Genomic DNA, 115343 nt, shown 5'->3' with positions numbered 1-115343 from the left:
ACGCAAGCTGCCTAAGCTAGGCGACGCGACGCGCAAGGGCGGCTACGGCATCTACTACCACTTCGACTACGTGGGCGGACCTAGGAACTACAAGTGGCTGAACACTAACCCGCTGCCGCGCATCTGGGAGCAGATGCATCTGGCGCACGAGTACGGTGCCAACCAGATTTGGGTGGTGAACGTGGGCGACCTCAAGCCGGTGGAGCTGCCCATCAGCTTTTTCCTCAACTACGCCTGGAACCCCGACGCCCTGCCCGCCGATGGCGTGGCCGCCTACACCCAGCGCTGGGCCGAGCAGCAGTTTGGCCCGAAGCACGCGGCCGATATTGCCGACATTCTGGCTAAGTATGCCAAGTACAACAGCCGCCGCAAGCCCGAGCTGCTCGATGCTAACACCTACAGCTTGGCCACCGGCGAGTGGGCTACGGTGGTAGCCGAGTATAACCAATTGCTAAACCGCGCCGAGGCTATCGGCCAAAAGCTGCCCGCCGCCGACCGCGATGCTTACTTCGAGCTGGTGCTGCACCCGGTGCTGGCCTGCGCCAACCTCAACGAGCTGTACTACACCGTGGCCCAAAACCGCGCGGCCGCCAAAACCAACCAGCCCAGCACCAACGCGCTGGCCGAGAAAGCGAAAGCTCTGTATGCCAAAGACGCAGAACTCAAGAAGCGCTACCACGCCCTGGCCGGCGGCAAGTGGAACCACATGATGGATCAAACGCACATCGGCTACACCTACTGGCAGCAGCCGGAAGTGGATAAGATGCCCGAGGTAATGACGCTGCCAGCTGGCGCAACGGCCTCGGTAGCTGCAACCCAGGCCGTTGTGACTGAAAGTGCTACTTACGTCTCGCTCGAGGCTGAACGCTACACCCAGGCCGTAAACGCTGGTGCCATCACCTGGCAGCGGTTGCCCGACCTAGGGCGTACGGCGGGGGCAGTTACAGCCTTCCCGGTTACGGCGGCGCCCACAACTGCGCCGGGCGGCAATAGTCCGCACTTGGAGTACCGCATCAACTTGCCCCAAGCCGGCCCCGTGACGGTGAGCACCTACCTCGCGCCCACGCTAGACTTTACCAACACCACCGGCCTGCGCTATGCCGTGTCTATCGACGATGAGGCCCCGCAGATTATCAACCTGCACACGGGCCTCAACCCCGATAATGGCAACAGACCCTGGGAAAGGGCGGTGGCTGAAAATATCATCCTGAAAACCTCGCAGCACAACGTGGCCGCGGCCGGCGCGCACGTGCTCAAGTTTTGGCGCGTAGACCCCGGCGTGGTGCTCGAAAAGCTGGTGGTGAGCCCCAGCCCGCTGCCCGCTACCTACCTAGGGCCACCGGCTGGCGAGGCGGGCAAAGGCAAAGCGCAGGCCGTGCCCGGCAGCCTAGGTAAGCGCTAGCCTAGCGAATATCCAGCAAGCCGACACTGCTTGCATCGCTCGTGTCAATTTGAAGCTAGCTAATTAAACAAAAGCCCCTTGGCATACTTGCCAAGGGGCTTTTGTTTGTGGTAAGGACCCTAGGTCCTCTATTAAGCAGATTACCGCAGGCGGCGCAGCTTGCGCAAACCCAGCCCGAGCCCAGCTGCCACTAATAGCGAGGCGCCGCCATCGAGGGGCACGGCGGTGGGGTCTGGGGCTTGCGGTGCGGGGCCACCGGTGGTCGGCGTTTGGGCATGCGTGGTGGCTAAGGTGCCGGTAATCAGCCAGAGCCCGGCTGTGGCTAGTGCCAAGCGCATAGAGAAATGCTTTTTCATGGAAACGAATAGCTAAAAGCTGCCCCGAGGCTTCGGGAGAAACCCCGGGGTAGGCATTAGTCGATGGTAAGGCGCTTGGTGATAGTGCCTGCGTTGGTTTGGAGGCGCACAGTGTAGATGCCCGGCGCCAGCACTGGCAGTGTGAGCGGCCGGGTAGCATTGGCACTAGGCGCTAGGGTCTGGTGGAACACCGGTTGGCCCAGCGCATTGAGGACGTCGGCCTCGATAGCGTGCTGACCCATTGCAGTGGGCAGGCCTAGCGACAGGCGGCCGCCATGCGCGGGGTTGGGGTAGAGGCTTACTTGCTCGCTCAGCGCGGCCGAGGCAGTAGCCAGCGGGCTGCTGGGGCGCAGCACCAGCGCAAAGCGCCCGGCAGCAGCGGCGCCGGCTCCTAGGCTCACGGTGTAGCCGGTAGGCTGGCTCAGGTCGAAGAGCGTGCCGGTCTGGGTATCGCGCAGCAGGGCTTGCACGCCAGTGGGGAGGTTCAACAGCTCGGTGGCGCGCAGCGTGTAGTTGCCGGCTAGCGGGGCCTGCACGCGGAGGGGCACAGTCACGGTGGCGGTACCTAGGGCCGGTAGCGCGTTGATAGCCAGTAGGCCCGTGGCATTCAGCTCGCTGGCTAGCAGCGGCGTGCCGCTCGCGGGCAGTTTGTAGGCGTCAGCGGTGGGGTCAAAGCCGGTGGTGGCATCGCCGGGGAAGTACACCACAGCCTCGTCGGCGGGGCCGGTAGCGGCACCTAGGGCCAGGCGCACCAAGGGGGCGGGGCCGGTAGTGCGCTGGAACGTGGGGCTGGCGTAGGTAGTGAGGCGCGCTGCATTAGTGAAGTTGACGCTGCCTGGCGTGCTGGCCGAGGTGGTGCGCACAAAAAAGCCCTGCATAGCCGCCAACTGGTTGGTGCCGCCGTTAATGCTAGGGCCGTTGGGCACGTAGGTCGAGTAGGTGCCCGCATACGGGCCAGTAGAGCGGAACACGTACACGGCCGCATCGAGGCCGGTGGTGGTCACGGCGTTCCAATCGAGCACCGAGGGGTAGGGGTTGCCCAGCAGCTGCCAGCCAGCATCGGCCTGCGGCCCGCGCCCTAGGTTGGTGCGGCTGATAGAGCCGTTGTTGAGCGTACCTACAAAGTCAACGGTTTCGGTGCCCGGAATATTCACCGAGTACCCTAGGCCGGGCGTCAGCACGTCGGTCAGCGCCGTCGGCGATTCCCAGCCGTAATCAAAGGCACTGGTCAGGGCCGAAGTTGAAGTCAGCCGCGCGCTATTGTAGCCAAATACCGTGGGGAAGGGCATTACGGCGTAGGGGTTGGCGGCCTGGTTATAAGCTGGGGTCACTACTGGCGAGAAGTTGCTCGTGGCTAGGTCAGCCACCGTAGCCGCCGCCACCGGCGAGGCATAGTGGCGGTAGCCATTGTTGGCGTTCGCAGTCGGGTCGATGTAGCGTTGCACTGTCGCATTGCCTACTACAGTACCGTTGGCATTCACCACCATAGACGTGCCCGTAGCATCAGAAAGCAGTGTGAAGGCCCGGCCGTTGGTGGTCAGGTTGCCGTTGAGCGTTAATAATTGGCGTACGCTGGCGGGGGCACCTAGGCTGGCGGTGGCGCTGCCCACTGTGAGGCTAGGAAAGGTGGTGGCGGTGGTGCCGCCGATGATTTGGGCGCTGCTGCCACCTAGGGCCACGGTGCCGGTGCCGGCCACTGCACCGCCGTTATTGGTTAGGTTGCCGGTTAGGGTCAACACGGCGTTGGTGGTCAGGGTCGAGCCGGTGCCGAGCGTCACATTGCGAGCGCTTTGTGCGCTACTCACGGTGGGCTGGTTGGCGGCGTAACCCGGGAAAACGACGTCGTCGGTGGCCGCGGGCAGGGTGTAGGTGCTGGCCGACGACACGAGGGCGTTGGCTGGCGCACCGTTGTTGGTAATCCAGTTGCTAGCTGTAGCCCAGGCAGCGCTGGTGTTGCCGGTCCACATGGGGCCGGTGTAGGTGCTGGCCACGTAGGTGCGCAGCCACGTCAAGGCTGGGCGCTCGCTGTTGTCGGCATTGGCAATGTACGCGCCCTGGTTGGTGCGCCAGTGGCCGGGGCGGTAGCCCCACAGCGTGATGCCGCGCACGGCCGGATTTTCCCAGAACAGCGGAAAAATGCGCTGGTAGTCGGCCAGTTGTTGGGCATCGGTTGCGCCATCCAGGTCAAACTCCGTGATGTAGAGCGGCAGGTTGGCCGAGGCCAGCGTGGCCATATTGGCCTGAATGGACGCCGTAGAAGTAGGCGCCAGCGAAAATGAGTGCCCCTGAATACCAATGGCGTCGATGAGGCCGCGGTCCTTCAAAAGCTTTGCAATGCCCACGTAGGTAGCGGCCCGGTTGGGCTCGTTCTCTACGCTGTACTCATTGAGCATCAGCTTAGAATTGGGGAAGTACTGGCGCGCCATCTGAAAGGCCGTGATAACCCAGTCCCAGCCCGTAGCGCCGTTGCCGCCCAGCGCGTTGAGGTAAGCCCCGCCATCGGGCCCCGCGGCCCCGGTGGGCGGCTGGTGGGTGGGCTCGTTCACCACGTCGATGAAGTCGATGCGCTTGCCCTGAAAGTGGGTCGCTACCGCTTGGTACCAGTCCTTGATGGCCGCCAGCTTGTCGGCGTCGCTCAGGCCGCTGGTGGTGAGCCAGGTAGGCTGCTGCGCGCCCCAGATGAGCGTGTGAAAGCGAAATGGCCCGCCTGTAGCCACTGCCTGGGCGTAGGCCGCATCGGCTTCGGCCCAGTTGTAGCTGCCGCGGGTGCCTTCGGCCACGCCCCACTTGCCGCCGTTTTCGGGCGTGGTGCCATCCCAATACACCCCGAAGTAGGGCGACTGGGCCGTGCTATACGCCGAGCTTAGGTACTTGGGCTTGCCCATAGCAATGGGCGAACCCGTGGGGGCCGGCCCGGGCGTTACCACGACGGCCGAGCCCTGCGTGCCCGCATCGAGGTTAGCCACCGTGAAGTTGAGACCCGTCTGCCCAAACACGAACTTGTCGAAGTACAAGCCATCCTCCCGCGCCCCAATCTGCAAGGTTTGCGTGAGGCTGCCCGCCGGCACTGTAAACGAGGCGCCGCTGCCAAATTTTGACAGATTTACCCATTTCCAAAGCGGCGTAGTAGCATTGGCGCTGAAGCCGGCGGTACCTAGGCCATCTACGGGCTGGGTCGAGCCCACCACGTAGCCGGCTGAGGCCAAGCCGTTTTGCAGCCGCCAGTCGCCGCTGGTGGTAGGGCTTTTCACGCCAAAGCTGGTGGCGTTGTAATAGCTATCATCATTGAAGCCACCCGGCCCCACCCAAATGCGGGCGTAGAGGTCGTAGCTGCCCGCCCCCGGAAACGTGATGCTGTACGTGAGTACGCGGGCCGCCGTAGCAGGAGCCGCGTTGCCGCCAGCATAGGCCGTCTGGTCGGTTTTGGTAGTGATGTAGGTGGCCGCGGGCACCGTGCTGCTGGCCGGAGTAGTGCCGATAACCCAGTCGCCGATGGTGGCCCCGGCTACGGGCGGCGTGGTTGAGGTGCCAGATTCCGCTTCAAACGGCACGGGCGCATTTTGGGCAAAGAGCGAAAAGTGACTGCCAAGCGCAGCCACCAGCGCCAGTCCTAGGCGTTGAGGTTTCTTCATACAGGAAGAGGATTGGGTGGGAAAAGGAAAAGCAAGAAATTCACGGAATAATCCGCTGCTTGCCACACTAAAGTAGAAGTCTTGCGCGTTGATTAGATAGCTGTTCCTTAACGCTATAGCGATTATTTTTCAGCAAACGTTTGTGATAGACCGGGCAAACGTTTGTGATAGCTAGCAATGCCCGAATCTTATAAAAGCAGTAAGCTGAGCACTGGGCAATAGGCAAGAAAAAGGGGGACCTCAGCTACAGCTGAGGTCCCCCTTTTTTAGTTGTTTTGAAAGCGATGTTGCGTACGTTTTGTAGTCAGCGTTCGCAAGTAGGCAGCTACTGCTAGGCGGCTTGCAAAGCCCGCGCAACAGTGGCCTTTACCAAATAACAGCCCGGTCGGCCGCCGTGCGGGTCATCTTATCGCCCTCCTTGCAGCCGAAGGCAGCCTGAAACTGTGGCATGTTCATAATCGGCCCGATGGTGCGGTACTGGCCCGGCGAGTGCGGGTCGGTTTGGATTTGCTGACGCAAAGCCTCGGGCCGAATATTTTGGCGGCGCAGCTGGGCCCAGCTCAAGAAGAAGCGCTGCTCGGGCGTGAAGCCGTCGAACTTGGGCCGCGGCCCATTGCCGTAGCGCTGAGCCAATTGCTTTTCGAGGGCCGCGTGCACGATGGTGAGGCCTGCAAAATCGGCCAGGTTCTCACCTAGGGTCAGCTTGCCGTTCACGTGCACCGAGTCGAGGGGCGAAAAGGCGTCGTACTGGCGGGCCACGATGGCGGCGCGCTTCGTGAACTCGGCCGCGTCCTGAGGCGTCCACCAGTCGCGCAGGTTGCCGGCAGCATCGTATTGTCGGCCCTGGTCGTCAAAGCCGTGGGTCATTTCGTGACCCATCACCCCGCCAATGGCGCCGTAGTTCACCGCATCATCGGCATTGGGGTCAAAGAAGGGCGGCTGCAAGTAGCCAGCCGGGAACACAATCTCGTTGAGCGGCGGGTTGTAGTAAGCGTTGATGGTGGGCGGTGTCATGCCCCACTCGGTGTGGTCGACGGGTCCGCCAAAGCGTGCGGCTTCGCGGCGGCTTTCCCAGTGGCGGGCGGCCAGCACATTTTTGGCATACGACTCGCGGCTGATAGGCAGCGCCGAATAGTCTTTCCACTTATCGGGGTAGCCGATTTTCACGCGCAGCGCATTCAGCTTTTTCAGCGCCTCGGCCTTGGTAGGCGCACTCATCCAGGTGTTGGTTTGGATGTGCTCGGCCATGCTGGCCTTGATGTTAGCGAGCATTTCCAACGCTTTTTGCTTGGCCGCGGGCGGAAAGGCTTTCTCGACGTAGAGTTGGCCAAATGCCTCCCCTAGGGTAGCATCGGTGGCGGCTTGCGCCCGCTTCCAGCGGGTAGTTTGCTGGCGGGCACCGGTCAACACTTGGTTGTAGCGGAAGCTAGCATCGACGAACGCGGCGGGTAGCGTGGCCGCCAGCGAGCGCACCAGGTGCCAGCGCATGTAGGTCTGCAAATCGGCCAGCGGCTCAGTTTTGAGCAGCGCATTCACCTCATCAAAAAAGGCCGGCTGGCCCACGATAATCTCCTGCGCTTTGCTGAGCTGCATATCGGCCAGCAGCTTGGGTAGCTGCACGGCGGGGTAGCGCTGCGCGGCGGCCGCTAGGGCCATCTGGTTGTAGTTGGCTTGCGGGTCGCGCAGCTCCACGCGGCTGCGCGAGGCCTGGGCTAGCCGCTTCTCGAGGCGCTCGACGGTGGCCGCGTTGCGCTGGGCCGCGGCCGGGCTGTCGCCCAGCAGCCCGAATAGCTGCTGCATGTAGGCTTGGTAGGCGGCCCGCACTTTCTGGGTGCGCGCGTCGTCCTTGAGGTAGTAGTCGCGGTCGCCCATCGTGAGGCCTCCCTGGTCGAACTGCACCACGTAGCGCGTCGTGTTCTTCTCATCGACCTGCACTCCGCTGCGGAAGAAGGCGCCGGTCCCTAGGTCCTGCTCATAGGCCAGGAGAGCCGGCAGCTGGGCGCGGGTTTTGAGTGCCGCAATGCGAGCCAGCTCGGGTTTCAGCGGCGCGATGCCCGCCTTTTCGATGGCCGCGGTATCCATGGCAGCGGCATAGAAATCGCCCACCTTCTGGAGATTGGAGCCGGGTGCGGCATTACGGTTGGCCGCGGCTTCCTCTAAAATCTGCTTTAGTGTGGCCTGGGTGCGCAGGCCTAGCAGGTTGCGCGGCCCCCAGCTGGTGGCGTAGCTCGGAATCTGGTTGGTCTTGAGCCAATTGCCGCCCGAAAACTCATAGAAATCGTCGCACGGTGACACCGAGCGGTCGAGGTCGGCTACATCGAGGCCCACACCTTTGGGGTCGGGGGTAGCGGCGGCCGTGGGGGTAGTAGTGGTAGCGGCGGTAGTAGGGGCGGCCGGGCCGCTACTAGCGCAGCCGGCCAAGCCAGTGCCGAGCAGCAGACTCGCCGCAACAAGGCGGAAATGAGACATATACGTGAGGTAAAAAGAGCGAAGCAGCGCCCAAGCGCTAGCCTACAAACTTACCCCATTATGAACTGATTTCTGACTGCGTGGCATAAACTTAGTGCAGTGCAATAGCGGCATTGTCCTAGGCCAGCAGCTTGTAGCCCACGCCACGCACGTTTACTATTTGTACCTGTGGGTCGTGGCGCAGGTAGCGGCGCAGGCGCGTGATGAACACATCGAGCGAGCGACCGTTGAAAAAGCTGTCGTCGCCCCACAATTGGCGCAGCACCTCGGTGCGGGTGAGAACTTGGTTGCGCTGGTCGAGCAGACACTTGAGCAACTCGGCCTCGCGATGGGTGAGGGTGATTTCGGGTTGGCTGCCATCGGCCAGGCGCAGGCGCTGCTGGGGGTGGTCGAAGTGGTAGCGGCCAATGGCCAGTGGGCCGGGCACGGGCGGCGGGGCTGCCACCAGCGGGCGGCCCAGTAGCGCCCGCACCCGCACCACCAATTCATCCATGCTAAAGGGCTTTTTGAGGTAGTCGTTGCCGCCCAGCTCGAAGCCGCGCACCACATCGGCCGGCTGCGAGCGGGCGGTGAGGAAGATAATGGGCACCGCTGCGCTAGCGCGCCGAATCTGGGCGGCCAGGTCAAAGCCGTCACGCACGGGCATCATCACATCGGCTACCACTACATCGGGCCCTAGGTCCTGAAACAGCTGCCAGCCCTGTGCCCCATCGGCCGCGTGATGCACTGTGAAGCCGCGGGTTTCGAGGCTGTCCTGCACAATGCGAGCTAGCGAAAGCTCGTCTTCGACAAGGAGGAGAGTAGGCATTTCTTTCAATTAGTAATTGACAATGAGTGATGGCAATACGCTTGTCATGCTGAGCTTGCGAAGCATCTTATCAGGTCAGAACCTTGCATGAGAAGATGCTTCGCAAGCTCAGCATGACAGACGCTTGATATGACGTCTCTATCATTCTAACATAGGTGCTACTATCCAATAGCTGAACAGGGCAGCCAGATGATAAACTCGCTGCCGCGGCCCGGCGTGCTGCGCACGCTGACGCGGCCGCCGTGTCCCGCCACTACTTGGCGCACGTAGTACAGCCCTAGGCCAAAGCCCTTGACGGGGTGCAGGTTGCCGGTGGGCACGCGGAAGAATTGCTCAAAAATGGCTTCTTGGTAGCCGGGCGCGATGCCGGGGCCATCATCGGCCACCGAGAGCTGGTAGCCACCCGCCGCCGGCCGGCCCCCGATGCGAATGGTGACGCGCTCGCCCGAGTATTTGATGGCATTGTCGAGTAGGTTGTGCAGGGCGCCGGCCAGGTGCAGGCGGTCGAGCAGCAGTGTGTCGGCGGGGGCAATAGCCACCTCAAACTGCACTGGCTTGGAAGCTTGTAGCTCGTGGCGACTCGTTAGCTCAGCCACTAGCTCGGCGGGGCGCAGGGGCTCGGGGCGCAAGGCCAGGGCATGGTTGGGGCGGTCTTCTACCGCAATGTGCAGCACCTTTTCGACTAGGTCGGAGAGGCGGCGTATTTCCTGCCGTGCCATGGTGAGGTAGGTATCCGTCTTGCGCGCATCACCTAGGGCTCCAAAATCCTGCAAGGCCTCCATGGCTGCCGACACCGTGGCGAGGGGCGTTTTCAGCTCGTGCGTCATGTTATTGATGAAGTCGTTTTTGACTTCGGCCAGTTTCTTCTGCCGCAGTATTGTGCTCAACATGAGTGCAAAGCAGCCTGTGGTGAGGCCCAGCAGCAGCGCCGAGCCTGCCAAGCTACCCGTCATTTGGCGCAGTACATATGCCCTAGGTGCTGGAAAAGAAGCTCCCACGGCCAGCCCCCGCACGGGGTTGAGAGGCACTGGATAAGTACTCAGTGGGTAGCCAGCGTGGGTGGGTAGTAGGCGCACAGGCACCGGGCCTTTTACGTCGGGCAACTGTAATTTAAAAGCCGGTTTACTAGTGCTGCTAATAGTATCGAGCTTGAAGGCTGCATCTATCCCGCGCTGGCGCAACTCGGCGCGGTAAGCCCGGGCCAGCTGCCCCAAATCGACGGGTTGCTGGCGGTACCAGTTGCTGATAACAAAGCTGGAAAGCTGCCGGGCCAGCGAATCGGTGCGCACTGCGCGCGCCCGCTCGACCTGGGCGCTGGGGGGCAGTGGGCGCTTGCCTGCGGCTGATGAGCGCAACACCAGCACCCTAGGTGGCTGCGCCGGCTGGGGCCAGGGCTGGGCCGCTTGCGGCGCGGTGAGGCCGGTATCCAATTTTTCTATTTGCCAGCGCGCGGCTTGGCCGGGGGGCGAGTTGGCGTCGGCGTAGTTGTTGAATTTGATGTTGAACATCTTGTTGGTGCGCCTGACCTGCTGGCGCTGCACCACCGCTTCGAGCGCCTCGCTAGTCGAGCGGCCAAACTGCGTGGTGGCCAGCTGGTAGCTGCCATAAAGCCAATAGGCCTGAAAGCCATAGATGCCGAGCAGGCAGCTAGCTAGCAAACTGAAAATAAAGCGCAGGCGACTTTTCATGCGGCAGAGTAGCGTAGGTCGAAAGTACGGCCGCCTAAGGTCTCAAAAAGCCGCATTAACACTCATTAACAAAGAATAACAGTGCTTTACACGGGGGGCTTCGTCCTTTGCAGCGTTCCATTTAACCCCCTTTGTGATGACTACTTTCTTCTGCATGACCCTAGCTGGCGTGCTTGCCGGCAGCCTGACTAGCCACCTCGCTACTGCCCAATCTACTGCGCCGGCAACTGGCCGCCTGCGCTATGAGTTTGCGCAGCGAGTAGACAAAGACAAGATAAAAATTAAGATGTTCGACCCCAACGGTCAAGAAATTAACCTAGATGGGCCAGGCTCAACCATCGAGCTGCCAACTTCGATGAGCGCGCAGAAAAGCCTGGTATATAGCAGCCGCTACGCCAAGGAAGAACAGCCACAAGGCTTGCAAATGGTGGGCGGTAATATCAACATGGTACCTAGTAAGACTCCTGTTGCCACTCGCAGCCTTCCGGCATCCATCAGCAGCGCGCAGTACTTCGACCTAGGTGCCCGCACCGCCACCACCGTTACCACCATCGGCGGCACAGACTACGTGGTGGCGCCTGCACCCGTGCCCGCGCCGCCCGCCGGCTGGCAAGACTTGCCCCAGACCAAGCGCATAGCCGGCTACCTCTGCCACAAGGTGACGGTGCCGTTTAAGAAAGAAACCTACACGCTGTGGGTGACTACCGAACTACCCTTTGCCTACTCGCCGGTGCGCGAGCTCACGCCCGCCCAGGGCGTAGTGCTGGCCCTGAGCAGCGACCAGGAAGAATACACGGCTACCAAGCTCACGGCCGAGCCGGTGGCTGAGGCCGACGTGCGCCCCAGTCCCCAGGCTCGGCCCGTGACGGAAATCGAGCTCAAGGAGCTGCGCGCCAAGGCCACCGCCGACCAGCATCAGCGCGCGCTAGAGCAAATGGCCAGCCAACCGCGGCCCTAGCATATGCGGCAGCTACTTATAGCGTTCCTACTCCTGCTGGCAGGGGTGGGGCGGGCCAGCTATGCCCAGCCCGCGCCGCGCCCCGGCCTGGGGCTGGTGCAGGGCGTGGTGCTCGACTCGGCGGGCGGCCAGCCGCTGCGTGAGGTGTCGGTGACCCTGCTGCACGCCCGCGATTCGAGCTACGTCACGTTTTCGCTCACCGATGGCAGCGGTCGCTACGCGCTGCGGGGCGTGCGGCCGGGGCAGTACTTGGTATTAGTGAATGCCCTAGGGTATAAAACCTTGCAGCGGTCGGTGGCCGTGACCGCGGCTCAGCTCACCGTGGAGCTGCCGCCACTGCGCCCGCGCGCTGAGGCCCGGCAGTTGGGCGAAGTAGTCGTAACGCACGAGCAAGCGCCCGTGAGTGTAAGCGGCGACACGGTAGCCTTCAGTGCCAAAGCTTTCAAAACCCAGCCTAATGCGGCCGTGGAGCAATTGCTCAAAAAGCTGCCTGGAGTGGAAGTAGACCGCGACGGCACTATTCGCTCGCAAGGCCAGGAGGTGAATAGGGTACTGGTTGATGGCAAGCCATTCTTTGGCGATGACCCCAAGATGGCAACCCGCAACCTGCCGGCTGATATCATTGACCGGGTGCAGCTCTACGACCAGCAAAATGACCAGGCTAATTTTTCGGGTATCGATAGCGGCGAGCGGCAGCGCACCATCAACCTCGTGACGCGCCGCGACAAGCGCAAGGGCTACTTCGGCACCGAGCAAGCCGCCCTAGGTACCGCTGGCCGCTACCAAACCAAGCTAGGTCTCAACCGCTTCGACAATGGCCGCCAGCTTTCGGCCTTGGCTCAGGCCGACAATGTGAACCGCCAGGGATTCACGGATAGCGGACCGACTACCAGTCTGGCCGATGGGGGAGGGGGCGCCGGCAGCCTAGGTGGCAGCAGTGGCGGCCTGGTGCTGGAAGCGCCGGGCGGTGCGCGCAATGCGGGCAGCACCGCGGGCAGTGGCGGCCAAGTGGGCGTGACGGAGGCCGCATCGGGCGGGCTCAACTACCGCGATGCCTGGGGGCCGCGCCTCGAAGTGGCTGGCAGCTACCTGGCCGCCCGTGCCACCACCCTAAACGACCAGCAGGCCCAGCGCCAGAACCTGACCGGTGCGCCCACCTCCGATGCCGTGCCCCTCACCGACCGCTACGCCGCCAGCCGCACCCGCACCACCAGCCAGCGCGCCAACTTACGCCTCGACTACCGCCTCGACTCACTCACCAGCTTGCGCTTCACGCCCACCCTTAGCTGGCAAACCACCGACCAGCGACGCACCACCAACCAACAAACTAGCCAAGGCAGCAACTTGCTAAACCAGAGTGCCAGCCGCTACGATGCCACGGCCCATAGCCTCACGGGCGGCGCCAATGCGCTGCTCATGCGCAAATTCAAGCGGGCCGGGCGCACCTTTTCGGCTAATCTCAACCTAGGGCTCGACCGGCAAAATGGGCTGGCGCTGAACCAGGCCACCAATACTTTTTTTGCGGCGGGAGCTGGTGCGCCGCAGGTGCTCAACCAGCAAATCGACCAAGCTACGCCGCGCCAGCAGGCGGCCGTCAACTTCTCGTACACCGAGCCGCTGACGCTGCGGTACCAGCTAGAGGCGCACTACAACTACACCACGGCGCCCAGCCAGGCCCGCCGTCTTGTTGCCGATTTTGATGCCACTACTGGCGAATACGACCAGCTGAATACCTTGCTCAGCAATGATTTTAAGAGCCGCTACGCCGCTCAGCGCGCCGGCCTTACCTGGCAAACACGCCGCTTGCGCTACACCTACAACCTAGGGCTCGACGCCCAGCAGGCCACGCTCAGCCTCGACAACCAAACGGCCGAAACCAGCTTGCGCCGCGCTTATCCTACGCTGCTGCCGCAGGCCAACTTCAGCTACAGTGGGGCCCGCAGCCGCTCGCTGCGTCTCAACTACCGCACCGCTCTCACGGCGCCCGCGGCCAGCCAGCTCCAGCCGGTGCCCGATAATAGCAATCCGCTCAGCATCAGACTTGGCAACCCAGACCTGCGCCCCGAGTACAGCCACAGTCTTACGGCGACCTACAGCCAGTCGGACCTAGCGCGGGGGCGCAGCCTCATGGGGCTGCTGGCCGGGCAGGCGGTGCAGCACCGCATTGTGTCGGCCACTACGTTTGATGCGGCTGGCGTGCGCACCACCCAGCCGGTCAATGCCGATGGTTACGTGGCCCTGAATGGGTACCTGTCGCTAGGCCAACGGCTGCCCAGCCACCAGCTCAACCTAAACGCCAGCACCAGCGCCAACCTCAGCCGCAGCCAAAGCTTCATCAACGGCCAGCCCAACGTGGCCCGCACCTGGCTGCTGGGCCAAACGCTTAGCGTGAACTCGGCTTATACTGAGCACCTAGAGCTTGGGCTGAACGCCAACTTCACGTACCAGCAGGCCGACTACTCGCTGTCGCGTGCGGCCAACACGGCGTACTTCACCCAAACCGTGAGCGGCGATGTGTACTGGCGCCTGCCTGGCCGCTGGGTGCTCACTTCCGACGCGTACTTCACTAACAACAGCGGCTTAGCCGCTGGCTACAACCAGCGCGTGCTGCTCTGGAACGCGGGCTTGGCTTATCAACTATTTGCTAACCGACAAGGCGAACTCAAGCTCTACGCTTTCGACCTATTGGGCCAAAACCGCAGCGTGCTGCGCAATGCTACTGACACCTACGTGGAGGACGTGCGTAGCCGTGTGCTCACGCGCTATCTGCTCTTGAGTTTCACCTACCAGATGCGAAGCTTTGGCCGGTGAGAATAGCGAGTGATTCTTGCAACTCATTTAAAACGAAAGAGGTGGCGCAGTATCCTACGCCACCTCTTTCGTTTTAAGTTGACTTTTCCTACCTAGAAAGGATAGCCGATAGCAATGTTCAGACGGCCCGACTGGTCGCCGCTGTCGGGTGTGCCGTAGTTGGCGCGCAGCGGCACGGCGTAGTCGAAGCGAAGGACGAAGAACTGCACATCGACGCGCAAGCCCGCGCCCGCACCCACGGCCAGCTGGTTGAGGAAGGTGCTGGCGTTGAACTGCCCGCCCGGCCGCTGGGGGTCGTTGTTGACGAGCCAGATATTGCCCGCATCCACAAACACGGCGCCCTTTACGTAGGGAAACAAATCCTGGCGGTACTCTAGGTTGCCTTCGAGGCGCAGGTCACCCACTTGGTCGTAGTAATTATTGATAAAGTCGCCAGCCACCGGGCGGTACGAGCCGGGCCCGATTTGGCGCGCTGCGTAGGCCCGAATGGAGTTGGGACCCCCAATACCGTACTGGCGCAGGTAGGGCAGCGAGCCGCCCGACGAGTTGCCATAGGGCAGGCCCGCCCCGATTTGCAAGCGGCCCACAATGCGGTTGCCCGAGGCAGGATTGGCGCTGATGCGGTAGTACTCGCGCAGCTCTAGGTCAAACTTGGCGTATTGTGCAAAGCGCTGACCCGCAATACTATAATATTGGTCGCCGGTGGTGCGGCCGGCTGTGAGGCGGCTGAGCGCGTTGGCTGCGTTACCAGCTACTTCCACCTGGCCCTGGAAGAAAATCTGCTGGCGGCGTTTCTCCAGCACCTGCTGGTTGTAGGTGTAGCGGTACGAGCTGGCTAGGATGAACTGCGAGGTGTAAGCCTGGCGCAGGAAGGGACGCGCATCCAAGACCTTGTTGAAAGCCGTATCAGTCGAAACCGAGTTGTAAGAGGCATCAATCAGCTTGATTTCCTGCTCGTTGGTAATCTTAGTTTTCCAGCTGTAGCCGTAGCTAGCGTTGTAGGTGGTAGTGCTGAAATAATTGGTGCGGTTAACGTAGCGCAAGCCTAGGCCAAAGTTGGTGCGCGGCTGGAAATTGGAATTGACCAGGCGTGGGTTCAGAAATGGCAGCTTAGGTGCAATAAGGCGCGGCACAACTAACTGCGCGTTTAAGCCAAACTCGGTCGAAAGCAGGCCCGAGGTGCCGCGCGTCGACTCCACGCCGGAGGGGGCCCCGGTTTGCGCCTCGTAGGAGGCCACGGCGTTTACTAGTAGCTGCTCGGCCCCACGAAACGCCGAGCGATTGCGGAACTGCGCCGTGAGGCCGGGCCCAACAAAGCCATTACTCTTGCTCACCAGCTGGAGCTCGGTGCGCAGACTTTTCTTCTTGAGTTGCGTCATCAGCACGTCGGCATCGAGGCGAGCGCGGCCGGCCGAGTCCCCGGCGGTCGAGGGCTTAAACTTGATTTCGACGTAGCGGAAGGTGTTCAGGCTCATGAGGCGCGAAAGCGTTTGGTCGCGCCGAAACTGCCGAAATAGGCTGTCGGGATACAAGAATACAGCCCGCGTAATGGCCTTCGCCTTAAACACGTCCTCGTCTGGGTAGTACAAATACTTATTGTAGCGAATGGGCTCGCGGGTAGTCGTGTCGGTAAGTACGTAGTTGGTATTTAGGCTGATAGTCTTGAGCCAGTAGGGGCGCGTGGCCTTGGCGGGCGCCTCAGCCTTCAGCTTATAATACACATTCACCTTGCCATTGAGCGTGCTGTCAACCTGAAACAGAATGTAGTTGGGGTTGAAGTAGTAGTAGCCCCGGTTCTTGAGAGCTTGGTCGATGCGGGTGCGCTCGCTCGTAAACACGTCGAGGTCATAGGGGTCGCCTACTTTCAGCAGCGTGTTGGGTTGGGTGCTCCGAATGGCCGCGTCGATGAGCGTGTCGCGGTCTGGGAAGTGAATCTCCTGGATGGTGTACTGCTGGCCCGGGCGCACCGTGTAGTTTATCTGGGCGGTGTTCTCCTTTACCTGTACCTCGCTGGCGGCGGCACCGTGGAAGTAGCCGCGGTTTTGAAGGCGGTTCACCATCAAGCTGCGGGTGTTGGCGGGCTGGGCCTGGCTAAGCAGCACCGGCGGCTCGCCGAGCTTGTCGGCCAGGAAGTGTTTCAGCCCTTTAGATTTACCCAGTCCTAGGTGCCAAAAATAGAGCTTGGGCCGCTGCCCCAGAATCGAGGAGTTGGGCTGGGGCCGAATGAGGTCGGTGAGCTCGGTCTGCAGGGCCGACTGGTTGCGCAGCTTGGTGGGCGACTCTAGGGTGACTTTGCTGCCGGTGTACAGCTTCTCGCCTTCGGGCACGTATTTCAGCCCCGAGCACGAGGCAAAAAACAGTAAGCCCAACACAGCGGCCCAGCGCTGGGCCGCCGTTGGTAGCAACTTAGAAGAGGCAAACAAGGAGATTTTCTTCATACTATACTCTTTTTGCAGGGCGGGGCGCTGGCCGCAGGGCGGAGTGGCACACCAACTCCCCCCTAGGTGGGTTATTCGAACAGAAGCAAAGAGCTACCGTGCTTTGCTACAGCCGCTTATTGGCTGGTGGTGAAGCGGCGCGTAGTGTCGCGGCGGCTGGTGGTGGCAGTAGTCACGGCCGCGGCTGAGTCGGCTTGCTGCTGCTCGCGGCGTTTCCGCTCTTCCTTATCCAGTTTGTCTTGCTTGCGGATGTCGCGGTTGCGCTGCTTGTCGGCCTTGCTTACTTTCTCAAACAGGTCCTTGAAATTGTTGTAGTCGCGCTGGAACACTAAGGCGGCGCCCGTGCGCACAATGTTGCCGTCGATGTCCTCGTAGGCATTCTGGCGGAAGGCCCGCAGGCGCAGGCGGCCGTCGGCCAAGACGGTGTATTCGAGGCTTACGTCGCCGGCCAGGTTGCTAGCCGAGTTGGGGTTGCCACCTACCGCCGTATTGCCACTACCGCCGGCCAGAGCAATGTCGCTGCCCACGCGCACCGTGAGGCGGTTGTTGAAAAGCTGGCGGCGCACGGCCACGTTCAGGTCGGTGCGCGAGCCCGAGCTGCTGGTGTAGTCGGCCTGGTTGGTCACGCCTAGGTCGAGGCCTAGGCCCGAGAGGTATTTGCCCGTCAGGTTCTGGAGCTGGTCGGTGAGTACTTGACTAACCGAGCCGCGCAGCTGGCTGGCCACCAGGCTTTCGCCACCGGCCGACTGGAAGGGGTTCTGCTGAATAAAGCGCCCCAACACCAGCAGCGAGAACACTTGCTTGCTCTGCTCCGACGTCTGGCTGGGCTGGCGCAAGTTGGCCAGAATGGCATCGACCTGGGGAGCTGCCGGATTATTAAGAGCCGACTGCGGTATCGTGATATCGAACCCAATGGTAGGCTTGCTGAGCTGGTCAGTTACCTTAATGAGTACGTTAAAATCCATGGCATTGCGCGCCACGGCATTCGTAGCCGCGTCGTTGGTGCCTTGCGCGGCCAGCAGGTCGGCGGGGGGCGCTTTCACCTTGTACACGGCCGTGAGGTTTAGGTCGGCATTGTAGGGGTCGCCGCTCCACACCAAGGACGAACCTTTGGCGATAATGAACTCGCGCGTAACCAGCCCATACAACGAGAGCCGGTACTTGCCGCGGCGCACATCGAGGCGCCCGCTGAGGGTGATGTTGCCGCTGGGGTCGATGTTAGTCGTGAGCGTGCCAGCAGCCCGCACACGCAGGTTGTCGCCGCTCACGGGGTCTACCACGAAGGTGAAGGGCGTGTCGTCGTTAATCGTAATCTGGGCCGTGATGTCGTAGCCAATAGTCCCGGTCTGGGCTATCGAGTCGGCCACTGCTAGCCTGCGGGCCAGCATGGGGTTAATCTTCACGCTCTTGTCCACAAACTGCACGATGCCTTCGCGGGCTACCACGCTGGGGTCCACGGCGGGGTTTTCCACCGTTAGGTCCGAGCCCTTGGCCACCGTCGCGCGGGTGTCAATCTTGATGAGCGAGAGCGGCCCGGTGAGGCGCGTGTCTGAGTCTACTACTAGGCGGCCGTAGTAGAGCGTGTTGTCCTTGGTGCGCTTGCTGCGCACGGCCAAGAACTTATCGGTGGTCACGCGCAGGTCAAAGGAGTAGTCAATTAGGTTAGGCGTGAGCAGGTAGCCATTGGCCACGGCCTTATTGCCGGCCGAGTCGAGCACCGTGAAGTTGTTAAAGGCAATACCCTTCTCATCAAACGTAATGGGTTGGTTTACCAACCGGAACGGTGAGCCGAGCTGCGGTACCACAAAGCTGGCATCGGGCGAAGTCGTGAGCTGGCCGCGTACCTGCGGCGCGCTGGTGGTGCCGGCTAGGGTCAGGCGGCCATTCAAGAAGCCAGTGGCCTGGCTTACCTGCCCAGCCGAGAAAGGCTCGGCGGTTTTCACGTTGAGGCGGGCCACGTCTACCACGAAGTCGAGCGGCGTATTGCCCACCGTGCGGTAGGCGCCGGTCACCTTCACGTCGTTGCCGCCGCCCCCAGTGAGGCGGGCGTTTACATCGTAGCGGTCAGGCACGGGGTTGCTGGCTTGCAGGGCCAGGTCGCCAATGATGGTCTTGTTAAAAAGCACATCCTTGATAGTGAGGTCGGCCGTGAAGGCTTGCTTTTTGGTGCCTAGGTTGCGCGCCACGGCCTCCCCGTTGAGGGTGCCCCCTAGGGTCGAATCGGGCTGCCCAATGGCCTTGCTCAAGATGCTGAGCTGGAACTGCTCGAAGCGCACTGCCAGCGGTGAGGTGTTCACGGCTGGGTTCTGGCTCTGCACCACCAGTGCCGACGAGCCATTGCTCAGGCGTAGCGCGTTGGCTACCACCGTGCCATCGGCATTGTAGCGCACGTAGTTGCCCGCGCCGGCCGTCCAGGTATCGTAGTTAATAATCTGGTCGTCGGTGAAGGCAAACTGGTAGGCGTCGCCCGCACGCTGGTCTACCACCGAAAGTGCGCCCGTCAGGGCCAGCCGCTCCTTATTGGTCGAGTCACCCAGGATGGCCACGCGGGTATTTACTTTATTGTCGGCCACGTTGCCCACCAGGCTGGGTTGGCGCAGCTGGAAGGTGGTGTCCACCAGCGTTTGCTGGGCGGCCCGGGCTAGGCGCACCGCGTAGTCGAGCTTCTGCGGGTCCGAATCCACATTCAGCGTCAACGAATCGAGGCGGTAGCTCTGGTAGCGAATTACAGGAATATTGGTTTTGGCCGTGAGGCGAGCGGCGGCGCGATTATAGTCGCCGGCCAGTGTGAAGGGCGACAAGCGCCACAGGCCCGGCACCAGCCGGCGCAGCAGCCGCGTGTTTTTCACCCGCAACGAGTACGTAAACTGCTGTTTGCCCGGATTATCAGTAAAAGGCTTCACGCCCGCCAAGCGGAAGTAGCGGTTGATGTGCCGCTGCAACTCCGTAGCTAGGTCGCCTAGGTGCACGTTACCATCGAGGTTGACGTCGGCAATGTTCGAGTTGAAATTGACCGCCGTGCGGTTGGCCGTTTGCACGATGCGCCCGCTCACCGAGTCTAGCGCGATGGGCTGGTTGTTATTGACAATAACGATATTATTGCCGCTGAACGTACCATTAATCGTGTTGGCGCTAGCCCCGCTTAGGTTGGCGTTCAGGTTGCCCTGAATGCGCAAGTCGCCGCCGGTATAGAAGCCTAGCTTGGTAAGGTTGGCGCCGCGCAAATTCAGCTTGGTTACCTCGTAGCTGGGGTTGTTGGCGTCGCGCAGGTTCACCACAGCATTCAGGTCGAGGTCGAGGTTGGGGTCGCTCTTGCTACTGGCCGCAATGGTGTATTTGTTGCGGTCGATATCCACGGCGGCCGTCACGCCGCGGTAGGTGTAGCCGTTGTAGCGTGCGCTCTGGATGTTGGCCGTCACTTTGCCCACTAGCGTAGCGGGGTCCTGTAAGTTGCCAGTGGCGTTGATGCGTCCGCTACCCGTGATGGTGCCGATGGTTGGGTCTTTCAGCAGCTTGCCCGCATCAAAGTTTTGCACCGCAAACGTGCCCATCAGCGGTTGCCGGCCATTGGCCTGCGCCGCGCCCAGCTTGCCCGAAAAGGCCACGTTGCCATAGGTCGAGCGCAGCTTGAGGTTGGTATCAAACGCCAGCGTTACCGGCCGCCCTCTGAAAGTGCCGCTCAGCGAAAGGGTAGGGGGGATACTGATATTGCTAGGTATCGTGCTCTTGGGTACGAGGCTTAGCAGGTCGGCCCGCGTGGTGCTGAAGCGCTGCAAGTCGATGTCCGTGTACAGCCGCCCATCCACGTTGGGTAAGCCCACGATGTGCGCACGCCGCGCCTGCACCACTGTGTTGCGGAAGCCCACAAAGTCGAGGTTACGGATATTCAGGTCACCTAGGCGGCCGCTCACCAGCCCGCTTAGTAAGATGCTTTGGTTGGGGCCAGTGGTGAAGGGCGGCGTGTCGGCTAGGCTCGGCACCAGGTACAGCACGTCGCGGAAGCCTAGGCGCGTGTCGCGCAGGTCGCCGCTCAGCCCTAGGTTGGGCAGGTCGTCGGCAATGCCGCCTAGGCTCTTAAAGCGCATGCCGAGGCTGCGCTTAATGCGCGAGTGCGGCGTAACCAAGTCGAGGCTGTCGAGCTGAATCTGCGCCGTGTCGTAAACCGCATTGGCCCGCGCCGACGTGATGGCGAAGCCGCTCTGGTCCTTGCCCGCTAGGTTATCAATCTTCACCGTAGTGCGCGCCTCCGTAAAGGTCAAATCCCGCGTGTTCAGCACTAAGTCCGTGAAGTGCAGGTGGCTATAGTCGAGCGCCGGGTAGCGGCTTTTCAGCTTGGGGTCGTTGAAGTTATCAAAGTTCACGGCCACACCACTAATGTCCGACTGGCCCAGCGTCACGCGCCAGTTCATGGGCGAGGCGTTAGCCTTATCGGCGGCTTCGTCTACTTTGCGCACCGCCTCGGCGGGGTTGATGACCCGCTGCTCAGTAGGCACATTCTCATTTTGCGAGTAGGCGAAGGTGGTGTTTTTAAGCGTCAGTTTATCAAGGTCGATGCGCTCTTTTACTAGGTCGATGTTTTTGGCCGTGACATCGGCCAACCCAATCTGCGTGTTGATATACTGCGCCGAGGGGTCGTTTTTGTACACAAAGCCCACGTCTTCGAGCGTCGCCTTATTCAGCCCGAAGGTCAGACTTAGCGGCTCCTCGGGTTTATTATCATCGAGTTCAGGCGCGGTTTTAGTTTGCACCATCCGGATGGCAGCGTGGCGCAGGGCCGCGTTATCCACTTTATACACCGAGTTATCCACATCTACCTCGTCCATGTTCACCAGCAGCTCGCCGAGCTTGGCGCGCAGGTCGGAGCCCGCTATCTGGTCGTTTTGGGTGAACAGGATATTCGTGAGGCGCACCCGCCCAATGTTGTACTTCAGCCCCGAGCTAGTCGTATCGACCGGCGCCGTAGGGTCGCTGAAGGCCTTGACAATAAAATCATAGTTGTTGACGCTGTCGGGCTCGGTGCGCGTCAGGCGCACGCGGCCGTCATTTAGCTCCACATCTTTGACGTTAATCTGCTTCTTAAGCAGCGCAAAAATATCGATGCTCACGCCTAGGTGCCCCACACTCAGTAGCGTGTCACGCTGCTGGTCGGCGAGGTATACGTCGTCGAAGTTGATGGCGTGCCGAAAGTCGGTGCGAAACTTACCTAGGCGTACCTCCGTTTTTAGTTTATCACGCAAGTAGCCCTCGGCCCGACGGGCCACAAAATCTTGGCCGCTAGGAAATTGTAGGAACACGACCACCCCTACTACCAGCAGGAGCACTAAGGCAATCAGCCCAAATACAGCGTATAAAAAACGTCGTAGGTAGACGGACATAGGCAGAAAAAAGACGGGACGCTGGCAGGGCAAACGCCGGTTTGAACAGAATTATGTTCTTCCCAAACGGAATATTCAGGGCTGGGGTTGGAATAATTTGTGATAGCCTGAACAGTAGCGCACTAGAAGTAGCTTGAGCTTTGCAGTCCGAGCACCCGCGTGGTGCACAACGGGTACCTAGGGCTGCTGCGCTTAATTAAGGCGCGGCCCTAGCCCTACTGCAAGTTGCGGCTGCGTGCCGACGCGCAGAGTCCACGCTACATGCCGTTATTTTGCTGCATGCAGCCGACATCCGCCCCCGACTACCGCCCCCTCATTCGCCAGGCCTTTGCCGAAATGGAAAAAGTGGTGGTGGGCCAGCGGGCACTGGTGAGCCGCCTGCTCATTGGCGTATTCACGGGCGGCCACATCTTGCTCGAAGGTGTGCCGGGGCTTGCCAAAACGCTCACGGTGAGTACGCTGGCGCAGGTACTGCACCTGCACTTTCAGCGCGTGCAGTTCACGCCCGACCTACTGCCCTCCGACTTGGTGGGCACCATGATTTATAATCAGAATCAGTCGGTGTTCGAGGTCAAGAAAGGCCCTATCTTCGCCAACCTCGTGCTGGCCGACGAGATAAACCGCTCGCCGGCCAAGGTACAGAGCGCCTTGCTCGAGGCCATGCAGGAAGGCCAGGTGACCATTGGCGAAACTACTTACATCCTCGACCGGCCCTTCTTGGTGCTAGCCACTCAAAATCCTGTTGAGCAAGAAGGTACCTACCCGCTGCCCGAGGCGCAGGTCGACCGCTTTATGCTAAAGGTGCACGTCGACTACCTCAAAAAAGCCGACGAGCTAGAGGTGATGCGCCGGATGGCCAACTTAGGGTTTAAAGGCGATGTGCAGGCAGTGCTCACAAAAGAGGATATTTTCGGTATCCGCGACCAGATAAACCAAGTCACGATTTCGGATACCCTAGAGAAGTATCTCATCGAGCTGGTATTTGCCACCCGCCGCCCGGCCGACTACGACCTGCCCGAGTTTGCGCAGGCCGTGCAGTTTGGCGCCAGCCCGCGGGCCAGCATTGCGCTGCACCGCGCTGCCCGCGCCGTGGCCTACCTCGATGGCCGCGACTACGTGCTGCCCGAGGACATCAAAGACGTAGCCCAGGACGTGCTTAACCACCGCATTCTGATGACCTACGAGGCCGAGGCTGATGGCGTAAAAACGCAAGATTTGATAGAAGGAATTTTGCGCAAGGTGCCTATTTCCTAGGTTAATGGCGCTGCTAGTGAAGAGGATAAGCCAAGCGAGATTTTAACCTTTGCTGTTGAGCTGCCGTTTAAGACCCCGCGACGATTCGTCTGGGCTAGCTAGTTGCTGGCTTTGTATATCCTTAATCTCAGACCCTCTTTTATGAAAACGCTGTTCATTCTGGCCGCTATGCTCACCGCTGGGGCTTACTCGGCTAACGCTCAAACTGGCACCACTACTACCACGACGCGTCAAACTACGACTGCGCCGGCTACCATGACCCCGGACCAGGGAGCGACGCCGTCGACCACTACCACTACGGAGTCGACCACGACGACCAACGACGCGAGCACGATGACGGCCGATACCAAAGGCAAGGGTAAGACGGTCATTCAGCCCGCTCCCGGTACCAAGGTGAAGGGCAACGGCAAGCGTATTAAAATCAAGTAGCACCTAGCTGCTCTTCAATGGCTTAAAGCCCCAGCTGCAATACATGCAGCTGGGACTTTTCTTTTTTGCTGCCTAGGCCGCTGCCAGTAACCCAGGGCAGCAAGGCAATGACTTTCAGTAGTTATAAAGAGCTAAATCCGTACTTCACGCACCCCTAGGCTCCGTATAGTAAGATTAGCTTGGGTCGCCCCTGTAGGCTGGCTCGGTTATTTTCTTTTTATGCGTGCCACGATTTTTCTGATTTATAGCTTACTAGCCAGCAGTGCCGGAGCCTGGGCCCAAACTGTGACTGGCCCGCAGGGCGAAGTATTTGGGCGGCGCGTGCTGGCGCGGCAGCTCAGCGACCCTTGGGAGCTTACCTATGGCCCCGATAACCATCTCTGGATAACCGAAGCCAAGGGCTACCGCGTGAGCCGGCTCGACCCCGCTACTGGCACCAAGACCGTGCTGCTCGACCTGAGCCGCGAGCGCCAGTTTCCGCGCTACGACAAGCTTTCTGACTCGCTAGATGGCGGCAAACCCTGGCCCCAGGGCGGCCTCATGGGCATGGCCCTGCACCCGCAGCTACTACAGGGGCAGCCATATGTATACCTGGCCTACCTCTATCGCTTTGCGGGGGCGGACCAGCCGGGCAAGGGCGGCGCGCCCAACTACGGCGGCTACTTCTTCACCACGCGCATCGTGCGCTACGAGTACCAGCCGGCCGCCCAAACCCTGACGCGCCCCGTGGTGCTCTGCGATACGCTGCCCGGCAGCAGCGACCACAACGGTGGCCGGCTGCTCATTGCGCCGGTGGAGGGGAAGGACTATCTGTTTTATAGCATTGGTGACCTAGGGGCCGGGCAGTTTGACAATGGGGGCCGGCCCAACCACGCGCAGCAGCCCACCCACTACAAAGGCAAAGTCTTACGCTTCAACCTCGCGCCCGATGCTGATGCTGCCCCCGCCGACCAGTGGCTGCCCAACGACAATCCCTACGGTGGTGCCAGCCGCCAAAGCGCCGTGTGGAGCATCGGCCACCGCAACCCGCAGGGCCTAGCCTACGCGGTGGTAGGCGGCACTGGGCACCTCTACGAAAGCGAGCACGGCCCTTATTCCGACGATGAAATCAACATCGTGGAGCCGGGCAAAAATTACGGTCACCCGCTCATTATTGGCTACAACGATGGTAACTACGACGGGCTGGCGGCCAGCGTATCGGACCGAGCCACGCTGCCCGGCCCCTGGCACACCACCTACCCGCTCATCGGCAGCGAAAGCACTAACGCCAGGGCCCTAGGGGCCACCTACCGCGACCCCATCAAAACGCTGTACCCTAACTCTAACGCGTTTTTAAAAGACTTTTTCGCCAAGACCAAGCGCCACGCTGAGGCGCCCGAGTGGCCCTCGGAGGCACCTAGCAGCCTGGCGGTGTACACAGCAGCGGCCATTCCGGGCTGGCAAAACTCGCTGTTGGTGCCCACTCTCAAGCACGGCAAGCTGCTGCGCCTGCGCCTAGATGCGGCCGGTACCCGCGTGGTGGGCGACACGCTCACCTACTTCAAGGCGCCCGTGCGCTACCGCGATGTGGCCCTGTCGCCCGATGGCCGCCGCCTCTACTTAGCCACCGACAGCGCCTCCGTCACGTCGGGCCCATCGAAGGAAGACCCCAAGGGCACTAGCTGCAAGGGCTGCATTTTGGAGTTTACTTACCAGCGAGGCGGTGGCTTGGCGCCAGGCCGCCCCGCGCCTGCTGCGGCACCTAGGGCGGCAGGCAGCGCCGATACTCGCCGCCCGGCTCGGGCCGCCCGCCAAGCGGGTAAGTGAGCCTAGGGCAGGTAGTAGCTGAAACCTACAGTAGTTGCACGCCAATCTGCAAAATGGTTAGGTGTCAAAAAGCCAAGGTGATACCTATTGGAATAGACTGGCGGTATGGTGAAAATACGTAGGTTGCTACGCGACTTACGCAGTTAAAAATCAGGGTTTATCGAATAGCTCTAGCTTGGAAATGGGCCGTTTAGAAGCTTAGAAACTCACCTTTTCCCACCTACGCCATGAGCCCTGTTTCCTTACCCAAGGTGGCTGGTGCGCCGCCTTCGTCTGTAGTTTCTTTCGAAGTATCGCGCTCCCAAACCAGCCCGCACTACCACCAACTGTCGCTCGAAGATGCCTACGGGTGCCTAGCACACTGGGTCATACCGCTGCCCCTTAAGCAGCTAGCCAAACGCCCGGTGCTACTGTGGCAGTTGCCCACGGCTACACCTAGCGACCCGCTCACGCGCCTCGATACGGGAGCACTGCAGCTGGCCCCGGCCCACCCGGGCCTACTACCCAACCTGCGTGCCGACCTAGTAGAGGGCGTGCTGCGCCTCTGTTTTGAAGGCCATCTATTGCGTGGCTATTTCCGCTTGCAGTGCCTGCCCCAGGGTGGGGGGCAGTTGTGGCAGCTTATTCCCATTGGTACCGTATGAGTCTATATGCGATTGTAGTGCACGGCGGCGCCGTGACCATGAAGCCCGGTGAGCTATCGGAAGAAGAAGCCGCCTTCCAGCGCGTGGGCCTCGGCGAAGCCCTGCAGGCGGGTTGGATTATCTTGAACCAGGGCGGCTCGGCGCTCGATGCCGTGGAAGCGGCCGTGCGCTGCTTCGAAGACAACCCCCACTTCAATGCTGGGCGCGGGGCCAGCCTCACCCGCCAGGGCGAAGCAGAGCTTGATGCCGCCATCATGGACGGCCGCACTCTGCAAGCAGGCGCCGTGAGCGGCGTCAAGTACGTGAAGCATCCTATCAGTTTGGCCCGGGCGGTGCTCGACCACAGCCCCCACGTGTACCTGGCCGGCGAAGGCGCCCTGGAGTTTGCCCTGCAGCGGGGCTTACCAGTGGCGGGCCCCGACTACTTCCAAACTGCCAAAACGCGTGCGCAGTGGCTCGAGCTGGCGCAGCAAGAGCCCGCTCCCTCGGGGCACGACACAGTGGGCGCCGTGGCCCTCGACCTGGCCGGCAACCTAGCCGTGGCTACTAGCACTGGCGGCATCGAAGGCCAAGCTAAGGGCCGCGTGGGCGATAGCCCCGTGCTGGGCGGCGGCACCTACGCCACCAACGACGCCTGCGCCGTATCGTGCACCGGCGATGGTGAAATCATCATGCGCGGGGCCCTGGCCCACGAGGTCTGCGCCTTGGTCAAGTACAAAGGCTTGCCCCTTGTGGAAGCGTGCCGGGAGGCCCTAGGGCTGCACGACGAAGCCCTGCGCGGCGACAAGGGCGTGATAGCGCTCGACCCCGAGGGCCGCGTGGCTATTGAGTTTAATACCAACGTAATGCGCCGTGCCTATCGCGTAGGCGAGGCCGACCCTTACGTGGCCATCTTCCGCGAAGAGTAGCTTTCGTAGCGAGCCTAGGGCTCGAATACGCGTTATCCGAAGAAAAAAATCCGTATTTATAGCGTCGCCGGAGAGCAGTAGTAACTGTTTAGAACGAGAGCGCTCATTACGGTCACCTCTACCTTTAAAAGTAGCCACGGGCTGGGAAGCTGACCGATAAACTGCGGCAGTTGCCTGCTGCCAGGGGTACTCCCGCCCCGCGCTGACCTGCGGCTAGCTTACGCGGGCCGGTCCATTTTCTGTTTTTATGCCTACTAAACCATCTATTCCCAAAGGCAGCCTCCTAGCTATTGGTGGCCACGAGCAGCGCGAAGCCGCTAACGAGGCTAGCACTGCCCACGAAAAATCAGCTGATTTTATTCTCCAGCGCTTCGTCGATGAGCTGGGTGGCAAGCGCACCGTCGTCATCATCCCAACTGCTTCGGAAGAAGCCGACGAAGCTGCCCAAGACTACATTGAGGCGTTTACGGCGCTTGGCGTCGAGCACCTCGAAGTGCTCAACATCCAGAGCCGGGCGCAGGCCAATAGCGCCGAGGCGGTCGATACCATCAACCGTGCCGATGGGGTACTTTTTACGGGCGGCGACCAGCTGCGCCTCACGGCCTTGCTCGGCGGCACCGCAGTGCTGGCACGCCTAGGCGAGCGCTACCTACACGAGCCCATCATCATTGCGGGCACCAGCGCGGGGGCCGCGGCCATGAGCACGCCCATGATATACCAAGGGCGCAACGACGCAGGCTTTCTCAAAGATGAAATTCATATTACTACCGGCTTGCAGCTGCTGCGCGATGTAGCCATCGATACGCACTTTGTCAAACGCGGGCGCATCGTGCGCATGGCCCAAATTATTGCCACCAATCCCGGCTGCATCGGCCTAGGGCTCGAAGAAGACACTGCCGTGCTCATCACCAAAGGCCGCGAGGTAGAGGTGCTCGGCAACGGCATTGTGGTACTGCTCGACGGCCACGACTGCACCGGCAATACCATCTACGATATCGCCCCCGGCGAGGTCTTCTCCATCCGAGACCTGCGCCTGCACCTGCTGGCCAAGGGCCAACACTTTACGCTGCCCGGGTGGGGCTTCTGAGCAATGAGCTATAAACGGCCGATAGCTGCAGCAACGATACGCGGCCTAGGTGTACTATTTCAGGCCGCCGCATCAGATAGCGGCAGCTGAATAGTGAACGTGGTATAGGCATCCGGCTCGGAATCTACCGAGATAGTCCCTTTATGAGTTTTGACGATATCCTGACTGAGGAAAAGGCCTAAGCCTGTGCCCTTAGAAGTAGGCTTGGTAGTGAAGAAAGGAGAAAACAATTGCTGTTGCTCTACTTCAGAAATGCCGGTGCCGTTGTCTTTGATAAGTATCGCAGCATACTTGCCGTCGTTTCGGGTTTCTACTATGAGCTTAGGGTTGAAAGATGAGTCTCTTAAAGCCTTCTCATGTAAGGCATACATCGCATTATTCAGTAAGTTGCTTAGTGCTAAAGCCATTTCAGTAGGTAAAATCCTTACCATGGCACAAATCAAAGCAGAGTCTTGAATCAATTCTAAGGATATATCGCGATAATTCTTATCCATATTTATTCTATAATTACTTAATTGTGTTTCTACAAAATTATTAATATCACTCTCAATAAAGATTTCCGATTTATTTTGTAATAGCTTATCCATGCTGCGAACTATCCTAGTCAAGCTAGAGCCGTGCTCTTGTATCTTTTCTATATTGCCTTCGGTTAAGGAAAGTAAGGCCAATGCTTCGCGGTGCGAATGCTCAGATGTAGTATAACTGTCGGTAGTTAATAATTCTTGGCTTTCTTGTAACAGCTCAATTGACACTGCTGCAAAATTGCTAACATAGCTTAGAGGATTAAGTAGCCTGTCTACTAATCCCTTAGTCAATTGCCCTACCGACGCTAGTTTTTCCTGCCTGATTAATTGTTCTTGCGTTGCTTTTAGGTCGGCAAGAGTTTGCTTGAGGCCATCAAGTAAATCATCTGATTTTCTTTTCTCAGTAATTAACTCACTTGTGCGGCTTTCTAATTCTTGGCGGGCTGTTGCTAAGTCAGTAACCATTTTATTGAAAACCAGCCCTAGCTCGCCAATTTCATCGTGCGACTTATTTACTACCTGTTGCGTCAGGTCGCCGCGGCCTACTTTAGTTGCAGCATCGCGTAGCTTCAGAATAGGAACGGAAATATTGCGAGCTAAAACAAAGCCGATTAGAATACCAATGCTGAATACTAAAAAGCTAAAAAAAAGTGAGGTGGCTCGAATCTGTTTTCGGCTTTGAATAATTTCCTTTGTAGAAAAAGCTAAAACGATTTCACCCTGCATCGTTGGTGTGTTAATACTTGCGTGCTTAACTACCACCGAATCGTTGGATGCTACATTAACATCAACTTTCTTCTTGTCAGGATACGTTTTGAAAATATTCTTAACTTGTTTGTACGAAGTGTGGTTTGTATTCCAAATTGTATCAATCTGAATTAAACTTACGAACCGTAATAGAGGGTCTTGCTTCACAAAATCCATAGCAGTTTGAACTCCTTGGAAGTTTTGTTCAGTCATAGCAATTTTCACCCCTAGCGCAACGGTATTAGCATGGTTCTGAACGTCTTTATTAAAATTATTTAATAAAGTTCTTTCTTGAATGGCGGGTAGATAGAATAAGACAAAAAAGGAAAATAGTAAGACAATTGTGGTTACCGTCATCCAAATTTTAGTCTTAACCGTCAGACGAAGGTGCCGTAGAAGGGAAAGAGGCAAGGATGCCGGGGTAGTGGCTAGCATGCAAAAGATTGATTAGAGGCGAAGGAAAGAAGGCGCTTATAAAAACCTTTTCCCATCAATAAGAATAACTTTATTGCTGGCAGTTGGACGAGAAACTACGCCAATCGCTCCATTAGTTTGGGAAACAAATTCTTCTAGTTCGCTTTCCGAGTTGAAGAAATTAGGGGCATCAGCTTTTCCTTGAAATACCAAAGCGAGCCAATATTTATTTAGCTCGTTTGCACTCATGTTATAAATCTTCTTGCTAGTAGTAACGCCAATAGGTGTGCTGCTCTTAAGTAGCGCGATAATAACCTTGCTACCATCGGGCCACCGTAGTTTTTCGCCCCGCATGGTTGATTGCAATTGAGGTAATTTCATTTCAGACGGTATTCCTTTTCCGTTGGCAATGACTACCAAATTCAATTCTTGCGCACTCGCCGATAAGTGACAAAGTAGGCTGATTATAAAAACGCTAATAGAAAATCGCCAAATCCAAGCCATAAGTAATAGTAAGCTAAAACCCAACTGCAACCTGGAAAATGAGGTTGTCTGAATTAGTATACATGTGGCTCTCTACGTGCTGGTATTCAAGTTTAAATACAGCTAGGTAACTCAGTTCGTACCGCACGCCTCCTACAAAGGAGCGCGTATTGTTGTCCATGAAGTAGACTTCTCTATGGTTATACCGGATGTCATCGACTCTGACATAAGGAATGATTTTATCTGTAATCCGAAGGCCAGCATAAGCGTAGGTAGCCAGCGCTTTTTGCTCACCTAGGCTATCCGACTTGTTGACAGCCATGCTGCTCTCGACCAGCAACTCGAATTTCTTGGAAAAAATAGAGTCGTTGTATGCCACCGAAGCCGTCATGATATTCTGGCTTATTCTGCTGAGCGCTAGAGTGGTGCCGCCAGTTGAGTGGTTGTGGATGGTACTTCCCTTCGAGATAACATCGTGGTAAAGGGAAGCCCCTAGGCGCATGCCATTGGTCGGCTTTATGTGCACTGCTAGCGTAAGCGACTTAAACCTATTGTTATCCTCCACATCTCCTGACCCTAGGCCGTTGCCTAGCATGGCATCGTAGCCGAAGCGGAGTCGCCCTAGGTTCTGTCCTTGTAAGCTGATGCCAGTGGTGTGAAGCGGAATAAAATTCTGCGCAAACAAGAGCGGCCGGTCAACCGTCGGAAAAAAGACCCTACCATGGTGGTAAGTATCATTCCAATAGTTGATGGGCGTGTGGTGCTTGCCAAGCAGCACGCTGTGGTTGCCGAAGTAATTGTATTTTAAAATAATGCGCTCGATACTAATATCAAAATCAGTAGGCGAATCTGGCGAATACTTAAAAACTGTTTCTCCTAAGAAAGATAACCGCTGCGTTATTTCGGAAGTAATAAATAAGTCTTGTTCACCAAGGCTAAAGTTTAATTTCCCTCTCTGGTAATACGTAGAAGCATCTACAAACCCTCTGATTTGCGTTCGCTGCGCCACAGAGCGTTGCACAGAAGTTAGAAACAGAATGCTAAGTAAAAGGAATATCAATGCGTAACGCTTGGATTTCATAGCGGGTCCTTTCCTTTTAACAATAGCTTATTCGAGGGAGAAAGATTAGCAAAGAAGTATGTACCATTGCTAATAGTAAGAAGAGTTATTCGTCGGTGATGACCTATGCGCCTTTTATGCAAAGGCTAAGGGTTCAGCTGCTCAATAAGCTACTGCTATAGGCTCAGCGGGCCCTCACAAGAAAGGGGTAAGCAAAAGACTTAGTCCTCTTGAGGGCGCTTTATCCTAGGATATAGGCAAGCGAATGTGCTCACCTAGCGAGCACCACCGGTAGCTGCTAATGCCACAGTTGCTGGGAACCCAATGCTAGTGTTTGGTAGAGTAGGCCCACCAACGAGAGCCAGGTACCTGCGCACGCTAAGACAGCTGGCGAATGCACAAGCAGCTGTTGCCACCTAGCCCCAATGTGGTAAGCTAGTGTCCGGTGGGCCCGTTGGTGTGTGTGGCTGGCCATGCACCATTGCAATGGGTGAGTAGCTGGCCAGCAAAGGCCAGGTTGCAAAGTAGAGAGTTTTCATAGAGAGCGAGCGCAGCCAATAGGAGAGGAGCTAAGAAGCGCAAATCAACTCGTAATGGCTGCCGTAAGTAAATGATAATGAAAGCTACAAATAGCCTCGCTCCAAAGATAGGGAAAATGATAGGTCAATGATACTATCTAGCTATACTAAGTAATATTCTGTTATGACTTTCTATAATGCTATAGGTCTGCCAATAGGTTGTTTCTAAAATTTAGGCGTGGGAAGGCGCTAAAAACTTAGCTTCTCCGGGCTCGCCTCACTGCTTATCTAATCTTGCCTTGGTTGTCCCAGTGGCTGGATTTTACTTCTAAACTGCCCGGCTGCCGCTTGATGGTGCGTGTGAAGCGCTCGCCAGCAATGAGGCCGTCGGGCCGGCGCTTGCCAAAGAACAGCAGTACTGGCTCGCCATTTTCGTTGGTTACGAAGGTGATATCATAGCCCTTGAATACGTCGTCGATGGTCGTGCGGGGCTCGTAGATTTTGCTTAGCTTTTTGTCTAGTTCGGGGTGGAGAGGCATCGCGCGAAAGTGATTTTGAGTGAACCTAGGTGGTAGTTTGGGACTGCTGGCAATTGCTATTCATCTTTATCGCCTTTGGCCAGTTCTTTCAGTTCTTTCATAGTACCGCTGCTATTGAAGTGCATGGTAGCATCGCGGGCGCTGGCCGGGCCAGCGGCAATGGTAGCCGTGCCCGTGAGCTTATAATCCGTTTTCTTAGGTTTGAAAATGGTCTTGAACAGTACCTTAGGCATCTTCTTGGGCTGAAACTTTACGTGGATGGGCATCAGCTCAGTGCCTTTCTTTTTGAAAGTAACATCCTTGGTTTCCTGACCTTTCACGTCGAGGTCGTCCTCCACCTGAAAGCGGTAATTCACTTGTTTCACGGTGAAGGGAATGGATTCGTAGTTGGTCACGCGCAGGTTCACCGTGGCCTCCTCTTTATTTAGCCCGAGCTTGGTGATGTCCACGTCGGCCACTTCTATCTTAGGCAGCTTCGGGATGTAGACGCGCTTGCGCACATCCACCGGTATTTCCTTGGGGCCCACGCCGGGCAAGTCGGCGTAAAGTACGGTGTGCAGCTGCACGGTCACGCAGTCGCGCTGCGCGGTTTTGGCCTCATGCGCCACCTGCGGCAGGTTGAGGGTGAGGGGCAGCTCTAGGCTGCCAAGGGCATTGCCCTTGACCACAAGCGGGCGGGCTTTGTGGCCGTGCGCCAACTGTTTGCCTTCCATGCGTGCTTTGTAGCGCAGACTATCAATCTTAAGGTCAATGGGCGCATGGTTGCGCAGCTTCACCATAAACTGCCCTTTTAGGCGCTCGCGGGTAATCTGACTGATGTTGAGCATAGGCTGCTCTAGGGTGGGCAGCAAGGCTTTGCCGTGGTCGGTGGCGAAGTAGGTAATGCCGCCGCCTACCACCAAAAGCCCAAGCAATACGAGTAGCGTCGTGCGCACCGGGTGACGCTCGTTTGAAGAAGTAGCCATAAAGAAGTAGGAGCAATGAGCGGTGAATAGTTAATAGCAGTTTAATAGGCGTAATAATCTATAAGTAATGATAATAATTGATTTATAATGAGTTATATCTGCTCATTGCTCCTTGTCCAATTACTCATTTTCGCTTACCCTTCGACCCAGTCGTAGCGGCGTGCCTTCCACTCGATATTGCCAGGCCACACGGTGTAAGCCAGTACTGCCAGCGACATCAGCAGCAAATAGCCATCGTAGAGTAGGAGCACACCTAGGCGCTCGCGGTGCCCCGCCTGCCGCAGGGTGATGGTTAGAAAGAGGCTTTGGCATAATACCTTACCTGCATACAGCATCCCGATGGTGCTCAGCGGAAGCAGGTTGGGCCAGCCCAGTACCGTGTAAAACATCCCGTAAAAGCTAAAGAGTGCGCCTAGCTGCCAAGGCAAGCGGCTCGCGCCCTTCATCCAGCGCTTGCGCTGGCGCAGCAGGTGGCCAAGAGTAGGCTGCGGCGCCGAAATGCCCAGTACGCGTGGGTCGATAATGTTTTGGCAGCGCCAGCCCTGGGCTACTACTTGCTGAAAAAGTTGGAGGTCCTCGGTGATGCTAAACGCCAGCGCCTCGTAGCCACCGCTAGACTCATAGGCTGCCCGCGTCACGAGCATATTGTTGCCCACTGCCGTAATAGGCAGTCCGCAATCAGTAAGCAGCCGGATAAGATTGAGGCCAAAGAGCCAGTCGAGCCCCTGTAGCCGCCCAAACAGCGACCCATCGGCCGTAGTGATGCCCGTGACGATACCCACCCCCGCCGGCGCGGCTGCTACCATGGTCTGCACCCAGTCGGGGCTAAGTGCCATGTCGGCATCGGTCAGCAAGAAGTAGTCGGTGGTAGCGGCGCGGCACAAATGTGCCAGCACATTGCCTTTGCCACGAGCCGTACCTAGGCGGTGCCGAATGGGCAGGAGTTGAAAGTGCGGTTGGTCTTTAATAAAGCGCTGCACCACGGCACTGGTCTCGTCGGTCGAGGCATCGTCACCAATCAGGATTTCGAGCTTGTCGACCGGATAATTTAGCTCTGCCAAAGAGGCTAAGCAGCGCTCGATGGTAGCAGCCTCGTTGCGTGCCGCTACTAAAATGCTCACGCGTGGGTAACTCGTAAGCGGTGGAAGCGCCGGCCGGGGCCATCCCGCACGTAGGAGTATAAGGGCGAAGAGTCCAAAAAAACCGCCAAAGAATATTGTCAACCAAACCATAGATGCCGCTCTACCAATGCGAGTGGCTACCCAAAAGGCAGGTGTAGCTAGCCCCTAGGTGGCTCCTTTTCTACGGCGGCGTGTATCATGGCCGTTGCTGAGCAAACTACTGATTTTTTGATAGTTGAATGAGGTAAATACGGATAGTACTTTTCTCTTATTAAATAAGCAGGTATTAAGAAAAGTGTACCGAACGTCCTACATATAGCTTAATGCGCTGGTGCGTTTAGGCTAAGTTATTATTGAAGAGAAGACTGATTGCCAATAGAATAAACGCTTTAGTGGCGTTCTTTTATTCAGCTTGAAGTTGGCTGAGAACGACACATCCTAGGTGTTCAGCAAAAGGTATCACTGCATCACTCCGCCCACGGTGTTTGACACGCTAGAGTACTTTGCTAATAGCGATATTCATCAAGTCCGTTGCTCTACCTAGGGCTAACGGTGGGGCATTTCGGCAGCAGTTGCCAAAATAGCGAGCATCTGGGTGGCTAGCTGACGGCGGTCGAAAGCCCGTAGTGCTAGCTGCTGGCCACGTGCGCCGGCCTCGGCCAGCGCGGCGGGCGTAGCCAGCACTGTCTGCAGCTGCGCGGCCAGAGCCGTAGCGTCGCCGGCCGGGGCATACCAGCCGCAGCCGTACTGTTCCACCAAGGTTTTGGTCCAGCCTTGGTTGGTGACAACAACGGGCGTACCCACAGCCAGCGCATCATAAAGCTTAGCTGGGGAGTTGGTATCGAGCACGGGCAGATTTAAAAAGGACACTACTGCCACATCGGCCAGCGCAAACCAGCTAAATACCGCGTGTCGCGGCTGCCCACCTATGAGCCGGATGCGCCCCGGCCAGCGGGCTGCCGCCACTGCCACCAGCGGTGCATAGTGCCCGTGGCCTAAAAACAACCAAGTCACGGTAGGGTCGGCTGCCATCATAGCTTCGGCCGCGGCTACCACGGTGGGCATGTCATTGGCCCGGCCAAATGTGCCGGCGTAGAGTATCACCCGCTGGCCACCTAGGCCCTGAGCGTGGCGCAGTGCAGCCACAGCTTCGGGAGTGGCCCGAGCTGCCAAGTCGAGGTCGGTGCCATTGAGCAGCGTGGTGATTTTGGCGGGAGGCACACCTAGGTCAGTCACGTAGGTACTCATGTCAGGCGAAAGGGGCACAATATGCGCGGCACTGTCATACAGCCGTTTTTCCAGCGCAAATAGCTGCCGCCGAGCCAATGCTGTAGGCACCGCACCCATAGCTACCGGAAACGAGGGCCACAAGTCCTGCACCTCAAACACCCACGGCACTTGCCAGTGCTGCGCCACTCGTGCGGCCGCCCACGCCGCCGTTAGTGGCGTGCTGATGCCCCACACTACATCGGGGCGACCTAGGCGGCGGCCCGCCCGCACGGCCCACGCCGCGTACTGCGCAAACGCCAGCGCCCGGCGTGCCGGCCCCATCTTATTGTCATAGGGGATATTAGCCTCGTACAGCTCTACGCCGGGCGGCACCCATGCAAATTCCTGCGTTAGCTGCTGGCTCCGCCAGGCCGGCGTAGTCAGCAGCGACACACGATGGTGTTTCACCAGCTCAGCCAGCAGCGTGTAGTGCCGGCTGGTAGCCGGGCAGTCGGGGCTGGTATGGTACTGGCTAAAAACGGCGACGTGCAAGAGAGCTACAAGCTAAAAATAGATAGTTAATTGATTATCATTTCCTAGCTCTTCTTCGGGCGATAGTGCGACTCAGTTAAAATGCGCTGAGCGTCGGTTTGGGCCATAAGCTGCGGCAAGGTTACACCGGGGTGCTCGGCCATGTACTTACGAATGATTTGTAAGCCCACCCACTGGCCCACGCGGCCGGGGCAGGTGGCGTCGATTTCGGGCACGTTGGGCCGCTCGGCTACGTACTTCTGAATCAGAAAGGGCGTACTCGAATACAGCAGGTTATTCTCCAGAAAATGCCCCCATACCTTGGCTTCATTAAATTGAAGACCACTTAGCTCTTTGCCAGTGTAGCCCATGAGCAGCGTATCGGGCGCGCAGGGCAGCACCTGCCCTGCGAAGTACAGGCGCTTGCCCTGGCTTATCATTTCGTCGAGCACCGACGGGGCTGTAAGCTTACGCGGCACGTACTTGCCCGCTACTGCCGTGGCCAGCGTGGGTAGTAAGTTGGCCGGGCGATAGCGCCGCAGCATATAGCCCGGCAGGTCGGGCCGGTAGCTGGCTTTGGGCCCGATGTACCAGTCGAGGCTGAGTACCAACAGGCTGTCATTCACAAAAATATCCTTGCCTAGCAGTCCACTCACGTAGGTGGCCGCTACGGGTGGCGTCTTGAAATCGGGGAAGTAATAATGTACCTTCCCAAACATCGTCCCTAAGTCACGCCGCAGGCTCGCCGAATCGGGAAAGGCCGCCGCCGTCTCGCGCCCTAGCTTCTCCAAAGCTGGGTTAGTAGCGAGCTGAGCTAGGCTGGTAGCCAGCGCATTAGGCGAAGGCGCTTGTCCTACTTGCAAATAATAGCGCGCAAAGGCCGGGTTGGCTTGCATAAACTGCAACCCTTGAGCAGGATTTTTAATCTGGAAAAAAGCGCGCTCCAAGTGCTTCAGCTGCAGCGATGCAACTGGCGCATTAGCCGCTGGGTCGGGGCGGCAGCCAGCTTCTTCGCCTTGCTTGCAGCCGGCCAGCAGGGCCACGCCCGCCAAAAGGAGGGCCTTCGGATAGAGAGATATTTTCAAGGCTAGGTTAATTTCGCGTAAAATTACACTTTTCCAACGTCGTGCTATACTGTCAAGTGCCTGATAGCCGTTCCATTTTCACTTTATGAAAAAAATACTCCTCACCGTAGCCGCCTTGGCCCTGGCCCCTGCTGCCTTCGCGCAGGTTGAAATTGGCTTGAAGGTATCGCCTTCTATCGCGTATTTGCGTCCCGATTCGCCGTCGGGCACTTCATTTAGCTCCGAAAGCTCTAAATTCAGCTTCGGCGGCGGGGTTTTCATGGATTACTTCTTTGGGGAGAACTACGCCTTCAATACGGGCTTGTTCCTGACCGGGAAAGGGGGCACAATCAGCTACAACGAGCAAACCTCTGCTCGCCCAGGAGTGGCCCGGGTAGAGCAGAAAATAGCCATGCAGTACCTCGAGCTGCCCCTCACTATTAAGCTCTTTACTAATGAGGTAGCGCCTGATACCCGCGTTTACTTTCAAGTAGGCGGCTCGTTGGCGGTGCCCGTGCAGGTGCGTATCAATGGCGATAAATACTACACTGACCTCTACGACAATAACAACCAAACCAAAGCTGGTAAACACGTTTTTGACATCGATGCCAACATCATTGGCGGGGCCGGTGTCGAGTATCAACTCGGCCAAAGTACCAAGCTGCTCGCTGGCCTCAGCTACCACCACGGCCTAATTGATTTTGACCGCTATTTCGAGCGTACCCGCGGCTTCAGCGATGTAAACATCAAGAACAGTGTCTTTGCGCTCGACCTAGGCCTCAAGTTCTAACTGCAGAGTAGAACGGATTTGTCGGATTTCGCAGATATTCTCGCCTCCTACAGGTTGAATAGCTTAACAGATAAGAGCTAAAATTTCAGAAGATTGATAAAGAAAAAGCCGCCTGAGAGGGCGGCTTTTTCTTTATCAATCTTCTACGTAATCAGCTCGGCGTAGCCAAGTATATTCGCGACAGTTATTAAATGCGTTTTACTCGGTGGTCTCGATATGTGGCATTTCGCGGTCTTGGGCGCGAGCCATGGCGGCGGCTGCCGAGTGCAGTTCTATCTGCTCGCCATGCTCGTCCTCGATGCGGAAGTCGGTGAGACCTAGGGAAGTGTCCTTCATCACCTTCACCCATTTGTAGTATTTCAGGTACCACTTCATCTGCCGCGATACCAAGCCTTTGGTGTAGAACGCGTGCAGGAAAGGATGCACGTAGAGTGTAATACCGGTTTGGTTTTGGTTGAGCAACAGGTCGTCGATACTGTTGTCAATCTCGTCCGTGACCTGAATAGAAGCCGAAATCTTGCCGGTGCCGCCGCAAGTAGGGCATACCTCGCCAGTCACAATGGTTTCGGCCGGGCGCACCCGCTGGCGGGTTATCTGCATCAACCCAAACTTGGTGATAGGCAAGATGGTAAACTTGGCCTTATCCTGCTTCATGATGTGGTACACCGCATCCTCCACCTTCTTGCGGCTCTCAGCGGCGCGCATATCAATGAAGTCAACCACGATGATGCCGCCCATGTCGCGCAGGCGTAATTGCCGAGCTACTTCTTTAGCAGCCAGTAGATTAATCATAAGGGCCGTAGCCTCTTGGTCGTTCTCCTGGTTGCTCTTCGAGCCCGAGTTGACGTCTACTACGTGTAGCGCCTCGGTGTGCTCTATCACGAGGTAGCCGCCGCCCGGCACACTCACCGTCTTGCCAAACAGCGTTTTGAGCTGCTTTTCAATCCCTAGGTGCTCAAAAACCTTGGCTTTGTTATTATGCAGCTTCACCAAGCCCGCACGGTCGGGGGCGATTTTCTGCACGTAATCGCGCATTTCCTCAAACCGCGCCGGCGTGTCTACCACAATCGAGTCAAACGACTCGTTGAGCATATCGCGCAGCATCGACGAGGTGCGGCCGAGCTCACCCAATACCTTGTCGCGAGGCTGACCCTTGCGCAGGTTAGCATATAGGGTCTCCCAGTTCTCGACCATGCTCTGCATGTCTTTGTCGAGCTCGGCGACTTCGCGGCCTTCGGCCACGGTACGGATAATAACGCCGAAGCCATCGGGCTTAATGCTGGCAATGAGCCGCTTAAGCCGGTCGCGTTCTGCTTTGCTAACTATTTTCTTGGAAACGCTGATGGTATTGGTAAAAGGCATCAATACCAAGTAGCGGCCCGCCATCGAAATATCGGTACTTACCCGTGGCCCCTTGGTCGAAATGGGCTCCTTTATAACCTGCACCAAGATGGCTTGGCCTTTCTTGAACACGCTATCGGCCTTGCCTACTTTTTCGAGGGGCGGCTCTAGGGTAAATTTTTCTAGGCCAGCGGTTTGAGCCTGATGCTTCATTACGCTGGTTACCCACTTATTGAGGGAGGGGTACTGCTCACCTAGGTCGCCATAGTGCAGAAAGGCATCCTTCTCGGAGCCAATATCCACAAAAGCCGCGTTGAGGCCCGGCATCACCTTTCGCACGGTGCCCAGGAAAATGTCACCTACTGCATAGTTGGTGTCGTTGCGGTCGAAATGATACTCAATCAGCCGCTTATCCTGGAGCAAGGCAATCCGCTCACCCTCGGGGGTCGAATTGATTATTAATTCATTGCTCAACGTATTAGGTTGGTTAAAATAGCCCTAGGCCGGCTTCGCCGACATGGGTTGCCCCGAAACTGGCAAAAGGGAAGCCAGGACCAAGAGTGTCCCAGCTTCCCCTCGCGAGCCACGGCCCCAACTTCGCTCAGCGAAGCCGGCTGGCACACCACGTTAGTCGTCCGCGTGGCGGAGGCTACGTGAGAGATAGGCGGGCGGCTAGCATTGCTGCCAGTCGCCCCGCCCCCTACACCGCACGAAGTCAGAAGATTACTTCTTCTTGTGGCGGTTCTTGCGCAGGCGCTTCTTGCGCTTGTGGGTGGCGATTTTATGGCGTTTACGTTTTTTACCGCAGGGCATCTTCGGATGAGTTAAAAGTTAGAAATGAGGTATCTAGAAGTAGGGTAAGCCAAATTAGCCCGGCAAGTTACGCATAATAACTGGCTGGCTGGTAGGCGCCCTACTGAAGCTTGGCAAGTTCTTCCTCCACCGACGCGGCTAGGGCCGGGTCTTGGCTGAGGCTTTTCGCCTTGAGAAAGGCCGCCTTGGCACCCGCGGCTCGGTTGGTCCGAGCTAGCGTCACACCCAGGTAAAACTGGCCTTCTACGTTATTGGGGTTGACTTGGACGAGCTGTGCAAAGCGCTCAGCAGCTTTGTCGTACTGGTTGCTTTGAATCGCCAAAACGCCTAGGTTATACAGTACCTTTTCGTTTTTGGGGTCCTGCTCCAGTACCTCACGCAGCAGCGTAATTCCCTTCACAGGGTTGTCGCTGCTCATGTAAGCCATGCCTAGGTTGGTCTTAGCATCTAGGTTGTTAGGGTTGGCGGTAAGTACGTTGTCGTACAGTTCCCGCGCCCTTTCGCCTAGCATTTTCTTTCTGGCTTCTGACGAGGCGAAGCTATAAGCTTGGAAGTAGGCATCGGCGGCCTTTTGCCACGCCTTTTCGGCGGGCTGTGCCAGTGCCACTTCCGCGTAGTAATACCCCGCACTGTCGAAGCGTTGCACGGCTTCGTAGCGGCTGCCTAGGTCCAGAGATACTTGGCGGCGGGTGGCCGCGTCGGTAGTCGCCTTGTATTTAGCCAGCAGCCCATTGAGCTCGCGGCGCTGCGTAGCATTGGCCTGCGTGTGCGGTGCGGCAGCCGTGCCTCCAGCTTCATTTGGCCCAACGGTAGCTGTTTCAGCTGGGCGTGGGCCCGAGGAAGCCTCGGTTTTTGAGCCGTTGGTGGCCATGCCGCCACCGTCGCGATTGGCAGTGCGGGCAGCGTCCTGAGTTAACTCGGCTTTACTTTCCTTGGGCTTCACAATACCCTTAGGCAAAGCGTAGAGCCCTCCGGCTAGCGCTAAAGCGCCAACCAGCAGCAAAGCTTGATGCGTACCAGTGCGGGAAAGAGACATAGAGAAAGAAAAGCAGTAAGAAAGCGATGGGGTGAGAAGGCCGGAGACAATAGCTAAAACCCAACGGGCTGGCTATCACCACGCTAACCTTCTCACCCCATCACTTTTCACTTCAACTCAAACTAGGATTTAGCCTTTTTAGCCTTGGGAGCTTTGGCTTTGGGAGCGGCATCTTCGCCAACTACTTTTTTGCTGCCTTTGATTTTGGCTACGAACGTCTTGCTGGGCTTGAAGCTCGGAATGTAGTGCTCGTCGATGATGAGCGACGTGTTTTTAGAGATGTTGCGGGCTACTTTGCGGGCACGCTTCTTGTTCACAAACGAGCCGAAGCCACGCACGTAAATATTATGGCCCTCAGTCATAGAGTCCTTCACTACTTTGAAGAAGGCTTCTACGGTCGTCAGCACATCGGCTTTCTCGATGCCGGTTTTCTGCGAAATTTCGGAAATTACCTCAGCTTTGGTCACGTTGGTAAGGGGTACTGGAAGTGAAAAAAATGATTTTGTCGGACGCTTAATCCTCCGTTTTCCGGCGTAAGCCCTTGCCCGGTAAGGGGTTGCCATTGGAAATCGGACCACAAAGGTACTCCTTTTTTTTCGTTTGGCCAATGGTTGACCTCAAAATTGACCTTTGTCAAAATATTCTGCCTCATTCTCTTGCTTGTTCCTACCGCTCCGGCGGCGGCTTCGCCAGCCCCGTCGTTCCTAGCTTCGGCTTTGCTAAATTGGTATCCGCGCCACCGCCGCGACTTGCCTTGGCGCCATACCCGCAATCCCTATGCTATATGGCTATCTGAAGTTATTCTACAGCAGACGCGCGTCGCGCAAGGCCTGCCGTATTATCTTGATTTTCTGACTTCTTACCCTACTGTGCAAGACTTGGCTGCTGCCCCCGAGCAGGAAGTGCTGCGCCACTGGCAAGGCCTGGGCTACTACTCCCGCGCTCGCAACATGCACCACACGGCCCAGCAGGTGGTGCGCGAGTTTGACGGGCAGTTTCCGAGTACCTATGCTGGGCTGCGCCAGCTTAAAGGAGTAGGGCCTTACACAGCAGCGGCTATCGCATCTTTTGCGTTCGACGAGGCTGTGGCCGTGCTCGATGGCAACGTTTTTCGCGTATTGGCTCGCATTTTCGGGCTGCATTCTGATATTGCAGCGCCTGCTTCGCGCAAGGAGTTTCAGGCTGTGGCCGACCAGCACTTGCCCCCGGCCCACGCTGCTGAGTTCAACCAAGCCATTATGGAGTTTGGGGCTTTGCAGTGCACGCCACTCAAGCCCGATTGTCTATTTTGCCCCTTACAAAGCCAGTGCTGGGCATTTCAGCACGGGCAGGTAACGTTGCTACCGGTCAAGGCCAAGGCCAAAGCGGTGCGCACGCGGTACTTCCACTATTTCGTGCTGCGCCATGGTGAGAGGCTTTATTTAAAAGAGCGGCCGGGCGGCGACATCTGGCAAGGGCTATATGACTTTGCGCTGGCCGAAACCGATGCGGCCACCATGTCCGCGGCCGAAGTTGTGCGCCATGTTGAAGCCCTAGGAGGAACGCTGGTCACTAGCCACGTAGCTGAGGACCGGCCAGCCCCCACCTTGCGCCACGTGCTGAGTCACCAGAAGCTCGAGGCTCGCTTCCATGCAGTGGAGCTAGCCGCTGCCCTGCCCGAGACCGCCGCGCGCGACCTAGGCTTGCGGTCCTACTCCGCTAGCGAAATAGAAGCCCTGCCTAAGCCTGTTCTCATTAGCAATTACTTGGCTAAGGCTAAGTGAGGAGCCGTATTGCTTGCTATTATTTTTGGTAAAAAATTGCCAATTATATTTGCAAATGCCGGTCGCTATTCGTAATTTTAAACTGTCGAACACCCTAGGTGGCGACAGCTTGCATTTCACTTTTTAAACTAGCAAAGACTAGCAACAACATGGCCGGAGTAAACAAAGTAATTCTGGTAGGCAACCTCGGTAAAGACCCCGAAATACGCCACCTTGAGAGCGGGAATAGTGTGGCGCACTTTACCTTGGCTACCAACGAATATTATAAAGACAAGCAGGGTACCCGTGTCGAGCGTACCGAGTGGCACAACATCTCGGCGTGGCGCGGCTTGGCAGAGCTGGCTGAGAAGTACCTTAAAAAGGGCACCCAGGTATATATAGAAGGCAAACTGCGCACTCGCCAGTACCAAGATAAAGACCAGCAAACGCGCTATATCACCGAGATTATCGCCGATGAGATTTCGCTCCTAGGTGGGCGGGCCGGCGGCAATAATGCCAGTGCTCCTAGTACCAGTGCTGAGGAAAACGTGAGCCTGCGCCAAGAGCCCGAGCTTGATAAACTTCCATTCTAGCGGTTGAGTCAGTCTCCGTTATGAACCTAGACTCCGCGCCCCGGCACCAAGCCGGGGCGTTTTGGTGTTGGGCCGGATAGCAGCTTGCTACCTTTGGGTTGATTCTGGCTTTTGCATCTCATGACTTTCTCCCGATTCTGGGGGTTGCCGCTGCTGGCGGTGGCCAGCCTGGTAGCCGCTTGCTCGTCGGCGCCCGACTACACGCCCAAGCCCAAGGGCTACAACCGCATCGACTTGCCGCCCCATCGCTACCGGGTGCTCGGGCCGGGGCACCCCTACGAGTTTGAATATTCGACGGCCGCCAAGGTGCTGCGCGATTCATCGTACCTAGCGCAGCCCGACTGGCTCAATATCTATTACCCGCGGTTGCACGCCAATGTGCAGATTACTTATACCGATGTAGTGCGCGACCGCAAGCTCTATAATAAGATGATGGAAGATGCGCGCAAGCTCACGGGTAAGCACCAAATTAAAGCCACTTCAATAGAAGAGAAAATACTGCGCACTCCCAACGGCATGCGCGCTTCGGTATTTGAGCTAGAGGGCGAGGTGCCGAGTCAGTTCCAGTTTTATACCACCGACAGCACCAAGCACTTCTTCCGGGCAGCGCTCTACTTCCGCACCGCTACGGCCAATGATTCGCTGGCGCCGGTGATAGAGTACGTGAAATACGATATGATTAAGCTACTTAATTCGCTTAAGTACAAGAAGTAAAGAAATGAGTTTTGTAGTTGCTACGGCATTGCCAAGCGTCAGCTGCCAATAATTGAAAACTATTTAAGAAAAGCTAGCAGCTAACAGCCAAAAGCTAACAGCTGGATACATGAGCAATTTTTTTAATACCAAGCTTGAATACCTGCGAGGAGTAGGAGTGCAGCGAGCACAGCTGCTGGGCAAGGAGCTAGGGTTGTTTACCTACGGCGACCTTATTCAGCGCTACCCGTTTCGCTACCTCGACCGCACGCAGTTTTATAATATAGTAGACCTGCACGACGACATGTCGTTTGTGCAGGTAAAGGGCATTTTGCGCGGCCGCGAAGTGATAGGGGAGGGCCCTAAGAAGCGCCTCGTAGCCAAGGTGGGCGATGCCAGCGGCGAACTAGAGGTGGTGTGGTTTAAGGGGGTGAACTATTTGGAGAAGGTCATCAAAAACCACCAAGAGTACATTGTATTTGGCAAGCCCACTATGTTCAATGGCCGCCCCCAGATGGCCCACCCCGAGCTGGAAGAAGTAACTGAGCAGAAGGCAGGCCAGAGCTTTTTGCAGCCAGTGTACAACACCAGTGAAAAGTTGAAAAACTACCACCGCATCGATAGCAAGGCTATCATGCGCATGGTGAGCGACCTGCTGAAAATCGCGCTGCCGCAGGTTACTGAAACACTGTCGCCGGCCCTGATTCAACAATATGGGTTGATGGATAAGGCGGCGGCCTTACAGCAAATCCACTTCCCGCAGAATCAAGACTTACTGGATAGAGCGCGGTTTCGGCTCAAGTTTGAGGAGCTGTTTTATGTGCAGCTCAAGCTATTGCGCCAGAAAGACCAGCGCAAAGTGACCCTAGCTGGACAAGTCTTTAATGAAGTGCCCACGCTGGTGCACTTCTACAAGGATATCATGCCCTTCGACCTAACGGGCGCGCAAAAGCGGGTTATCCACGAGATTTACAAGGACTTCTTGGCCGGAAAGCAGATGAACCGGCTGCTGCAGGGCGACGTGGGTTCGGGCAAGACCATCGTAGCCTTTATCTCGATGCTGATGGCCGCCGACAACGGCGCTCAGAGCTGCCTGATGGCGCCCACCGAAATATTGGCCGACCAGCACTACCAGGGCCTCAAGGTGTATGCCAACCAACTCGGCATCAACCTAGGTAAGCTCACGGGCAGCACGCCCACCCGTGTGCGGCGCGAACTGCACGAGCAGTTGCGCGAAGGCACTATGCAAATGCTGGTGGGCACCCACGCGCTGCTCGAAGACGTGGTGCAGTTTCGCAACCTAGGGCTGACCATCATGGACGAGCAGCACCGTTTTGGGGTGGCGCAGCGCTCGAAGCTGTGGCAGAAAAACCCCTACGTGATTCCGCACGTGCTCGTGATGACGGCGACGCCCATTCCGCGTACGCTTGCCATGACGCTCTACGGTGACCTCGACGTAAGCGTAATTGACGAGCTGCCTGCCGGCCGCAAGCCCATCGTGACGGTGCACCGCTACGATGCCAACCGCCTGAAAGTATTTCAGTTTGTGCGCGACCAGGTGGCCCTAGGTCGGCAGGTATACATTGTATATCCGCTTATTGAAGAAAGCGAAACACTCGATTATAAGGACCTAACTGACGGCTACGAAAGCGTAAGCCGCGCTTTTCCGGAGATGCAAATCAGCATCGTGCACGGGCGCATGTCGGCCGAGCAGAAAGACTTCGAGATGGCGCGCTTCGTGAATAAGGAAACGCAGATAATGGTGGCAACCACCGTAATCGAGGTAGGGGTGAATGTGCCTAACGCCTCGGTGATGATAATTGAGAGCGCCGAGCGCTTCGGCCTCTCGCAGCTGCACCAGTTGCGGGGGCGCGTGGGCCGCGGCGCCGACCAGAGCTACTGCGTCCTGATGACAGGCTATAAGCTGAGCAAAGACAGCCGCACGCGCCTCGAAACTATGGTACGCACCAACAACGGCTTCGAGATAGCCGACATTGACCTGAAGCTGCGTGGCCCTGGCGACCTAATGGGTACGCAGCAGAGCGGCGTGCTCGACCTGCTCATTGCTGACCTAGCCAAGGATGGACGCATCTTAACCGAAAGCCGAGCCGCCGCGCAAGCTATCCTAAACGACGACCCCGACTTGGCACGCCCCGAGCACGGCAATATTCGGCGCCATATCGAAAGCCTACCCGCTACGGCCGTGAATTGGAGTCGGATAAGCTAAGTTTTTGGCCAGTAAGTGCAACAAAAAAGCGGCTTCTTGAGAAGCCGCTTGCCGAATTACAAAAAATAACCCTGTGATGCCTGCGTTCGAGCCGCCTGAGGTTGCCCGGTGGATGGCTGCGATTTGAGAAGCGGGGTAGACGTATAGCGTGCTAGTGCCAAGGGCAATGCTTGTGCAGTGGAAGTAGGACGAGTCGTCGCTAGGGGGGCGATAGCCGCTGGCTGCAAATAGCGTCCAATGATGATGAGCGCGAAGAGCGAGCTGATTTTAGCGAAAGATTTCATGGATGAAACGCTGCTAGCAAAGAAGCGCAGAGCAGCGAGGTTAAGGTGATTTTTCTAAAGTATCGAGCGCTAAAGGATGGGTGGGAGAGAAGAAAGGTAGAGTGTGTACTGTGCTGCTTACGCAGCGCGGCAGTTAAACGACTGCCAAGTGATAAGGTTGCGTAGCGCGGTGTATTATGTTACAAAAGTAACTGATACAAAGCAAAAAATATTGCCGCAAGATTATCCTTTCCCCTCAGCGGTTGATGCTTGCCCGCAGCGAGCGGCGCGGTACAAGAGGCTAGGCGGTACTTTTGGCCGCTAGATTTGCCCTAGGTCCAAGCTTTTTAATATTAAGTTATGATGCGTCGTTTTGCAGTAGCCCTTGCATTGGTAATGGGTGGGCTGATAGGTACCAGTTATTCAGCCCAAGCGCAGAAAGTAAAATCGGCGCCATTCAGCTACCTGCCCGAGCAAGGCGAGGACCGTTACAACCAGCGCGTGCCTCGCAAAACACTGGCCCTGGCCGATGGCAGTGGCTTCGTTATTCTGGCGCACCAAAGTGGCAGTGCCTACGCCGTCGAGCGCTATAGCGCCGACCTCAAAAAGCAATGGAGCACCACGCTGCCAATTGCACCCGGCGAAACGGTGGAGGCATTTGGCCGCAGTGCCGAGCAAGTCTGGGTGGTGCTGCACCACGCCGACGAAAACGGCCAGGACCTAGCCGTGCAGCCCGTGGCTCTAGCTAGCGGCCAGAAGGGAGCGCCAGTGGTGCTCGTGACGGCCGCTGCCAGTGAGCGTCGCCCCAGCGTGCGCCTCTCGCCCGATGGTACGCGGCTGCTCGCTTATCGCTACGCCACTCGCGATGAGCAGGTACGCAGTCTAGTGGGTACGCTCTACGACCAGAAGCTGACCAAAATTCTGGACCGTACTTATGATTTTCGGGACCAGGGTGACTTTTTCTCTCCCAACATCATCTTGGCTAATGATGGTACGCAATACGTGACTATGCTCGGCGATGCCATGCGCAAACTCACGGTGCGACGCTATCCTGCAACGCCCGACCGCATTGGCGTGCCAACTCCAATACCAGTCCTAGGGGTGCCGGTGGGCGGTGTGTTTGAGGGCAAGCCCATTACAATTCGGGATGCCAAATTCAGCTTGCTGCCCGACGGGCAGCTGTACGCGGCTGCGCTGTGTGCCAACTATGACAGTGGCGAGCTAACCAGCCTGAAAGTCGTGCGCTTCGACTTTGAAAACAAGAGCCTCAAGCTGGCACCTGAGCTACCATTTGCCCCCGCCTACCTTGCTGAGGTAGGAAAAGCCACGGGAACTGAGCCGAAGCGACTAGAAGATATTTATTTGGCCGATATGCTGCTATCGGAAAACACAAACCTGGTCATCATTGCCGAGCGACACTTTGAGGAAGGCGGCCCTGACCAGCCGGTGCACGCCCGCGAGTTGCACGTATTCGGCTATAGCGCGTTCGTGACACCTACTTGGCACCTAGTAGTGCCTAAAGACCAGGTAGCGCCCGCTATCGACAGTTATACCGGCATCGGTTTCCGGGCCGCCGTGTTTGGCGAAGATGTGCAGCTATTGACGCTGGAAAACATTGGCGGCAAGTCGGACCTCTACCTGCGCCACATTCAGGCACGTAATGGCATCCTAGGTGCCCAGCAGCGCCTTAAACTCAACGTAGCCAACGACCAGCAGCTAGCCTACGTCAAAGACTTTACCACTTGGCTCGGCCCTAAAGAAATCATCGGCGTTAGCCGCCCCAGCAAAAAATCGGCAGCCTTGCAGTTGAATGAAGTGAAGCTGAAGTAGACCAGTGATTATAGGAATTGCATAGATACGCCGCTGGTGTAGCTAACTTTTTGGATTGCTAGGTTTAGGTACTCAGTGATAAGGTGGTAAAACAGAAAAGGCTGCTCGTGAGAGCAGCCTTTTCTGTTTGTCATAGAAGAGCGTAATCAGCCGCGCACCTGCGATTAATAGATGTACTCGTTGGCTTCAATCAGCCCCGCAGCTACACGGCGGCGGGCATCTTTTACGTTGAAGAGGTCAGGCTTGGTGAAGCGCTTAAGGCCCATGCTCATCAGACGCTGCTCATCGCCCTCGGTCATGCTGGCGATGGCTTCGCGACCCGATTTCTCAACCAGGTCGATAGCGTCGGAGAGGTACACACGAGCCATGTCGAGCTGGCGGCTCAGGGCTTCTTCACCTTTGGCGGCAATTTCTTTTTCGACGCGCAACAGCGTGCTTTCGGCCACGTAGGTTTTGATGGCCATGTCGGCAATGTTCATCAGCACTTCCTGCTCTTTGGCGAGCGAGTTCATATACTTCTGCACGGCCGTGCCGGCTACCATTAGCACCGCTTTCTTCATGTTGGCGATGGCTTTCTTCTCAGCAGCAAAGGCCGAATCGTCGCTCTCGCCCATGCTTGGGATGCTCATCAACTCCTGCTGCACGGCTTGGGCCGGGCCCATAAGGTCGAGCTCGCCTTTCAGACCCTTCTTCAAAATCATATCCACGGCCAGCATCCGGTTGATTTCGTTGGTACCCTCAAAAATCCGGTTGATGCGCGAGTCGCGGTAGTTGCGGTCCATAGGGTAGTCGGCCGAGAAGCCGTAGCCACCATAAATCTGCACACCCTCGTCGGTCACATAATCAAGCACTTCTGAGCCTTCTACTTTCAGCATGGCGCACTCCACGGCAAACTCGCGGGCGGCACCCAGTAGGGCCTCGTTGGTACCCATGCCGCTGGCCATCAGCTCCTGCTCTTTGCGGTAGATGTCCTCGCCAGCGCGGTAAATGGCTGACTCCACGGCGTACATCCGAATGGCCTGCTGCGCCAATTTGTAGCGAATAGCGCCAAACTTCGAAATAGGCAGCTTGAACTGCACACGTTCGTTGGCATACTTCACGCTCTGCGTGGCGGTAGCTTTGGCACCACCTAGGCAGGCGGCGGCCAGCTTAATGCGGCCGATATTCAGCACGTTGAAGGCGATGAGGTGGCCTTTGCCAATCTCGCCCAGCACGTTTTCCTTGGGCACCAGCGCGTCGGTCAGGAACACCTGGCGGGTGCTGCTGCCTTTAATGCCCATCTTGTGCTCCTCGTTGCCGAGGCTCAGGCCGGGCGTGTCTTTGTCCACGATGAAGCCCGTGAACTGCTCGCCGTCAATCTTGGCAAACACGATAAACACGTCGGCAAAGCCAGCGTTGGTAATCCACATTTTCTGGCCGTTCAGCACGTAGTGCGTGCCTTCGGCGTTGAGCACAGCCTTGGTTTTAGCACCTAGGGCATCGGAGCCCGAGCCGGGCTCGGTGAGGCAATATGCACCCATCAGCGTGCCATCGGTGAGACCGGGGATGTATTTTTTCTTCTGCTCATCGTTGCCGAAGTACAGAATCGGCAGCAGGGCAATGCCCGTGTGCGCCGCAAACGCCACCGGAAACGAATTGCCGCCGCCCACGCCTTCCGTCACGCGTAGTGCGGTAGGGAAGTCCATATTCAGGCCGCCAAACTCTTCCGGCACGCTCACCCCAAACAGGCCAAGCTGGCCGGCTTTTTCCATCAGGCCACGCATCAGGCCCTCCTCGTGGTTATCGAGGCGCTCTACCAGCGGCCGTACCTCGGTTTCTACGAAGTCGAGGCAGGTCTGGTACATCATGTTCTGCTCCTCCGAAAAGTCGGCGGGCGTGAAAACGTCTTGGGCCTCCGTGGCTTTGATGATGAATTCGCCGCCCTTGGGAGCGGTTTTGTTGGATACTTCCATGATGAACTATGCGGTTGAGTGGGATTGAAACTGTTAGGCTAGCAGAGTATTTAGACAACAACGCGCCGAGCGTTTTGGTGTTGCAAGATAAGAAAAAAATGTTAGGCGTGCCGACTATTATGTTCAAAAAAAGAAGCTTCGTACTGTCACGAAGCTTCTTTTTTACCCTACTCTTGATTCGGGGCTTTCAGCCGCTGCATAAAGGCTTTAAAAGCTGGGGCTAACTCCTCAAACAACGGATGCTGCCGGTTTTTGAGCATCACCTCGCTAAACAGCTTCAGGCCGATAGCGAATTCGGTCGATTGGCCCGGTTCCTCAAACAGGTTACGACTTTGCAATCGCTCCACGATGCTGAAAATATCGTCGTGGTTTTCAAAGTCTAGTTCCAGCGGCTCTTGTTTGGGGCTGTCGGGGGCAATGCCAGCCACCTGCTCTAGACGCAGATGATATTGATGATATTTATAAGCGCGTTTGCTCATGGGATGCTACGAAAAGTATTCTCCTTGTTAGACGCGCCAACTCCGGCTTTATTTTAGTAGTTCATAGATGCCGGCCACGCCCTGGCCGCCGCCCACGCAGGCGGTTACCATGCCGTATTTCTGGCCACGCTCCCGCAACTCGTCGAAGAGCTGAATCGAGAGCTTGGCACCCGAGCAGCCTAGCGGGTGACCTAGGGCAATGGCGCCGCCGTTCACGTTGAGCTTGTCCATGTCAATGCCGAGCTCGCGCACCACGGCCAGCGACTGGCAGGCGAAAGCCTCGTTCAGCTCAATCAGGTCGATGTCTTCGAGCTTCATGCCAGCCTGCTTGAGGGCCTTTGGCACCGCCTTGATGGGTCCCATGCCCATGATGCGCGGGTCGATACCTTCGCTGGCGTAAGTCACCATGCGGGCGATGGGCTCTAGGTTCAATTCCTTCACCATCTTCTCGCTCATTACCAGTACAAAAGCCGCCCCATCGGAGGTTTGCGACGAGTTGCCGGCCGTGACCGAGCCATTGGCGGCGAACACGGGGCGCAGGCGGGCCAGCGCTTCGAGCGACGTGTCGGCGCGCGGGCCTTCATCGGTATCCACCACGTAGGAGCGGGTTTTCTTCTTGCCGGTGGCCTGGTCGAGGTAGGTTTCCTCCACCGTGATAGGCACGATGCTCTGCTTGAATTTGCCGGCTGCGATGGCCTTAATGGCCTTTTGGTGTGAGTTGTAGCTAAACTTGTCCTGGTCTTGGCGCGACACGTTGTAGTCCTTGGCCACAGCCTCGGCGGTGAGGCCCATGCCGATGTAGTAATCGGGGTGCTGAGTGGCCAGCTTATAATTAGGCGCGGTTTTCCAGCCTACGGTGGGTACCATGCTCATGCTCTCGGTGCCGCCCGCGATGATGCAGTCAGCCATGCCAGCCGTGATTTTGCCCACCGCCATTGCGATGGTTTCCACGCCCGAGCCGCAGTAGCGGTTCACGATGAGGCCCGGCACATTGATGGGTAGTGCGAGCAGCGAGATGAGGCGGCCCATTTGCAGGCCCTGCTCGGCTTCGGGCACGGCGTTGCCCACGATAACGTCATCGACGCGGCTGGGGTCGAGGGCCGGTACCGACTTGACGAGGTGCTTGATAACCTCGGCGGCGAGGTCATCGGGCCGAGTGAAACGGAATACGCCACGGGGCGCTTTGCCGACAGCCGTGCGGTAGCCGGCCACGATATATGCTTGTTGGGGAGACATTTGGTTGCTTCTGTCATGCTGAGCTTGCGAAGCATCTTATCACGTTCGCAGCGCTCGGGTGGGAAATGGGGTCTGGCGAAGGCAGCCGTGATAAGACGCTTCCTTCGCCAGCATGACAATAAGTTAATTACGCAGTGGCTTGCCAGTGGTCAAAATTGACTGAATCCGCTCCAGCGTCTTGCGTTCGCCGCAGAGGCTCAAGAACGCCTCGCGCTCCAAGTCCAGCAGGTACTGCTCGCTCACCTCGGTGGGGGAGGAGAGGTCGCCGCCGCACATCACGTAGGCAAGCTTATTGGCAATTTTCTCGTCGTGCTCGGAGATGTAGTTGCCCATTTTCATAGCGTACACGCCACTCATGAACATGCCAAGCGCGCCCCGGCCGTGCACCTTGATGTTGGTCTTCTGGCTCGGCTGTGAATAGCCAGCGTCAGCTAGCTCAATAGCCGCGGCCTTGGCCTGGGCGATTACCCGATTCGAGTTCACTACAATCTCGTCGCCCCGACGCAAGTAGCCCAGGTCAAATGCTTCGGCGGCCGAAGTCGAAACTTTAGCCGTGCTGATAGTCATGTACGTGTTGCGCAGTAGGTTAAATTCAGGCTCGCCTTCCTCGTACTTGGCTGCCGTGCGCAAGGTCATTTCCTTGGTGCCGCCGCCGCCGGGTATTAGGCCCACGCCAAATTCGACGAGGCCGATGTACGATTCGGCCGAGGCCACCACACGGTCGCAGTGCAAGTTCAGCTCGCAGCCGCCTCCTAGGGTGAGGCCGTGCGGCGTGCCTACTACCGGAATGCTGCTGTAGCGCATCCGCATCATAGCCTGCTGAAACTGCTGAATCATCATATTCAGCTCGTCAAACTCCTGCTCCAGCGCCTGCATGTACACGAGGCCCAGGTTGGCGCCGGCTGAGAAGTTGGGCGCGTCGTTGCCCACCACCAGGCCGCGGTAGCCGTTTTCGGCCATCTCCACGCCTTTCAGCAAACCCTGGATAACATCGGTACCTAGGGAATTCATTTTGGAGTGAAACTCCACGTTCAAGATACCATCGCCTAGGTCAATAACCGACGCGCCGGCGTTTTTCCATAGCACCTTGCCGCTGGCCCGCAGGTTGTCGAGAATGATGAAATTCTCAACACCCGCCACTGGCTGATATGCCTTGCTTTCCTTATCGTAAAACTTCCGAGCGCCGTTTTCTACCTTGTAAAAGGTCGTGTTGCCAGCCGCCAGCATTTCCTCAACCCACGGCGCTACGGTACGCCCAGCCGCTTTAGCTAGGTCAATGCCCGCTTGTACACCTAGGGCGTCCCAGGTCTCAAACGGCCCCAGCTCCCAGCCGAAGCCGGCGCGGAGTGCATCATCAATCTTATACAGTTGGTCCGCGATTTCGGGAATGCGGTTGCTCACATAGGCGAAGAGGCTGCCGAAGCTCAGGCGGTAAAACTCGCCGGCCTTGTCCTTGCCCGAAACCAGTACTTTGAAGCGGTCGGCCAGCTTGTCGATGCTCTTAGTCATCTCCAAGGTGGCAAACTTTACCTTCTGCGAAGGCTTGTACTCTAGCGTGTTGAGGTCCAGTGCGTGGATTTCTGACTTACCGCCTTCGCCCTTTACTTTCTTGTAGAAACCTTGGCCAGTCTTGTCGCCTAGCCACTTGTTCTCGCCCATTTGCTTCACGAAGTCGGGCAGTACAAACACGTCCTTGGCTTCGTCATTCGGTAGGCCTTGAGCCAGACCATTGGCCACGTTGATGGTCGTATCCAGCCCCACCACATCCGACGTACGCAGCGTGGCTGACTTGGCGTGGCCGATAACCGGGCCAGTTAGCTTGTCGGCTTCCTCCACCGTCAAACCCAGCTTCTGCATGGTTTGCATAGCGTCGAGTAGGGCAAATACGCCCACGCGGTTGGCAATAAAGCCGGGCGTGTCCTTGGCCAAAACCACCGTCTTACCTAGGTATAGGTCGCCGTAGTGCAGGAGGAAATCCAGCACCTCCGGCTTGGTTTCTGGCGTCGGAATAATCTCCAACAGCTTCAGGTAGCGCGGCGGGTTGAAGAAGTGCGTGCCCGCAAAGTGCTGCTTGAAATCGTCTGAGCGGCCCTCGGCTAGCAGGTGAATTGGGATGCCCGAGGTGTTGCTCGTAATAAGCGTGCCCTTCTTGCGAAACTGCTCTACGCGCTCGTAAAGGCTCTTTTTAATGTCGAGCCGTTCCACCACGACCTCAATTACCCAGTCGCAGGTAGCAATGTCCTTGAGGTTATCATCGAAGTTGCCGGTCTTGATGCGGCTCACCTCGCTCTTGCGGTACAGCGGCGAGGGGTTGGCCACCACGGCGGCCTGCAAGGCGCTGTTCACGATGCGGTTGCGCACGGCGAGCGCGTCTAGCTTGAGGCCTTTTTTCTCTTCATCGGCCGTCAGCTCTTTTGGCGCGATATCGAGCAGCAGCACCTGCACACCGATGTTAGCAAAGTGGCAGGCAATGCGCGAGCCCATGACGCCGGAGCCCAAAACGGCGACTTTCTTGATTACTCGTTTCATAGTTTACTCTGTCATCCTGAGCTTGCGAAGGACCTTGTCACGTGCGCAGCGCTCAGTAGGGTGGGAAAAATTAAGCTAGCAAAGGCAGCCGCGATAAGCTACTTCCTTCGGGACGCTAGATGGCATGACAAGCGTTTCTACTAGACCGGTGCGTCTTTGCGCAACGGCTTCAACTCGAAGTCGTCAAACAGCGTCTTGCCCTCAATCATGCTCGTAATCTGGCTGGCTACCTTGAAGAAGGTGTCGAGCTGGCTCTGCGGGATTTTGGCGCGCATCTTCTGGTTGAAGTGCCGCACCGTTTGGCGCGAAACTTCCTTCTTTTCCAGCCCTAGGTCGGTCAGGAAGATGCGGACCGAGCGCTTATCCTGGGTATCGGCTTGTTTATAGATGAGGCCTTTCTCCTCCATGCTGCGCAAAATGCGCGTTAGCGAGCGGGTTTCGAGGCCCAGTAGCGGCGCTATTTTGGTGGCGGGCGTGCCTAGCTCTTGGTCAATGTTGAGCAGCACGAAGCCGATACTGGTCGTGATGTCGTAGCGGGCCGCTTGCGTATTGTACATGCGCGAAATGGCGTGCCAGGCTACTTTAATGTTGTAATCGACGGTTTCTTCGGGTTTCATGCGCGGGCGGGGAAAGTGCGGTAAACTTACGAAGAAATTTATTAGGCTTGCATACTAAATAAGGATAAAAAGAACCGTCATGCAGTGCCTAGCGAAGCATGACGGTTGCAAGTTATTAGTGGCGCGAAGCCGTGTGCGGCTCGCGCTCGGCTTTGTTGTAAAGCTCTTCGATGATATCCTTATTATTCTCGGTTATCACCTTGCGCTTCACCTTCATGGTAGGCGTCATTTCGCCGGTTTCTACTGTCCAAAGCTCAGGTAGCAGCACTTCTTTTTTCACTTGCTCCCACTGGGCAAAGCCTTGGTTGTACTTCTTGACGAGGTCGTGGTAGAGCTTTATGACCTTCTCATCCTTCACTAGGTCGGCGTGCGACTTGGCGGCCACGCCGTTCTTCTCCGCCCATTTTCTTAGCTCATCAAAAGCCGGGATGATGAGGGCAGCCGGAAACTTGCGGTCGGACCCGACGACCATCATTTGCTCGATGAGCGGGTCTTCTTTCATCTTGTTTTCAATGACTTGCGGGGCGATGTACTTGCCGCCGCTGGTCTTGAACATCTCTTTCTTGCGGTCGGTGATTTTGAGGAAGCGACCGTCCACAAACTCGCCAATATCGCCGGTGTGAAACCAGCCGTCTTTGTCAATGGCTTCGGCGGTCAGCTCGGGCTTGTTGTAGTAACCCTTCATTACGGAGGCCGACTTGGTCAGAATCTCGCCATCTTCGGCAATCTTCACCTCCATGTTGTCGATGAGCGGGCCTACCGCGCCTATCATATTGTTCTCGGGCTCATAGCCGTTCACTGCAATCACGGGCGAGGTTTCGGTGAGGCCGTAGCCTTCCATCACCCTGATTTGGGCAGCCCAGAACACGCGGGCCAGGCGCGGCTGCAAGGCCCCGCCGCCACTCACGATGCAGCGCAAATTGCCACCTAGGGCCTCGCGCCACTTATTAAATATGAGCTTGTTGGCCAGCGCCAGCTCGGTGTTGTAGATAAAGCCTTGGTTTTTCTGGGTGTCGAATTTCAGCCCTAGGTCGAGCGCCCAGAAGAAAAGCTTGTGCTTGATGCCGGTTTGCTCGTGGCCTTTGGCTACGATTTTGTCATACACTTTTTCGAGCAGGCGCGGCACGGTGGTGAAAATGCTGGGGTGCACCTCGCGCAGGTTGTCGGCGATGGTTTCCATGCTCTCGGCGTAGTAGATGCTCACGCCATGAATCATGTACAGATACGTCACCATGCGCTCAAAAATGTGGCACAGGGGTAAGAAGCTCAGTGCTTTATCCTCCTGGCCCACGGGTACGTAGCGCGCCGAGCTGCGGCAGTTGCTGAGTAGGTTGTCGTGGCTGAGCATTACGCCCTTGGGCGCGCCGGTGGTGCCGCTGGTGTAGATGAGCGTGAGCAGGTCGTCGGGCTGCACGGCAGCTTTCAGCGGCTCTAGGTCGGCGGGGTTGCCTTGTTTGCCCAGCTCTAGCAGCTCATCGAAGTGCCTGGCACCCGCTACCTTATCGAAGGTGAAGACGTTTTCGGCCGGAATGTTGAGGCCGGCAGTAGCTTCTTTTACCTTGTTAAACAGCTGCTTGTCGGCTACAAAAACCGCCCGCACGCCCGCATCAGTGAAAATATACTTGTAGTCCTCCACCGTGATGCTCGGGTACATGGGCACGCTGGTACCCCCGATTTGGGCAATGCCGAAGTCGGCGAGCAGCCACTCGGGCCGGTTCATGCTGATAATGGCCACTTTATCGCCCTTTTTCAGCCCTAGGGCCAGTAGGCCCAGGCTTACCAAGTTGGTTTGGTCCTGCACCTGCTGGCTGCTGAGCGGCTGGTACTGGCCGTTGATTTTAGCAGCAAGCGCGTCGGGCTTGGGAAATTTCTCGAGCTGATTGGCTAGGATATCGAAGGAGCGGCGGACGTCCATAAAAGGGGGCGAGAGGCGTGGGAATGCGGGGTTAAAGAAACAAGCTTTTTACCGAAATATTTCCCGGTCTTGATGCGCCCAATAACTCGGCACGGCCCGGGCTAGACCAATCTGGCCGGCGCGGGGTGTAAATTTGACCGCGCCCCGCCGCGCTAACGAATGAATCTGGCTCTATTTTTTGACTCGCTACCCGACGAGCTGACCGCCCCTTCGGCTGCCCCCACCACGGTAGCCGCCTATGCCACGCGCTTTGCCGAGACTTTTCCCGACTGGCGCAGTGCCGACTTGGCTATCATTGGCCTCGATGAGTGGCGGGGCACGGCCGCCGGTGCGCCCCCCGCGGGCCAGCACGGCGCTAACTGCGTGCGCCAGCGCTTTTATCAGCTGCAGCGCAGCACGGGGCCGCTGCGCCTAGTCGACCTAGGTAATCTGCGCCCTGGCCTCAGCCTGGACGACACCTACCAGCGCCTGCGCGAAATAGTGCGCGCCTTGCTGGAAGCCAATACAATACCCATCTTGTTGGGCGGTGGCCACGACCTCGATTATGGCCAGTTTCTGGCTTATGAGCCGCCGCACGATGAGCCGACGCCGGCTATCAACTTTGCCGTAGTCGATTCGCGTCCTGACATGGCGTTGCCCATGCCTGGCACGCCAGCCGAGGACAGCCACCTGCGCCGCCTGCTGCTGCACCATCCCAATTTCGTGTTCAGCTGCGCGCACCTAGGGCACCAGCAGTACCTCACGCCGCCCGATATCCTGGCCGCGTTTGAGAAACTGCACTTCGAAACCATGAGCGTAGGCGAGCTGCGCACCGACCGCCGCCTGGCCGAGCCAGTGCTGCGGCAGGCCAATTTTCTGAGTTTTGATATTGCGGCCATTCGTTGGCAAGACGCGCCGGGCTACTATCCGGCCAGCCCTTTTGGCCTCAGCAATGAAGATGCGGCCCAGCTTTGCTGGTACGCGGGCCACAATGAGCAGCTTACGTCCATTGGCCTCTACGGCTATCGGCCCGACCACGACCCGCACGGGCTGGCGGCGGGCACGCTGGCGGCCATGCTCTGGTATTTTATCGAAGGGTATTATCACCGCCGGCCCGAAACGGGCTTCGGTACGTACCGCTTCCTTACCTACACGCTGGTACTGCCCGGCAATGGCAAGGGCACGCCAACCGAGCTGGTCTTCTACAAATCGCGCCGCTCGGATACCGACAAGTGGTGGATGGAGGTAGAAAGCCTAGCCGACAACTCGGTGAAGCGCATTGTGCCTTGCACTCACCAAGACTACCTGCACGCCGCCCAGGGCGACTTGCCGCAACGCTGGATTCGGACGCAGGCGCTGTTGGGGTAAACTTAATTCCATCTGTCATGCTGAGCTTGCGAAGCATCTTACTACGCTAGAGTTAGCTAAGCGAGCGTGATAAGATGCTTCGCAAGCTCAGCATGACAGATGATGTTTGGTATGACTGACGAAAACATAAAGACATACACCCGCAGCCAGTTGGCCCTGCGCAATGGTCAGGACCGCGACGAGATTTGGGTGGCCTACCAAGGCGTGATTTATGATGTGACGCGCTCGCGGCTGTGGCAGCGCGGCAACCACTACGAGCACTGGGCCGGCCAGGACCTAACCCGCGAGCTCGACGAAGACGCGCCGCACATCGCTACCGTATTCGATAAATTTCCGGTTATTGGCCGGCTGAAAACCTGATTTCTTGTTTTTAACACCTCTACTCCGTGACCACCGAAACCCCTTCCGAATACAATAACCTCGAAACGCTGTCCACTGCGGCCATCCTAGCCGGCATGAACCAGCTCGACCAAACCGTGCCGCTGGCTGTGCAAAAAGCTATTCCGCAGCTCGAAAAACTCATTGAAGCCACCGTGGCGCGGCTGCAAGCTGGGGGGCGGCTGTTTTACATCGGGGCGGGCACCAGTGGGCGCCTAGGGGTAGTTGATGCGTCGGAGTGTCCGCCCACGTTTGGGGTGCCGGCTGGGCTGGTAGTAGGCATTATGGCTGGGGGCGACGGCGCCATTCGGAAGGCCGTGGAAGGGGCAGAGGATGATGCCAATCAAGCTTGGATAGACTTGCAACAGTTTGAGGCCAACGAGAAAGACGTGCTGGTGGGCATCGCCGCCTCAGGCCGCACGCCCTACGTGATAGGGGGGCTACAAGCCGCCCGCGCTGCGGGACTGGCCACCGGCTGCATCGTCTGCAATGCCGGCTCGGCAGTAGCCGCAGCCTGCGAGTTTCCGGTGGAAGTCGTGACCGGGCCCGAGTTCATTACGGGCAGCACGCGCCTCAAGGCCGGCACTGGCCAAAAGCTGGCGCTCAACATGCTTACCACGGCTACTTTCATTCGCCTAGGTCGGGTGCGCGGCAACAAAATGGTGGATATGCAGCTCAGCAACATCAAGCTTGTGGACCGCGGCCAGCGCATGCTTATGGATGAACTCGGCATTGCCCAGCCTGAAGCGGCCGAGCTGCTGCAAAAGCATGGCTCGGTGCGAGCCGCGCTGCTAGCGAAACAAGGGTAATAGCGCCCCTTAAACCGAACGATTTGGCCGGAAAGGCGTTTTTGCAACTGGGCTGGCCCTAGCTGGCCCCATTGCTATGCATACTATAGAGCCCCATTATAATTGGATAGAGCAGTACTCAGCTGCCGAAGACCCGCGCTCGCCGCTCTACGGGGCCGAGTACAGCCTCGATACCTATTCCAATACCATTTATGGCTACTACATTCACCCGCAGTGGGATAGCCTGGAATCAGATACACTGTTTTTTAAAATTCTGTGGGCTGACTACGACGATGGTATCGCCATCCTAGAGTTTATCGGTGAGTGGAACGACGCCATCGAGAACGATATCATGAACTTGAAGCGCAACATCCTAGACGTGCTGCTGCACGAGGGCATCAAGCGCTTCGTACTCATCGGCGAAAACGTATTCAACTTCCATGGCTCCGACGATAGCTACTACGAGGAGTGGTTTGAGGAAGTGGAGGATGGCTGGATTGCGGGCGTGAATTTTCAGGAGCACGTGCGCCGCGAAATGAGCCAGTACAACCTAGACAACTACATCAATTTTGGCGGCGAACTCGACGACTTGCCCTGGCGCACCTACGAGCCCCGCCGCTTGGCCGAGAAAGTAGAAAGCATCTTGCGCCATCGCCTAGGTTAAGTATAAAGCCAGTAAATAAAAAAGGCCGGCTCGCGTAAGCGGGCCGGCCTTTTTGGTGAATAGTTGCTAAGACTATTCTTTAGACTTCGATTTCTTTTTCGACTTTACGGTCGTGTTGTCGCCGTTGTCCGAGTCCTCGGCGCCGGGGGCGTCGGTTACTAGGCGGCGCTGCTCGGCTACCGAGCCTTTGTACACTTGGGGTGCTTTGGCCTGGCGAGCGGCTTTGCGCTCTTTCTTGGTCATCGTGCCCGTGGGCGTGGTTTGGCTAGGGGCAGCAGTGGCAACCTCGGCGGTGGCAAGGCCCAGCGCGGCTAGTAGCAGCAGGTTTTTCATGGCAAGTAAGGTGAACTGGTGAAAAAAGAATGGAAGGGAAGTAAGGCCTAAACGAAAAGCAACAAAGTAGGAATTGAAATTTTAGCGCTTTTTGTTTGATTCTGCGGTAAAGCTACGGGGTATCAACTTCCATTCCAAAATGCTCGAACTGAGCTATAAGCTCAACATGAGTTAGTATTTTATACTGAAAGACAGCATAATAACAACTAGGCATAGTTCGTCAGGTTAATGTATGCGCATATTGATAGGGCCGGGCTTGCGGCGCAGGGGCGCCAGTAGCTTTTCTACCTGCGGTTGAGCTGCCAGAGTAGTCGCATCGAGCCCTAGGGGGCGCTGGCTGGCCACATCGGCTTGTAAGTCGCTGAGGGCATTGTGCTGAATTTCGCCGGCCTGCTGCATGCGGCGAACGTGGTCGGCCATGGTGGGCGGCAGCCCTTGGGTTTGGCTGATGCCATCGCGGAGCACGCGCCAATGGCCCTGCATCAGGGCCATCTGCTGCGCAAATACGGGTAGGTTGGCTGGCGGCGTTTTAGCTTCTTTCAGCAGAAAATCGGTGGAGTAGTGCGCCAGCCAAAAGCGGCGGGTGAGAAGCTGATACCGGCGCATGGTGGCCGGCGCGACGGCGCGCTCAGCGGCGGGCAGCAGCGCTAGCTGTCGCAAAATGGGACTCTCGGTATCGAACTTGGGGATGGGCGTAGCCTCCGCTGTTTCGAGCTTCGGTGCGTCGGTAGGCGTGGTGGGTGCCGCTGCCGAGTCGGAGGTACTGGCGGGCTGGCACTGGCATAGCCCTAGGCCGCTTGTAGCCAGCAACAGGTAGACTAAGGGCCGGAGCCAGCGCTTAGGAGGGCTAACTGCATCCGCCGCCGACCGGGCCGCGGCTGGCTGGCCAGTAGAGGCAGTAGCTAATTGATAGATACGAAAAGGAGCCATAAGGCGAATACTGGGGCACTAATTGGGAGTTGCTGCGGCCAAGTTGGCGACAAAAACGGAATACTACCCCGCCCGAACCAGGCGCGCCGCTGTGCGTACACCTAGGGCAGTTCACTTTTCCGACTTTCCTCATGCCTACCACCCGCTCCGAACAAGACCAGGCCACCCAGCCCACCCAGTCTGACCAATACCAGCCTGATGGCCGCCAAGAGCCCACTAACCCCGACGCCCTTTACGGCGGCAACGCCGACGATAACTCGGGCAGCGGCGGCAATGCTGGCCCTACCAATCTCGACGCCGTGCCCGCCAACAAAGAGGATGGCACCATCGAGTCGGCCGACCAAAACGAAGGCGCTATCAAAGGTGGTGGCGTGAGCGGTGGCTCTGCCAGCAGCGGCTCTAGCATCGGCCAGGTCAACCTAGGGTAATGGTACTCGCTGGGAGGCTGGGGTTGTCTTAGCTTCTCGTTTGCTATTGCTTGATTTACATACTCTCTAATTTACCCATCCCATGGTTACTCCGAATCCTGCTCCCGACTCCGGTCGTCCTTCTGACATTGAAGAAAACAAAGTGCCCAGCACAGGTGGCCCCATCACCAACCAAGACGCTGACCCGGACCCCAACGCCAGCGGCAACCCCGAAACTGTGACCCAGTCGGACCTCGCTAGCAGCGATGGCGCTGGCATCCGTGGCGACTACGGCGACTCGGACCAGACCACCGGCCTCGAAGGCGGCGAGCAGACGCCTGCCGACACCACCCCCGACCGCGCTGGCGAAAACCCGACCAATACTGCCCAGGAAAGCAACAACGCGGTGTAAATGACCTAGGCGACAAGCTCAACACAAGAAAGCCGCTGCAACAGTCGTTGCAGCGGCTTTCTTGTGTTGAGCTGCGCGGAAAATGGTGCTAGCAGGTCCGTTATTTGGGGTATGAAAATAGTTGCTTTGCTAGCTGCCCTGTGGCTGCCCCTAGGTGTGCTGGGGCAGGCCCAGCCCACGCCAACTGCCCATGCCCAGCAGGTAGCGGCTTTCCAGCAAAAAATCAACCACGAGTTTAGCGACCCTGCTGAGTCGCCGCTGTCAGCGGCCGAGCGGGCAGCGTTTAAAAGCTTGCCGTTTTATCCGGTGGCCTACCAATACTGCGTGGTAGCCAAATTGGTGCGCGATTCTACGGCGCTGCCGTTTGGCATGCCTACTAGTGCTAATCAGCTGCACATGTACCGCAAGTATGGCGAGCTGCGCTTTGAGCTAAACGGGCAGCCCCAGCGCCTGACCGTGTACCAAAGCTTGGCGCTGCTGCAAAAGCCGGGCTTTGCCGATTACTTATTTCTGCCCTTCACCGACCTCACCAACGGCCACGGCAGCTACGGCGGCGGGCGCTATATCGACCTGCGTATTCCACCCGCTGGTACTACGCTGATTACCCTCGATTTTAATTGCGCTTATAATCCGTCGTGCGCCTATAGTCACGCTTACTCGTGCCCCATTCCGCCCGCCGAAAACCGCCTAGCAGTAGCTATTCCGGCTGGGGTGCAGAGCGACCATTGAAGAAAGCCCGCGCGCGCGGGGCGTAACTTGCAGCGTGATTTTTGCTGCCCGCCTGCCGTTGATGCGTTCTTTCTCGTTGGTTTATTGTCTACTGCTCGTTGTGTTTTCGTGGGCTGGTCCGGGGGCCTTGTGGGCCCAAGCCGCCCTGCCGAGCCCTAGGTTCACAAGGTCGGCCGTGCTGCTCGAAGCCGCCGATGCACCCGCCCCACCCAAGCGCGAACTGCGCGCCTTTTGGATTGCCACGGTGGCCAATATCGACTGGCCCACCCAGCGCGGCGAATCGCCGGAAGTGTACCGCCGCGAGTACCGCCGCCTGCTCGACGCCGGCCAGCGCGCCGGCCTCAACGCGGTGTTCGTGCAAATCAGGCCCGCGTCGGATGCCTTCTACAAATCGGACCTAGAGCCTTGGAGCCGGTACCTCACCGGCCGCCAGGGCAAGGCGCCCAGCGAGGGCGACGACCCGTTGCCTTTCCTCATTGCGGAGGCGCACCGGCGCGGTATGGAGTTCCACGCCTGGTTCAATCCTTACCGCGCCACCATGGACACAGTGACGCGCTCGCTGGCGCCCAACCACCCGCTGCGCCAGCACCCCGAGTGGTTTATTAAGTACGCCAAGCAGTACCTCTACAACCCCGGCTTGCCCCAGGTGCGCGCCCACATCAAGCGCGTGATTCTCGACGTAGTGCGGCGCTATGATATTGATGGCGTGCACTTCGATGACTACTTCTACCCGTACCCCGAGCCGGGCCAGGTTTTCCACGACGAGCAAGCCTTTGCCGAGCAAAACCCCGACAACCTAGGGCTGGCCGACTGGCGCCGCCAAAACGTGAACACGCTCATCCACGACTTGCACGACAGCATCGGGGCGGCCAAGCGCTGGGTGAAATTTGGCATTTCGCCCTTCGGCGTGTGGATGAACAAGAGCGCTCACCCCGATGGCTCGGACACCCGCGCCGGGCAGCCCAGCTACTCTAATCTCTACGCCGATTCGCGGCTGTGGCTGCGCTCGGGCTGGATAGACTACATCGTGCCGCAGCTGTACTGGAGCACCAAGTTCAAGCTGGTGCCCTACGCCACGATGGTGGAGTGGTGGACGCGCAACCGCTTCGACCGCCACCTCTACATCGGGCACGGCATGTACCGCATGCGCGAAAGCACTCGCTCCGATACCGCCTGGCGCAACCCGCGCGAACTGCCCACCCAGGTGCGCCTCAACCGCAGCTACCCCGACGATGTGCAGGGCAGCGTGTACTTTTCGGCCAACTCGCTGCTCAATAATCCGCTGCACACCACCGACTCGCTGCGCCTCGACCTCTACCGCGCCCCAGCGCTGGTGCCCACCATGCCCTGGCTCGATAGCCTGGCCCCGCGCCCGGTGCGCGAAATGGTGCTCAACCGCACCCGCAACGTGTCCACCCTCACCTGGGCGCCCGACCCCGTGCCGGCCGCCGATGGCGACCTAGCCGCCTACTACGTGCTCTACCGCTTCGAGCGCGGCCAAGTCATGTCGCCCGCCGACCCGCGCCACATCTTGGCCGTGGTGCGGCCCACCGGCCTAGGGCAGCCCGCCACCTTTGCCGATACTACAGCCCACCAAGGCACGGCCTATGCATACTTCCTCACCGCCGTCGACCGTCTGCACAACGAGAGCCCCCCGCTACGGGTGTTCTCCGAAGGCAAGCTGCCGGTCGAAGTATTAGCCGCCGCGCCGCTCAACATGCCGGCCCAGGACCACCGCCCAGTGGCCGTGCGCCCGCCGGCACCTAGGCCCGCTGCCCGCCCAAGCTCGCCGGTAGCCGCCGAAATGGCCCGCGCCGAAGCTGCGAAAGTGAAAGTCAAAACTAAGGAGCCAGTGAAAAAGCGGCGCCGCGGCTTCTTCGCTCGCTTGTTTGGGTTGAAGTAACCTAGGCGATTATTTCCCTAACGACTGTCATGCTGACGCAGGAAGCATCTTATCACGTTTGAACACCTCGCTCCGACGTGATAAGATGCTTCCTGCGTCAGCATGACAGTCGTTTTTGCTGAGTGAGCTACTTTGCGGGCTATTCGCTCACCTAGCGCTGCCGCCTATGCCCACTGCTACTCCTGCCACTACTGGCCGCCTCACCAGCCTCGACGTCTTCCGCGGGCTCACCGTGATGGCGATGACAGTAGTAAATAACCCCGGCGACTGGGGCCACATCTACCCGCCGCTGGAGCACGCCGCTTGGCACGGCTGCACGCCTACCGACCTGGTATTTCCTTTCTTCCTCTTCATTGTAGGGATTAGCCTGGTCTACGCTCTGGCCGGCGTAAAGCAGCGCCACGAGCCGCAAGGGCCGGTGCTTGCCCAAGTAGTGCGGCGGGCAGCGGTATTGTTTGGGCTGGGGCTATTAACCTCGCTTTACCCGCATTTCGACTTCTCGACGGTGCGCATTTTGGGCGTGTTGCAGCGTATTGGGTTGGTGTACCTAGGGTGTAGCCTTCTGTATTTGACTACCAGTTGGCGCACACGCGTAATACTACTGGGTGTCTTTTTGCTCGGCTACGCGGTGCTGCTGCAAGTAGTCCCCGTGCCCGGCTTTGGCCCCGCCAACCTCGAGCCTACCACCAACCTAGGGGCTTGGCTCGACCGCACCATACTCACCGAGCCGCACCTCTGGAAGCAGTCGCGCACCTGGGACCCCGAGGGGCTGCTTGGCACGCTGCCCGCCCTAGGTACCGGCTTGCTGGGCGGATTAGCCGCGCAGTGGCTGCGGCGCCCCGACCTAAGGGCCACGGTCAAAGTGCGGGGGCTGCTTGGCGCGGGTGTGCTGTCGGCCCTGCTAGGTCTGCTCTGGAATATCTGGTTTCCCATCAACAAAGCCCTCTGGACAAGCTCTTTTGTGCTGTTCACGGGTGGGCTGGCGCTGGTGGTGCTAGCTAGCCTCTACTGGCTGTGCGACGTGCAGAGCCACCGGCGCTGGGCTACGCCCGCCATCGCGTTCGGGGTCAATGCCATTGCCGTATTCGTAGGGTCGGCGTTGCTCTCTCGCACGTTCGGGATGTTTCGTTTAGCTGGGCCTGGGGGCAAGGAAATGGGCCTACAAGAGTGGCTGTATCAGAGCGGCATCGCGCCATTTTTTAGCGACCCGCGCAATGCGTCATTAGCCGGCGCGGTGGTATGTTTGCTTATCTGGATGGTGGTGCTGAACTTTTTATACCATAGGAAGTGGATATGGAAAGTATAAGCGAAAGCCAGAGGTAAGCTTAGTGCATTATTGTTGCAAAATAATGCTTGCCTAATTTGCAACGTGGTTACATTTTATGTAACCAGTTAATAGCCAGTTTGTATTTCATGAGTTTCAGATAAGCCGGTTCTTCATTTAGAAGTACTGGCCTGCGTATAGGCTATGAAAATTCTTATCATTGGCGGCGGTAATATGGGCCTTACTTACGCCCGTAGTTTTGTGCGCGCCCACGTTACCTCGCGCCTCGATTTGCGTTTGCTAGCTCGCTCGCCCGAGCGTGTGGCGGCCCTCGCGGCCCACGAAGTTGGTACCGTTTGGGGCCAGCCCGAAGACTGCGTGCCGGGCGTCAATATCATCATTCTGGCGGTGAAGCCGCAGGATTCAGGTGCCTTGTTCGAGCAGCTACGCGGGCTGGTGGAACCGCAGCAGGTTATCATTAGCATCATGGCGGGGGTGAAAATAAGCACCCTGCGCGATGCCCTAGGTACGCCCAAAGTTATCCGGGCCATGCCCAACCTGCCCGCCCAAATCGGTATGGGTATGACGGCCTTTACCAGCACCGACGAGGTGACCCGCGCCGAACTAGTGCAGGTACAAAACCTACTTTCGACCACCGGCAAAACGGTGTATGTAGAAGACGAAGCGGCCATCGATGCCAGTACCGCCATCTCGGGCAGCGGCCCCGCCTACGTGTACTACTGCATGGAAGCCCTCATGGCGGCCGCCGCCCAAATGGGTTTCGCACCCGCCGAGGCCGAATTGCTAGTCAGCCAAACCTTCCGAGGCGCAGTAGAGCTTTACAGCCAAGCCGGCCTCAGCTGCCAAGACTGGATTGCCCGTGTGTCGTCGAAGGGCGGCACCACTGAGGCGGCTATGCGCGCTTTCGGCCAGACCGCCGTGCGCGAAGGACTTATTGCCGGGGCTACCGCTGCCCGCGACCGCGCCGAGGAGCTAGGTAAGTAGCCAGCCGAAAGCGGGTAATGTTACTAGTTACTAGATACAAAAAGCCGCCATGCTTGTCGAAGCATGGCGGCTTTTTTAATTTTAAAGACCTCCTAAGTTAGCGTTTACTTATCTGCCACCCGGTAGAGCCGCGCCCCAAACAGCGCGATAAAGGCGTAGCAAATAATGGGCAGGTAATAGGCCGCCGCGATGTTGTGGTTGGCGATTTTGCCCATAAGGTAGGGAAACAGCGCGCCGCCTGCCACCGCCATCACCAAGATGGACGAAGCCTGCTGAGTTTGTGGCCCTAGGTCCTTAATACCCAGCGAAAAGATAGTGGGGAACATGATGCTGAAGAAGAAATTAATCAGCAGCAGCGCGATGAACGAGGGCCAGCCCCAGCTTTGGGCCACAATCAGGCACATGGCCACGTTAGCGAGGGCGAAGACAGCTAGCAGGCGGTTGGGGGCCACGTAGCGCATGAGGAAGGTGCCCACGAAGCGCCCGCTCATCATTAGCACCATAAACAGGGAAAAATAGCCGGCGGCCACCTCATCGGTGAAGTGCATTTTTTCGACGCCGTAGTTGATGAAGAAGGCCCAGGTGCCGCCCTGCGCTGCCACGTTGAGAAACTGCGCCAGCCAAGCCCACCGAAAGTGCGCATGCTGTAGCAGACCCTTAGGCGCTACTGCCGCGTCGGCAGTGCCCGCATAAAAGCCGGCTTCGGTGTCGGCATGAGCATCGGCAGCGTGGGCGTCTTGCAGAGCAGGCACTTTCACGAAGGAAAACGCCACGGCAATGGCCAAAATGACGCTACCAATAAACAGGTACAAGGTCTTGACAGAGGTCAAGTCGCCGGCCGTGTGCGAGTTTTCGCCGCTGAGAATGAAGTAGCTACCTAGCAGCGGCCCTATCACCGCCCCTAGGCCGTTGAACGACTGCGCGAAATTGAGGCGCTGGTCGCTGGTGCGCTGGTCGCCGAGCGCGGCCATGAAGGGGTGCGCTACCGCCTCCAGCGTGGCCAGCCCACAGGCCAGCACAAACAGCGCGCCTCGGAAGAAGCCAAACGAACTAGCATTGGCCGCGGGCACGAACAGGAAGGCACCTAGGGCATACAGCCCTAGGCCCAGTTGCACGCCGCGCTTGTAGCCAAAGCGCTTCATGAACAAGCCGGCCGGAATCCCCATCACGGCATACGCCCCAAAGATGGAAAACTGCACCAGCCCCGACTGCGCTTTGCTGACGTTGAGCACGTTTTGGAAGTGCTTGTTGAGTACGTCGCCCATCGTGATGGCGATGGCCCACAGCATGAACAGCGACGAGACAAAAATCAGCGTGGGAATGTATTTCTTCTCGGTGAATGGAGCTTTGGCGGGTGGGCTGATGGCCGCGGTAGGTTGCATAGGTGGGATAAATGGGAGAGACTTGTAAAGAAAGAGAAGGCCCCGCATTTGCAGCCGCCTAGGGTAGGGTCAGGTTAAGAATTCTAAAAAGCCCATGTTCTGTCCTGCTGACGCAGGAAGCACCTTATCAGGGTAGAACCTTGCGTGATAAGATGCTTCCTGCGTCAGCAGGACAGAATAAATGGATTCGCGATTACCTATTCACCTAGCTACTGTGGCCGTACGGCTACGGCAATCTTCGAATCGGCGGTGCCATAATACAGAAACCACTTGGATTTGAAGCGCGCCAAGCCTTCTAAGAACACCACTTGGTTGACCTGACCAGTGGTTTCGTAGGGCTTTTCGGGTCGCATGAAGTAGGTGTCCATGCGCTGGAGCAGCTTGGTGGGGTCGTCTTTATCGAACAGCGCCTGGGCGGCGGTGTAAGTGCCTTCGGGCAACGACTTGTCGCCAATGGCGGGGATGTTGCGGCTGTTGTAAATCAGGCGAATGCCCTGGTCGGTGAGCATGGCGGGCGGGCCCGATTCTACAAGGTCGCTGTCGAACTTGCCGGCGCGGGTGGGCAGCACGACTTTCAGATTGGGCAGGGTGAGGGCTTGGGCGCGCAGCGGCACGGGCGGCTTTTCGCCGGGTGCCATCTCCAGCGGTGTCCAATGGATGAGGTCGTCGGAAGTCGCCAGCCAGATTTGGGCGTCGCCCCAGTACATCCAGTATTTGCCCTTGATTTTGGCAGCCACGATGCGGCCATCAGTCTCGTATTTCGATACGATGGAGCCCGACTTGCTCCATTTATCCAGGTACTTGCCGCCAAAGGCATTGCCGTACTTGGTCCAGTGGCGCAGGTCGGGCGAGGAGGCTACGTGCAGGCGGGCTAGCTTGCCGTCGTAGGCTGTGTAGGTCATGTAGTAGCTACCCTTATCGTCTTCTACTACCCTAGGGTCTTCGGTGCCGCCGGTTTCGTACTTCTTCTGGGCGTCGTTGGCGGGGTAGAGCACCGGCTCTGGCTCGCGCTGAAAGTGAATGCCATCGGTGCTGCTGGCCAGGCCCACGCGCGAAGCTTTACCAAAAGTGGTGATTTTGTTTTCGGCCCGGTACAACATGTAGACCTTGCCATCGCGCACCACCACGGCGGGGTTGAACACGTCCTTTTCTTCCCACAGGACCATCTTTTTCAGGATGGGGTCGGTGAACTTACCCACCGTGCTAGGTCCCATGATGGGGTTGGCGCTGTCGGCTTTGGCAAAGCCCAGCAGCGCCCAGCTGGGGCCAGCGGCGGCCGTTGCCGTAGTATCCGCCGATGGCTTCGCGGTCGATGTGGTGGCCGCGGTATCAGTTTTAGGAGAACCGTTGCAGCCACCTAGGAGGGCTAGTAGGGCCGTGCCGCCAGCGAGGCAATAGGCGTAGCGAGGGAAATTGCGCATGCAGTTTCGGAAAGTGAAGAGGGTAGGAAAGCGTAGAAAGCCGCTGAGAAGCAAGCGCTATTTCTCAATGGTGTAGATAGACTGTACTTCCGCATCGGTCAGGGCGCGGTTGTAGAGGCGAATGTCGTCTATCTGGCCCTTGAAAAAGGCCGGGCCGTAGTAGTCGAAGTAGCCAGTGGCTTGGCCGCCGGTGGGCGTGCTGTTATACACGTCCTTAGGTAGCTGCTGGCCAATGCAAAGCGGCACGGCCTGCGGGGCAGTTTTGAGCGGCCCTTTCACGTCGGTCCAAGTTTTGACCAGCGCCCCATTGATGTAAAACTTCATGCTGCCATCGGTGTACGACACGGCCACATGCGTCCAGGTATTGATGGGCACAATGCCCGAATCAGCGTCCTTGTCCGCAATGGTCGACGTGGTACCCACGGTGAGAAAGGGCTTGCCCGCGCCTTGCAGCTGAAATTTGTAGCTCTGCCAGCGATTCAGCGACACTAGGTAGTTGGCATCGTTGCCATCAAAGCGCTTGCACCACAGGCTAATAGTGAGCGCTTGCGGGTTGAGCGCCGCCTTGTACGGCACCTCGATGTAAGCGCCATTATTAAATTCATAAGCCTGCCCGGCCTGGCCAAAGCGGTCGGCCACCAGCATGGGCAGTGTGCCGCCATCGCCGGGCGCGGTGCCAGGGCCAGTGGGGCCCGACTTTAGCGTGCCATTGTTGGCGTTGGTGGTAGCGTCATTGGCATTGCCCTCAAATTTCCATTGCGCCACTAGGTTGGCCACCGAAACTTCCTGCACCAAAGCCGACTTAAAGGCCGTGACGGCGCGCCGCAGGTTGGCGACGGTCGCGTTCACGGCAGCTTGGTTGTAGCTCGCGTCGTTTTTGGTGACGGTCGAGAGGTCGAGAGCGGTTTTCAGATTGGCCTTGGCGCCGGGCGCATAGTTGCCGGGCTTATTACCCTCGACGGCGGCGTTGTAGCCGACGGTCACGGAGTCAATCAGGGCCGTGAGTTTGGTTTTATCCACGTTGCCCACGGGCGCGGTGTCGTCGTTGTCTTTCGAGCACGACGAGGCAAACGTCAGCGCCCCGAGCAGCCCGGACAGCACCAACACGTAAAATTTAGAGCTTTTCATAACCTAGCGAAGAGTTGGGTGGGAAGGAAAGGCGGCTACAAGCCCTTGTTGGTGTCGCGCTCGCTCTGCGGGATGGGGTAGAAGCGGTTGCGGCTATAGTTGAAGTTGGGCCGGTCGGCCAGCGCCTGCTGAGCGTAGGCCTGCCCGTAGCGCGTGATGTCGAAAAACCGCTGAAACTCCAGCGCCAGCTCCGAGCGACGCTCGCGCCGAATGGCGTCGCGCAGCTGGCTTTGGTCGGTGGTGGTTATGTCGGGCAGCAGGCCGGTGGGCACGGTGCCCGAGTTAGGCAGCGAGGTGTCGTAGAGATAACTCTCGCGGGCGCGCTTGCGCACTTGGTTCAGCGCCTTCAGGGCGTTCGCACTGTTGCCGGCTTCGTTCGATGCCTCGGCATCAATGAGCAGCACGTCGGCATAGCGGATAGCCTGGAAGTTCAGGTTGCCATCGCCCTTGGTGGTGGTCGGGATTTCGGTCAGCGGCTGCAAGTGCTTTTTCGACACGTAGCCTGTGCCGCTCCAGGTAGGGTCGTAGGTCACACCGAAAAATGACTGTCCGCTGCGGCCCACCGAATAATCGAGCCTAGGGTCCACGACGCCAGCCGAGGTGCGCTCGAAGTTGTCCACGAGGCTCTGGGTTGGCCAGAAAAAGCCGTAGCCATTCTGCGGGCGCGGGGCAAACCATTGGTTGAGGTTGTTGCCCTGGTTGGGGCTGAGGCCGGTGGTGTGCTGCACCGAGAAAATAGCCTCCGCGTTGTTCTTGGTCGCCGCCCGAAAGTTGTCGGCAAACACTGGCAGCAGGCTATAGGTACCTAGGGCCTCCACGGCTTGGGCGGTTTGGGCCGCCAGGGTCCATTTCTGTTCGTAGAGGTAGGTTTTGGCAAGCAGCGCCATGGCGGCGCCCTTGGTAGCGCGGCCCACGTCGGTGCCGGTCCAGGTGGCGGGCAGTGCGGCCATGGCGGCCTGGCAGTCCAGTTCTACTTGCGCGTATATCTGGGCTTGGGGCACGGCCGGGCTTTGCAACTCGGCGGGCGTTTCCACCTTCAAGCGCAGCGGCACATTGCCATAGATGGCCGCCAGCTGAAAGTAATAGTACGCCCGCAGAAACTGCGCCTGCCCCACCACCTGCTGGCGCACGGCGGCGCTCACGCTGGCATTGTCGGCGGGCAGGCCGTCGAGCACCACGTTGCACTTAAGAATGCCGTCGTAGTAGCGCCGCCACTGCGCTTCCACGGCCGAGTTGATGGGCGTGATGTTGAAAATATCAATATTCTCGAAGTCAGCCTGGTCACCGGGGTTGCTACCCTTCACGGCATCGTCGGAAGCCACATCGCCGAGCACCCACAGCGCGTTCGACGACGCATCGCGGAACGAGAGAGGCACGTAGGCCGCGTTCACGGCCAAGATGGCGTTGGTGTCGGAGGTGAAAAACTGGCTGGCTTCGTACTGCCCCAGCACGGGTTGGTCGAGAAAGGTTTTGCAGCCGGCGGTGCCAAGCAGCAGGCCCCCCAGCAGGAGGGCGGCGGGTGGGATTTTCATGATAGCGCGCGAAGAAGTTAGAAGCCAGCGTTGATGCCCACCGTGAAGGTGCGCGCCGAGGGGTAGGTGCCAAAGTCGATGCCTGTGGCCCGCACGCCATCGCCAAGCGAGTTGCTGTTGGTGCCCTGCTCGGGGTCGAGGCCGGTGTACTTGGTGAAAGTCAGCAGATTCTGCACGCTGGCGTAGATGCGCACCGACGACACATGCACCGCGCTCAGTAGCTTCTCATTGAAGGTGTAGCCGAGCTGCACGTTCTTGAGGCGCAGGTAGGAGCCATCTTCCAGGAAGCGGTCGGAAGGCTGCTTGTTGTTGGAAGCACCCGTCCACGAGAGGCGCGGAAACTGGTTGGTGCTGCCGGGGCCGGTCCAGTAGTTGGTGGCCGCCCGCTCCGTCAGGTTGAAGGCGCGGTAGAATCCCTCGATATCGGTGTTGACCTGATTGTAGAGCTTGTTGCCCTGCACGCCTTGGAAGAACACGCTCAGGTCGATGTTCTTGAAGCTCACGTTGCCAGTCAGGCCGTAGGTCAGCTTCGGAATGGGGCTGCCCACGAAGGTGCGGTCGTAGCCATCAATCACGCCATCGGGCACCCCGTCGGGGCCGCTTAGGTCCTGAAATTTCACGTCGCCCGGCTGAATGCCCGGCCCCTGGTAGGCGTGCGTAAACACCTCCTGCGCGGTCTGAAAAATACCCTCCGTTTTCAGCAGGTAAAACGCCCCAATCGGCTGGCCCACTGTGGTGAGCGTAGCGTAGTAGTTGTTGTCGATGCGGCCGCCCACGATGGGCGTGGCCGTACCTAGGGACTGCACTTCGTTGCGCAGCGTGGCCAGGTTGCCATTCAGGCCGTAGCTCCAGTCCTTGCCGATGGTGTTGCGGTAGCTCAGCTCCAGCTCAAAACCTCGGTTCTGAATCTTGCCGGCGTTCACGGCCGGGTTGCCGCCGTTGCCGGCGCTGCTGGGCTGCGGCAAAAACAGCAGCACATCCGAGGTATTCTTTATAAAGTAGTCGGCCGAGATTTGCAGCGCGCCCTTCAGCAGCCCTAGGTCGAGGCCGAAGTTGGTTTGGGTGCTGGTTTCCCACTTGATGTCCGGGTTGCCCTTGGTTACCACGCTCAGCCCCTGCGTCGACACACCTCCAAACGGGTAGTAGCCCGTGTTGCCCACCAGCGAGGCATAGGGGTAGTTGCCGATGGCCGAGTTGCCGAGCTGCCCTAGGCTCACCCGCGCTTTCAGCAGCGAAATGGCTTCTAAGTTGCTCATAAAGGCTTCGCGTGCCAGGTTCCAGCCCACCGAGCCAGAGTAAAAATTTTGGGTGCGCCGGCCCGGCGAGAGCTGCGACGAGCCATCGCGCCGGAAGTTGACGGTAGCCAAGTACCGCCCGTCGTAGTCATACGTCAGCCGCCCAAAGCCCGAAAGCAGCGCCGAGTGCGCCTCGCCGCCACCATTCTGCTGAATGCCCGTACCATTATCGAGGTACTGGAAGGTAGGCGACTGGTCGACGTAGCCGCGCCGCGAGGCCGAAATGCCCCGCGAATTATTCTTAATTGCCTCGGTGCCCAATAAAAAAGCGAACGTGCTCTTGCCCACCGACAAGTCGTACACGGCCGTATTGGTCCAGTTGAAGTTGAATTCGTTGGTATTGGACTGCGCCAGCTGAGCCGGCGAGTTGAACGAGCGGTCGATACCGAACGTCTTGAAAAACTGCTTGTAATCGGTGATGCGGAACGTGATGCCGTAGTCGGACCGCAGGCGCAAATGCGCCACGGGCGTAATCTCTACATAGGCATTGCCCAGCACCGAGTAGGCGTTGAAATTGCGGTCGGCCGCGTCGGCCAGCGCCACGGGGTTGATACCGTCACCTAGGAAGGCCGAGGCCGGCTGACCGCCCACCGTGGGCAAATCCACAAATTGCCCTAGGTCGTTGTAAACCGGCGTGCCCGGCGTGCGAAACAGCGCAAAGCGCACCACGCTCGCCCCGGGGTTGCCATCGCCAAAGCCATCGCCCGAGGTGCCCACCTGCCTGGTTTTGCTGTACGAGAGGTTGGCGTTGGTGCCGATTTTCACATACTTCGACAGCGAGCTGCTCACGGCCGTGCGCAGGTTGTAGCGGTCGTAGGACGAGTTCTTTATCAAGCCGTCCTGGGTCAGGTAGCTGCCCGATACGATGTATTGCGAGTTTTCGCCGCCCCCGCTCACGTCGAGCTGCACGTTGTGCTGCCAGGCCGGCTTCAGTACTTCCTTCAGCCAGTTTACATCGGGCAGCGTGGCCGCCACCGAAGCCGGAATCTGGGTGCGGCCGTCGTTTTGCGCCGCCACGTTGTAGGCGTTCACGTACTGGCTGGTGTTAGCCATTTTGATGAGGTTGGCCGCCGTTTGCACGCCGCTGTAGGCGCTCACGCTCAGCCGCGGCTTGCCCGATTTGCCGCGCTTGGTGGTCACCACCACCACGCCATTCGAGGCCCGCGCCCCGTAGATGGCCGCCGATGAGGCATCTTTCAAAATGTTGATGCTCTCAATATCATTAGGCGAAATCTGGTTGATACCATCCTTAGTCGGCACGCCGTCAATGATATAAAGCGGGTTGTTGTCGTTGATAGTGCCTACCCCCCGAATGCGTACCGCGATGTTTTCGCCCGGCGCACCGGTGGCCGCCGTGATGGCCACGCCCGCCGCCTTGCCCTGCAAAATCTGTGCGGGCGTAGTCACCGGCAAGCCGCTGATGTCGCGCTGGCTCACCTGCGCCACGGCTCCAGTGAGGTCGGCCTTGCGCTCAGTGGTGTACCCTAGGACTACCACGTCACCTAGGGCCTGTACATCGTTGGCTAGTACCACATTTAGCTGCGTGCGGCCTTGCAGCGGCAGCTCTTGCGTCACGAAGCCGATGGCCGACACTACTAGCGTGCCGTTCGCGTCAGGCAGGGTGAGTGAGAAGTTGCCATTGGCGTCGGTGGTGGTGCCGTTGGTAGTGCCCTTCACGAGCACCGTCACGCCGGGCACGGCCGCCCCGTCGGGGCCGGTTACGCGGCCGGTTACGGGCACGGCGGTGGGGGAGAGGGCCGCGTCCGGGGCGGCATTGGGGCCGCTGGTGGTCGAGCTGGTTGGCGCCTCGGGGCCCGGCAATTTGGGCTGCGAAATGACGTACACGTTGTGGTCAGTTTTCTCCACGCGCAGGCCGCTGGCCGTCACGGCGTAGGTCAACTTGTCCTCCCAAGTGCGAAACGTGCGGGCGTCCACATTCACGAACTTGTTCTTGACCAGCTCGCTGCGGTACATAAAAAAGACGTGGTGCGTCTTCTTCAGCTCCTGCAAAATGCTTTCGAGCGAGGTGCCGCGCTCGGCAGCCCGCGCCGCGCCAGCCGTTACATCCTGCGTGGGCCGCAGCATGGCCACGACGGGGCTTTGCGCCCGTGCCACGTGCAGCCCCCCGGCCAACAAAAGGGGCAGCAGCTTACTCGATGGGGTATAATGAATCATGGGTGGGAATGGAAAAGAGGGTGAGAAACGGCAAAAAGGCAGGCGAAAATCAGTCGAACCGCACGTGGTTGCCTGTGCGGTGCACGTTCGTATCCAGCGACTTAGCGAGCGTAGCCAGCAGCACGTCTAGGTCCTGGCTGGGCACCGAGCCGCTAAGCTTTTGCTGGCGCAAAGCGGGGTTGCGCAACGTGATGTGCAACCCATAAGTGTCTTCGAGCAGGGCGAAAACCGCCGCCGCCGGCGTGTCAGCAAAGTCGAGGTTCCCGCTGGTCCAGGCCGCATACAGGGCGGCATCGACGGGGCGCTTGGCCAGTGGCGCGGCCGTGGCGGCTGGGCGAAACTCAGCCAACTCGCCGGGCTTGAGCAGTAGGGTTTCGGGTCGGCCGGCCCGCACGTGCCGCAGCTGCACCTGCCCCGATTGCAGCACGACTTTCGTCCGGCCCGGGCGGTTTAGCACATCGAACTGGGTGCCAAGCACCGCCACATCGAGCGGCCCGGCGTGGACGGTGAATTTCACGTTGGCCGGGGCAGTGGCCACGGCGGTCAGCTGCACCAGCGCGGTATGTTGCACTCGAAAGAATGCCTCGCCCGTCAGCCACACTTCGCGGGCGTGGCCCGGTTGCCAGGTGGTGGCCAGCTTCAATACCGAGTTGGCGTTCAGCGTCACGCGCGAGCCGTCGGGCAGCGTTAGCTTGCGGCGCTCGCCGGCTTTAGTGGCGTAGCTGGTCCAGGCTAGGGTGGGGGGCGAGGTAGCGCGCTGCCACAATCCTACACCCGCAAAACCCAGCGCCAGAGCACCTAGGGCCGCGCCTGCCCAACGCCGAGCACGCTGGCCTACGCGTAGCGCTGGCTGAGCTTTCGGCTCAGGTACCGCGTGCATAGCTTGCCATAGCTTCGCGGTTTCGGCTTGCTTTAGCGATTGGGGCAAAGTCTGCAACTGGCCGGTAGCCAGCAGTTGCAACAGCGCCACGGCTTCGTCAAACTCGGCTTGCTTGCCGGGGTGCTCTGCCGCCCAGGCGCGCCAAAACTGCGTAGCCGCCGGGTCGTGGTCAATCACAAAGGATTGAAACGACTCGTCGGCCAAAAAATCATCAGTTGAGTAAGCGGTGTAGGGCATAAGCAAGGAGCTGAGCGGGCCAGCAGCAGTGCGCTGCGGCGGGCTCCTAGGTGGTCTAGCAGCCCCGTTCATCTCCATCACGGCCTTATTGGCCGTTTATACTCATGCCCGCAAAAACTTTTTTTCGGAACTAACTGCTAGCGAAATCTTGGGTTCTGGTTTCGGCTAGGCGGCCAACCCGCAAAGCAGCAGCATTACCACCGCCAATACCTTGCGCAATACTTGCAACGCATTGAAAATCAAATTGCGGACCGATTGGGTGTTAAGGCCCATGACCTCCGCGATACGCTCGTAGGCAAAGCCATCAAAAAACTTCAGATACAGTGCCTCGCGCTGGCGCTTCGAGAGCCGATTGAGGGCGGCCAGCAGCCGGGCGCTCTGCTCAGCATCGCCCTGCTGGGCAATTAAAAACTCTTCGTGCGAGTAAGTCACCTCAAACGAATCGGAGTAGGCCGGCAGTAGGTAGCGGTGCTGCCGCAACAGCTTGGTTTCGTCGCCTAGGTGCCGCCGCAGGGCTTTGAATAGGTACGCCTTCACCACCTGCACGGCCCGCAGTCCCTCGCGCCGCCGCCACAGCTTCTGAAACAAATTTTGGATACAATCCTTCACCAGTTCCTCGTCGCCGGTCAGCTTGAGCCCGTAGTGGTACAGCGCCTCATAGTAGCCATCGAAGAGTGTGGCCAGCGCCCGGGCCTCGCCTCCCCGAAAGGCTTCCCAAAGCTGGGCGCTGTGCTCGTCGGTTAGTGGTTGCAAGGCAATGGCTACGAAGTTTTGAAAGTAGAGAGGCCTTTAGCTGCGTAAACGAATGGATAGAAGCAATACTTAATGCGCTTTCCGAGTAGTTAAGCTACCTAGTGCATAAAAGGGGAGAGGTAGTAGGCAGCCCCCTTAAGAATAGCTTACCTAGTTGGGGCCACCCTATTTGCGGAACGCCGTAAAAATGGCATCACTTTGTAATAGTTCAATAAAATAAATAAACAGTACTATAGAAAAGAGAAGCTTTTGCCCTCTTGCTTTCCATCAATGAAAAAAACAGCTTTACTCGCCGGGGCCACGGGCTTAGTTGGCAGCGCACTTTTGCCCTTGCTGCTGGCCTCGGAGCGCTATGCCAAGGTGATAGTGGTGGGCCGCCGAGCGGTAGCCGTGCAACACCCCAAGCTTACACAGGTAGTCACAGAACTCAGCCAACTCGAAGCCGAGCGCCTGCGCCTCATCGCCGACGATGTGTACTGCTGCCTGGGTACCACTATGCGGCAGGCAGGCTCCAAAGAGGCGTTTTTTGAAGTTGATTTTTTGCACGTCGTGAAGCTGGCGGCTATTACGGCGGCCAATTTTGCGGCTCAGTTTCTGGTAGTGTCGGCGCTGGGGGCTGATGCTGAGTCGCGCTTCTACTACAATCAGGTAAAAGGCGAAATGGAAACCTCCGTGCGCCAAACGCCCTTTCGAGCCATTCATATTTTCAGGCCTTCGCTGCTGCTCGGCGAGCGGGCGGCACCGCGGCTGGGCGAGCGCGTTGGTGGCTGGCTGCTGGCCTTGGCGCGCCCCCTGCTGCGCGGGCGCTGGCAAAAGTACCGGCCCATCAAGGCCAAGGCTGTAGCCCAGGCCATGCTGCGCGCCGCCGAAGAAGATGGCGGCGGCACGCGGGTGCACGAGCTGGGCGGCGACTAGCCGCTGCAACTACCCTAGGGCCGTTCTCAACCCTAACGCAAAACGCCCCCGGTAGCCGTAGCTATCGGGGGCGTTTTGCGTTACTTATCTATCTAGGGTACTACCACCGGCGGCCGTAGCCACGCCCACGGTAGGGGTAATAGTGGCGCGGAGCGTAGTACACCCGCGGCCGGGGTGCGTAGTAAGTCTGCGGGTACACCACCACGGGCGGCGGTGGTGCCACTACCACTGGGGGCGCTACCGGCGGGTAGTAGTAGCGAGGTCCGTAATAAGGCCGCGGAGCATAGTAAGGCGCCCCGATGCGGGCATTGATAACGACTTGGGCCGAAGCCGTGCGGGTGCCGAGCACGCCTAGGCTCAGCAGCAAAGCACATAGCAGAGGGTGAAAACGCATGGGAAGGGGGCGCCGCAGCGCGTTAGGTTGAGAGTGAGAAATCTACAGAAACAAGGTGAAAAGCTGCTGGAAATCAGCAAAAAGCCGGGTGGATATTACCGGCCACCACGCCGGCCACCTCCCTGAAAGCCACCGGGGCCGCCCCGGAAGCCACCATTACCACCGCGGAAGCCGCCTTCGCCCCGGTAGCCACCCCGAAAGCGTGAGCCTGGGCGGTAGTAGGGGGCTGGCCGCACCCGCACGGGCGGGGCATAGTAGCCGGGCCGGCCGTAGTAGCGCGGGCCATAGCCGTAGCCATATCCCCCGCCGTAGCCATAGGGATAGCCCGTGCTGGCACCCACATACACGCCGGGCGTGCAGCTGCTGAGCAGGAGACCAAAGCTCAACGCAAAAAACAAGGCAAACAAAGATTTGAGTCGCATAGCTGGAGCGCCGAAGCGCTTTGATTAGACATAACCGGATAGAAGAACAACACGAGTTAGATGCGAGTAAGGTCCCCGGGTTTAAAAGCCACTCGCCAAACAAGGGCAACGACGCCTAAACCGCGTGGTAATGACAGGCAACCACCTAGGGTATTTACTAGAAAAAGCCGTGCCAAGTTTTAAGCAAAACGGACAACTAATAGGGGAGTATATGCGCTATCTTCTGCCTCAAAAAGCAACTCTTTAGTGGTGCTCTCTTTAGTGGAAAATAAAATCGAAAATAATTTGCTATGCATTGATAGACAGATAGTTTAATTCATTGTGAAAGCGCCTTGGAATGAATCTTGACGACCCGCTAGGCGTTGACAGTACAAGCAACAGTTACTAACCTATCGCCACTATGAAAAGCCCCGCCGAATACCTCGCTCCGCACGTATTTGAAGCCCGCCGCCCACGCCGCGAGTTGCAGCCTGTAGTGGGCTACGCCGACGCGCTGCACGCCGTAGAGCAGGCCCTGGCCGACGCTGAGAAGTACAAGTATTTGCTCATGCGCGCCCTGCGCCGCCACGCCGATGAAGTAGCCACCGCTGCCACGCCAGCTACTCCTCCGCGCCCGCTCGAAACCACCGAAACGCCGGTGCTGCCCATGTATCCTACCGGTCTGCCAATGGCCGCCTAGGGCCGTCGCAAGCCGCATTTATTATAAAACAAAGCCGCCGTTCGCATCTGCGAACGGCGGCTTTGTTTTTAGACCTAGGGCAAACTTTTCTTAATAGAACCGGTCGGGCAGCAAGTACTGCTGTACGTAGTCTCGAATGCCGTCTTCGAGCGAGGTGAAGGGCAGCTCGTAGCCAATGCTGCGCAGCTTGCTCATGTCGGCCTCGGTGAAGTACTGGTACTTGTCGCGGATGTCCTCGGGTGTATCGCGGAAGCGCACATCGGGCGTGGCACCTAGGGCCGCGAAAGTGTTCAGGGTGAGGTCCATGAAGGTACGAGCCTGGCCGCTGCCTAGGTTGTAAATGCCCGATTGCGTGCGGTGATTCAGCAGGAAAAAGCACACTTCGACCACGTCCTTCACGTACACAAAATCACGCATCTGGCCGCCGTCGATGTAGTTGGGGTTGTGCGAGCGGAATAAGGTCATGTTGCCGTACTGCCGAATCTGGTGGAAGGCGTGGAATATCACCGACGCCATGCGGCCCTTGTGGTACTCATTGGGGCCGTACACGTTGAAGAACTTCAGGCCCGCCCAGAAATACGGCTTTTCGGTTTGCTGCACCGCCCAGTTATCAAAGTCGTTTTTCGACTCGCCGTAGGGGTTGAGCGGGCGCAGCTGAGGCAGCAGCGCGTCGTTGTCGGAATAGCCAAGGGTTCCGTCGCCGTAGGTGGCGGCCGACGAGGCATACACCAGCGGCAGCTGGTAGCGCACGCACGCTTGCCACATCTGCTTGCTGTAGTTGAGGTTAAGCAGGTCGAGCACGGCGTAGTCCTGCTCGGTGGTGTCGGTGCGGGCGCCTAGGTGGAACACAAACTCCACTTGCTCGTGGTGCTGGTCGAGCCAGTCGAAAAACTCTAGCCGGTCTACGTACTCGCGCAGCTTCTTGCCCCGGATATTAGGGAGCTTTTTCTCCACGGCAAAGTTGTCGACCACCACGATATCATTGAAGTTGGCGGCGTTGAGGCGCGAGACTAAGCAGCTGGCAATAAAGCCGGCTGCACCGGTTACGACTATCATGTATAGAAAGCAAATTGGGCCCTAAAGGTAGCGCCCGCGGGCGGGCTAGGCCCGGCAGCGCTGCTGTTTTGTACGCGGGCTGGCCCGAAAACGATAGCCGCGCCGCCGGGGGTAGGCATCGTATCTTTGCCGCCCAAAAAAGTGGCGCCCCAACTGACTGCCGGTGGGCAAGTAGCCCGCCTAGGTCCATCTTTCGCCTTCCTATTACGTTATGCTATACGTTAGTCGCCGCGAGCATTTCAATGCCGCCCACAAGCTCTATAACCCCGCCTGGACGCCCGAGCGCAACAAAGAGGTATTTGGCCCCTGCGCCAACGAAAACTGGCACGGCCACAACTACGAGATGATAGTGACCGTGAAGGGCCAACCCGACCCCGACACTGGCTTCGTGGTGGACCTCAAAGCCCTCAGCGACCTCATCCGCACACACATCACCGATCAGGTCGACCACAAAAATCTGAACCTGGATGTGCCTTTTCTCAAGGGCCAGCTAGCCAGCACCGAAAACCTGGCCGTGGCCTTCTGGCAAATACTGGTGCGCGAGCTGCCCGCCATCACTGGGGCCCAGCTACACTGCATCAAGATTTACGAAACGCCGCGCAACGCGGTGGAATACTACGGCTAGCGTGCCTGTCCTGCTGACGAAGGAAGCATCTTATCACGGTAGCTTTTGTCAGCAATTACTAACCCCGGCGGTGCAGGCGTGACAAGGTCCTTCGCTGCGCTCAGGATGACACTAAGAAGGTGAAATACTATCTGATAGCTGGTGAGCGCTCCGGCGACACGCACGCCTCCCACTTGCTCCACGAGTTGAAAGCGCAAGACGCCGCGGCCAATTTTCGCTACTGGGGCGGCGACCTCATGCAGGCCGAAGGTGGGCACCTAGTGCACCACTACCGCGAGCTGGCCGTGATGGGCTTTTGGGAGACAGCCACTAGTATTCTCAAGTTTCGGCGATACCTGCGGGAGTGCCAAGCTGATATTCTGAGCTACAAGCCCGACGTACTGATTCTAGTTGACTACGGTGGGTTCAACCTACGCATGGCGGCTTGGGCCAAAGCGCACGGCGTGCAGGTGTATTACTACATCTCGCCCAAAATCTGGGCCTGGAACCAAAGTCGGGTCGAGAAAATTAAGGCGCACGTGGACAGGATGTTCGTCATTCTGCCGTTTGAGGAGGAATTCTACCAACGCTTTGAATACAAGGTCGATTACATCGGCAACCCGACGGCAGACCAGGTAGCCGACTTCGTGCCCAACCCCGGCTTTGAAGCCCAGCACGGCCTCGACCCCAAGAAGAAAATAATTGCGGTGCTGCCGGGCTCGCGCAAGCAGGAAATCGAAGAGATGCTGCACGAGATGCTGGCCGTGCTGCCTGCTTTTCAGGAGTATCAGTTCGTGGTGGCCGGCGTGAGCAATCTCGACCGCGCGTACTACGCGCACTTCGAGCGCAATGGTATCAAGCTGGTGTTCGACCAAGCATTTGATTTGTTGAGCCGGGCCAGCGCCGCGCTCGTGACAAGTGGCACGGCTACCCTCGAAACCGCGCTTTTTGGCGTACCACAAGTGGTGTGTTACCGCACCAGCGCCCTTACCTACCAGGTAAGTAAGGCGCTGATTAAGGTGCCGTACATTTCGCTGGTCAACCTGATTATGGGCCGCGAAGTAGTGCAGGAGTTCATTCAAAGTAAATTCACCGCCCGCAACCTGCTCGACGAACTCAAGCGTTTGCTGACGGACCAGGACTACATAGCCCGCCAAAAAGCCGGCTATGCCGAGCTCCGCACCAAGCTGGGTAAGCACAACGCTGCCCGCCAAACAGCAGCGTTGATGGTGAGGTATTTGCGGGAGAAATAGATTGCGCGGATGTTACAGTTCGTGCTTAGTTGGGCGCTCGCTCACACACGCAGACTGCCAAATCCGCGCAACATGCTGTAGCGAACATTCGCCCCCGGCCGGTGGTTAGAAGAGTGATAAACTGGTGAGCCGCTGCGGCTGGCCGCGCTTATTTCGCTCATGACCCTGCCCGCCCAGCCCCCAGCCGCCGCCAGTGCGACCCGCACCACCGTGGTGCGGGTAACCGGCGCGGCGACCACCCACGCCACCGACCTACTGGCCGTAGAAGCGCCGCTGGAAATCAGCCTGCTGCACGGCCCCACTGCCCAGCGCCAGACGCGCGCCCTTGCCGTGACCATGCGCACGCCCGGCCACGATGCCGAGCTGGTGGCGGGCTTCCTATTGAGCGAAGGCATTATCAGCCAACCAACTGATATCCTGCGTGTCGAGCACCGCGCCGACCCTAGGCGGCCCGAGGAGCGCGGCAACGTGATACAAGCCGAGCTGGCCCCTGAGGTAGTGCTGGAACTAGACCGTTTGGAACGACATTTTTATACTACCTCTAGCTGCGGGGTGTGCGGCAAAACCAGCATTGCGGCGGTGCGCAATACCGCTTGCCCGTTGCCGCCTGATTTGGATAGCCCTAGGGTGCCCGCTGGTCTCATCCACACGCTGCCCGAGCGGCAGCGCGCCGCGCAAGCCGTGTTTGAGCAAACGGGTGGCTTGCACGCGACCGCGCTGTTTTCGGTCGAGGGCGATTTGCTGCTGCTGCGCGAGGATGTGGGCCGCCACAATGCTTTTGACAAACTAGTGGGGGCTTCGCTGCTGGCCGACCAGTTTCCCCTAGGCCAGCAAATCGTGCTGCTGAGCGGCCGAGCCAGTTTCGAGCTGGTGCAGAAAGCGGCGATGGCGGGCGTGGCCATCCTGGCCGCGGTGGGCGCGCCGAGTAGCTTAGCCGTGGAGGCCGCCGAAGAATTTGGATTGACTTTGCTGGGCTTTGTGCGTAATGAGCGCTTTAATATTTACACGCACGCCCAGCGCATTACCGCTATATGAAACTGCGACTAGAAGAAAACTCGTTGCGCTTGCGGCTATCAGAGGCCGAGGTGCAGGAGTTTGCCCAAACTGGCCGGGTGGCCTACACCATCGTATTTGGGCCCGGCGCCGACCAAACCTTGCATTATTCGCTGGAGAAAGTGCCAGCTACGGTTCCTGCTGAGGCCGTGCAGGTGCGCTACGCCGCTGGGGCCCTGGCTGTAGAAGTGCCTACTGCGTTGGCGCAGGAATGGACTGATACCGAAAAAAATGGTTTTTCGGCCCAAATCGTTGTCGCTGAAGGACGCGAATTACGTATCCTAATAGAAAAAGACTTGGATTGCCGCCATTAAGCCGAGCCGGATTGGTGAGGCGTTGGGGGCTAGGTATCTTAATTTTAGTAAATATCCCACCCGTTCATACCCGATAATATTATGGAAGAGTCGCCCACCAACGACCCCAGCAAGGCTGGCAAAACCGAGCAGCAAGGCGCTGAGCAAAACGCCCCTAAGAGCGGCGAGCGCTCTGACCAAGGGGTAGCCCCCACCAACGACCACTACCGACCCGACCCGCAAGTGGACCGCGACCAAGCTCCTATTCCCGCGCCCGACGTGGCCGGCGCTAAGTACCACAACCCCGTGCTGGCCCAGCCTACGGAAGAGTACACCGGCCTCAAGCTCGAAAACCGCATGAAAATCGCGGCCGGCGTGGAGGCGGTCATGAAATCGATGCAGTTTAGCTGGAGCGAGGCGGGCATGACCCGCGGCACCCACGGCCTGCTAAAAATGAACCAGAAGGACGGCTTCGACTGCTCTTCCTGCGCCTGGCCCGACCCTGACGACCACCGCTCGGTAGCCGAGTTTTGTGAAAACGGCGCGAAGGCCACCGCCTCCGATGCCGACGATAAAGCCTGTGGTCCCGAGGTATTTGCTAAGCACAGCTTGGCCGACCTTTCGCGCATGACCGACCGCGACCAGAACAACCTAGGGCGCCTCACGCACCCCATGGTGAAGCGTCCCGGTGGCACGCACTACGAGCCTATCGAGTGGCCCGAGGCGTTTGATATCATTGGCAAAGAGCTGAATGCGCTAAAATCGCCCGATGAGGCAGCTTTTTACACCTCGGGCAAGGTGCCGAATGAGCCAGCTTTCTTGTTTCAATTATTCGCCAAGCAGTTCGGCACCAATAACTTGCCCGACTGCTCGAATATGTGCCACGAAAGCAGCGGCGCGGCGCTCAGCCCGACCCTAGGGTTGGGTAAAGGCTCGGTGACGCTCAATGACATCTACGAGGCGGAGGTGATTCTCATCATCGGCCAAAACCCCGGCACGAACCACCCGCGCATGTTGTCGGCTTTGCAAAAAGCCAAGAAAAATGGTGCTAAGATTATCAGCGTAAACCCGCTGATTGAGGCGGGCCTGAACCACTTCAAGAATCCGCAGGACTTCATGAACCCCATCAAGGCCCTAGGGGTGCTGATGGGCGACGGCACGCCTATTACCGACCTCTACCTGCAAGTGCGAGTGGATGGCGACATGGGCTTGCTGCGTGGCATCATGAAGCACCTATTTGAGGCTGAGGACCGTAACCCTGGCCAAGTGGTAGACCACGCCTTTATTAAGGAGTATACCACGGGCTTCGAGTCGTTTGAGCAGAATATCCGCAACACCAAGTGGGAGGATATTGAAGAACTGAGCGGCATCAACCGCGGCTTGCTGCTGGAAGCTGCCAATATGCTAGCTACTAAGCAGAAGATTATCACCTGCTGGGCCATGGGCGTGACGCAGCAGCGCCAAGGTGTGCAAACTATCCAGGAGATTGTAAACCTGCACCTCATGAAAGGTGCCATCGGCAAGCCCGGCGCGGGCACTTGCCCGGTGCGTGGCCACTCCAACGTGCAGGGCGACCGCACGATGGGTGTGTGGGAGCAGCCTACCAAGGCGTTTCAGGATGCCCTAGGCAAGGAGTTTAACTTCCAGCCGCCCTACGAGCACGGCTATGACACGGTAGAGGCCATCAAGCGCATGTACCACGGCGACCTCAAAGTGTATTTTGGCTTAGGTGGCAATTTGCTGGCTGCCGGCCCCGATACCGAAGTGATTGCCGAGGGTATGCGCAAGCAAAACCTGACCGTGTACGTGGGCACCAAGCTCAACCGCGGCCACCTTACCACCGGCAAGACGAGCTTGCTGCTGCCGTGCTTCACGCACGCTGATATCGACATGCAGAAGTCTGGCCACCAGATGACGAGCTGCGAAAATTCGATGGGTGTGGTGAGCCAGAACAAAGGTGTGCTGGTACCGCTCGAAGGCCATAACATCTTGAGCGAAGTCGCCATTTTGGCCGGTGTCGCCATCGCCACCCTCGGCCCCGACCGCACCAACGTGGCCGACTGGGTAGCCATGACCGAGAACTACGATGTAATTCGCGACCACATTTCGCGTGTCATTCCGGGCTTCGAGAAATTCAACGAGCAGCTGCGACAGCCCGGCGGCTTCTACCTGCCCAATGGCCCCCGCGAGCGCAAGTTCACGACCAAAAATGGCATGGCGAACTTCACCACCACTGAGCTGGAGAAGTACAGCCTGGAGCCCGGCCAGCTCATTTTGATGACCGTGCGCAGCCACGACCAGTTCAACACGACCATTTACGACTATAACGACCGCTACCGGGGCATCCACGGCGAGCGCCGCGTTATCTTCATGAACAAGGAAGACATCGCCGAGCGCGGCCTCAAGGCTAAGCAGCCGGTCGATATCACAAGCCACTTTGAGGGCCAGCAGCGCACCGTCGAGAAGTTCTTGGTCATTCCTTACGACATCCCGAAGGGCAACGTCTCGGCTTATTTCCCCGAGGCCAACCCGTTGGTGCCTATCAGCAGCGTGGCTAAGGTGAGCAACACGCCTACCTCAAAATATGTGGTAGTAACCGTGGCACCAGCTAAGGTCGAAAAGGCCCCGCAGGCCCAAAAGCAGCGGGCGGAAGCAGTGCCTGCTTAGGTTTTGCAAGTGAAAGTAAAAAGCCTCTGGTATTGCACCAGGGGCTTTTTACTTTCAAAAGCGGTTGTCATTATGAGCCTAGCGAGGCGATTGCAGCAGGGCGAATCGCTCGCTCGTAATAACAGCTGTTTCCAAGCTGGAATTATAACTTAATCAGGCAGCTATAGCAGATTAGCAAAATAATACTGTCGTTCGCTTGTGTCCTTACGTACTACTTCTACCTTGCACCGAGCTAACAATTTATAGGCTAGCTACTCACTCTTTCACCTTTCAAATTCCCTTATGCCCGATACTTCCGCTGGACTGCTTGACCGCAGCCGTACCATTGCCCCGCCCGGCTATAATCGCTGGCTGGTGCCACCGGCCGCATTGGCCATTCATTTGGCCATCGGGCAGGCCTACGCCTTTAGTGTGTTTAATAAGCCCCTAGGGTCGCTCATTAGCGGCGACCCGGCTCATCCTGCGCCCACCGACTGGACGCCGGGCCAGATTGGTTGGACCTTCTCCATCGCCATTGTGCTACTGGGCTTGTCAGCTGCCATTTTTGGTAAGTGGCTCGAGCGCGTGGGGCCGCGCAAGGCCATGCTAGCCTCGGCGCTGTGCTTTGGGGGCGGTTTCCTGATTGGCTCTTATGGCGTGCACGTGCATAGCTTACCGCTGCTGTATTTCGGCTACGGCTTCGTGGGCGGCATCGGGCTGGGTATTGGCTACATCTCGCCGGTGAGCACGCTGATTAAGTGGTTTCCCGACCGCAAAGGCGTGGCGACGGGCATGGCCATTATGGGTTTTGGGGGCGGCGCCATGATAGGCTCACCGCTGGCCGTGGCGCTGATGAACCACTTCAAAGGCTCAGCACCGCAAGGGGTGGCTCCGACATTTATTGCGATGGGCATCATCTACTTGCTCTTCATGCAATGGGGCGTGTGGACCATCCGGGTGCCCGCCGATGATTGGAAGCCCGCTGGCTACGTGCCCAATGAGGAGCACAACGCCATGATTACAACCGGCAACGTATCGGCCGACAACGCCATTAAAACGCCGCAATTTTGGCTGCTGTGGGTGGTGTTGCTCTGCAACGTGACCGCCGGTATTGGCGTGCTCGAAACCGCTTCGCCACTCATCCAAGAGACTTTCTCGGACGCCGCTATGGGCGCGGGCAAAGGCGTAACAGCCGCTGCCGCCGCCGGCTTCGTGGGTTTGCTGAGCTTGTTCAATTTGCTAGGTCGCTTCTTCTGGTCGTCGGCTTCGGATAAGCTGGGTCGCAAAACTGTGTACCTCATTTATTTCGGCCTAGGCGTGGTGCTCTATTCGCTTATCCCGACGCTGGGCCACAATCTGCAGCTCACGCTGTTTGTGGTGGTGGCCTGCGTGATTATCAGCATGTACGGTGGCGGCTTCTCGACCGCACCGGCTTTCCTGTCTGACCTATTTGGCAAGTATCAGGTAGGTGCCATCCACGGGCGTCTACTCACGGCTTGGAGCACGGCGGGTGTCCTAGGTCCGCTTATTGTACACAGCTTGTCGGAAGGCCGCAAAGCTGCTGGCTTCACTGGTGCTGCCGCTTATCAAACGGTATTCTACACCATGGCCGGCCTATTGGCTGTCGGCTTCCTAGCTGACCTAGCCGTGACGGCTGTTAATGAGAAGTACCAGGAAAAAGGCCCGGTTACTATTGAAGCGGGCGGCCATTAGGCCACTGCTCATCATCTTTAATCTTGACTAGCGATGAATCCAAAAACAAATTCTACCGCCCCCGTTGCTGAAGAATCAGCTGGCGGCTCGACCGTTTTGGCGTGGCTCTATGTGGGCCTGCCGTTGGCGTGGGGCGTCTCGCAGACGTTCATCAAAGCGTTGGCCCTGTTTAAGTAAGCATGCCTCTGAGCTGAAAAAGCCGCCCGATTCTTAGGTGAATCGGGCGGCTTTTTTTATGGTTGTTGAGGCCAATTTCTATCCTCGATACTGCCAAACGGGCCATGCGGTGCCCGTTGCAAAATGCGTTAACTCAGGCGTCAATTCTAGCAACCCGTCGGCCGCCAGCAAGCCAGCTAGGTCGCCCGAACCGGCTGTAGGAGTAGGGTGTGCCAAGAGGCGGCCATCGGGCGCGTTTTCTAGCCGCACGGCCAGGAAATAGGTGAGGGCCGGCTTGAACTCTACAGCCTCCGCTAGCTCGGCAAAAACCAACGGCCTAGGTGTGGCTTGCTGGCATTGCCGCAGCCAGCCGCGCACGTAGCGATAGTACGCCGCAAACGTCGCCACCGGGTTGCCGGGCAGGGCAAACACGACCGCACCGCCCGGCCGCTGCCCAAACCACAGCGGCTGCCCCGGCCGTTGTGCCACCCGGTGAAACAGTTCTTCAACCTCCGACTCGCGTAGCGCCTGCGGCAAAAAGTCGGCCTTGCCCTTCGAGACGCCGCCGCTCAGCAGCACGGCATCGTACTCGGCCAGCAGTGGCGGCAGGCTGGTTTTCAGCGTGCTTAGGTCGTCGTCGAGGTGAAAAATGTCGCTTGTGGCGCCATCTAGCGTGAGGGCCGCTTGCAGCATGTAGGCATTGGAGCGCCGAATCTGGTGGGGGAGGGGCGTTTCGGTGACGTCCACTATTTCGTCGCCGGTGCTCACCACGGCCACGCGAGGCCGCCGTGCTACGGCCAGTGTGGCTGCGCCCACGGTAGCAGCCACAGCTATTTCGGCCGGGCTGAGCAGCTGGCCCGACGTTAGGAGGCGCGTGCCCGCCGTTTGGTCGCTGCCTTGTGGGTGCACGTTGTGGCCTTGCCGTGGTGGAGCTCCGCGCACGGTGGCCTGCCAGACGGGTTGGTCGGTGATGTCGAGGTCCTCGTAGCGGATGACCGTATCGGTGCCGGGCGGCAAGGCCGCGCCGGTCATTATCTCAATGGCTGCTTGGGCGTTGGCCATAGGCTCGGGCACCGCGCCCGCTAGCTGGGTGCGCTCGATGGGGAAGGTCGTTTTGCCTGCTTCTAACGCCGCAAAGCTTATGGCGATGCCGTCCATCGTGACACGGTTGTAGGGCGGAAAGTCGCGGTCGGCCACGATGTCCTGATGCAGCACGCGGCCGACTGCCGCGGCCAGCGGCATAGTTTCGGAGGGGAGGGGGCGGGCAGTGGCGAGAATCTGCTGGTAAGCGTCGGCGACGGAGAGCATGGGTGAAGGAGGGCGCGAAGTAGCGCGAACTGTATAGTTCGCGTAAGAGAATAAGCGAGTTGCTGCCAGACGCAACCGCCTGCTTGCTTACGCGAACTACAAAGTTCGCGCTACACTGTTACAGCTTTATGAATCCTACGACCCCGCCCCGTACCAAGCACGCCGACCTTACGCGCCCCGACCTAGGCGAATTTGCCCGCCACGAACTGGCTTTCTTGGGCGCGCCCTGCGGCGATATCCAAAAGCTAGCCGCCCGCCTCACGGCCACACTGGCCCCGGCCGGGCACCGCGTGGGCTACGTCGATGCCGACCACGCCAGCGGCGATGCCGACGAAACCGCCACCCTAAGCCCGTTGCTGCAAGCCGGCGCGGCCGTGGAAGTAACTGACAAAATCCATTTTCGCCGCCGCGATGAGCGCCGGGCGCTTGACCGCTTCTCGCAACCAGACTTGCTCTCGGGCACCGACCTCGTGCTGGTGAATGGCAACCACTTCCGCGCCCGCCACCAAGTTGTGATGATTGACCCGCGCAAGACCTTGGCGCACAAGCTCGACAAGCTCACCGATGTGGTAGCCTTCGTATTGGCCGACGGTGTGACCGAGCTACCCGAGTACCTGCAAGCGCACCTGCCGCACCACGCCCAGCTTCCGCAGTTTGCCGCGGCCGATGCAGCTGGCTTGGCCACCTGGGTGCAGCAGTGGCTCGGCACCCGTCAGGCGCCTCTGCGCGGCTTGGTGCTGGCCGGTGGTCTCAGCCAGCGCATGCAAACCGACAAAGGCCGCCTCAGCTACGGCCCCGATGGCCGCGAGCAGCGCGAAGTAGCCGCCGCCCTGCTGGCCGAAGTCTGCCAGGATGTCTTCGTGTCGTGCCGGGCCGAGCAGGCGGCCGAAATGCCCGCTGGCCTTGAACCTTTACCCGATACCTTTCTAGGCCTAGGGCCGCTAGGCGGCATTCTGTCGGCCTTCCGCAAGGACCCCAACGCTGCCTGGCTCGTGCTGGCCTGCGACCTGCCCTTCATGACCGCCGATGCGTTGCGCCAGCTGGTAGCCGGCCGCCAGTCCAGCCGCCTGGCCACCGCCTTCCGCAGCCCCAGCAATGATTTTCCCGAGCCGCTCATCACCATTTTCGAGCCGCGCGCTTACCCTGAGCTGCTGCGATTTCTGGGCCTAGGCTACTCCTGCCCCCGCAAGATGCTTATTAACAGCGATGTGGAAGTACTACCCACGCCCGCTAGCGACGTGCTGCGCAACGTGAATACGCCCGCCGAGCGCGATACCGCTCAGCAAGAGCTAAGCGGTAAATTATAGCCTAGCACCCCGTAGCGCGGAATTTTAGTCCGCAAATGCAAGCAAGATGAAACTGCCTGGCGCCGTGTGGTACCAGGCAGTTTTTAGTTAAGCCTAAATCAGAATTATTTATACTATTTTAATAATAAAATGAATGTGCCGCTAAGCTGTAGCCGCTCTGGCTACCTGCCGATAATTACGCTGTGGCGTAATAAATACTTTGTATTTATTACATTAGCGCACAAATAGAAAATGCTTAGCTATTCTGAGGTTAGAGGGTCTTATAAAATAATCAATGTTAAATAATTGTACTTTATGCTACGAGCTACTACGTTTCTGTGTGGCCTAGGGGCCCTTTTGCTGTTGAAGGCAGCCCCAGCGTTGGCTCAAGTTGATAGCGTGCGAGCCAGTACGTTGCCGGGCCGGCAAGTGGCCGAAAAGGCTTACAACGCCGGGCTAGCTAGCTTCAACAACCATAATTACTCAGCGGCACTCACCAGCTTCGACCAAGCACTGGCCGCCAAGCCCGATTTTGCCGCTGCCTACGCCAACCGGGCAGCTACGCGCTTGGCCCTGAAAGAATACCCCGCCGCCGTAAGTGACTACGACCAAGCGCTGAAGCTGGAGCCCAGTGCCTACGCCGCCTACTTTGGACGTGGCCAGGCCCGAGAGGCCACCGGCCAACTCGCCGAAGCGGAAACCGACTACGGCGCTGCCCTCAAGGCCAACCCAACTTACGCGCCCGCTTGGTACAATCGCGGCGTGCTGCGCTTCGAGCACAGCGAATACCAAGCCGCGCACGACGATTTCAGCGGGGCCGTAAAAGCCGATTCGACCTATGCCTACGCCTACCACGACCGGGCCAGCGCCAACCTGCGCTTAGGCAACTTCGCGGCCGCCGTTCCCGACTACTCGCGGGCTCTGCGGTTGCAGCCGACGCTGCTGCCAGCGCTGCTCAACCGGGCGGCCGCCGAGCGGCGCGCCGGTCAGCTCGCCGCTGCGCTGCGCGATTATGACACGTATCTGGCGCAAAAAACCGATAATGCTTTGGCATTCAGTAATCGGGGCAATACGCGCTTCGACAACAAGGATTACGCGGGCGCCGCTGCTGATTTTGGCCAAGCCATCGCCCTCGATGCCAAATACGCCTACGCTTGGAACAACCGCGCCGCCGCCGAGCTAAAGCTGGAGCAGTACGCCAAGGCCAACGCCGATGCCACCGAGGCCATTCGCCTCAACCCCAAATACGCCGAGGCCTACCTCAACCGGGGCCACGCCCGCGAAATGCTGCGCCAAGCCGACGAGGCCTGCCAGGACTGGCGCCGGGCTGCGTCCCTAGGTCTCTTGGTTGGCAATCGCTATGCTGCTGCCGCAGGCTGCACCGGCGAGGCTGCCGAAGACGCTACTGCTAAAGAGTAGTTAATGTCCAATTGTCATTGCGAGCGTAGCGAAGCAAGCGTACCTGCACGGCTTGTACTGAATGCACTTGCTTCACTGCACTCGCAATGACAAGCGTGTAACGTTTCAACTCTCAGACTGCTAGTGATTATCTATAGTACAGTTATTTGATTTATGCCTACTTATACGTCTCTGCTACGCGGGTTGCCGCTGACTTTACTACTAGCCGCCAGCCTGCCTGGCGCCGCACAGAGCATCCAGTTTACCAAAGAGCAATTTAGGGAAAATAAGGACGGGCTGAAGGAAGCGCAACGCGAACTGAAGACGGGCGATGAGGCCTACCTGGCCGACCCGGCGCGCTACTTGGTGGCGCTGCCGCACTACCTAGCCGCCCAAGAATTCAACCCTGACAATGCTGAGTTGAATGCCAAAATAGGGGAGTGCTACCTGCACTCGGGCACCAAGGCGGCCGCGCTGACCTACTTGCAAAAGGCCCAGAAGCTAGAGCCGACCAACGATGCGCGCACGCATTACCTGATGGGCCAGGCGCTGCATCTGAATGCCAAATGGGCCGCCGCTATCAAAGAGTACCAGCAGAGCGCGCCGATGGGCGGCAGCAAGGCTGCCGATGGTGCTCTCACCGTGACGGCCGAGGACCTAGCGCGTCGCATCCGGGAGTGCCGCAATGGGATGGAGCTGCAAAAGCATCCCGCCCGCGTGTTTATCGACAACGCCGGCCCTGAAATCAACTCGGCTTACTCCGACTATGGCCCCGTAGTGGCGGCCGATGAGACGACGATACTCTTCACGTCGCGGCGGCCCAATACGGCCAATGCGGCCAAGGACCCGTTGAGCGACAGCTACTTCGAGGATGTGTACCAAGCGTCGTGGCAAGGCAAGAAGTGGACCTCCGCCGCTAACCTAGGAGCCCCCGTGAACACCAAAAACCACGATGCGACCGTAGGCCTCGCGCCCGACGGCCAGCGCCTGCTCGTGTACGCCGACGAGAGCGGCGGCGACCTGCTCGAATCGAACCTGCGCGGCATTACCTGGGACAAGCCCAAGGGCCTGGGCAGCCGCATCAACTCGAAGTACCACGAGTCGTCGGCCGCGTACTCGCCCGATGGGCGCTACCTCTACTTCGTGAGCGATAAGCCTGAGGGCGGGCGCGGTGGTCACGATATCTATAAGGTAGAACTAGCCGGTAACAAGCCCGCCGAGAACCTAGGGCCAATTATCAACACGCCCTACGGCGAGGAGGCCGTGTTCATCATGCCCGATGGCAAGACGCTCTACTTCTCCTCGGAAGGCCACAACTCGATGGGCGGCTACGACATCTTCAAGTCGGTGTACCAGAATGGCAAGTGGAGCGAGCCCGAAAACCTGGGCTGGCCCATTAATACGCCCGACGATGACGTGTTTTTTGTGGCCTCAGCCTCGGGGCGGCACGGCTACTACGCCAGCGACCGGCCAGGCGGGCTAGGCGGTAAAGACATTTACCGCATCACCTTCCTAGGTCCCGAAAAGCCGCCCCTGCTCAGCGAAGAGAACCAGTTGCTGGCGTCGCGGCTGGCCCCGGTAACCCAAACGGTGCTGGCGCCGCCAGTAGCCGTGGCCACGGCGCAGGTCACCATCCTGAAAGGCACCGTGACCGACGATGTGACCAAGATGCCGGTCGAAGCCCTTATCGACCTAATTGACAATAAGACCGGCCAGAGCATCGCCACCTTTCACAGCAACGCTACCTCGGGCCGCTACCTCGTGAGTTTGCCCTCGGGCACCAACTACGGCATCGTGGTGCGGCAAGATGGCTACCTGTTTCACTCCGAAAACTTCGACCTGCCCACCGATGCGGCATACGCTGAGGTAACGAAAGACATTCCGCTCAAGAAGTTGGAAGTCGGGGTAATTATTGTGCTGAGTAATATCTTCTTCGATACCGGCAAAGCCATCCTGCGTCCCGAAAGCACCGCTGAGCTAGAGCGCCTGCAAAAGTTGCTCACCGACCAGCCCACCATCAAGCTAGAAATGGCCGGCCACACCGACAATGTGGGCAAGCCCGCCGCCAACCAGGACTTGAGCCAGCGCCGCGCCCAGGCCGTGGTAACGTACCTCACGCAGCACGGCATCGCCGCTGACCGCCTATCCGCCGCTGGCTACGGCGACACCCGCCCCGTAGCCCCTAATGATACCAAGCTCGGCCGCCAGCTCAACCGCCGTACCGAGTTTAAGGTGACGGGGAAGTAATCGCCTAGGGTGATTCTTAGGTTCCGCTCTAACGTGTTACCCCACCCCCGGCCCCTCCCCTCCGGGAGAGGGGAGCCTGACGACTGGCTACGTCCGCTAGCGTCTGTTTGCGGTCGGCTCCCCTCTCCCGGAGGGGAGGGGCCGGGGGTGGGGTCCACCGACCGACGAGCAGTTCACCAATACCATAGCAATAAAAAAGGCTCGCTAATGCGAGCCTTTTTTATTATCAGTAATGTGCAGCTTACGCCGCCCGCATCAGCCGCAACGGCGACTTCTCGAACTTGCTGCGCGCGTAAGTCTCGGTAATCATCAACTCGCCTGTGCCTACCTCGGAGGGCATCTCGAACATGGCGTCGGTCATGATGCTCTCGCAGATGGAGCGCAGGCCGCGGGCACCTAGGCGGTACTCGTCGGCTTTTTCCACGATGTATTCGAGCGCTTCCTCCGTGAAATCGAGGTGGATGTTCTCCATGTTGAACAGGCGCTTGTACTGGCGCACGAGCGAGTTTTTAGGCTCGGTCAGAATCATACGCAGCGTCGTCCGGTCGAGCGGGTTGAGGTGCGTGAGAACGGGCAGGCGGCCGATAAGCTCGGGGATGAGGCCGAAGCTCTTGATGTCTTGAGCCGACACGTAGCGCAGGAAGTTCTGCGTGTCCACGTTCTCCTCTAGGTTGGTTTTGGAGAAGCCCATCGGCTTGGTATTCAGGCGGCTCTTGATGATGCGGTCGATGCCCGAGAAGGCGCCGCCGCAGATGAAGAGGATATTTTCAGTGTTCACCGACACCATTTTCTGGTCGGGGTGCTTGCGGCCGCCCTGCGGGGGCACGTTGACGTGGGTGCCTTCGAGCAGCTTCAGCAGCGCTTGCTGCACGCCCTCGCCGCTCACGTCGCGCGTGATGCTGGGGTTGTCGCTCTTGCGGGCGATTTTGTCAATCTCGTCGATATACACGATGCCGCGCTCGGCGGCTTCGAGGTTGTAGTCAGCGGCTTGCAGCAGGCGCGTCAGGATGCTTTCAACGTCCTCGCCCACGTAGCCGGCCTCCGTCAGCACCGTGGCATCGGCGATGCAGAAGGGCACTTGCAGAATCTTCGCCAGCATTTTGGCCAGGAAGGTTTTGCCGGTGCCGGTTTCGCCCACCATGATGATATTCGACTTCTCAATCACCACTTCGTCGTGCTGGGGCTTCTGCATCAGGCGCTTGTAGTGGTTGTACACGGCCACCGACATCACGCGCTTGGCTTCGTCTTGGCCCACCACGTACTGGTCGAGGTGTTGCTTGATTTCGCGGGGCTTGATGAGGTTGAACTTGGGCTGGCGCGCCTCGGCTTGCAGCTTGGTTTCTTCGCTCAGAATATGCTGGGCCTGCGCTACGCACTTCTCGCAGATGTGCGCATTAATGCCCGAAATCATCACCGCGACATCGCGCTTGGGCTTATTACAAAAGGAGCAGGCTATTTCTGGCATTGGGTCAATCGAGCTAAACGCAAGCAGTAAGAAGCTGCTTTCGGCGAAACGGGTTCAAAGATACGCCACGCAGCAGGGCAATGATGACGCAAAATGCGCCCGCGTTGCAAGCAACTTCGGCAATCTGTCCGTTCAGGATTAAGGTAAAGCCGCACCAACGGGCGAATGTTTCCGAGATGTACCGTGGACCCTGCGGGTCCGCACGTTGGTTGGTCCTGCCAAAAACCCGCCTTGTGGAGCTTAGTAGTGATTTAGCTATGCGTCATGCCGTTCGCTCCTCAGCCTACTCACACGCGGACCCGCAGGGTCCACGGTACACCCCGAGTCACCAAATAACTGCTAAGCTCCGCCTTAATGGAAACTTAATCTTTGAAAAATATAACGCCAACAACCTAGCCGGACTTTTGTATCGCACAAAGCCACAGACTTGCTGGCGATTAATGCCCTACGTTTCCTCTCTATTTCTCCCCTCGCGCTGACCTAGGCTCTGGCTGGTCGGCGGCCCTTGCTACTACGGGTTTCTGGCTACCTGCTCCAGTGGAGCAGCCGGTACGCTTGTGCCCAAAAACGGGGGTTTGCACTGATTTTATCACTCTTTTATAACTCACCTTGGCTGCATCCCTACTTCTTCGCCGTCGTCTTCTCAGTCCTCACTCGTACCCCGTGGCTCTGGCGGCCCTAGGGCTGAGTGCGGCCGTTTTTGCGCCTAGCGCGGCGTTGGCCGCCCGGCCAGCCTACTTGCTGACTTCTGTGCAGCCTGCTGCTGGTCAGCCCGTTTCGGGCACCGTGCGCGATGCGGCTGGCCAGCCCATCCCGGGTGTGACGGTGGTGCTGAAAGGCACCAGCATCGGCACGGCTACTGATGCCGATGGCAAGTTTCAACTCGACGCCCCCGCCGATAAGGCAGTGGTGCTGATGGTCTCGTTCGTGGGCTATGCGAGCCAAGAAGTGCCTTACACCGGTCAAGGTGACTTAGTGATTACCCTTAAAGTAGCGCCACAGGGGCTGAGCGATGTAGTAGTTATCGGCTACGGCACGGCCAAGCGCGACAACCTGACCACGGCCGTGGCCTCGCTGCCCAATGCCGAAAAGCAGGCCAGTCGCCCCATCACCAATGTGCAGGACATGCTGCAAGGCAACCTAGCCGGCGTGACGGTGCAGCAAAACAGCGGCGACCCCACGGCCACGGCCAGCGTCGTTATTCGCGGCGCTGGCTCTGTCAATGGCGAGGCCCCGCTCTACGTGGTCGATGGCATGCCCTACTACGGCGGTCCGCTCAACCCGAATGACATCGCCAGCATCACGGTCTTGAAGGACGCCGCCGCAGCTGCCATCTACGGTGCGCAGGCCGCTTCGGGCGTGATTGTGGTGACTACCAAGGCCGGTCGCGAGGGCGCGCCGCGCGTCACCATCGACACCTACCAGGGCTGGCAGTCGGCCTACAAGCTGCCGCAGGCCCTCAATGCCGCCCAGCAAGCCGCCGCCTACAACCAGGCCGCCGATAACGACGGCCGCACCCGCCCCGACGCTCACAACGCTACCAAAAACCCCTGGGGCCAGACGACGCGCACCAATTGGGTAGACGAGATTTTCCGCACCGGCAGCATGTACAACCTCAACGCCAGCGTGAGCGGCGGCAGCGGCACCGGCCACTACCTGGCCTCTTTTGGCTACCACGACCGTGAGGGCATCCTCATTGGTACCAAGCTCAAGCGCTATACGCTGCGCCTGAAGTCGGACTACGACCTAGGCAGCAAGGTGACGGTGGGCCAAAACATCTACATTAACCAAACCACCGGCCAGGGCGCCAACACCTCCAATTCGTACTCGGGGGCCATTATCAACGCCATTTACATGCCCTCGGCTGCGCCGGTTTACAACGCCGACGGCACGTATGGCGGCGTCACGCCGATGGCGCCCGACCCGGCCTTTCAGTTTGCTGGCGCTTATGGCGACGTCTATAACCCGGTGGCGCTGTTACGGCGCCCCACCATCACGAGCCCCAGCCTCAACCTCAACGGCATCGGCTACCTAGAGTACCGGCCGGTGGCGGGTCTGCGCCTGCGCAGCAGCTTCAGCCTCGATTTGCTGCGTAACAACTACAAGCGCTTCGACCCGCGCATTCCAGAGCCAGGCCGTTCCAACACCATGAACTACCTGACTCAGAATCAAGAAAGCCGGGATAAGTGGATTTGGGACAACCAGGCGAGCTACGTCAAAAACTTTGGCAAGCACGTGCTCGACCTTACGGCCGTGTACTCGGCCCAGCACACCAACTATGAGTCGTCGTCGATACAAGTCCAGAACTTTGACCGCGAAGACGACTGGTACCAGTACCTCAGTAACGCCAAGGAAGCGACGATACGCCCCGGCAGCGGCGTGTACCAGGATGCCCTGACCTCAGCCATTGGCCGCCTCACCTACAGCTACGACGACCGCTACTTCGTGAGCGGTAGCATCCGCCGCGACCGCACCTCGCGCCTCTCGACCTACAACGCCGACTACTTCCCCGCCATCTCGGGCGCCTGGAAGCTTTCGTCGGAGTCGTTTATCGGCAACCGCGTTTTCCAAACCCTGAAGCTGCGGGCCTCGTGGGGTCAGATTGGTAACATTCAGTCGGTTGACTACTACGCCTACAACGTGCCGCTGGTGGTGGGCCAAGCCTACCTAGGTGCCAATCCGGGCTACCTCAACGGCTACTACCTCAACAAGCAGTCGAACCCCAGCCTGAAGTGGGAGCGCTCCGAAACGTTTGACGCGGGCCTCGACATGAGCGTGCTCAACGACCGCCTCACCTTCACCGTCGATTATTTCCAGAAGTATACCCGCGGCCTCATCCTGCCCGTGGCGCCCAACCCCAGCAGCGGGGTAGGGGAGGGCCCGACCTCCAACGTGGGTACCGTGCTCAACAAAGGCCTGGAACTGAGCTTAGGCTACAACGGCCAGGCCGGCGACTTCAAGTACCAAGTCAACGGCAACGTGACGCTCTTGAAGAATGAGGTGAAAGACCTCGACGGCTACGGCAGCACCTTCATCGCCCACGGCGAAAACGTGCGCACCCAGCTCTATCCCTTCCGCTCGACGGTGGGCCAGCCGCTCTACGCCTACTACCTCATCCAGACCGCGGGCATCTTCAAAACCACCCAGGAAGTAGCCGATTACAAAATGGCCGATGGCAAGCTCATCCAGCCCGGCGCCAAGCCCGGCGACCTCAAGTTCAAAGACGCCAACGGCGACGGCAAAATCGACGACAACGACCGCGTGTACATGGGCAACGCCCTGCCCAAGCGCACCTACGGCCTTACGCTTAGCGGTCAGTGGAAAGGCTTCGATATCAGTATGCTGTGGCAGGGCGTGAGTGGCGTCAAGCTCTTCAACGCCTACAAGTTCTCGACCTACAACGCTGGCCTGCAAGGCTACAACCTCGACAACCGCGTGCTCGGCGCCTGGACCCCCGACAACACCGACGCCACCATCCCGCGCCTCTCGCTCAGCGACCCCAACAAGAACTTCAGCCAGCCCTCCGACTGGTTCCTGGAAGATGGCTCCTACCTGCGCCTCAAGAACCTGATGGTGGGCTACACCCTGCCCGCCGGCCTCACCAGCCGCGTCCGCAACGGCTCCAGCCTGCACCTCTACCTAACAGTCGAAAACCTCTTCACCATCACCAAATACACCGGCATGGACCCCGAGGTGGGCAACCGCGGCCTCGACCAAGGCGCGTACCCGGTGCCCCGCACCTTCACGGTAGGCCTGAATATGGGCATCTAGGCGCGTTTACCCCACCCCCGGCCCCTCCCCTCCGGGAGAGGGGAGCCGAGCTACAGCGGACGAAAGCGACCGTGACCTAACGATAGGCACCTCTCTCCCGGAGGGGAGGGCCGGGGGTGGGGTACTACGCCCAACGAGCCTTGAAAATAAAGCATTTGCATAACTACTCGATATGAAATTCTCCACTTACCTCTGCGCCGCCCTGCTCCTAGGCACCGCCGCCGGCTGCAAAGACCAGTTCACCGACCTCACGCCCCAGGGCACGGTCACGTACGCCAATTTTTGGCAGAGCGAGGCCGATGCCACGGCCGCCTCCACGGCCCTGTATGGCTACATGAACGACGATGACATGTTCGGCCGGGGCTTTTTCTGGCTCATCAACGCCTCCGATGATATGGTGACCGGCCGCACCCGCGCCACCGCCGCCAGCACCCGCAATTTCACGGCCACCGGCTCGGAGGGCGATATCAATAAGATGTACGGCTATTCGTACCGCGTGATTCGGCGCTGCAACGAGGTGCTCAAAAACGTGCCCGGCATGAACATCAATTCCAGCCTCAAAAACCGGGTTTTGGGCGAGGCGTACTTCATGCGCGGCTTCAGCTACTTCCACATCGCCACCCGCTACGGCGACCAGCGCGCCGGCGTGCCCATCGTCACGGAGGCCAACATGGACCAGGCGCTGTTCCCGCGCCCCGCCAGCGTCATCGAGAATTACCAGATGATGGAGCAAGATTTCAAAAAAGCCGCCGACCTGCTGCCGCTCGTCACCACCTACCAGGGCACTGACCTAGGGCGCGCCCACAAAGACGCTGCCCTGGCCTACCTCGCCAAGACCTACGCCTACTGGGCTCAGTACGACAACACCAAGTGGGCCGCCGCCGAAACCGCCGCCACCGCAGTGGCCAACTCCGGTTCGGGCCGTGCGCTGGTAAATACCGGCCAGCCCAGCAGCGACTTCCGCAACGTATTTGCCATCAAAAACAACTGGTCGAAGGAATACATCTGGTCAGTGGTATCGGGCAAGCAAGATGGTAGCATTCTGCCCGGCGTGCTGCTCGAAAACAAAGGCTGGGGCCTCTACAACGGCTGGGGCTACTTTCAGCCCACCCTAGAGTTGTACCAGGCCTTCGAGGCTGGCGACCCGCGCCGCGAAGCCACCATTTTGTCTTTTGGCGACAGCTTCCAGTACCTGGGTCAGACGCGCCGTTTCGCATCGAGCAACTCGCTCACTGGCTTCCAGTTCAATAAGTACATGGAGCCCTTCGCCACGCCCGTAGCCGACCACATCAACGCCAACGGCGACAAGCCCACCACCGACCTCAACGTGCCCATCATGCGCTACGCCGAGGTGCTGCTGCTGAAAGCCGAAGCCCAAATCCGCCAAGGCAAAAGCGGCGACGCGGCCCTCAACGCCGTGCGCCAGCGCGCCGGCCTCGCCCCCAAAACCAACGCCACCCTCGCCGACCTCAAGCAGGAGCGCCGCGTGGAGCTAGCCGGCGAATTTGCCGACCGCCACGCCGACCTCGTGCGCTGGGGCGATGCCCAGGCCACCTACGCCCGCCCCCAAACCGGCCGCGATTACGCCAACAAAAACGACCCCAACTCGACCTTCACGGTCGTGACCGTGTGGCCCGCCCGCACCTTCAACCCCGCTGTCCACAACGTGTGGCCCATCCCGCCCAATGACGTGGTGAACTCCCAGATTCAGCAAAACCAGGGCTGGTAGCATTGTACCGTGGACCCTGCGGGTCCGCGCGTTTCACGTCTTAACGCGCGCCGCCCGTGCACCTCACCCCTTGGCCCACTCTCAAAAAGAGGGAGCTAAGGGGTGCGGTGTACGCGTGACGAGCCCCAACAAGCATGTCTTATAACATCTTCTTAGCAGCGCTACTCTTCCTGCTCCCCACCCAAACCCCCATCTTCCATCCCGCCCCGCCCCTAAATCAAGGCCATTCGCACAACGACTACTGGCGGCCGCACCCGCTCTACGACGCCCTCCATCTCGGTTTTAAAAGCGTGGAGGCCGACGTGTTTCTAATCGACACGACCCTGCAAGTGGGCCACGAGCCCGCTGCCCTACAACGCACCAAAGCGCTGCAAAGCCTCTACCTAGACCCGCTACGCAAGATTCAGCAAAGTCAGGGCAGCTTCTACATCAAGCCGGCCGAGCTGTGGCTGTTTGTTGATTTCAAGAATGACGGCCCCGCTACCTACGCCCGCCTGCGGCAGATACTAGCCCGCTACCGCCCGATGCTTTCGACACCTAGTAACCCGCGCCCAAATGGCGTGCGCGTCATTCTGACGGGCGGCTACCCCCGCGCCGAAGTGTTAGCCGACCCCGACGCGCTCGTGTTTCTAGATGGGCAACTAGCCGACCTAGGGCCGACCGCGCCCACCACCATCTGCACTGTCAATGGCGATTGGGCCACCTATTTCAAGTGGAATGGCACCGGCCCGATGCCCGCCGCCGAGGCCGCCCGCCTCCGCACCTGGAACGACCAAGCCCAGCGCACCGGCCAAAAAATCCGCTTCTGGAATCTGTCTGCCACCACGCCCGCGCAGCGCCGGGCCATGTGGGCCGCCCTGCTCCGTTATCCCGCCGTGCTGGTGGGCGCCGACGAGCTAGTCGAATTAAAGCAAACTATTGATGCGCAACCCAAGTCGTAATTTATTCCTGCTGCTAGCAAGCGGCCTAGGCCTGCCTGCCGTTGCCCAAACCCCCGCGCAGCCGCCCGCCCGTAGCGCCGTTATTGAGGCCATCAAGCACCAGCCTAACCCCGCCCCGCTAGTCGAGGAGCCGCTCTACAAGCGCGAGTACACGGCCGTCAAGCCGGCCTACGCCGTGCCCACGCTTAAGCCTTACACTGGCCCCAAAAAGCCGCTTAAGAATATCATTCTCCTGATTGGCGACGGCATGGGCCCGACCCAGGTCACGGGCGGCCTCATTGCCAACCACGGCCAGCTCTACATGCAGCAGGCCCAGGCGACTGGCCTCTCCATCACCTGCAACCAGTATGGCAAAATAACCGATTCGGCCGCCAGCGCCACCGCGATGGCCACCGGCCACAAGACCTACAACGGCGCCCTAGGTATCGATTCGCTGGGGCACACCTTCCGAACCATCATGTGGGATGCCCGGGAGCACAGCAAGTCCACCGGCCTGGTAGCGGGCTGCGAACTGACCGATGCCACGCCCGCCGCCTTCGCCATCACGCATCCCGACCGCAACCAGCCCGAGGCCATTGCTGCTAAATTCCTGGCTGCGCCCATCGACTTTATGTATGCGGGCGGCCTCAAGTACTTCGCCCACCGCCAAGATGACGTAGACCTACTGGCCCAGTACCGCGCCCAAGGCTACCAGGTAGCCACCACGCCCGCGGCCGTTCAGGCGCTCACCTCGCCCAAAGCTATCGCCCTGCTCGCCGAAACCGGCCCGCCCCGCATGCCCGAGCGCACGGCCGCCTACATGAACCTAGGCGTCAGCAAAGCGCTTGACCTGCTCAGCCGCAACAAAAACGGCTTTTTCCTCATGATTGAAGGCTCGCAAATTGACGATGCTGGCCACTTCAACAACACGACATACAACGTGCAGGAAGTGCTCGACTTCGACCAGCAAGTAGGCCGCGCCTTCGCTTTTGCCGCGGCCGATGGTGAAACTCTCGTCATCGTCACTGCCGACCACGAAACCGGCGGCTACAGCATCATCGACGGCGGCATGGCCGAAGGCCAGGTAACCGCTCGCTTCTCCACCAATAAGCACTCCGCCGTTATAGTCCCTGTCTTTGCTTACGGCCCCGGCAGCGAGCTTTTCACCGGCATGTACCAAAACACCGAGATTTACACCCGTATCCGCCAGGCCCTAGGTTGGAAGTAGAATTAGTGTACCGTGGACCCTGCGGGTCCGCGCGTGAGTGATTCTATTCTGCGAGTTGAAGCACACTCGCGCGCGGACCCGCAGGGTCCACGGTACTACATAAAAAAGGCCCTGGCTGCATAGCCAGGGCCTTTTTTATTACGAAGCTAGTCAGCATTAAGCTGCGGGCTTCTTCTCCAGCACCTCGTCAATCAGGCCATATTCTTTGGCCTCATCGGCGCGCATCCAGTAGTCACGCTCCGAGTTGTCATAGATTTCCTGGTACGTCTTACCCGAATGTTTTGCCAGAATGTCATACAGCTCCTTCTTGAGCTTCAGAATCTCGCGGGCCGTGATTTCGATGTCCGTCGATTGACCTTGGGCACCGCCCGAAGGCTGGTGAATCATCACGCGAGCGTGGGGCAGGGCCGAACGCTTGTCTTTGGCACCGCCAGCCAGCAATACGGCACCCATCGAAGCCGCGAGGCCCGTGCAGATGGTAGCCACGTCGGGGTTCACGTACTGCATGGTATCGTAGATACCTAGGCCAGCGTACACCGAGCCACCGGGCGAGTTGATATACAGCAGGATGTCTTTCTTCGAGTCGGCCGACTCCAAGAACAGCATCTGCGCCGTCAGGATGTTAGCGATGTAGTCATCCACAGCCGTACCTAGGAATACGATGCGGTCCATGATAAGGCGCGAGAATACGTCGATTTCGCGGAAGTTCTGCGGACGCTCCTCAATAACCGAGCGGGTCATGTTAGTGGGCAGGATAAGCCCACCGCGCGTCTGGCCCTCTACGTGCTGGATGTACTGGTCAACACCCAACCCGCTAAGCCCTTGATGCTTAACGGCAAATTTGCGAAATTCTTGTTTATTCAGCATTGGGTAAAAATGTAGGGTAAGCTTGCGCTGGCCCGTGTTCAAAAACAAAAGACGGTCATGGCGGCCGAATGTTGTCAAAACGTTGAAACGCGGACTGTAAAGTCCGCGTTTCAACGTAAGCTATACGCGGACTACAGAGTCTGCGCAACAACAAAAAAGCCCTTACGCGAGGCGTAAAGGCTTTTTCAATTTCAACCTAGAAGAAGGGATTAGCCCTCGTTCTGGTTGCGAAATTCTTCGGCCGTTACGGGTTCATCCGTAACAACAACTTTGCCACGCAGGGCTTCTACTACTTTCTCTGCCAGAATGGCCTCGTACTCCTGCACGTAGTTTTTGCCGTTCTCCTGCTTGAGGTAGTTGTCAGCAAAACCTACCATGCCCTGGCGCATTTCGTCGGTCAGCTGCATGCCACCGCCAAATTGACCTAGGATTTTGTCCAGCACGCGGTTGCGGATTTCGTCGGTCTCAACTTTGAGGCCCATGTCTTCTACCACCTTGTTGCGGATGAGGCTCCACTTCAGCTCACGCTCGTAGTCCGAGTAGTGCTGCTCCACGGTAACGGCGTCGAGCTTGCCTTCGTTGGCACGCACCAGCCACTTCTTGAAGAACTCAGTCGGAATCTGGATGGTCGTGTTGTCAATCAGGGCGTCGATGAGGTTGCGGTTCACCAGGTTGTCCGACTCGCGGTCGTAGTTCTGCTGGATGGTCTCACGAATCTTGGCATCGTACTCCTCTTTCGAAGAAACCGTCTCGGGGCCGAATACTTTGTCGAACAGCTCTTGGTTTTCCTCGGGCGCAGCCGTGCGGTTGATTTTCTCAACAACTAGCTCGTACTCGCCGGTTACAGCGGCAGCTTCCTCGCGGCTCATGCCGGTGAAGTTGCGGATAGCGCTAGCGTCGCCGCCGAAGGCTGCGCTCAGGTCAAACGTCACCGTGTCACCAGCTTTCACGCCTACGAACTGCTCTTGGCCGTTCGTTACCTTGTTGATGGGCAACAGCACGCTCAGACCTTCACCTTCTTCGCCAGCCTTTTTCAGCTTGCCCATCAGGTAGTCGTTGGCCTCCGAAGCCTCGGGGTTGGTGGTTTCGCCAAATTGACGGACAATCTGCTCGTTGGTCTCAGCCAGCGTGGCATCGTCGATGCTCACAGCCGAACGCTTGATGGTTAACTGCTGGTCGGCGGGCAGCTCAAAGTCGGGCAACAAGCCCAGCTCAAACTGGAAGTCGAACGCCTTGGCGGTGTCGAAGTCTACATCGCTAGGCACCGGAATCGGCTCGCCCAGGATTTTTACGTTATTGTCCTTCAGGTACGAGTCAACGCTTTGGCCCAAGAGGCGGTTGATTTCGTCGGCCAGAATGCCTTTGCCGTACATTTTGCGTACCAAGCCAGCCGGCACTTTGCCGGGGCGGAACCCCTTGAACTGCGCTTTTTTGCTGGTTTCCTTGATTTGCTTCTCCACAGCGTCGCTGTAGTCAGCCTCGTCGAGATGCACGTTTAGCAGCCCGGTTAGCTGCTCCTCATTGCGGTCAAGCGTAATATTCAAAACGGTGGGAGCAAGCTGGTGCTTGCCAGTCGGGAAAGGTTAAAAAAAAAGCCCCTAACTGCTTAGCCAGGGGCCTGTTTTGTTAAAACAAGTGCGGATGGAGGGACTCGAACCCACACACCGTAAGGAACCAGAGCCTAAATCTGGCGCGTCTACCAATTTCGCCACATCCGCTTGTTTGGCTGCCCGCTTGCTCGTTCGCTGCGGGGCCGCAAAGGTACTAACGAATTTTTAGCTGTGCAAAAGTTATGGCTAAACTTTTGTGAGTAGACTGAAAAAATACGTTGTCTCGTATCTGAATACTGCGCTTAGCTATCCGTTATCTTGGCAGCCACCTTTCTGCCCTTCCGCTTGTTAGTTATAGTACTATGTCTCCCGTTATCGACCTTGAAGCTGAGCGCCAAGAAATCCTGCGCCAGTACCGCCGCCTGCTACGCACTGCTAAGCCCTACCTCAATGGTAATGATGCTAAGCTAATTAAGAAGGCTTTCAACCAAAGCTTGGAGGCGCACAAAGACATGCGCCGCAAGTCGGGCGAGCCCTACATCCTGCACCCGCTGGCCGTGGCCCAGATTGCGGTGGAGGAAATTGGCCTAGGTACCACCAGCATCGTGGCGGCCCTTCTGCACGACGTAGTAGAGGATACGCCCACCGAAATTTCTGACGTAGAACGCGATTTTGGCCCCAAAGTGGCGCGCATCGTGGACGGCCTCACCAAAATTTCGGGCGTTTTTGAGCAAGGCACCAGTGAGCAGGCCGAAAACTTCCGTAAAATGCTGCTGACGCTGAGCGAAGACGTGCGCGTTATCCTCATCAAGCTCGCCGACCGCCTGCACAACATGCGCACGCTCGACTCGATGCCGCGCCACAAGCAACTCAAAATTGCGTCGGAGACCATTTATCTCTACGCCCCGCTGGCGCACCGCCTAGGTCTCTATGCCATCAAAACGGAACTCGAAGACCTGCACCTAAAGTACACCGATACCGAGATTTATAACGACCTACGCGGCAAGGTCAAGCAGAGCCAGAGCGCCCGCAATCGCTTCATCAAGGAGTTTGTGCAGCCCATCGATGAGGAACTCAAAGCCCAGGGGTTCAGCTACGAAATAAAAGGCCGTCCAAAGAGCATCTATTCAATTCTCAAGAAGATGCGCAAGCAAAACGTCACTTTTGAGGAGGTGTACGACTTATTTGCCATTCGCGTAATTCTTGATGTGCCGCAAGACCAGGAAAAAGCCGCCTGTTGGCAGGTGTATTCCATCGTCACCGACTTCTACCAGCCTAACCCTGACCGCCTGCGCGACTGGGTGAGCACGCCCAAGGCCAATGGCTACGAGAGCCTGCACACCACGGTCATGTCGCACCCCGGCCAGTGGGTCGAGGTGCAAATCCGCTCGCGGCGCATGGATGACATCGCCGAGAAAGGCTATGCCGCCCACTGGAAATACAAGGATACCGGCAGCCTCCAGCCCGAAAGCACGCTGGAAGCCTGGGTGAACCGGGTGCGTGAAATGTTGGAAACCAATAACTCCAGCGCCCTGGAGTTCATGGACGAATTCCGGCAAAACCTCTTTGTGAAGGAGGTGTACACTTTTACCCCGAAAGGCAAGCTCATTATCCTGCCCGAAAAGGCGACCGCGCTCGATTTTGCCTTCGACATTCACACGCACATCGGCCTACGCTGCCTAGGTGCCAAAGTCAACCAGAAGCTAGAGCCCTTCAGCTACAAGCTGCGCAATGGCGACCAAGTCGAAATTTTGACTTCGCACAAACAGAAGCCCACCGCCGATTGGCTCAACTATGTGATTACCAGTAAGGCCAAGACGCGCATCAAAGACTACCTGCGCGACGACAAGCGCTCGAAAGCCGATGATGGTAAGTTCATTTTTGAGAAGCGCCTAGAGCTAATAGGGGTAGATAACACGCCTGAAAATTTCCAGCGGGTGCTGACTTATTTCAACGTGTCCACCGCTCAGGAATTCTATTACCGCCTAGCGATGGGTCTGCTCGATGGCCGCGAAATCCGCGAGCCATTGTTTCGGCAGGAAGGTATTCTTTCGCCCCGGCCTTCAGTGCTGGAGCCGAAGAAATTCGACAGCGAGATTCAAAAAATTCGGGGCCTGCACCCAAATATGCTGGTGGTAGGCGAGCGCACTGACAAGTTCAACCATAGCTTGGCACGCTGCTGCAATCCCATCCCCGGTGACGATGTATTCGGCTTCGAAACCGAAACCGGTCTCATCATCCACCGCACCAGCTGCCACCGGGCCGTAGACCTTATGTCTAACTACGGCAATCGTATCGTGCGCGCTAAGTGGACCGACCAGCTCGAACTCGCATTTTTGGCCGGTATCCGTTTCAAAGGCTCTGACCGCGTGGGTATTGTGAATGATATAACGCGCATTATATCAACTTCCTTGAAAGTAAACATGCGCTCTATCACCGTGGAAGCGAACGATGGCTTTTTCGAAGGTCAAATCCTGGTCTTCGTGAATGATACCGACCATTTGAATAAGCTCATTCAGCGGCTAGTCCGGGTCAATGGCGTGCTGCAAGTAGACCGATTTGATTCGTAATGGCTGAGACAATCCCATCTGTACACGGTGTAGGGGTCAATACTCTCACGCAGTGTTCCCACTACCATTCCGAGCGCGATATTATCGCCATCAAGCACAAGTGCTGCGACACATTTTACGCCTGCATTCAGTGTCACAACGAACTAGTAAGCCACGCGCCGGTTGTATGGCCGAAAACTGAACGCGAGGCCAAAGCCATTTTGTGCGGCAATTGCCAACACGTATTGAGCATTCACGAGTATTTGGCTTGCGGCAATACCTGTCCAGCGTGCCAGGCCGCTTTTAACCCTGGCTGCGCCAATCACTACCCGCTGTATTTCGAAATGTAGCCTTACCTCCTGCGGCTTTTCGGTAGTAGCAGAAATTCCCATCCCGCACGTTTTCAGCCCGTATAAGTCCGTTTATTTAAAGCCTCGTGCTGTCTAGGCACCTAGGCTACTTCGCCCGCTGGGCGTAGTCCCTGTATGCAAGCTTCCATTGTTGCCTCGCGGCCCCGCCATATTCATCGGTTGGCCGTAAGTGCTTCTTTTCTATTGCAAGGCCTGTGTTTTTCCACTTGGGCCTCGCGCATTCCTACGGTGCAGCAAAAGCTGCACTTATCCGAAACCGAATTGGGCGGCGTGCTGCTGGCGGTACCGGTGGGTCTCATTGCATCGCTGCCCATTACGGGCTGGCTGGTAGCCAAACATGGTAGCCGCACCATGACGGTGCTGGCTGTACTGCTCTACTCAGGGGCGTTGCCCTTGCTAGGCCTAGCCCAAAACGTACCGCAACTATTGGCTGCACTAGTACTGTTCGGCTTCGGCAGCAATATGGCCAATATCAGCGTCAATACCCAAGGGGTAGGGGTGGAGGCCATTTATGGCAAATCCATCCTGGCTACGTTTCATGGTATCTGGAGCTTAGCTGGCTTCGTAGGCGCGGCTCTAGGTACGGCCATGATAGGTTGGGGCGTATCGCCGCTCCAGCACTTTACCGGCATGGCTCTTTTCATCTGGCTAGGTGTAGCTCTGATGCGCCCGTACCTGGTGCCCGCCGATGCGCCTAGCCCCGCAGACCAGCCGCTTTTCGTACTTCCCGATAAGAGCCTGATGCTTCTAGGTGTACTGGCGTTTTGCTCGTTGCTGTCCGAAGGCACCATGTTCGATTGGAGCGGCGTGTATTTCAAGAAAATAGTACTGGCCGAAAGAGCGCAGGTAGGCTTCGGCTTCTCAGCCTTTATGGCCATGATGGCGACCGGTCGCTTCATTGCCGACTGGTTTACCGACAAGTTTGGCCGGGCGCGTACGTTGCAGCTCAGTGGGCTGCTCACTACAGTGGGCTTATCAATAGCCGTAGCGTTTCCGACGCTTTTGATAGCGTCGCTGGGCTTCATGCTGGTGGGCCTAGGAGTGTCTTCGGTGGTGCCGCTGGTGTATAGTGCGGCGGGCCGCTCACGCACTATGCCGGCCGGGGTGGCTCTGGCAGCAGTCTCGACGGTGGGTTTTGCGGGATTTCTGCTAGGTCCGCCGCTCATCGGGTTGGTAGCCGGTGCTACCAATTTACGGGTATCGCTCGCCATTATTGCCTGCATGGGTTTGGCGGTAGCTGCCCTGGCCCGGCCCGCTACGGCCGACTAACCTCGACCTAGGTATGAATCTTAGCGGTAGTAGCTTTGTAGTAATACTAGCCAAGTAACCGATACTATATAACGAGTAATTATCGTGAAAACTGACCTCCACGCCCCACCCGCGCTAGTACCCAGCAGTGGCCCCGGCTCTAACCTAGGCGGCTCTACCGAGACTGGCTATGCCGCACGCCACGCACCCAGCGCTGCCAGCCAGGCCACCCTCAATACCGACCGGCTCGAAGAAGTCAAGAAAATCTTCACTGCCCACCTCGAAAACAAAGGCCTTCGCAAAACTGCTGAGCGCTACGCAATCCTTGAAGAAATCTATGCCCGCTCGGGTCACTTCGATGTCGAAGAACTGTATGCCGGTATGAAGGAGCGCAACCTCCAGGTGAGCCGCGCTACGGTGTACAATACCCTGGATTTGCTCGTCGAGCAAGGCCTTGTGAGCAAGCACCAGTTTGGCCGCAACCTCGCGCAATACGAAAAAAGCTATGGCTATCGCCAGCACGACCACGTTATTTGCACCGAGTGCCACAAGGTAGTAGAGTTCTGCGACCCCCGCATCCACGGCATCCAAACGATGGTCGGTGACCTGCTGAACTTTCACATCCTGCACCACTCCTTAAATTTGTACGGCATTTGCGGCGACTGCCGCGCCAAGGCCGCCGCCCATCCCACCCCCGAGCCGGCCAAATAGCCTACATGAATACGACTAGCACGCTCGACAACGGTATTCTCTTCCTCACGCTCACCGGCGACCTCATCGGTAGCCCCGATACCCAGCAGCTACTTGACTCGGTAAATGAGTACCTAGGCGAGGCCGTTACCAATTGCGCCGTTGACCTCTCGGGCATCCGGTACATCAACAGTACGGGCATCGGCGTGCTGGTATCGCTGCTCACCAAATTCCGCAGCCGCGGCGGCGAGATGATACTCATCAACCCCGCCGACCATCCCAAAAAGATGCTGGCGCTCACCAAGCTAAACAACATTTTTACCGTGGCTGCTGACGTAGCCGCCGCTCGCCAGCAACTCACCGTAGCCGCCTCCTAGGCGGCTATTTTTTTGTTTTAGATTTCACTTAATTACTAAAATGCCCTCGTCAGGCTTCCCCTCTTTTACTAGGGTAGGGAGTCGGAGGGTGAGGCTTCCTAGGTAGGCAGCTTTCTAGGAAGCCACTAACAACCAATTAAAATGCCAGTAGACGTACTAGTAGGCCTCCAGTGGGGCGACGAAGGAAAAGGAAAAATCGTTGACGTACTCGCCCCCACCTACGATGCCGTAGCCCGCTTTCAAGGTGGCCCCAACGCCGGCCACACCCTCACCTTCGATGGCCAGAAGCACGTGCTGCACCAAGTGCCGAGCGGCATTTTTCACCCCCACATCCTCAATGTAGTCGGCAATGGCGTAGTCCTCGACCCAGTAGTGTTCCGCGGTGAGCTGCAAAAACTGACCGACAGAGGAATAGATTGGAGCCAAAACCTCTACATATCCAAAAAGGCGCAGCTCATTCTGCCCTCACACCGCGCTCTCGACCGCATCAGCGAAGAAGCCCGCGGCAACACTAAAATTGGCAGTACTCTCAAAGGCATCGGCCCTACGTACTCCGACAAAATCGGCCGCGTAGGCCTGCGCGTCAGCCACATCCTGCTACCCGATTTTCAGGAGCGTTATAAGGAGGCTGTGGCACACCACGCCAGCATTGCCGCGCACTATAATAAGGAGCTAGAAATCTCAGAATTTGAAGCCGATTTCTTCTCCGCCGTTGAGTTCCTGCGCACCCTTCAGCTCGTTGATACCGAGTTTCTGCTCAACGACCTCCTTAGCAAAGGCAAGCGTATCCTTGCTGAAGGTGCCCAAGGCTCTTTGCTCGACATCGACTTCGGTACCTACCCCTACGTTACCTCGTCGAGCACTATCGCCGCCGGCGCCTGCACCGGCCTAGGTATCGCCCCGCGCCACATCGACAAGGTATACGGTATCACCAAGGCTTACTGCACGCGCGTCGGCAGCGGTCCTTTCCCCACCGAACTAAACGATGAGGTAGGTGAGCAAATCCGCCAGGCCGGCCGCGAGTTTGGCTCCACCACTGGCCGCCCCCGCCGCACCGGCTGGATAGACCTGCCCGCTCTCCGCTACGCTATCATGCTCAACGGCGTCACCGAGCTGCACCTCATGAAAGCCGACGTGCTCGACGGCTTCTCCGAAATCCAGGCCTGCACCCACTACCGCACCGCCACTGGCGAAAGCACCCCCAACCTGCCCGACCCCGGCCAACTCGAAACCATCACCCCCGAGTACCAAGCCATCCCCGGCTGGAACACGGACCTCACGCAAGTCACCGACGCCGCTCAGTTCCCCCAGCCCCTCCAAGACTACCTAGCTTTCCTCGAGAAGGAGCTGCAAGTGCCCATTCGCATTGTCAGCGTCGGCCCCGACCGCGTGAGCACCCTATTTCGCTAGCGTCGCTTGAGCTTCTCCTGACTGTATAGTTAGTAGATTCTTTTTCTCAATAGGAGTGAGTACCAAGTCAAGAGATACCTTCTCTGCTTGGTACCACTCCTTTTTTGTGAAGTATAGTCGCAGCTTCTCATTCTTTGAAAAGGTGTACCCATACCTGGCAAATACCTCATTACGCATCAGCGTCAATTTTTCCTGAGTGTACCTAGTAAGCTCCGCAGGCTTCAACACCTTGTAAGAAGCCTGTGAGTAGTTACCCTCATAGTAGTCGGCAAGCTTTCCAGTACGTGCCCCAACTTCAAGTTGGCCTTTATCCACTGAACTACTCAAAGTGAACTACTCCAAGGCTTGCCAACTCTCAATCCGTAAGTTTTCCTGCCTTCACTAATGAAAGTAACGAAGTCTCCCTCCGTCTCCTTTGAGTAGAACTTATGGACAACAATTCTGACATTGGTAAGAGCCCGATAGACTTTTCGCCACCTCTCCGGCTTAGTCTGCCATTCACCAGAGCGAATTTGGGTAGTTACGATCCCATCACTCACCACCAGCGCAAAGTCCGACTCAGCTTTTGACTCCCCAAAATGATAGACTCCCTCATAAGCTTTTGGCGTTGCAGCAATCCATTTTACGAAAGCTGATGCTGGTATAGTCCCCATACCAAATGTCGCTTGCCCATAAGCGCCTAGGGCAGAGAGGCATAAGTTAAAGCAAAATAAAGAGAAGTGAATACAGTACAGCTGAGTCACAAAATTGGGTAGAAATAGAGCATCAACAAGCAAGTAATTTTTTCTCCTGTATTCTCAGTCACTTACAACCTAGGCTCAATTTATTTCGTATTCCGCAGCTTGCTCGTCAAAAAAGCCCTCCTACCTTTGCAGTCCCAAACGGCAACAGGCCCACTGGAAACCTGGAAAAACGCAAGTCTTCCAGATAAAAAGCAAAGCGTACGGAACTCCGTAGGAAGCCAGCGTGTATTAATCGCCGTGCTATCTGCACAGAGACTGAAAAAGAAATTTTTCAAACCTCTTGCAAAGTCAGAAAAGGTCAACGTACCTTTGCAGCCCGCTTCAACAGGAGGCGGTTAGACTAAAAAACGAGAGAAGAAAAACTTTAAAGATTTTCGCTTCGAATTTGGAAAGTCAAAAAAATCAGCTACATTTGCACTCCCAATAAAAACAGGGCGCTGCAAACAGCGGAACGGGCCGCTCACACGACCCACCAAGTTGCTTCAATTGGAAGCAACAATCGTTCTTTGAATGTTGGAAATAGACAAAACGTGAGGAGTCATGCTGGTAAGCGCAAGTTTACTGACATGACGAAACCAAACGACACGAATTAAAAACGTCAAATACGAGCAAGGATAGCACTCGACATCAGCCCATGTTCGCATGGGTGTAGGAATATTTTACAATGGAGAGTTTGATCCTGGCTCAGGATGAACGCTAGCGGCAGGCCTAATACATGCAAGTCGAACGGTGGGTAGCAATAC

The 115343-nt window shown here is 58.2% G+C and carries 88 protein-coding genes, 1 tRNA gene and 1 rRNA gene (1 of these 90 running past the window's edge); 48 read left to right on the top strand and 42 right to left on the bottom strand.

What is annotated here, in order from left to right; translation table 11 throughout:
* Positions 1-1402 carry the 3' portion of a glycosyl hydrolase 115 family protein gene (locus FNT36_RS23130; protein ID WP_144852732.1) on the top strand. Its footprint begins 1199 nt before the window's first position, so 1402 of the gene's 2601 nt are visible here — the last part of the coding sequence; its start codon lies off the left edge, out of view; its stop codon occupies positions 1400-1402.
* Positions 1403-1542: 140 nt separating this feature from the next.
* Here FNT36_RS23130 and FNT36_RS23125 read toward each other — a convergent pair whose 3' ends face one another.
* The 5 genes from FNT36_RS23125 to FNT36_RS23105 all read right to left on the bottom strand — a co-directional run bounded on the left by FNT36_RS23125 (position 1543) and on the right by FNT36_RS23105 (position 10355).
* A complete protein-coding gene (locus FNT36_RS23125) occupies positions 1543-1758 on the bottom strand; it encodes a PID-CTERM protein-sorting domain-containing protein (protein WP_144852730.1) in 216 nt (71 codons plus the stop codon).
* 56 nt (positions 1759-1814) lie between these two features.
* Complete coding sequence (locus tag FNT36_RS23120; RefSeq protein ID WP_144852728.1) at positions 1815-5390, bottom strand: endo-1,4-beta-xylanase; 3576 nt, start codon at positions 5388-5390, stop codon at positions 1815-1817.
* 366 nt (positions 5391-5756) lie between these two features.
* Positions 5757-7859, bottom strand: coding sequence for a M13 family metallopeptidase (locus FNT36_RS23115; RefSeq protein ID WP_144852726.1), 2103 nt, complete (start codon positions 7857-7859; stop codon positions 5757-5759).
* 118 nt (positions 7860-7977) lie between these two features.
* The gene (locus FNT36_RS23110) at positions 7978-8667 is read right to left on the bottom strand and encodes a response regulator transcription factor (protein ID WP_144852724.1); all 690 of its coding nucleotides are present in this window, start codon (positions 8665-8667) and stop codon (positions 7978-7980) included.
* A gap of 161 nt (positions 8668-8828) precedes the next feature.
* Positions 8829-10355 (bottom strand): sensor histidine kinase, encoded by a 1527-nt coding sequence (locus FNT36_RS23105; protein WP_144852722.1) that lies wholly within the window; start codon positions 10353-10355, stop codon positions 8829-8831.
* 136 nt (positions 10356-10491) lie between these two features.
* On the opposite strand from FNT36_RS23105, the gene FNT36_RS23100 reads away from it, so the two are divergent.
* Positions 10492-11313, top strand: a complete 822-nt coding sequence (locus FNT36_RS23100; RefSeq protein WP_144852720.1) for a hypothetical protein — start codon at positions 10492-10494, stop codon at positions 11311-11313.
* A 3-nt stretch (positions 11314-11316) separates the two neighbouring features.
* Positions 11317-14124 carry a TonB-dependent receptor gene (locus FNT36_RS23095; protein ID WP_144852718.1) on the top strand — a complete coding sequence of 936 codons (2808 nt, stop codon included), beginning with the start codon at positions 11317-11319 and terminating at the stop codon, positions 14122-14124.
* 92 nt (positions 14125-14216) lie between these two features.
* Here the strand turns inward: FNT36_RS23095 and tamL are convergent, their stop codons facing one another.
* On the bottom strand, positions 14217-16562 hold the full coding sequence (gene tamL / locus FNT36_RS23090) for a translocation and assembly module lipoprotein TamL (RefSeq protein ID WP_144852716.1): 2346 nt from the start codon (positions 16560-16562) through the stop codon (positions 14217-14219).
* A gap of 116 nt (positions 16563-16678) precedes the next feature.
* Positions 16679-21937 carry a translocation/assembly module TamB domain-containing protein gene (locus tag FNT36_RS23085; RefSeq protein ID WP_144852714.1) on the bottom strand — a complete coding sequence of 1753 codons (5259 nt, stop codon included), beginning with the start codon at positions 21935-21937 and terminating at the stop codon, positions 16679-16681.
* Between the two features lie 279 nt (positions 21938-22216).
* On the opposite strand from FNT36_RS23085, the gene FNT36_RS23080 reads away from it, so the two are divergent.
* The 6 genes from FNT36_RS23080 to FNT36_RS23055 all read left to right on the top strand — a co-directional run bounded on the left by FNT36_RS23080 (position 22217) and on the right by FNT36_RS23055 (position 28065).
* A complete protein-coding gene (locus FNT36_RS23080) occupies positions 22217-23191 on the top strand; it encodes an AAA family ATPase (RefSeq protein ID WP_144852712.1) in 975 nt (324 codons plus the stop codon).
* Between the two features lie 141 nt (positions 23192-23332).
* Positions 23333-23620: a hypothetical protein gene (locus tag FNT36_RS23075; protein ID WP_144852710.1), complete on the top strand. Its 288-nt coding sequence runs from the start codon at positions 23333-23335 to the stop codon at positions 23618-23620.
* A 219-nt stretch (positions 23621-23839) separates the two neighbouring features.
* A complete protein-coding gene (locus FNT36_RS23070; protein ID WP_144852708.1) occupies positions 23840-25426 on the top strand; it encodes a PQQ-dependent sugar dehydrogenase in 1587 nt (528 codons plus the stop codon).
* 227 nt (positions 25427-25653) lie between these two features.
* Positions 25654-26070 (top strand): hypothetical protein, encoded by a 417-nt coding sequence (locus FNT36_RS23065; protein ID WP_144852706.1) that lies wholly within the window; start codon positions 25654-25656, stop codon positions 26068-26070.
* Entirely contained in the window at positions 26067-26978 is a 912-nt protein-coding gene (locus FNT36_RS23060) for an isoaspartyl peptidase/L-asparaginase family protein (protein ID WP_144852704.1), read from the top strand. Before FNT36_RS23065 ends, FNT36_RS23060 begins: the two co-directional genes overlap by 4 nt.
* 247 nt (positions 26979-27225) lie before the next feature.
* Complete coding sequence (locus FNT36_RS23055; RefSeq protein WP_144852702.1) at positions 27226-28065, top strand: cyanophycinase; 840 nt, start codon at positions 27226-27228, stop codon at positions 28063-28065.
* A gap of 59 nt (positions 28066-28124) precedes the next feature.
* Here FNT36_RS23055 and FNT36_RS23050 read toward each other — a convergent pair whose 3' ends face one another.
* The 8 genes from FNT36_RS23050 to FNT36_RS23015 all read right to left on the bottom strand — a co-directional run bounded on the left by FNT36_RS23050 (position 28125) and on the right by FNT36_RS23015 (position 37261).
* Positions 28125-29771, bottom strand: a complete 1647-nt coding sequence (locus FNT36_RS23050; protein WP_144852700.1) for a sensor histidine kinase — start codon at positions 29769-29771, stop codon at positions 28125-28127.
* Between the two features lie 36 nt (positions 29772-29807).
* The gene (locus FNT36_RS23045) at positions 29808-30254 is read right to left on the bottom strand and encodes a hypothetical protein (RefSeq protein WP_144852698.1); all 447 of its coding nucleotides are present in this window, start codon (positions 30252-30254) and stop codon (positions 29808-29810) included.
* 13 nt (positions 30255-30267) lie between these two features.
* Positions 30268-31011 (bottom strand): hypothetical protein, encoded by a 744-nt coding sequence (locus tag FNT36_RS23040; protein ID WP_144852696.1) that lies wholly within the window; start codon positions 31009-31011, stop codon positions 30268-30270.
* Between the two features lie 1084 nt (positions 31012-32095).
* Complete coding sequence (locus tag FNT36_RS23035) at positions 32096-32350, bottom strand: hypothetical protein (protein WP_144852694.1); 255 nt, start codon at positions 32348-32350, stop codon at positions 32096-32098.
* Between the two features lie 56 nt (positions 32351-32406).
* Positions 32407-33315 (bottom strand): LEA type 2 family protein, encoded by a 909-nt coding sequence (locus FNT36_RS23030; RefSeq protein WP_144852692.1) that lies wholly within the window; start codon positions 33313-33315, stop codon positions 32407-32409.
* A gap of 134 nt (positions 33316-33449) precedes the next feature.
* Positions 33450-34436: a glycosyltransferase gene (locus tag FNT36_RS23025; RefSeq protein WP_233636170.1), complete on the bottom strand. Its 987-nt coding sequence runs from the start codon at positions 34434-34436 to the stop codon at positions 33450-33452.
* A gap of 546 nt (positions 34437-34982) precedes the next feature.
* Complete coding sequence (locus FNT36_RS23020; protein ID WP_144852688.1) at positions 34983-36197, bottom strand: glycosyltransferase family 4 protein; 1215 nt, start codon at positions 36195-36197, stop codon at positions 34983-34985.
* A gap of 44 nt (positions 36198-36241) precedes the next feature.
* Positions 36242-37261, bottom strand: a complete 1020-nt coding sequence (locus FNT36_RS23015) for a gliding motility protein GldB-related protein (protein WP_144852686.1) — start codon at positions 37259-37261, stop codon at positions 36242-36244.
* Positions 37262-37346: 85 nt separating this feature from the next.
* On the opposite strand from FNT36_RS23015, the gene FNT36_RS23010 reads away from it, so the two are divergent.
* Positions 37347-38030 carry a porin family protein gene (locus FNT36_RS23010; RefSeq protein ID WP_144852684.1) on the top strand — a complete coding sequence of 228 codons (684 nt, stop codon included), beginning with the start codon at positions 37347-37349 and terminating at the stop codon, positions 38028-38030.
* A 198-nt stretch (positions 38031-38228) separates the two neighbouring features.
* Here FNT36_RS23010 and FNT36_RS23005 read toward each other — a convergent pair whose 3' ends face one another.
* The 3 genes from FNT36_RS23005 to FNT36_RS22995 form a co-directional block, all read right to left on the bottom strand.
* Positions 38229-39845 (bottom strand): Rne/Rng family ribonuclease, encoded by a 1617-nt coding sequence (locus FNT36_RS23005; protein WP_144852682.1) that lies wholly within the window; start codon positions 39843-39845, stop codon positions 38229-38231.
* A gap of 439 nt (positions 39846-40284) precedes the next feature.
* Complete coding sequence (locus FNT36_RS23000; RefSeq protein ID WP_144852680.1) at positions 40285-41220, bottom strand: tetratricopeptide repeat protein; 936 nt, start codon at positions 41218-41220, stop codon at positions 40285-40287.
* Positions 41221-41342: 122 nt separating this feature from the next.
* Complete coding sequence (locus FNT36_RS22995) at positions 41343-41783, bottom strand: HU family DNA-binding protein (RefSeq protein WP_198991545.1); 441 nt, start codon at positions 41781-41783, stop codon at positions 41343-41345.
* 93 nt (positions 41784-41876) lie between these two features.
* On the opposite strand from FNT36_RS22995, the gene mutY reads away from it, so the two are divergent.
* From mutY to FNT36_RS22970, 5 genes are all read left to right on the top strand, one after another.
* The gene (gene mutY, locus FNT36_RS22990; RefSeq protein WP_144852676.1) at positions 41877-42983 is read left to right on the top strand and encodes an A/G-specific adenine glycosylase; all 1107 of its coding nucleotides are present in this window, start codon (positions 41877-41879) and stop codon (positions 42981-42983) included.
* Positions 42984-43132: 149 nt separating this feature from the next.
* Positions 43133-43555 carry a single-stranded DNA-binding protein gene (locus FNT36_RS22985; protein ID WP_144852674.1) on the top strand — a complete coding sequence of 141 codons (423 nt, stop codon included), beginning with the start codon at positions 43133-43135 and terminating at the stop codon, positions 43553-43555.
* 120 nt (positions 43556-43675) lie between these two features.
* Complete coding sequence (gene gldD, locus FNT36_RS22980) at positions 43676-44269, top strand: gliding motility lipoprotein GldD (protein WP_144852672.1); 594 nt, start codon at positions 43676-43678, stop codon at positions 44267-44269.
* Positions 44270-44378: 109 nt separating this feature from the next.
* Positions 44379-46475, top strand: coding sequence for an ATP-dependent DNA helicase RecG (gene recG / locus FNT36_RS22975; protein WP_144852670.1), 2097 nt, complete (start codon positions 44379-44381; stop codon positions 46473-46475).
* 623 nt (positions 46476-47098) lie between these two features.
* Positions 47099-48568 (top strand): hypothetical protein, encoded by a 1470-nt coding sequence (locus FNT36_RS22970; protein ID WP_144852668.1) that lies wholly within the window; start codon positions 47099-47101, stop codon positions 48566-48568.
* 164 nt (positions 48569-48732) lie between these two features.
* On the opposite strand, the gene FNT36_RS22965 is transcribed toward FNT36_RS22970, so the two are convergent.
* The 6 genes from FNT36_RS22965 to FNT36_RS22940 form a co-directional block, all read right to left on the bottom strand.
* The gene (locus FNT36_RS22965) at positions 48733-50520 is read right to left on the bottom strand and encodes an acyl-CoA dehydrogenase family protein (protein ID WP_144852666.1); all 1788 of its coding nucleotides are present in this window, start codon (positions 50518-50520) and stop codon (positions 48733-48735) included.
* 167 nt (positions 50521-50687) lie between these two features.
* Positions 50688-50999, bottom strand: coding sequence for a DUF3861 domain-containing protein (locus FNT36_RS22960; RefSeq protein WP_144852664.1), 312 nt, complete (start codon positions 50997-50999; stop codon positions 50688-50690).
* 48 nt (positions 51000-51047) lie between these two features.
* Positions 51048-52235 (bottom strand): acetyl-CoA C-acyltransferase, encoded by a 1188-nt coding sequence (locus FNT36_RS22955; RefSeq protein ID WP_144852662.1) that lies wholly within the window; start codon positions 52233-52235, stop codon positions 51048-51050.
* Positions 52236-52358: 123 nt separating this feature from the next.
* Positions 52359-54764: a 3-hydroxyacyl-CoA dehydrogenase/enoyl-CoA hydratase family protein gene (locus tag FNT36_RS22950; RefSeq protein WP_144852660.1), complete on the bottom strand. Its 2406-nt coding sequence runs from the start codon at positions 54762-54764 to the stop codon at positions 52359-52361.
* A 140-nt stretch (positions 54765-54904) separates the two neighbouring features.
* Positions 54905-55381: a MarR family winged helix-turn-helix transcriptional regulator gene (locus FNT36_RS22945; RefSeq protein ID WP_144852658.1), complete on the bottom strand. Its 477-nt coding sequence runs from the start codon at positions 55379-55381 to the stop codon at positions 54905-54907.
* A 115-nt stretch (positions 55382-55496) separates the two neighbouring features.
* Complete coding sequence (locus FNT36_RS22940; RefSeq protein WP_144852656.1) at positions 55497-57296, bottom strand: AMP-dependent synthetase/ligase; 1800 nt, start codon at positions 57294-57296, stop codon at positions 55497-55499.
* A 159-nt stretch (positions 57297-57455) separates the two neighbouring features.
* Here FNT36_RS22940 and FNT36_RS22935 point away from each other — a divergent pair, with 159 nt between their 5' ends.
* The 4 genes from FNT36_RS22935 to FNT36_RS22920 all read left to right on the top strand — a co-directional run bounded on the left by FNT36_RS22935 (position 57456) and on the right by FNT36_RS22920 (position 60473).
* Positions 57456-58643 carry a formimidoylglutamase gene (locus tag FNT36_RS22935; RefSeq protein ID WP_144852654.1) on the top strand — a complete coding sequence of 396 codons (1188 nt, stop codon included), beginning with the start codon at positions 57456-57458 and terminating at the stop codon, positions 58641-58643.
* Positions 58644-58754: 111 nt separating this feature from the next.
* Positions 58755-59003, top strand: coding sequence for a cytochrome b5 domain-containing protein (locus FNT36_RS22930; RefSeq protein ID WP_233636169.1), 249 nt, complete (start codon positions 58755-58757; stop codon positions 59001-59003).
* Between the two features lie 26 nt (positions 59004-59029).
* Positions 59030-59830 (top strand): N-acetylmuramic acid 6-phosphate etherase, encoded by an 801-nt coding sequence (gene murQ, locus FNT36_RS22925; RefSeq protein WP_144852652.1) that lies wholly within the window; start codon positions 59030-59032, stop codon positions 59828-59830.
* A 76-nt stretch (positions 59831-59906) separates the two neighbouring features.
* Complete coding sequence (locus FNT36_RS22920; RefSeq protein WP_144852650.1) at positions 59907-60473, top strand: hypothetical protein; 567 nt, start codon at positions 59907-59909, stop codon at positions 60471-60473.
* 72 nt (positions 60474-60545) lie between these two features.
* Here FNT36_RS22920 and FNT36_RS22915 read toward each other — a convergent pair whose 3' ends face one another.
* On the bottom strand, positions 60546-60806 hold the full coding sequence (locus FNT36_RS22915) for a hypothetical protein (protein WP_144852648.1): 261 nt from the start codon (positions 60804-60806) through the stop codon (positions 60546-60548).
* 225 nt (positions 60807-61031) lie between these two features.
* Positions 61032-61736 carry a hypothetical protein gene (locus FNT36_RS22910; RefSeq protein ID WP_144852646.1) on the bottom strand — a complete coding sequence of 235 codons (705 nt, stop codon included), beginning with the start codon at positions 61734-61736 and terminating at the stop codon, positions 61032-61034.
* A 131-nt stretch (positions 61737-61867) separates the two neighbouring features.
* On the opposite strand from FNT36_RS22910, the gene FNT36_RS22905 reads away from it, so the two are divergent.
* The 6 genes from FNT36_RS22905 (at position 61868) to proC (ending at position 67456) form a co-directional block, all read left to right on the top strand.
* A complete protein-coding gene (locus FNT36_RS22905; protein ID WP_144852644.1) occupies positions 61868-62164 on the top strand; it encodes a hypothetical protein in 297 nt (98 codons plus the stop codon).
* A gap of 82 nt (positions 62165-62246) precedes the next feature.
* The gene (locus FNT36_RS22900) at positions 62247-62555 is read left to right on the top strand and encodes a hypothetical protein (RefSeq protein WP_144852642.1); all 309 of its coding nucleotides are present in this window, start codon (positions 62247-62249) and stop codon (positions 62553-62555) included.
* A gap of 111 nt (positions 62556-62666) precedes the next feature.
* The gene (locus FNT36_RS22895) at positions 62667-63284 is read left to right on the top strand and encodes a DUF1684 domain-containing protein (protein WP_144852639.1); all 618 of its coding nucleotides are present in this window, start codon (positions 62667-62669) and stop codon (positions 63282-63284) included.
* A gap of 61 nt (positions 63285-63345) precedes the next feature.
* The gene (locus FNT36_RS22890; RefSeq protein WP_144852945.1) at positions 63346-65187 is read left to right on the top strand and encodes a glycoside hydrolase family 10 protein; all 1842 of its coding nucleotides are present in this window, start codon (positions 63346-63348) and stop codon (positions 65185-65187) included.
* A gap of 166 nt (positions 65188-65353) precedes the next feature.
* A complete protein-coding gene (locus tag FNT36_RS22885; protein WP_144852637.1) occupies positions 65354-66493 on the top strand; it encodes an acyltransferase family protein in 1140 nt (379 codons plus the stop codon).
* A 162-nt stretch (positions 66494-66655) separates the two neighbouring features.
* Positions 66656-67456: a pyrroline-5-carboxylate reductase gene (gene proC / locus FNT36_RS22880; RefSeq protein WP_144852636.1), complete on the top strand. Its 801-nt coding sequence runs from the start codon at positions 66656-66658 to the stop codon at positions 67454-67456.
* 104 nt (positions 67457-67560) lie between these two features.
* On the opposite strand, the gene fucP is transcribed toward proC, so the two are convergent.
* The 7 genes from fucP to FNT36_RS22845 form a co-directional block, all read right to left on the bottom strand.
* Complete coding sequence (gene fucP, locus FNT36_RS22875) at positions 67561-68838, bottom strand: L-fucose:H+ symporter permease (protein ID WP_144852634.1); 1278 nt, start codon at positions 68836-68838, stop codon at positions 67561-67563.
* A gap of 209 nt (positions 68839-69047) precedes the next feature.
* The gene (locus FNT36_RS22870) at positions 69048-70259 is read right to left on the bottom strand and encodes a glycoside hydrolase family 130 protein (RefSeq protein WP_233636168.1); all 1212 of its coding nucleotides are present in this window, start codon (positions 70257-70259) and stop codon (positions 69048-69050) included.
* A 57-nt stretch (positions 70260-70316) separates the two neighbouring features.
* Entirely contained in the window at positions 70317-71387 is a 1071-nt protein-coding gene (locus FNT36_RS22865; protein ID WP_144852632.1) for a LamG domain-containing protein, read from the bottom strand.
* Between the two features lie 35 nt (positions 71388-71422).
* Positions 71423-72919, bottom strand: a complete 1497-nt coding sequence (locus FNT36_RS22860) for a RagB/SusD family nutrient uptake outer membrane protein (RefSeq protein WP_144852630.1) — start codon at positions 72917-72919, stop codon at positions 71423-71425.
* A 17-nt stretch (positions 72920-72936) separates the two neighbouring features.
* The gene (locus tag FNT36_RS22855; RefSeq protein ID WP_144852628.1) at positions 72937-76389 is read right to left on the bottom strand and encodes a SusC/RagA family TonB-linked outer membrane protein; all 3453 of its coding nucleotides are present in this window, start codon (positions 76387-76389) and stop codon (positions 72937-72939) included.
* A gap of 49 nt (positions 76390-76438) precedes the next feature.
* The gene (locus FNT36_RS22850) at positions 76439-77506 is read right to left on the bottom strand and encodes a FecR family protein (RefSeq protein ID WP_233636167.1); all 1068 of its coding nucleotides are present in this window, start codon (positions 77504-77506) and stop codon (positions 76439-76441) included.
* A 165-nt stretch (positions 77507-77671) separates the two neighbouring features.
* Complete coding sequence (locus FNT36_RS22845; protein ID WP_233636166.1) at positions 77672-78259, bottom strand: RNA polymerase sigma factor; 588 nt, start codon at positions 78257-78259, stop codon at positions 77672-77674.
* Between the two features lie 270 nt (positions 78260-78529).
* Here FNT36_RS22845 and FNT36_RS22840 point away from each other — a divergent pair, with 270 nt between their 5' ends.
* Positions 78530-79174: an NAD-dependent epimerase/dehydratase family protein gene (locus FNT36_RS22840; RefSeq protein WP_144852621.1), complete on the top strand. Its 645-nt coding sequence runs from the start codon at positions 78530-78532 to the stop codon at positions 79172-79174.
* A gap of 100 nt (positions 79175-79274) precedes the next feature.
* Here FNT36_RS22840 and FNT36_RS22835 read toward each other — a convergent pair whose 3' ends face one another.
* Positions 79275-79568, bottom strand: a complete 294-nt coding sequence (locus FNT36_RS22835; RefSeq protein WP_144852619.1) for a hypothetical protein — start codon at positions 79566-79568, stop codon at positions 79275-79277.
* 95 nt (positions 79569-79663) lie between these two features.
* Entirely contained in the window at positions 79664-79990 is a 327-nt protein-coding gene (locus FNT36_RS22830; RefSeq protein WP_144852617.1) for a hypothetical protein, read from the bottom strand.
* A gap of 400 nt (positions 79991-80390) precedes the next feature.
* On the opposite strand from FNT36_RS22830, the gene FNT36_RS22825 reads away from it, so the two are divergent.
* On the top strand, positions 80391-80669 hold the full coding sequence (locus FNT36_RS22825) for a hypothetical protein (RefSeq protein WP_144852614.1): 279 nt from the start codon (positions 80391-80393) through the stop codon (positions 80667-80669).
* Positions 80670-80759: 90 nt separating this feature from the next.
* Here the strand turns inward: FNT36_RS22825 and rfaD are convergent, their stop codons facing one another.
* On the bottom strand, positions 80760-81725 hold the full coding sequence (gene rfaD, locus FNT36_RS22820; RefSeq protein ID WP_144852612.1) for an ADP-glyceromanno-heptose 6-epimerase: 966 nt from the start codon (positions 81723-81725) through the stop codon (positions 80760-80762).
* A 211-nt stretch (positions 81726-81936) separates the two neighbouring features.
* Between rfaD and FNT36_RS22815 the strand changes: the two genes are divergently transcribed.
* From FNT36_RS22815 to FNT36_RS25715, 7 genes are all read left to right on the top strand, one after another.
* Positions 81937-82350, top strand: coding sequence for a 6-pyruvoyl trahydropterin synthase family protein (locus tag FNT36_RS22815; protein WP_144852610.1), 414 nt, complete (start codon positions 81937-81939; stop codon positions 82348-82350).
* A gap of 119 nt (positions 82351-82469) precedes the next feature.
* On the top strand, positions 82470-83582 hold the full coding sequence (lpxB, locus tag FNT36_RS22810) for a lipid-A-disaccharide synthase (RefSeq protein ID WP_144852608.1): 1113 nt from the start codon (positions 82470-82472) through the stop codon (positions 83580-83582).
* 159 nt (positions 83583-83741) lie between these two features.
* Positions 83742-84617, top strand: a complete 876-nt coding sequence (fdhD, locus tag FNT36_RS22805) for a formate dehydrogenase accessory sulfurtransferase FdhD (protein WP_144852606.1) — start codon at positions 83742-83744, stop codon at positions 84615-84617.
* Complete coding sequence (locus FNT36_RS22800) at positions 84614-84949, top strand: DUF7009 family protein (RefSeq protein ID WP_144852604.1); 336 nt, start codon at positions 84614-84616, stop codon at positions 84947-84949. Before fdhD ends, FNT36_RS22800 begins: the two co-directional genes overlap by 4 nt.
* 81 nt (positions 84950-85030) lie before the next feature.
* On the top strand, positions 85031-87595 hold the full coding sequence (locus FNT36_RS22795; protein ID WP_144852603.1) for an FdhF/YdeP family oxidoreductase: 2565 nt from the start codon (positions 85031-85033) through the stop codon (positions 87593-87595).
* A gap of 282 nt (positions 87596-87877) precedes the next feature.
* A complete protein-coding gene (locus FNT36_RS22790) occupies positions 87878-89287 on the top strand; it encodes an L-lactate MFS transporter (RefSeq protein ID WP_233636165.1) in 1410 nt (469 codons plus the stop codon).
* Positions 89288-89320: 33 nt separating this feature from the next.
* Entirely contained in the window at positions 89321-89464 is a 144-nt protein-coding gene (locus tag FNT36_RS25715) for an MFS transporter small subunit (RefSeq protein WP_233636164.1), read from the top strand.
* 78 nt (positions 89465-89542) lie between these two features.
* Here FNT36_RS25715 and FNT36_RS22785 read toward each other — a convergent pair whose 3' ends face one another.
* Entirely contained in the window at positions 89543-90751 is a 1209-nt protein-coding gene (locus FNT36_RS22785) for a molybdopterin molybdotransferase MoeA (RefSeq protein WP_144852601.1), read from the bottom strand.
* Positions 90752-90879: 128 nt separating this feature from the next.
* On the opposite strand from FNT36_RS22785, the gene FNT36_RS22780 reads away from it, so the two are divergent.
* The 3 genes from FNT36_RS22780 to FNT36_RS22770 all read left to right on the top strand — a co-directional run bounded on the left by FNT36_RS22780 (position 90880) and on the right by FNT36_RS22770 (position 95682).
* Positions 90880-92058: an NTP transferase domain-containing protein gene (locus tag FNT36_RS22780; RefSeq protein ID WP_144852599.1), complete on the top strand. Its 1179-nt coding sequence runs from the start codon at positions 90880-90882 to the stop codon at positions 92056-92058.
* 294 nt (positions 92059-92352) lie between these two features.
* Positions 92353-93456 carry a tetratricopeptide repeat protein gene (locus FNT36_RS22775; RefSeq protein WP_144852597.1) on the top strand — a complete coding sequence of 368 codons (1104 nt, stop codon included), beginning with the start codon at positions 92353-92355 and terminating at the stop codon, positions 93454-93456.
* 153 nt (positions 93457-93609) lie between these two features.
* Entirely contained in the window at positions 93610-95682 is a 2073-nt protein-coding gene (locus tag FNT36_RS22770; RefSeq protein WP_144852595.1) for an OmpA family protein, read from the top strand.
* A 241-nt stretch (positions 95683-95923) separates the two neighbouring features.
* Here FNT36_RS22770 and clpX read toward each other — a convergent pair whose 3' ends face one another.
* Positions 95924-97147 carry an ATP-dependent Clp protease ATP-binding subunit ClpX gene (gene clpX, locus FNT36_RS22765; RefSeq protein WP_144852593.1) on the bottom strand — a complete coding sequence of 408 codons (1224 nt, stop codon included), beginning with the start codon at positions 97145-97147 and terminating at the stop codon, positions 95924-95926.
* Positions 97148-97756: 609 nt separating this feature from the next.
* Here clpX and FNT36_RS22760 point away from each other — a divergent pair.
* From FNT36_RS22760 to FNT36_RS22745, 4 genes are all read left to right on the top strand, one after another.
* Positions 97757-100918, top strand: a complete 3162-nt coding sequence (locus FNT36_RS22760) for a SusC/RagA family TonB-linked outer membrane protein (RefSeq protein WP_144852591.1) — start codon at positions 97757-97759, stop codon at positions 100916-100918.
* Positions 100919-101090: 172 nt separating this feature from the next.
* Entirely contained in the window at positions 101091-102647 is a 1557-nt protein-coding gene (locus FNT36_RS22755) for a RagB/SusD family nutrient uptake outer membrane protein (RefSeq protein ID WP_144852589.1), read from the top strand.
* Between the two features lie 134 nt (positions 102648-102781).
* Positions 102782-103588: a PI-PLC domain-containing protein gene (locus FNT36_RS22750; protein WP_144852586.1), complete on the top strand. Its 807-nt coding sequence runs from the start codon at positions 102782-102784 to the stop codon at positions 103586-103588.
* Positions 103569-104795, top strand: a complete 1227-nt coding sequence (locus FNT36_RS22745; RefSeq protein WP_144852584.1) for an alkaline phosphatase — start codon at positions 103569-103571, stop codon at positions 104793-104795. Before FNT36_RS22750 ends, FNT36_RS22745 begins: the two co-directional genes overlap by 20 nt.
* A 156-nt stretch (positions 104796-104951) precedes the next feature.
* On the opposite strand, the gene FNT36_RS22740 is transcribed toward FNT36_RS22745, so the two are convergent.
* The 3 genes from FNT36_RS22740 to FNT36_RS22730 all read right to left on the bottom strand — a co-directional run bounded on the left by FNT36_RS22740 (position 104952) and on the right by FNT36_RS22730 (position 107380).
* Positions 104952-105662, bottom strand: coding sequence for a ClpP family protease (locus FNT36_RS22740; RefSeq protein ID WP_144852582.1), 711 nt, complete (start codon positions 105660-105662; stop codon positions 104952-104954).
* Positions 105663-105871: 209 nt separating this feature from the next.
* Complete coding sequence (tig, locus tag FNT36_RS22735) at positions 105872-107206, bottom strand: trigger factor (RefSeq protein ID WP_144852580.1); 1335 nt, start codon at positions 107204-107206, stop codon at positions 105872-105874.
* Positions 107207-107298: 92 nt separating this feature from the next.
* Positions 107299-107380: transfer RNA gene (locus FNT36_RS22730), tRNA-Leu, on the bottom strand.
* A gap of 194 nt (positions 107381-107574) precedes the next feature.
* Here FNT36_RS22730 and FNT36_RS22725 point away from each other — a divergent pair.
* From FNT36_RS22725 to FNT36_RS22700, 6 genes are all read left to right on the top strand, one after another.
* Positions 107575-109782: a RelA/SpoT family protein gene (locus tag FNT36_RS22725; RefSeq protein WP_144852578.1), complete on the top strand. Its 2208-nt coding sequence runs from the start codon at positions 107575-107577 to the stop codon at positions 109780-109782.
* Positions 109782-110111: a CHY zinc finger protein gene (locus FNT36_RS26035; protein ID WP_144852576.1), complete on the top strand. Its 330-nt coding sequence runs from the start codon at positions 109782-109784 to the stop codon at positions 110109-110111. Before FNT36_RS22725 ends, FNT36_RS26035 begins: the two co-directional genes overlap by 1 nt.
* 135 nt (positions 110112-110246) lie before the next feature.
* A complete protein-coding gene (locus FNT36_RS22715; protein ID WP_144852574.1) occupies positions 110247-111401 on the top strand; it encodes an MFS transporter in 1155 nt (384 codons plus the stop codon).
* 243 nt (positions 111402-111644) lie between these two features.
* On the top strand, positions 111645-112091 hold the full coding sequence (locus FNT36_RS22710) for a Fur family transcriptional regulator (RefSeq protein WP_144852940.1): 447 nt from the start codon (positions 111645-111647) through the stop codon (positions 112089-112091).
* Positions 112092-112096: 5 nt separating this feature from the next.
* The gene (locus FNT36_RS22705; protein WP_144852572.1) at positions 112097-112447 is read left to right on the top strand and encodes an STAS domain-containing protein; all 351 of its coding nucleotides are present in this window, start codon (positions 112097-112099) and stop codon (positions 112445-112447) included.
* 141 nt (positions 112448-112588) lie between these two features.
* The gene (locus tag FNT36_RS22700; protein ID WP_144852570.1) at positions 112589-113857 is read left to right on the top strand and encodes an adenylosuccinate synthase; all 1269 of its coding nucleotides are present in this window, start codon (positions 112589-112591) and stop codon (positions 113855-113857) included.
* Here FNT36_RS22700 and FNT36_RS26030 read toward each other — a convergent pair.
* Positions 113846-114172 (bottom strand): YARHG domain-containing protein, encoded by a 327-nt coding sequence (locus FNT36_RS26030; protein ID WP_394348957.1) that lies wholly within the window; start codon positions 114170-114172, stop codon positions 113846-113848. The genes FNT36_RS22700 and FNT36_RS26030 overlap by 12 nt on opposite strands.
* Positions 114173-115261: 1089 nt before the next feature.
* On the opposite strand from FNT36_RS26030, the gene FNT36_RS22690 reads away from it, so the two are divergent.
* Positions 115262-115343, top strand: a 16S ribosomal RNA gene (locus FNT36_RS22690); the annotation flags it as partial.

Source organism: Hymenobacter setariae (genome assembly GCF_007713685.1).
In the GTDB taxonomy this organism is placed as follows: domain Bacteria; phylum Bacteroidota; class Bacteroidia; order Cytophagales; family Hymenobacteraceae; genus Hymenobacter; species Hymenobacter setariae.
This window is presented reverse-complemented; position numbering and strand designations above follow the sequence as displayed.

Excerpts from the sequence above, each read along its gene's own strand:
- FNT36_RS22865 (WP_144852632.1), bottom strand. The coding sequence starts at position 71,387 with ATGAAAAGCTCTAAATTTTACGTGTTGGTGCTGTCCGGGCTGCTCGGG.
- FNT36_RS22905 (WP_144852644.1), top strand. The coding sequence starts at position 61,868 with ATGCCTACCACCCGCTCCGAACAAGACCAGGCCACCCAGCCCACCCAG.
- FNT36_RS23030 (WP_144852692.1), bottom strand. The coding sequence starts at position 33,315 with ATGGCTACTTCTTCAAACGAGCGTCACCCGGTGCGCACGACGCTACTC.
- FNT36_RS22785 (WP_144852601.1), bottom strand. The coding sequence starts at position 90,751 with ATGCTCTCCGTCGCCGACGCTTACCAGCAGATTCTCGCCACTGCCCGC.
- FNT36_RS22910 (WP_144852646.1), bottom strand. The coding sequence starts at position 61,736 with ATGGCTCCTTTTCGTATCTATCAATTAGCTACTGCCTCTACTGGCCAG.
- FNT36_RS22945 (WP_144852658.1), bottom strand. The coding sequence starts at position 55,381 with ATGAAACCCGAAGAAACCGTCGATTACAACATTAAAGTAGCCTGGCAC.
- FNT36_RS22795 (WP_144852603.1), top strand. The coding sequence starts at position 85,031 with ATGGAAGAGTCGCCCACCAACGACCCCAGCAAGGCTGGCAAAACCGAG.
- FNT36_RS22790 (WP_233636165.1), top strand. The coding sequence starts at position 87,878 with ATGCCCGATACTTCCGCTGGACTGCTTGACCGCAGCCGTACCATTGCC.
- FNT36_RS22885 (WP_144852637.1), top strand. The coding sequence starts at position 65,354 with ATGCCCACTGCTACTCCTGCCACTACTGGCCGCCTCACCAGCCTCGAC.
- tamL (WP_144852716.1), bottom strand. The coding sequence starts at position 16,562 with ATGAAGAAAATCTCCTTGTTTGCCTCTTCTAAGTTGCTACCAACGGCG.
- FNT36_RS22940 (WP_144852656.1), bottom strand. The coding sequence starts at position 57,296 with ATGGACGTCCGCCGCTCCTTCGATATCCTAGCCAATCAGCTCGAGAAA.
- FNT36_RS23095 (WP_144852718.1), top strand. The coding sequence starts at position 11,317 with ATGCGGCAGCTACTTATAGCGTTCCTACTCCTGCTGGCAGGGGTGGGG.
- FNT36_RS23065 (WP_144852706.1), top strand. The coding sequence starts at position 25,654 with ATGAGCCCTGTTTCCTTACCCAAGGTGGCTGGTGCGCCGCCTTCGTCT.
- FNT36_RS23115 (WP_144852726.1), bottom strand. The coding sequence starts at position 7,859 with ATGTCTCATTTCCGCCTTGTTGCGGCGAGTCTGCTGCTCGGCACTGGC.
- FNT36_RS22955 (WP_144852662.1), bottom strand. The coding sequence starts at position 52,235 with ATGTCTCCCCAACAAGCATATATCGTGGCCGGCTACCGCACGGCTGTC.
- FNT36_RS22930 (WP_233636169.1), top strand. The coding sequence starts at position 58,755 with ATGACTGACGAAAACATAAAGACATACACCCGCAGCCAGTTGGCCCTG.
- FNT36_RS23120 (WP_144852728.1), bottom strand. The coding sequence starts at position 5,390 with ATGAAGAAACCTCAACGCCTAGGACTGGCGCTGGTGGCTGCGCTTGGC.
- FNT36_RS22995 (WP_198991545.1), bottom strand. The coding sequence starts at position 41,783 with ATGGCAACCCCTTACCGGGCAAGGGCTTACGCCGGAAAACGGAGGATT.
- FNT36_RS22970 (WP_144852668.1), top strand. The coding sequence starts at position 47,099 with ATGATGCGTCGTTTTGCAGTAGCCCTTGCATTGGTAATGGGTGGGCTG.
- fdhD (WP_144852606.1), top strand. The coding sequence starts at position 83,742 with ATGACCCTGCCCGCCCAGCCCCCAGCCGCCGCCAGTGCGACCCGCACC.
- FNT36_RS22855 (WP_144852628.1), bottom strand. The coding sequence starts at position 76,389 with ATGATTCATTATACCCCATCGAGTAAGCTGCTGCCCCTTTTGTTGGCC.
- FNT36_RS22715 (WP_144852574.1), top strand. The coding sequence starts at position 110,247 with ATGCAAGCTTCCATTGTTGCCTCGCGGCCCCGCCATATTCATCGGTTG.
- fucP (WP_144852634.1), bottom strand. The coding sequence starts at position 68,838 with ATGCAACCTACCGCGGCCATCAGCCCACCCGCCAAAGCTCCATTCACC.
- FNT36_RS23035 (WP_144852694.1), bottom strand. The coding sequence starts at position 32,350 with ATGCCTCTCCACCCCGAACTAGACAAAAAGCTAAGCAAAATCTACGAG.
- FNT36_RS22960 (WP_144852664.1), bottom strand. The coding sequence starts at position 50,999 with ATGAGCAAACGCGCTTATAAATATCATCAATATCATCTGCGTCTAGAG.
- FNT36_RS22705 (WP_144852572.1), top strand. The coding sequence starts at position 112,097 with ATGAATACGACTAGCACGCTCGACAACGGTATTCTCTTCCTCACGCTC.
- FNT36_RS23000 (WP_144852680.1), bottom strand. The coding sequence starts at position 41,220 with ATGTCTCTTTCCCGCACTGGTACGCATCAAGCTTTGCTGCTGGTTGGC.
- FNT36_RS22965 (WP_144852666.1), bottom strand. The coding sequence starts at position 50,520 with ATGGAAGTATCCAACAAAACCGCTCCCAAGGGCGGCGAATTCATCATC.
- FNT36_RS23110 (WP_144852724.1), bottom strand. The coding sequence starts at position 8,667 with ATGCCTACTCTCCTCCTTGTCGAAGACGAGCTTTCGCTAGCTCGCATT.
- FNT36_RS22895 (WP_144852639.1), top strand. The coding sequence starts at position 62,667 with ATGAAAATAGTTGCTTTGCTAGCTGCCCTGTGGCTGCCCCTAGGTGTG.
- FNT36_RS22835 (WP_144852619.1), bottom strand. The coding sequence starts at position 79,568 with ATGCGTTTTCACCCTCTGCTATGTGCTTTGCTGCTGAGCCTAGGCGTG.
- FNT36_RS23085 (WP_144852714.1), bottom strand. The coding sequence starts at position 21,937 with ATGTCCGTCTACCTACGACGTTTTTTATACGCTGTATTTGGGCTGATT.
- FNT36_RS22935 (WP_144852654.1), top strand. The coding sequence starts at position 57,456 with ATGAATCTGGCTCTATTTTTTGACTCGCTACCCGACGAGCTGACCGCC.
- FNT36_RS23055 (WP_144852702.1), top strand. The coding sequence starts at position 27,226 with ATGCCTACTAAACCATCTATTCCCAAAGGCAGCCTCCTAGCTATTGGT.
- FNT36_RS22775 (WP_144852597.1), top strand. The coding sequence starts at position 92,353 with ATGCTACGAGCTACTACGTTTCTGTGTGGCCTAGGGGCCCTTTTGCTG.
- FNT36_RS23080 (WP_144852712.1), top strand. The coding sequence starts at position 22,217 with ATGCAGCCGACATCCGCCCCCGACTACCGCCCCCTCATTCGCCAGGCC.
- gldD (WP_144852672.1), top strand. The coding sequence starts at position 43,676 with ATGACTTTCTCCCGATTCTGGGGGTTGCCGCTGCTGGCGGTGGCCAGC.
- FNT36_RS22745 (WP_144852584.1), top strand. The coding sequence starts at position 103,569 with ATGCGCAACCCAAGTCGTAATTTATTCCTGCTGCTAGCAAGCGGCCTA.
- FNT36_RS22815 (WP_144852610.1), top strand. The coding sequence starts at position 81,937 with ATGCTATACGTTAGTCGCCGCGAGCATTTCAATGCCGCCCACAAGCTC.
- FNT36_RS25715 (WP_233636164.1), top strand. The coding sequence starts at position 89,321 with ATGAATCCAAAAACAAATTCTACCGCCCCCGTTGCTGAAGAATCAGCT.
- FNT36_RS23125 (WP_144852730.1), bottom strand. The coding sequence starts at position 1,758 with ATGAAAAAGCATTTCTCTATGCGCTTGGCACTAGCCACAGCCGGGCTC.
- FNT36_RS22915 (WP_144852648.1), bottom strand. The coding sequence starts at position 60,806 with ATGAAAAACCTGCTGCTACTAGCCGCGCTGGGCCTTGCCACCGCCGAG.
- FNT36_RS22920 (WP_144852650.1), top strand. The coding sequence starts at position 59,907 with ATGCATACTATAGAGCCCCATTATAATTGGATAGAGCAGTACTCAGCT.
- FNT36_RS23060 (WP_144852704.1), top strand. The coding sequence starts at position 26,067 with ATGAGTCTATATGCGATTGTAGTGCACGGCGGCGCCGTGACCATGAAG.
- FNT36_RS23105 (WP_144852722.1), bottom strand. The coding sequence starts at position 10,355 with ATGAAAAGTCGCCTGCGCTTTATTTTCAGTTTGCTAGCTAGCTGCCTG.
- FNT36_RS22700 (WP_144852570.1), top strand. The coding sequence starts at position 112,589 with ATGCCAGTAGACGTACTAGTAGGCCTCCAGTGGGGCGACGAAGGAAAA.
- FNT36_RS23050 (WP_144852700.1), bottom strand. The coding sequence starts at position 29,771 with ATGCTAGCCACTACCCCGGCATCCTTGCCTCTTTCCCTTCTACGGCAC.
- proC (WP_144852636.1), top strand. The coding sequence starts at position 66,656 with ATGAAAATTCTTATCATTGGCGGCGGTAATATGGGCCTTACTTACGCC.
- FNT36_RS23045 (WP_144852698.1), bottom strand. The coding sequence starts at position 30,254 with ATGGCTTGGATTTGGCGATTTTCTATTAGCGTTTTTATAATCAGCCTA.
- recG (WP_144852670.1), top strand. The coding sequence starts at position 44,379 with ATGAGCAATTTTTTTAATACCAAGCTTGAATACCTGCGAGGAGTAGGA.
- FNT36_RS23010 (WP_144852684.1), top strand. The coding sequence starts at position 37,347 with ATGAAAAAAATACTCCTCACCGTAGCCGCCTTGGCCCTGGCCCCTGCT.
- FNT36_RS22770 (WP_144852595.1), top strand. The coding sequence starts at position 93,610 with ATGCCTACTTATACGTCTCTGCTACGCGGGTTGCCGCTGACTTTACTA.
- rfaD (WP_144852612.1), bottom strand. The coding sequence starts at position 81,725 with ATGATAGTCGTAACCGGTGCAGCCGGCTTTATTGCCAGCTGCTTAGTC.
- FNT36_RS22825 (WP_144852614.1), top strand. The coding sequence starts at position 80,391 with ATGAAAAGCCCCGCCGAATACCTCGCTCCGCACGTATTTGAAGCCCGC.
- FNT36_RS22750 (WP_144852586.1), top strand. The coding sequence starts at position 102,782 with ATGTCTTATAACATCTTCTTAGCAGCGCTACTCTTCCTGCTCCCCACC.
- clpX (WP_144852593.1), bottom strand. The coding sequence starts at position 97,147 with ATGCCAGAAATAGCCTGCTCCTTTTGTAATAAGCCCAAGCGCGATGTC.
- FNT36_RS22725 (WP_144852578.1), top strand. The coding sequence starts at position 107,575 with ATGTCTCCCGTTATCGACCTTGAAGCTGAGCGCCAAGAAATCCTGCGC.
- FNT36_RS22830 (WP_144852617.1), bottom strand. The coding sequence starts at position 79,990 with ATGCGACTCAAATCTTTGTTTGCCTTGTTTTTTGCGTTGAGCTTTGGT.
- FNT36_RS23075 (WP_144852710.1), top strand. The coding sequence starts at position 23,333 with ATGAAAACGCTGTTCATTCTGGCCGCTATGCTCACCGCTGGGGCTTAC.
- FNT36_RS26035 (WP_144852576.1), top strand. The coding sequence starts at position 109,782 with ATGGCTGAGACAATCCCATCTGTACACGGTGTAGGGGTCAATACTCTC.
- FNT36_RS22840 (WP_144852621.1), top strand. The coding sequence starts at position 78,530 with ATGAAAAAAACAGCTTTACTCGCCGGGGCCACGGGCTTAGTTGGCAGC.
- FNT36_RS22800 (WP_144852604.1), top strand. The coding sequence starts at position 84,614 with ATGAAACTGCGACTAGAAGAAAACTCGTTGCGCTTGCGGCTATCAGAG.
- FNT36_RS22780 (WP_144852599.1), top strand. The coding sequence starts at position 90,880 with ATGAATCCTACGACCCCGCCCCGTACCAAGCACGCCGACCTTACGCGC.
- FNT36_RS22890 (WP_144852945.1), top strand. The coding sequence starts at position 63,346 with ATGCGTTCTTTCTCGTTGGTTTATTGTCTACTGCTCGTTGTGTTTTCG.
- FNT36_RS22860 (WP_144852630.1), bottom strand. The coding sequence starts at position 72,919 with ATGAAAATCCCACCCGCCGCCCTCCTGCTGGGGGGCCTGCTGCTTGGC.
- FNT36_RS22950 (WP_144852660.1), bottom strand. The coding sequence starts at position 54,764 with ATGAAACGAGTAATCAAGAAAGTCGCCGTTTTGGGCTCCGGCGTCATG.
- FNT36_RS22870 (WP_233636168.1), bottom strand. The coding sequence starts at position 70,259 with ATGCGCAATTTCCCTCGCTACGCCTATTGCCTCGCTGGCGGCACGGCC.
- FNT36_RS22985 (WP_144852674.1), top strand. The coding sequence starts at position 43,133 with ATGGCCGGAGTAAACAAAGTAATTCTGGTAGGCAACCTCGGTAAAGAC.
- FNT36_RS22900 (WP_144852642.1), top strand. The coding sequence starts at position 62,247 with ATGGTTACTCCGAATCCTGCTCCCGACTCCGGTCGTCCTTCTGACATT.
- FNT36_RS23100 (WP_144852720.1), top strand. The coding sequence starts at position 10,492 with ATGACTACTTTCTTCTGCATGACCCTAGCTGGCGTGCTTGCCGGCAGC.
- FNT36_RS22850 (WP_233636167.1), bottom strand. The coding sequence starts at position 77,506 with ATGCCCTACACCGCTTACTCAACTGATGATTTTTTGGCCGACGAGTCG.
- FNT36_RS23070 (WP_144852708.1), top strand. The coding sequence starts at position 23,840 with ATGCGTGCCACGATTTTTCTGATTTATAGCTTACTAGCCAGCAGTGCC.
- FNT36_RS22755 (WP_144852589.1), top strand. The coding sequence starts at position 101,091 with ATGAAATTCTCCACTTACCTCTGCGCCGCCCTGCTCCTAGGCACCGCC.
- FNT36_RS22740 (WP_144852582.1), bottom strand. The coding sequence starts at position 105,662 with ATGCTGAATAAACAAGAATTTCGCAAATTTGCCGTTAAGCATCAAGGG.